Here is a 115,343-nt window from a genome sequence, read left to right as displayed (position 1 = left end):
TCTCGTGCCTCGCGCTGTTCTTCTTCGGGCACCACGTCGTGAAGCTCGCGGGCTGGGAGGAGATCGCGCTCTTCGCCGCCGGCGCGCTCCTCATCGCGGTGGAGGTCCTCGCCCCGGGGCACATCCTGCCCGGCATCGCGGGCGCGGCGTGCGTGGCGAGCGCCCTCGTCCTCTCGCTCCTCGACCTCGAGCGCGTGCCGCTCGAGATCGCCTGGCACGCCGGCTGGCTGCCGCGCGCCCTGGCCACGGCGAGCGCCTCCTTCGCGGCGACGGCGCTCCTCGCGGCCTTCGCCGCGCGCGTCGCGCCGAGGACGCGGCTCGGGCGGCGGCTCGTCCTCCACACGGCGATCCGCGCCGTCGCCGGAGGCCCTCCCGAGCGCGCCGCGGCGCTCACGTCGTCCGAGGGCCGCGTCGGCACCGCCGCCACCGACCTGCGCCCGTCGGGCAAGGTCGAGCTCGACGGCCGCCGCGTCGAGGCGCTCTCGGCGTTCGGGTACGTCGAGGCAGGCGTCCGCGTCCGCGTGCTCCGCGCCGAGGGCGGCCGGCTCGTCGTGAGGGCGATCCCGGCCAGCGTGGACGGCGCGGGCGGCGCGGGCGGCGCGGGCGACGAGGAGCGCGGCGCGTGACCCCGGCGCTGCTCGTCGTCCTGCTGCTCGTCGTGGGCCTCGTGCTCCTCGCGATCGAGGTGTTCGTCATCCCCGGCGTCGGCCTCGTCGGGCTGCTCGGCGGCGCGGCCGTCGTCGGCGCGGTCGCGGTCGCGTGGGCGACCCTCGGGGCCGCGCACGGCCTGCTCGCCCTCGGCGCGGGCGTCTGCGCGGCGGGGCTCCTGTTCTGGGCCGTCGCGAGGACCCGGGCGGGGCAGAAGATGGTGCTGCTCGAGACCCAGCGGAGCGGGCGCGGCCCCGACGCGCGGCTCGCCGCGCTGGCCGGCAAGGAGGGCAGGGCGCTCACGCCGCTCCGCCCCGCCGGCACGGTGGAGATCGACGATCGCGCGGTCGATGTCGTGACCGACGGCCTCTACGTGGAGGCCGGCACGCCCGTGCGCGTGTCGAGCGTGGAGGGGAACCGGGTCGTCGTCGAGCCGCGCCAGCCCTAGGGAGCGCGCGAGACGCGGCCCTTGACGGACAGGGACGGGTGGAGAGGGGATATGGAGATCATCTCGGTCATCGTGATCGGCGGGCTCGTGCTCGTCGCCATCATCGCGACGCTGTACATGGTGCCGCTCCGGCTGTGGGTCGCCGCGCAGGCGTCGGGCGCCGGCGTCTCGATGCTCACGCTCATCGCGATGCGCCTGCGCCGGGTGCCGCCCGACCAGATCGTCAACGCGCGGATCAGCGCCGTGAAGGCGGGCCTCGAGGGGGTGTCGATCGACATGCTCGAGGCGCACTACCTCGCCCGCGGCCGGGTGGAGGCGGTCGTCAACGCGCTCATCTCGGCGGGCAAGGCGGGGATAGAGCTCGACTTCTCGCGCGCGGCCGCGATCGACCTCGCCGGCCGCAACGTGCTGGAGGCGGTGGCGATGTCGGTGAACCCGCGCGTGATCGAGACCCCGAAGGTCTCGGCGGTGGCCAAGGACGGCATCCAGCTCCTCGCGATCGCGCGCGTGACGGTGCGCGCCAACATCGATCGCCTCGTCGGCGGCGCGGGCGAGCAGACGGTGCTCGCCCGCGTCGGCGAGGGCGTCGTCTCGACCATCGGCTCGGCCGACGACTACAAGCACGTCCTCGAGAACCCCGACACCATCTCGAAGAACGTCCTCAAGAAGGGCCTCGACGCGGGGACGGCGTTCGAGATCCTCTCGATCGACATCGCCGACGTCGACGTCGGCTCCAACATCGGCGCGAAGCTCCAGACGGAGCAGGCCGAGGCCGACAAGCAGGTGGCGCAGGCCAGGGCGGAGTCGCGCCGCGCGCTCGCCGTCGCGCAGGAGCAGGAGATGAAGGCGAAGACGCAGGAGATGCGCGCGAAGCTCGTCGAGGCCGAGTCGATGATCCCGCTCGCGGTCGCCGAGGCGCTCCGCACGGGCAAGCTCGGCGTGATGGATTACTACAACATGCGCAACGTCATCGCCGACACCGAGATGCGCCAGGGCATCGCCGGCACCACGGGGGGCAAGCCCGACCCCGTCGGGGAGTCGTGAGGTGCCGCCGCGCGACGCCGCGGGCCCGCGCTGGGCGTGGCTCGGCCGCCGCGAGGCGATCGTGCAGCGCTTCGTGCTCGCCGAGGTGCTCGGCCCGCCGCGGGCGCTGGCGCCGCACGCGGCCGCCGGCGGGCGGGCGGCCGAGGGGCCGCAATCACACGACGCTGGACGAGCGCCATGGATGACATCGAGAAGTACGTCGGCGCCCTCCTCGGGGTGATCTGGCTGATCGTCAAGGCGGCGATCAAGTACGGGAACACCGACGAGGCGCGCGCCGCAGCGCCGCCCGCGAGGGCGGACAGGCCGCGGCGCCACACGCCGCCCGCCGAGGCCGCGCCGCGGAGCATCGCGCCGCGAGCGGCGGTGCCCTTCGGCGCCCCGCGGGCGCCCGACGCGGCCCGGCAGCGGGCGGCGCTCCTGCGGCTCGACGAGCTCGAGCGGAGCGCCGCCGCGCTCGGCGAGGCGGTGCGCCACGAGCGGGCGAACCGGCGCTTCGCGGACGCGCTCGCCCGGTTCGTGCCGCAGGAGATCGCGCAGGCGCGCGCGGCCGTCGACGCGGGGCGCGGGGCGGGCGCGGCGGAGGCCGCGGCGGACGACATCGAGCGCGTGCTGGGCGAGATCGCGGTGCTCGCGCGGCAGCGCCGCGACCCGTCGCTCCTGCCCGCGCTCGGGGACGCCGACGCCCTCGCGGACGCCTGCTACGCCCCGGTGATCGCGTTCGCGCGGGCGGAGGGGCTGCCGCTCCGGAGCGGGTTCCCGGCGACGCAGCTCGCGGGCTTCGATCTCGCCATCTGGACGGGCTTCATCCCGACGTCGATCGCGCCCATCTTCCTTCCCGCCGACTTCTTCGCCACCCCGCTGCGCTGGCCGGCGCTCGCGCACGAGATCGGCCACGACTTCCTCGCCTCGATCGACGGCCTCGAGCCCGCGCTGCGCCGCGAGCTCGGCCTGCCGGACGCGGGCGCGCGGCCGCGCGAGCTCGATCTGGACGACGACGGCGCGGCGGCCTCGGAGCTCAAGCGGGCGTTCGGCGCGTGGTTCGAGGAGATCTTCTGCGACGTCTTCGGCACGATGATGTTCGGCCCCGCGTACGTGATCACGATGAGCGAGCTGTTCTTCCAGGACGGCGTGCCGTACGCGTCGCTCGCGGTCCAGAGGGGCGCGAGGGGCGCGCGCTACGACGTGCACCCGCCGCCGCACCTGCGCGTGCTCATCGGGTGCATGGTCCTCGAGCGGGCCGGGCTCGGCGTGCCCGCGCGCGCGCTGCGGGAGGCGTGGGCGCGCCGCCACGCCGGGGTGAGCCTCGATCATCTGATCTGGCCGGTGAGGGGCGCGTGGGTCCCGTTCCCGCTGCCGCCCTTCGCCGACATGGCCGCGTCGATCGTGGAGCGCCTCTATGCCGGCCCGCTGCTCGCCCTGTCGGGGTTCGGCCTGCAGGACATCAGCGGCCTCGACCACGGCCCGCACGAGCACCAGGAGGCGTCCCGCGCGCGCGACGCGCTGCTCGCCGGCCGCGTCCCCGCGAGCCGCGACGCGCGCGCGCTCCTCGCGGGCGCGGTGCTGGCGGCGCACCAGGCGCCCGGGCAGGCGCTCATGATCCTGACCCTGGCGCGCGCGGCGATCCCGGCGCTCGGCACGGGCGAGCGTCGCCCCGACGCGTTCGCGCCGGCCGCGGGCGCGCCCAGCGTCGCGCTGGACCGCCGCGCCGTGACGGAGGCGCTGCTCTTCCGGGAGATCTTGCTGCCCCCGAGAGCGCTCCGCGCTCGCCGGCGCGCGCGCCTGTAACGAGCGCGCCTGTGACGAGCGCCCCTGTAAAACGATGCTCGGGCGAGAAGGGCTCGATCCGCCAAGCGGTGTTTGGATGAAGAGGAGTTGAACCGCCGAGATGCCAAGGACGCCAGGAGAAGAAAACTCTCGTCTCTCCCGGCGTCCTTGGCGTCCTGGCGGTTTTTTCTCCCGGGTTCATCCGGCGCGCAGCGCAGACTCGGTCGAGAGCCGCGCCGAGACGCGAGGGCCAGAGTCGGGTGGGAACGGCGTCAGTCGTCGAGGGGGGGCGCGCTGCGCGACGCGTCGCTTGCGCCGGCGCGGGCGCCTCGCGGCGCGGCGAACGCGTCGCTCGACGAGGAGCGCCGCGCCGCGCTGGTCGGGATCAGAGGGCGTCGAGCTCGGCCGCCGGCTGCGCGGGGTGGGCGGCGTGGATGGTGGGCGTCCGCGGCGGGGCGAGGCTGCCCGCCGCGAGCAGCGGCAAGGGCGCGCGGGGCGGCGCGACGCTATCGGACCGGAGCCGGAGGAGCTCCTCCCGCTGGTGCTTCCACACGGTCCGGTACCGGAAGAACGGCACGGCCGGGTAGAGGTGGTGGATCAGGTGGTAGGTCTGCCCGAAGAGCAGCACGTTGAAGAGCGCGCTGTCCACCGCGCGCGTCGCGCGATACCGGTCCTGCGCGGCCGTGATGCCGTGCGGGTAGTGAGGCAGGTAGTCGAAGGCGAACGCGAGGAAGAAGATCGCCAGCCGCGCCGGAACGATCCAGTAGAGGACCACGAGCTCGCCAAACCCGAGCCCGAAGGCCAGCGCCACGAGCGAGAGCATGGCCGCGAGCGTCGCGACCGTCTCGATCCGCTCGCTGCGCTTCTGCGCACGGTAGGAGCGCAGAAATAGATAGTAATAGTGGAGATCCTGTGTCGCCCACCGGAGCGGGAGCAGGTACCACGGGCCGCGACCGCTCCAGTGGTCGGGGTCGCGATCCGCCTCGTTCGTGTGCTTGTGATGCTCGATGTGAAAGTGGCGCACGGCCAGGAACGGCGCCATGAGCAGCAGCCCGGACAGCCGTCCGACCACCGCGTTCAGCAGCGCGGAGCGCGCCAGCGACCGGTGCGCGGCCTCGTGCATCGGCGTGAAGACCGCATACGCCGCCACCGCCGCGGCGAGCACGGCCGGCACGGTCGACACCCTGCCCATGACCCCCACGGTGACGGCCGCCGCCCAGAGCGCGTACGATCCCGCGAAGAGCACGAGCGTCGGCCACTCGATCGGCCGGGTCTGCAGCAAGCCGCTGGCCAGCGGCAGGACGCTCCAGACCGCCGGCCGCCCGGACGGTCTCCCCGACGGCCGTCCAGACGGCCGCCCCGACGGTCGCCCCGACGGTCGCCCCGAAGGACGGCTGGAGCGAACCTCGTCGTTGTTCATCGTGACACTCCAGGCCGCCGGCCGCCCCGATGGACGACTGAGTCGATTCTCGTCGTTGTTCATGGCGTTCAAAACTCCCGGGGGAAGCTTCGGTTCTTCACTTTTGTAACAGCGGACGCTGCACGCCGGACCCTGCGCAAGCGAACGTTCGACCACCTCGGGACCGCGCTCCAGGGATCGCACCGAGAGGTCGTCAGCGGCCAGCGATCTCCAGAGCGAGGCCCTCCACGGCCATTCCCTCGAATGAACAGGGAAGCGCCGGGGGCGGTTCCGCTGCGAGAGAAGGCGGGAGTTGCTCGCAGACGAGCACGAATCCAATCTAGCAGCCTCGCAACAGGAGTACAACGAGCTTTCGGTGCAATGCGTTGCGCTTCCGGTTAGCTGGATTCCAGGAGCGGCCTCTTCCGTTTGCCTGGTTCGCGTTCGCGGTGGCTGGTTCGCGTTCGCGGTGGCTGGTTCGCTTCCTCGCTCGCGCTTCCTCGTTCACGCTTCCTCGTTCGCGCTCGCACCTCGCTCCGCCACGCGCGCACGCTCGTTCGCACACTCAAGCGGACCGCGCGGCGGCATCGCTGCCGCGGAGCGCCGGTCTGAGGTGTGGCGCTGCGCTCGCGGGGGCGTCAAAACAGTGCTTCGGGTGATCACCTAACCGCGGCAGCGCGCCGACGCGTCGGCGTGCCGCAGCATCGACCTCACCTCGTCGGCGCAGCCCCACGCCAGCGTGTACCCAGCGCCACCGTGGCCGTAATTGTGGATCACGCGGCCTTCGCGCTCGAGCCGCACGGTGGTGCGATACGGGCGCAGTCCAGCGCGCACGGCGAGCAGGCGGCCCGGTCTGAGCCCGGCCGCGCGCACCCGCTGGAGCATTGCGTCAGTGAGCTCGGGATCAGGCGTCAACGAGCGGTCGTCAGGGGACGGAATGGCGCAGCCGCCAATCACGATCTCGTGGCGCCGCGGGATGACATACGAGAGCGCCGATTCGTCCCTTTCATCACCCAATGCGACATCTGGGTGTATATCGCCCGGCTCGGTGAGAGCGACCTGGCCATAGAGGGCGAGGAGCTCGGGGTCGCCGGTGAGCGCGCGCGCCCCGAGCCCGGTGCAATTCACGACGCAGTCGCCCTCGACCGCGGCGAGCGATTGCACGCGCTCCACGCGCACCGGCGCTTCGAGCTGCGACTCCAGCCAGGGCAGGTGCAACGCAGGCTCGATGCGCGGCGCCGTGAACCGGAAGCTGTGCGGCGCGCCGAGCGGGTGCGGTCCAGGGTCGAGCGAGAGGTCCGGGACGATCGAGGCCCACCAGGGCAGCTGCGTCTCGTCCGCCGCCTCGCGGCAGGTCAGGAGATCGACGCCCGCCTCCGGGTGCTCCCGCGCGATGCGCGTGAGCTCTTCGAGGCTCTTCCGCGCCCACGCGGTGACCCGCTCGGGCGGGTCGGCCCGGAAAGGGAACCACAGCGCGGCGGCGACCGCGGATGTCGTGCGGTCGCCGCGCTCCGCCGCGATCACCTGCACCCGGTGGCCGTCGCGCTGGAGCACGACCGCCGTGGTCAACCCGAGCACCCCTGCGCCCACGACGGTGATCCGTTGCTCCGAGGCCTGCTGTTCCGAGGGCTCCACGACCGCGCGCTCTAGCACGCTGCCCCCCTGCGTCGAGAGCGCGCGCCGCGCGCGGAGACCGGAGCCGATCGGCCGTCCGTTCGCGTCCGTTCCGCGTCCGTTCGCGTCCGTTCCGCGTCCGTTCGCGTCCGTTCGCGTCCGTTCCGCGTCCGTTCCGCGCCGCCCCGCGCTGTCCCGAGCTGCCTCGCGCGTGCTCCGGGCTGCGCGCCCGCGCCCCGGACGGCGCCGCGCGGCGCTCGTAAGCGTCGCGCGGCGCCTCGCGCGCGCTGCCGCGGCGGCGGCGGCGGTGCTACGCAGTCCCCGTCCGTCGCGCCGGGATCGCCGCGGCGCGCGAGCGAGGGACCATGTCGAGCTACAGCTTCAACGATCCGGAGATCGCCGCCGTGTACCGCGCCATCCACGAGCGGCGCGACATGCGCCACTTCCTTCCGGATCCGGTGGACGCCGACACGCTCGCCAGGCTGCTCGCGGCCGCCCACGCGGCGCCGAGCGTGGGCATGATGCAGCCGTGGCGGTTCGTGCGGATCACGGCGCCGGAGCTCCGGCGCGAGATCCACGCGCTCGTCGAGGCGGAGCGCCTGGCCACGGCGCGCGCGCTCGGCGAGCGCGAGGACGAGTTCATGCGCCTCAAGGTCGAGGGCATCCGGGAGTGCGGCGAGCTGCTCGTCGTCGGCCTGATGGCAGGGCGGGAAGCGCACGTGTTCGGCCGCCGCACGCTGCCTGAGATGGACGTCGCCTCGGTGGCCGCGGCCATCCAGAACCTGTGGCTCGCCGCGCGCGCGGAGGGGCTCGGCGTGGGGTGGGTGTCGCTCTTCGACCCGGACGGCCTCGCCGCGCTGCTCGGCATGCCGAAGGGCAGCAGGCCGCTCGCCCTCCTGTGCGTCGGTCACGTGGCGGAGTTCTACGAACGGCCGATGCTCGAGGCGTGCGGCTGGGCGGCGCGCCGCCCGCTGTCGGAGCTCGTCGCCGAGAACGCCTGGCCCGAGGACGCGGCCAGCGACCGCGGCGCGTGACGGCGGCGCGCCCGCGGCCGCACGCTCGGGGGCCGTGGCGCGCCGCTCCGCGGGGCTAGAGGTCCCTCGCGCACCGGGCTCCGATGTTGTTCACGCGGTCGATGGGCCCGCTGTAGTCGCGGTTGGCCGCGCGCACGTCCGCCGCCGGCGCGCGGTAGCTCCCGCCGCGGGTCACCCGCGGCGCGTCGCGCTCGCCGTCCGCGCGATCCACGCAGTCGATGCACGGCGTGAAGAGCTCGTCGCTCCACCAGTCCATCACCCACTCCCACACGTTCCCGGCCAGGTCCGCGTGACCCCACCGCCCGTCGCCGCTCGGCTTCGAGCCGACCGGCAGGATGTCGCTCAGCGCGCAGCTGCCCGCGGCGCTCCCATCGCCGGTGCAGCCGTACGCGGCGCGAGCGACGTCGATGTCCGCTCCCCACGGGTACTTCCGGTGCTCGTCGCCCCCGGCAGCCGCGTAGTTCCACTCCGCCTCGGAGGGCAGCCGGCCGCCGTCCCACGCGCAGAAGGCGAACGCCTCGAACCAGGTGATGCAGTTGATCGGCAGCTCCTCGTTCGTCCCGGGCTCGTCGGTCCATGTCCAGAGGTTGTCGCCATTGCACTTCAGCGCCGATCTCAGCGACGCGGTGTCCGGCTCGAGCTGCCGGTTCCACCCCGCGATCCACCCGCTGCCGTCGACGTGCGGGTGCCGGCCGACCCCGATCGCGGGCGGGCTCGCCTGCACGCCCTGCCCGGCGTTCACGAAGGCGCGGAATCGACCCACCGTGATCTCGTACCGATCCAGCCGGAAATCGCTGACGGCCGCGGGGAACGCGTCGTCCGCGCTCGACTCGCCATCGTAGCTCCTCAGGTACGTGCCGCAGGGGACCATCGTGTTGCCACAACAGCTCTCGCCGGCTGCGCCGCCGCAGCTGTCGTCGGCGCCCGCTCCGCGGTCAGCGCAGCTCGGCGGCATGTCCCTCACCGGCGCGGAGCCGCAGGTGTGCGGGCAACCAGGCGCCGCGCACATGCCGCAATCCATCCTGTCGTCGCACGCCACGCAGGCCCCGGATCCGTCGCACTCGGCGCCGTCGCCCTCTCCGCAGGGCGTCCGCGCCGGCCGCGGCCGCTCCGCGCACGCGCCGTCGACGCACACCGCCTCGACGCAGGCGCCCTGCGCCGGCGGGCACTGCGTGGCCGGGTCGACGCAGGCACCGCCGCCGCTGCCGCTGGTGACGCTGCCGCCGGTGTGGCTGCTGGTCTGGCTGCCGCTGCCGCTGCCGCTGCCGGAGCCGCTTCCGCCGCTCCCGGCGCCCTGGTCACCGGAGAAGTCGCGGACCCTCGGGCTGCAACCCGACACGAGCGAGAGGGACACGAGAAGCGCCAACTGTCTCATGTACTTCATCATACGTCACCGGGCGCGTCGCGTCGCCGCGCCCGGTGACGTACCGGCCCGGGGCGCGGCGACGAGCGCGGGCCTCACGGCGGCCAGGACGGCCGCCGTGGCAGAGGCGTCGCGATCGCCTCCGGATCGCGAGCTCCGGTGTGTCGTTCAGAGGGGACGCTGACTCGATGTCGGCTCACGACCGCACGACCGCACGTCCGCGCTCACGCTACGAGCGCCGCGCAGCGCTGTCGTCGGCGCGCCGGCTCGGCTCGATCTGGTTGACGTCGCGGACAGCGCCGTTGGCGGCGCTCGTGGCCATGAGCGCATAGGCGCGCAGGGCAGGGGAGACCTTGCGGTCGCGGTTCGGCCTGAACGCGTCGGCGCCCCGCGCCTCGGCCGCGCGGCGGCGCTGCTCGAGCTCCGCGTCGCTGACGACGACCTCGATGGTCCGGGCGGGGATGTCGATCCGGATGCGGTCGCCCTCCTCGACGAGCGCGATCGTCCCGCCCTCGGCCGCCTCGGGCGAGGCATGGCCGATGCTCAGGCCCGAGGTCCCGCCGCTGAACCGGCCGTCGGTGATGAGCGCGCACGCCTTGCCGAGGCCCTTCCCCTTCAGGAACGACGTCGGATAGAGCATCTCCTGCATGCCAGGGCCGCCCTTCGGCCCCTCGTAGACGATGACGACCACGTCGCCCGAGCGGACCTGGTCGTTCCAGATCGCGTCGCACGCCGCCTCCTGCGAGTGGAACACGCGCGCAGGCCCCTCGAACTTCCAGATCTCGGGGTCGACGCCCGCGGTCTTCACGATGCAGCCGTCCGCCGCGATGTTGCCGTAGAGCACGGCGAGGCCGCCCTCGCGGCTGTGCGCGTGGGCGACGTCGCGAATACAGCCCTTCTCGGCGTCGTCGTCGGTGTCCGCGAAGTACTTGTCCTGCGAGAACGCGACCGTGGTCGGCACGCCGCCCGGCGCGGCGAGCGAGCGCCTCTTCGCGGCGGCCGTCGCCGTGGGGCGGCGGATGTCGTTCGCGTCGATGGCCTCGCCCAGCGTGCGCGTGTGGACCGTGCCCGCCTCCCGGTGGATGAGCCCCGCGCGGTCGAGCTCCCCGAGGATCGTCAGCACGCCGCCCGCGCGGTGCACGTCCTCGACGTGGTAGTGCGACGACGGGGCGACCTTGCAGATGTTGGGCACCTTGCGCGACATGCGGTCGATGTCCGACATCTTGAAGTCGACCTGCGCCTCGCGGGCGGTCGCCAGGAGGTGGAGCACCGTGTTCGTCGAGCCGCCCATCGCGATGTCGAGCGCCATCGCGTTCTCGAACGCCTCGAACGTCGCGATGCTCCGCGGCAGCACCGAGTCGTCCCCCTCGACGTAGTGCTTCTGCGCGAGCGCGACGATGCGCTTCGCCGCCGCCTCGAAGAGATCCCAGCGCGCCGCGTGCGTCGCGAGCAGCGTCCCGTTGCCGGGCAGCGCCAGCCCGAGCGCCTCGTTGAGGCAGTTCATGCTGTTGGCCGTGAACATGCCCGAGCACGAGCCGCAGGTCGGGCACGCCGACCGCTCCATCGCGGCGAGATCCGCGTCCGTCACCTTGCTGTCGCTGGCGGCGATCATCGGATCGATGAGGTCGAGCTTCCGGATGAGCGGCTTGCCGTCGCGGTCGTGCGTCCCGACGATCTTGCCCGCCTCCATCGGACCGCCGGAGACGAAGACGGTCGGGACGTTGAGCCGCATGGCCGCGAGCAGCATGCCGGGCGTGATCTTGTCGCAGTTCGAGATGCACAGGAGCGCGTCGGCGCAGTGCGCGTTCACCATGTACTCGACGCTGTCGGCGATGAGCTCCCGGCTCGGCAGCGAGTACAGCATGCCGGCGTGGCCCATCGCGATCCCGTCGTCGATGGCGATGGTGTTGAACTCGACGCCCCACCCGCCCGCGGCGTCGATGACCTTCTTCGCCCGCTGCCCCACGTCGTGGAGGTGGACGTGCCCCGGGACGAACTGGGTGAAGCTGTTCGCAATGGCGATGATCGGCTTCTCGAAGTCGGCGTCCTTCATGCCGGTGGCGCGCCACAGCGCGCGCGCCCCTGCCATGTTGCGCCCCTGGGTGGATGTACGACTGCGGTATCCGGCCATGCCCGGAACCTACTCCGTTCCAGTCGTCGCGCCTAGCCGACAGGCGAGGCCGGCGTCAGGGTACGACCTCGACCCACGCGGACACCGGCGCGACGTGCGCGACGCTCGCAGAGCTCGGATCGACCCGCGAGAGGCTCGCGCCGTACGCGCCGACGCGGCGGTTCCTCCCGAAGGTGATCGCCGGGCCAGGGCCGGGATCGAAGGCTCTCAGCCCCTCGAGCGCCGCGATGAGGCCGGGGCGGGTGAGGTGGGCGCCCGCGCGCTTGAGCGCCTCGACGAGGACGCTGGCCGCGGCGTAGGCGCTCGCCTGGAAGGCGGTGTGCCTGGCGGGGATGCGGTGGCGCTCGAGGAACGAGGAGAGCGAGAGCAGGCCGAGCCGCTCCGCCTCGTCGAAGGGGCCCGGGTGGAGGAGCAGGAGCCGCGCGGCGCCGGCGAGCCGGAGCGACCCGGGGTCCTGCGGCATCAGGGAAGCGGGCGCGTAGACGGCGGGGCGCGGGCCGGGCGGGCCGGCGGAGGAGCGCGACGCCGCGAGCCAGCGCGAGAGCTCGTCGCCCTCGCCGGCGAGCAGGACGGCCCGCGGCCGCAGGCGCGCCGCGGCGGCGGACGCGGCGGCGGCGTCGAAGCGGCCCGGCTCGAAGGAGAACGAGACCGGGGCGGGGAGGCCGCGCCGCAGCGCCTCGGCGCGCGCGCCGCGGAGGAAGCCGTCGCCGCGCGGGTCCGCGGGGTGGATCACGAGCAGGGCCTCCGCGCCGGCGGGGGCGGGGGCGCCGGCGAGGTGCGCGACAGCGACGCGCGCGAGCGTGTCGAGGCCGGGCTGGAGATGGAACACGACGCCATCGCCCGGATCCGCGGCCGGAGGCCCGGACCCGAGGGGGCCGATGAGCGGCACCTCGTCGGCCGCGAGGCGCGCCGCCGCGTCGCCGCCGCCGTCGCCGCTCCAGACGGTGCCGACCAGCGCGAAGACGCGCTGATCCAGGAGGCGCGAGGTCGCGCGCGCCCCGTCGACGGACTCGCCGCTGTCGGCCACGACGAGCTCGAGACGCCGGCGGAACACGCCGCCCTGCGCGTTCACCTCGGCGAACGACGCGGCGAGCACGTCGCGCGCGGCGGCGCCCGCCGCGGCGAAGCGACCGCTGAGCGGGAGCGCGGCGCCGAGCCGGAGCGCCTCCGGCGAGACGCCCGGATCGCCGTCGCGACCGACGCAGCGCAGGTAGGCGACAAGGTCGGCGAGCTGCGCGCCGTCGAGCCGGTAGCGCGGCATGACGGGGTGGAGCTCCCGCGCCGCCGGCGTCCTGCCCTCGCGGACGGCCGTCGCGAGCGTCTCCGCGGTGTAGGGGCCGTCCGGGCGATCGGTCGAGAAGAGCTGCTCGGGGGTGAGCGGCGGCGCGGCGACGCCGCCCTCCGCCGTGCCGTCGCCGCTGCGGCCGTGACAGCCGGCGCAGGCCGCCGCCTTGCCGCGCAGCGCGGCGCCGCCCTCGCCGAGGCGCCCCTCGACCGGCTCCCCCGAGGCGAGGGCCCCATGGTGGAAGATGCGCCTGCCGCGCAGCGCCGCGGGGCTGAGCTCGGCGCACGCCGTCGGCCCGGCGCACGGCGCGGCCCCGGCGCACGCCGCCGGCGCGACGGGCGCGGGCGCGTCGCCGAGGGACGCGGCGCCCCTCAGGGCGGCGGCGAGGACGAGCGCCGAGCCCAGCCCGGCGGCGAGCGCGCCGTGGGCGCGCGCCCCCCGCGCCTTCGTCACGGATCGACCCATCTCGACCTCACGGCGCGTCGTTGATGTGGTCCACGAGGTGCACGATCGTCTCGGGGCGCTCGGTGGCGGTCGTCTTCAGCCACATGCCGGTCTTCGTGTCGCCGATGAGCAGCGTCGAGGTGTGCTCCTCGGGCTTCTTCGTGAGCCCGCCGAGGCGCCCGAGGACCTTCTCCACGTTCTGCGGGGTCCCGGTCAGGAAGCGCCAGCCGTCGCCCGCGTTGAACTTCGCGGCGAACTGCTTGAGCACCTTCGGCGTGTCGTTCACCGGGTCGACCGTGATGGTGAGGATCGCGATCTCCTTGCCAGCGCGCTTGCCGAGGAGGGCCTGCACGCGCGCGAGGTTCGCCGTCATCGTCGGGCACGCGCCCTTGCACGAGGTGAAGACGAAATGGATGAGGACCTTCCGGCCGCGCAGGAGGTCGGTGTAGAAGCGGCGCGGGCGCCCGTCCTGATCGATGAGCTCCGTGTCGGTGAAGTACGCCGCCGCCGCGTCGGCGTCGGCGGGCGGGCCGCTGACCTGAGCGCCCGTTCGAGGCGGCGCGGGCTCGCCCGCCGGGCTCGCGGTCGGCAGCGCGAGCGCGAGCGCCGCCGCGAGGAGCGGTGCGCCGCGCCTCATTGCCCACCTCCCGCGTCCGGCGCGGCGACGGGCGGACTGACATGGAGGTCGACGGAAGGCAGCGCGCCGAGCGGGGCATTGCGCGACTCGGCCTCCAGCAAGAGGCGGTACTGGCCGGGCTCGGGGGGCGTGAACGTCACCGAGAAGGCGCCGTCCGGCTCGGCGCGCGGCAGCACTGTGTCTCGGAAGCCGACCGGGAATCGGAAGATCATCACCTTCATCTCCTTTGCTTCGAGGGGAGGCGCCGAGGCCTTTGGCGTCGCGCGGAAGCGCAGCGTCGCCGGCTTCGAGACCTCGAGATCGACGCTGGCGTCGAAGAGCGGCTCGACGGTGAGCCCGGGCGAGCGGTCCTCCACCGGCACGGCCGAGGGCGCGACCGTCGCCTCGAGGCAGGCGGCGACGCGGCGACCGCGGATCAGGAGCTCGACGTCGTGCGCGCCCTCGTCGCCGAGCTGGACCGTCGCGGCGTACACGCCGGGCTGCACCTCCTTCAGCGAGCGATCCTCGATGAGCGCCGCCCGGGGCTCTCGTCCGTAGTTCGAGAGGGTGCCCAGCGGCGCCATCATGCCCTCGACGTAGTAGTAAAGGACCTTGTCGGCCGGGCTCGCGACGATGGCGCCGTTGCCCTCGGGCACGACGGCGAACGGCGCGGCGCTCCCGGCGCCCTTCGCGGCCCGGGGCGCCTGCTGGCCGACCTGGACCTCGACGACCGCGGGCTTGCCGGGCCGCTCCAGCGAGGGCAGCTCGACGAGAGAGACCCTGTTGTCGCCGAGGTTCCTCACGTAGGCGTACGTCTTCGTGAAGGTGATCGCGTCGGGGCCCGCGAACCCGGCGAGCGTGTGCGCGACCGCGCCCACCGAGGCGTCGAGGATCGACACCTCGCCCTTCGCGGGGTTCAGCGCGAAGGCGAAGCGGCCCCCTGGAGCGAACTGGACCGCGCTGACACCGGCCTTCACCGCGGCGCGGCTGGAGACGGCGCGGCGCTCGGCGTCGATGATGACGACCTCGCCCCGTGCCTCGTTCGCGACGTAAACGGCGCTCGCGGCGTCGCTCGCCGCGACGGCGGCGGCCCCCTCGCCCACCTCGAGCTCCGCGACGGGCTCGAGCGTGCCGGTGTCCACGGCGGTGACGGTGCTGGCGCCGCGGCTCGTGATCCAGGCGGTGCGCCCGCCGCCCGAGAACGCGAACTCGTGGTGACCGGGGCCGGCGCGCAGCGTCTTCAGCACGCTCGCCGCGCGCGCGTCGACGACGCTGACCGTCCCGTCTCCGTCGTTGCCGACCCACACGGTCCGCCCGTCGGGCGCGACAGCGACGCGCATCGGCTCGGCGCCGACGGGCACGTTGGCCGCCACCAGGCTGCGCCGCGTGTCGACGATGGCGAGGCCGCGCCCGCTCTGGAGCGTCACGTAGAGGCGATCGCCGTCCGGGTGGAGCGCGAGCGATGTGGAGCCCGCCGCGAGGGTGACGATGCTGCGCAGCTTGCTCCGGGTGAACGCGATCTGCGGGTTGATCACCGACAGCGTGTTGTCCTGGTTCTGCGTCCACAGGAGGTAAGCGTTCATGTCCACGTCCGGGTGGACGGCGATGAGCCCGGCCATGAAGCTCCTGATCTTCTCCTGGCATCCGGCGTCGTCCGGCGGCGCGCCCGCGCGCCTCGACATCCACGCGAGCGGCCCGAGGTCGCGCGCGGGCGCGCCCGTGGCGGCGTCGGTGATCGTGAAGACCGCCGTCGCGTCGGAGCGCGCCTCCGGGCGGTCTCCGGCGCCGCGGAGCGGCCGGAGCTCGAAGGCGATCGACAGCCCTCCTCGCTCGACCCGGCTCACGACTGCGCTTCGCTCGCCCTCGCCGGCGGGCGCGGCGGGCGCGGCGGGCGCGGCGGCCCCGGCGGCGTCGGGGGGTGGGGGAGGCGGCTCGCGCCGGCCGCAGGCGGGCGCGGCGGCGGCGCCGAGCAGGCCTGCGACGAGCGAGAGCCGGCGCGTGACGAGGATCGGCGTCACGGCGCCACCCGGAAGATGCCCCACTCTCCGTCCGAGAGCATGTAGGTCATCTGCTCGAGGTAGAGCCGGTCGCCGGGGACGGCGAACTTCCCGCCCGCCGGGAAGAACGGGACGATATTGCGGTGGGTCATGGGGCCGAAGGGCTGCTCGACGGCGATGTTCAGCGTCTCTCTGTTCTCGCCGATGCGCCGGGAGCGCTCCCCCTCGGCAAAGGGGTTGTGGGGCCACTCCGTGTTCCAGAGGCCGAAGGCGTGCTGGCGGTGGTGCCCGGACGGCTGCACGAGGCGCACGCGCACCTTCTGGCTGACGCCGGCGGTGAAGATCGGCGTCGCCGGGTCGCCGTGGACGTCGGAGCTGAAGATGTCGCTCAGATCCCGATCGTTCAGCACGTCGCTCGCGAGCTCGGGCCTGATCCCGAGCCGCGCCCAGAACGGCTCGGTGCGGTAGTTGAAGGCCTTGTGGCCCGACTCCTCCGCGTCGTCCTCGCCGTCCTGGTTCCGGATGGCCGTACCGCAGTTGAGCTCCCGATCGAGGCACTGGAACTTCCGCTTGCCCGAGTGCATGCCGACCTCGTCCTGGTAGACGACCACGAACTCCTTGAACGAGCGCGTGTACCCATACACGTCCGTGAAGGTGACCTCCGCCTGCGCCTGGGTGCCCGGCTCGGCACGCCAGGTCGCGCCCTGGGGCTCGACGATGAGCGCGCCGACGGCGCCGTGCATGCCGTGGTTGACGACATCGGCCATGTCCCTGAGGTTGATGGCGCCGTACTCGACGGCGCGGGGCTCGACCGGTCCCCTCCTGCCGTCCTTCTGGGAGAACTCGCCGGCATACCAGGTGTACTCGCGCGACTCGCCCGGCGCGACGGTCTGCGGCTCGTTGAGCCCGACGTTGGCGCCGTCGTCGGTCCTGACGTCGTAAGCGACGAGCTGCGGGTGGAGCGAGACGTGGTTCGACGGCCGCACCTGGTTCGTGTTGAACCCGTCGATGATCGGCGGGCTGTAGTTCCAGTGCGGCGTCTTTGGCAGCTCGCGGGGAAGGTCGTTGACGAGCGTGACCTGGATGCAGTCGCCCGCGGCGGCGCGGAGGATGAGCGGCTCCGGGGCGCGGCGCCCCGCGCGCAGGTCGTGGAGATCCTCCGCGCGGACGAACAGCAGGCCGTCTGGATCGTAGAGGTCGAACTCCCTGTTGTAGGTGAGGCGGCCGCCCGGCAGGTTGCCCTTCGCGGTGATCGCGTGGACGGTGTACCGGGTCACCGGCGCGCTCGCCGGGCACGTCTGGAAGCCTCGCTCCTCGTGCGGTATCCAGCCAGGGGACGGAGCCAGCGGCAGCAGGCCCGGGGCGCCCCGCGGCCGGATCCTGAGCAGGCCCCAGAGGCCATCCCAGAGGTCGTCCGTGGGCGCGCTATGATAGATGTAGTCGCCGACGCCCACCTCGCCGAGCGCGGCGACCGGGGGCGCGAGCTCGAACTCGAAGTGCTCGGAGATGCCGATCGGCTGAGCGTTCGAGTAGCCGCTGTCCGGGTCGTCGACCTCGTTGAGCCACCGCTGGCCGTTGATCGAGAAGACGTGCTGTTCCTCCTGCGCGCCCTGGACGAGTCGCACCCGGATGTGGTCCCCCTCGTTGGCGAGGAGCACGGGCGTGAACGGATCGCGGTGGACCCTTGAGCTGAACACGTTGTGCATCTCGCCCTCCTCGCCGGGCTTCTGCGTCACGCGCCGTCTCCTGCAGTCGCGCTCGGCGATGCGCACCGGGATGGGCTCCTGGCGGTAGTTCATGAGCTGGCTGCCAGGGTCGCGCGACGAGATCACCTCCGGGGCGGAGCGCCGGGGGTGATCGATCGCGAGCGGGAGCGGCGCCTCCTGGGCGGTCGGCGGGTTCACCGGCCGCTCGCACTCGTCGTACAGCAGGGCGAAGTCGGCGAGCGCGAGGTCGAACTCGCGGAACGGCGGGTGCACCGAGCCGCGCGGCGGGAGGATGTCGGCGCGGAAGCTCGTGGGTCCGCCGTCATCGCGCGCGCCGAACACGACGCCGTTCTCGGGATCGCGCCACACCGAGCCGCGCGGCTCGATGATGAGGGCGAGGTAGAGGCCGTGCTGCTGGTGCGAGGAGGGGCCGAAATGGTCGTGGGAGAAGGCGGTGTTGAGGGTGCGGTCCACGTTCTGCTGGTTCACGATCGGATCGGCCCACCAGCGCTGCACCGTCGTCTGCAGGCCGACCACCTCGCTGCCGAGCACGTGGCGGCCGATGCGCGGGTGTCGCTCCGCCTCCAGCCCGACCCGGCCGCCGCGCTCGCGGACCGTGCCGTCAGCGGCCAGGGCGCCGCCGAGGGCGTTGGCGGCGTCGATGCGCTGCACGACCTCCGCGGCGGCGAAGGTACCATCCTCGTAGTTGAAGCCGTTCGCCGCGCCGTCCGAGGAGGTGACGTCGAACTTCACCAGATGGATGTGCTGACCGACGATGTCGGTCGGCGTGAAGATCTGGAAGTCGTCCCGCTCCAGCGCGTCGGGCATGACGTTCGTCGCCTCGGAGACGACGCACTCGCCCGAGTTGGCGCGGATGAACAGCGGCTCCGGAGGCTTCTCGCCCCGCAGGGTCGGCTTGATGTCGTCCTCGAGCACCATGAGGCGCATCTGCGGGTCATGCCAGCCGCGCCGGTTGACCACGCCGTCGATCTGGACGAAGGCGCTGCGGTACCTGCGCTCCGGTGTCCGCGGCGGGCAGGGGTTCGTGAAGGGCGCGCCCGGCGCCGGCGGCTGGCCGTTGACGGCGAACTGCGCCGGCTCGCCCTCCGGCGTGAACGCCGGATAGGCGCGGGTGGGGAACCCGTGTGTCATGAACGATCTCGCGCCCGGGAACCGGCCGGCGTGGAAGTCCTGTGCGGCCAGCTCGGCGGGCGTCCCTTCCTGGGGCAGCAGCTTGAGGTTGGCGGCCAGGAGCTCGACATCGAACCTGCCGCGCTCGCCGAGCCGCGCGCCGCCCGGCGGCACGCTCGTGACGACGTGGCGCGGGAGCCCGCCGTCGACCACGAGATCGAGCGGCGGCTGAGGAGGCCTGTGACCTTCCCTGGCAGCGATGTAGAAGGGATATCCCGGCATCGCCTTCCGCACCTCTCTCCGGCCGCCCGGCAGCTCGACGAGGGTGGGCGCGTAGGTCGGCACGGGCGCCATCGCGAGCTCCGGTATCGGCACGACCGCGGGCGTGGGCGTGCCGTCCTCGATCTCTCCGTCCGGGAGTCGCCGATCGCGCGTGCCCGCCTCGAAGACATCATGGGTGCGGAGGAGCCCCCACATCCCCTGCGCGAAGTGCGGATACAGGTGGCAGTGGAATATCGCATCCCCGGCGGTCAGCGCGCGGCTGCCCGCCCTGCTGATGTTGTAGGTATACGCCCCGCCCGGGCCGATGCTCTGGGAGTCCCGGGTGAAGCCGTTCTCGTTGTTCGGCACCTGCAGCCACTGGTGCGCGTGAAGGTGGAAGACGTGCGTCTCCCTCGGTCCCGCGTGGAGGTTCCGGACCCAGACGGGGTCGCCGAGGTACGCGTGCTGGACGTTCGAGGGGTCGTCGGGGAAGAGCGCCCGTAGCGCCTTGCCGTGCCTGTCGCGCTCGACGATCATGGCCGGATCGCCGTTGGTCCACGAGCTCAGGAAGAACTCCTCGAACTTGCACTCGACGCACTCCTTGCTGGGGCCGAGCCGCGCCCGGTTGGCGAGGAGGATGGCGCCGAACCCGGAGGCTCCGTAGTTGATGGCGAAGCCGTCGCGCACGCCCTGGAACGCCTCGTCCACCTCGAGCTCGCGGAACGCCTGGACGGCGTTGATCTCGTCGTGGAACAGCGCCGTGATCTCGCGGAAGCGGCCCGTGGCCAGCGGGGGCCGGCCCTCGAGCTGGCTCTCTTCGTAGCCGGCGATGATCGCGTCGAGGTCGCCGTGGACGATCTCGTCGCGGTCGTTGATCATCCTGAGGATCGGCTCGCCGCGCGCGTCGCGCGCCTCGTAGTTGATCCGGGGGGTGCCGTCGGGGTTCCGCCGGGGCAGCGAGGCGGCCTCGAGCTCCTCGGCCGTGACCTGCGAGCGGTATGCGACCGCGCCCGGCGGCTCGACGTGGATCGCGCCGAACAGCCCCTGGACGATCTGCCCGCCGTCTCCCTGGCCGCCGGCCATCGCGCCGGCGCTGTGCATCAGGAACGGCCCCTCCCGGTCGGCGAAGAGCTCGTAGACGCGCGTCTCGCCGGGCTCGGCGAGCGAGTCAGGGCTCCGCCCGACGTTGCCGCCCAGCGCCTCGATGTTCTTGATCTGGAGCCCGGTGACGTGCACGGACGCGCTCCTCGTCTTCGGGGAGTCGTCAGGACGCCTGTCGGCCGGTCTGAGCAGGTTGGTGAACCGGATGCGCAGGTTGTCTCCGACGTTGACGCGCAGCACGAGCGGTCTCGGTCGCTTGCCGTCGCGCAGCCTGGCGTTGCCCGGGCCGAGCGGCTCGCGCGGCCGGATGGGCACGACGTCCCTCCGGAGCGCGTAGATCATGCCCGCCGGGTTGAAGGACCCGAAACGGTTGTAGACGTAGACCTGGTCGAGCGCGACGACGTCCGCGTACACGGTCCTGCCGCTCGCCGGCGTCCCGGTCTCCCTGAGCCCGGCGGAGCTCTCCTCGATACCCTCCTCGGTCTGCGGGGCGTCCTGGTCGGCGCAGCCCGCGAGCCCCAGCACCACCGCAGCCCAGCGCATCGCTCCGAACAGTCTGTTCGTTTTCAACACGCGTACTCTCCTGGCATGCATACACCGGTGCGCGCCTCGCCCTGGACATCGCGCGCTCCCCGCGCGTCTCCACGAGGTGGCTGGTTTGGGCCGTCGCCGACGCATCGGCGCAGCCGCCGCCCGGTGTTCGAGATAACGAATCTGTAGGCGCGCGACAAAGGGGTCAAATAGAATCTGGCGCGATCTCTGGCCGGTCTCGCCGCGGACAGAGCGACTTCGCGCTCGCGCCGGGGCGGAGACGCGAGCGCCGGCGCGCACGGAGCCGTGTGTCTCGGCGAGAGCCGTTCGACCCGGCTCGCGAGCGGGCCTCGCTCGCGCCGCGCCGCCGCGGCGGAGGCCGTCACCGCCGGCAGGGCGCCGGCGCGGCGGAGATCGTGGGTTGGTGGTGGGCGAGAGCCGGCGCAGCGCGGCGAGCGCGTTTACGGCGTGACGCGGAGGATGCCCCAGAGCCCGTCCGAGACCTTGAAGCTCGGCTGGTCGAGGTAGAGCCGGTCGCCGGGGACGGCGAACTTCCCGCCTGCCCCGTAGAACGGAACGATATTGTGGTTCGTCATGGGGCCGATGGCATTCTCGATGGCGATGTTCAGCACTTTCGGGTTCTCCCCGATGCGCCGGGAGCGCTCCCCCGTGGCAAAGGGGTTGTGCGGCCACTCCGTGTTCCAGAGGCCGAAGGCGTGCTGGCGCCGGTGGCCGGAGGGTTGCACGAGGCGCACGCGCACCTTCTGGTTGGCGCCGGCGGTGAAGATCGGCGTCGCCGGGTCGCCGTGGACGCGGGAGCTGAAGATGTCGCTCAGGTCCCGCTCGTTGAGCTCCTCCAGCGCGATATCGGGCGCTATACCGAGCCGCGCCCAGAACGGCTCGGTGCGGTAGTTGAAGGCCTCATGCCCGGTGTCCTCCGCGTCGTCCTCGTTGTCGTAGTTTCGGATGGCCGTGCCGCAGTTGAGATCGGGGTCGAGGCACTGGAACTTCTGCTTGTCCGAGTGCATGCCGACCTCGTCCTGGTAGACGACGACGAACTCCCTGAACGAGCGCGTGTACCCGTACACGTCCGTGAACGTGACGTCCGCCTGCGCCTGGGTGCCCGGATCAGCGCGCCAGGTGGCGCCCTTGGGCTCGACGACGAGCGCGCCGACCGCGCCGTGCATGCCGTGGTTCACGACGTCGGCCATGTCCCTGAGGTTGATGGCGCCGTACTCGACGGCGCGGGGCTCGACGGGCCCCCACCTGCCGTCCTTCTGGGAGAACTCGCCGGCGTACCAGGTGTACTCGCGGGACTCGCCGGGCGCGACGGTCTGCGGCTCGTTGAGCCCGACGTTGGCGCCGTCGTCGGTCCTGACGTCGTAGGCGACGAGCTGGGGGTGGAGCGAGACGTGGTTCGACGGCCGCACCTGGTTCGTGTTGAACCCGTCGACGATCGGAGGGTTATAGTTCCAGTGCGGCGTCTTTGGCAGCTCGATGGGAAGGTCGTTGACGAGCGTGACCTGGATGCAGTCGCCCGCGGCGGCGCGGAGGATGAGCGGCTCCGGGGCGAGGCGCCCCGCGCGCAGGTCGTGCAGGTCGTCCGCGCGGACGAACAGGATGGCGTCGGGGTCGTAGAGATCGAACTTCTTGTTGTAGGTGAGGCGGTCGTACGGCAGGTTGCCCTTCGCGGTGATCGCGTGGACGGTGTACCGCGTCACGGGCGCGCTCGCCGGGCAGGTCGGGAAGCGCCGCATACCGCGCGGCACGCCGCCCGGCGACTCGGCCAACGGCAGCAAGGCCACGTCGGTCCGCGGCCGCACCCTCATGATGCCCCACATGCCGTCCCACAGGTCGTCGGTGGGCGCGCTCTGGTACATGTAGTCGCCGGGGCCGCTGTCACCCCGCGCGGAGACCGGCGGCGTGAGCCCGAACTCGAAGTGCTCGGAGATGCCGATCGGCTGACCGTTCGAGTAGCCGCTGTCCGGGTCGCCGATCTCGTTGAACCACCGCTGTCCGTTGACCGAGAAGACGTGCTGTTCCTCCTGCGCGCCCTGGAGCAGGCGCACCCGCACGTTGTCGCCCTCGTGCGCCGAGAGCAGGGGCGTGAACGGATCGCCGTGGACGGCGGAGCTGAACACGTTGTGCATCTCCCCCTCTTCGCCCGGCTTCTGCTCGACGCGGCCTGTCCTGCAATCGCGCCTGGCGATGCGCAGCGGGATCGGCTCGTTGCGATAATTGATGAGCCCTCCGCCGGGGTCGGCCGCGGAGATCGCCTCCGGCGCGAGCACGTCGCGGTGCTCGACCGCGAGCGGGAGCGGGGCCTCCTGCGTTGTCGGCGGGTTCACCGGCTCGCCGCACTCGTCGAAGAGGAGGGCGAAGTCGGCGAGCGCGAGGGCGAACTCGCGGAACGGCGGCTGCGCCGAGCCGCGCGGCGGGAGGATGTCGGCGCGGAAGCTCGTGGGCCCGCCGTCGGGGCGCGTGCCGAACTCGATCCCGGTGTCCGGGGCGCGCCAGGTCGATCCGGGCGGCTCGATGACGAGGCCTATGTAGAGGCCGTGCTGCTGGTGCGAGGAGGGGCTGAAATGGTCGTGTGAGAAGGCGGTGTTGAGGGTGCGATCCTCGTTCTGCTGGTTCACGATCGGATCGGCCCACCAGCGCTGCACCGTGGTCTGCTGGCCGACCATACCGTTGTGGATCCGCGGGTGTGGCTGCGCGGTCAGCACGACGCGGTCGCCGCGCTCCTTGGTCGAGCCGTCGGCTTCCAGGGCGCCGCCGAGCGCGTTGGCCGCCGCGATGAGCTGGACCACCTCAGCCGGCGCGAACGTGCCGTCCTCGTAGTTGAAGCCGTTCGCCGAGCCGTCCGAGGAGGTGACGTCGAACTTCACGAGGTGGATGTGCTGGCCGACGGTGTCCGTGGGCGTGAAGATCTGGAATGGATCCTCTTTCAGGAAGTCGGGGAGCAGGTTCGTCGCCTCGGAGACGACGCACTCGCCCGAGTTGGCGCGGATGAACAGCGGCTCCGGAGGCTTCTCGCCCGACAGGGTCGCCTTGATATCGTCCTCGAGGACCATGAGGCGCATCTGCGGGTCGTGCCAGCCGCGCCGGTTGACCACGCCGTCGATCTGGACGAAGGCGCTGCGGTACTTGCGCTCCGTTGTCCCCGGCGGGCATGGGTTCGCGTACGGCGCGCCCGGCGCCGGCGGCTGGCCGTTGACGGCGAACTGCGACGGCTCGCCCTCGGGCGTGAACGCGGGGTACGCCTGCGCGGGGAAGCCGTCCGGCGTCGCGATGGGCTCCGCTCCCGGGAAGAGGCCGGCGTGGAAATCCTGAGCCAACAGCTCGGCGGGGGTCCCCTCGTTCGGCAGCAGCTTGATGTTGGCCTTCTCGATCTCCACATCGAACCTGCCGCGCCTGCCGAGCTCCGCGCCGCCCGGCGGCACGCTGGTGATGAGGTGGCGCGGGAGCCCGCCGTCGACGGCGAGGTCGAGCGGCGGCTGAGGAGCCCTGTGGCCCTTCAGGGCAGCGATGTAGAACGGGTAGCCCGGCATCGGCGGTCGCGTCTCGGTCCCGCCGCCCGGGAGCTCGACGACGGTGGGCTCGTACGTCGGCATGGGCGCCGTCGCGATCTCCGGGATCGGCACGACGGCGGGCGTGGGCGTCCCGCGCTTGATCTCGCCGTCAGGGAGGAACCGGTCGCGCGTGCCGGCCTCGAAGACATCGTGGCTGCGGAAGAGCCCCCACATGCCCTGCGCGAAGTGGGGATACAGGTGGCAGTGGAAGATCGCGTCTCCGGGCGTCAGGACGCGGTTTCCGGCCTTGTTGACGTTGTAGGTGAAGGCCGCGCCCGGGCTGATGGATTGCGCGTCCAGGGTCGTGCCGTTCTCGTTGTTCGGCGCCCTCAGCCACTGGTGCGCGTGGAGGTGGAAGACGTGCGTCTCCTTCGGGCCTGCGTGGAGGTTCCTGAACCAGACGGGGTCGCCGAGGTACGCGTGGTGGACGTTCGAGGGGTCGTCGGGGAACAGCGCCTGAGTCGCGTTGCCGCGCCGGTCCCGCTCGACGATCATCGCCGGATCGCCGTTGGGCCACGAGCTGAGGAAGAACTCCTCGAATTTGCACTCGACGCACTCCTTGCTGGGGCCGAGCCTGGCCCGGTTGGCGAGGAGGATGGCGCCCAGGCCGGAGGAGCCGTAGTTGACGCCGAAGCCGTCGCGCACGCCGTGGAACGCCTCGTTCTCGTCCAGCTCGGGGAATGCCTGGACGGCCTTCAGCTCGTCGTGGAACAGCACCGTGAACTCGCGGAACCGGCCTTCCGCCACGCGCAACCGGCCGTCGAGCTGGCTCTGGTGGTAGCCGGCGATGATCGCGTTGAGGTCGCCGTGGACGATCTCGTCACGGTCGTTGATCATCTTGAGGAGCGGCTCGCCGTGCTCGTCGCGGGCGTCGTAGTCGATCCTGGGCGTCCCGTCGGGATTGCGATCGGGCAGCGAGGCGGCCTCGAGCTCCTCGGCCGTGACCTGCGAGCGGTACGCGACCGCGCCCGGGGGCTCGACGGTGACCGCGCCGAACAGCCCCTGGACGGTCTGTCCGCCGTCCCCCTCGCCGCCGCCGGCCAGCGCGCCGCCGCTCTGCATCAGGAACGGCCCCTCGCGGTCGGCGAAGAGCTCGTAGACGCGCGTCTCGCCGGGCTCGGCGAGGGAGTCGGGGCTCCGCCCGACGTTGCCGCCGAGCGCCTCGATGTTCTTGATCTGGAGCCCGGTGACGTGCACGGAGGCGCTCCGCGTCCTCGGGGAGTCATCAGGACGCCTGTCCGCGGGCCTGAGCAGGTTGGTGAACCTGATGCGCAGGGTGTCTCCGACGTTGACGCGCAGCACGAGCGGCCTCGGTCGCTTGCCGTCGCGCAGCCTGGCGTTGCCCGGGCCGAGCGGCTCGTGCGGCCGGATGGGCGCGACGTCCCGCGCGAGGGCGTAGATCATGCCCGCGGGGTTGAAGGACCCGAATCGGTTGTAGACGTAGACCTGATCGAGCGCGACGACGTCGGCGAACACGGTCCTGCCGCTCGCCGCATGTTCGTCCAGCGCCATCTCGGCAGACTCGCTGTCTCCTTCCTCGGGTGGTCCGTCGCCCTGGTCGGCGCACCCCGCGACTCCGAGCATCACCGCAGCCCAGCCGAGAGCTCCGAGCAGTCTCTTCCTAATCAAGGATTTCCTCCCCCTCGGCATGCCACACCCGCGCGCCTCCCGGACGTCCATCGCGTCCCGAGCGTCGCCACGGTATCGATCACGGCCGTCGCCGAGGACTGGCCGCGAGATCCGGATCGAACTCCGGGTGAGCGACTTTGTGGTGTAGCTAACTTGTCGTCAAATAGAATTGCTCGGCCCGATTCCGGCGCTGCTGCCCCGCGCGGACAACGAGATTTACAGGGAACGCGTCCTCGAGACGGCCAGGGCACGTCCGGGAGAGCCGAGAGCGCTGGAAAAGCGAGGAGCGATGGAGTGACGGCGGCGCTCGGGCCGCGGCGGTGGTCTCACGGCTGTCTCACGGCCGCGGCGAGAGGCGCTGGCAGGAGCTTCGCGGGGTGGACGCCCCGTGTGTGATGTGATGGCCCCGCCGCGCCGCGCCGCGCGCGGAGCCTCGCTGGTGGGGCTCTACCGCCCTTGTGGCTTGGACCAACGATCCACGGCGACCATCGCGGCGCCGAGACCGTCGATGTACGTCCCGTGCCGGAACGTTGCGCGCTTGAGCGCCGCGACGAGCGCGACCAGAAGCAGGCGCGCCTCGTCCCGCTCGCGCCGCAGGTCCTGGACCTCATCCCGCGACGGCCGGTTGACGACCGCAGCTTGCCCGGCGTCCTTCATGCCTGTCTGCTTTGCTCGTTCGGACATGGGTCTCATCCTCCCATACCAAAGTAGCGCTGCCTCGCCCGCGCCATCAACCACCTGATGAGGTATTTAATCGCTGTTCGTAGCCCCGCCCACGTCGGCCCCTGAGCGCGCGACGAGGGTGACGAGGCCGCGCGCGATCTCGCGGTGCAGCACGCGGAACCCGGCCGCTTCGAGCCTGCCGGAGACCCAGTCGGGAGAGAGCCGCAGCTTGCGATAGAAGCTCGCCGACAGCGTCCACCGGCCGTCCTCTCGGCCGCGCGTGTGGACGAGATCGTGGACCTTGACGGTCTCAGGTTCGTACTCGAGAAAACAGGTCATGATCACATCCGCGGAGTCGTGTACGGGGATGAAGCGGTCGACGCCTTCGAGCTCGCGGGTGAGGTCGCGAAACGTGAGCGCGAGCCGGCCGCCGGGGGCGAGCCTGCGAGCGCAGCTGGCGAACATCCGCTCCACGTCGGCCTTGCTGCCCAGATGAGGGAGCGTGTCCCCCATGCACACGGCGAGCTCGTAGACAGGCCCTGAGCGCTCCAGCGCCTCGAGGAGATCGCCTTGCACCGCCTCGATGGGGAGCTGCCCGCGACGCGCGGCGAGCTCGGCGAGGAGCTTGTCGGAGGTGTCCACCGCCGTCACCCGGAAGCCGAGCTGAGCCAGCGCGAGCGACTGGAAGCCGGAGCCACACCCGAGATCGATGGCCTCGGAGGGGCCCTCTGGGCGCAGGCCGAGGCGCTCGAGCAGCGCCCGCTGCTCGGCGACCTTGGCGTCGTGATCCCCGAACATGCGCGAGTAGTGCTCGGCGAGGAGCTTGTCGTAGTGATCGGCGACGGTGGGCATGGGCTCTATTCCTCCGCGGCCGTCCTACAGCCGCGGGGCGAGCGTACATGAGCGCATGGGGGCGCACCAGAATCGTCTGAGCTCGAAAATTTCTGTTCTGCTTTGACGGAGTCATGATATCTTGATTGGAACGCGACTTTTACTCCGACATCGAATCTCGCATCGGTGATGTTGGAAGGCATCGGGGATGATCCCGAGGCGATGTTGAGGAGGGAGAGGTCGCGCTGCTTTGCGCAGCTGGTTTCGTCGGACGGGTAAGAATGAGATGCGGCGAGCTTGGACCGAGCACGCCGGTCGCTCGCGCGGGCCTGACGCTCTTCGAGAGCGCGCCCCGCGCGAAGCGCGCTGACAGACCCGTCGGAAATCCAGTCAGGCGAGCCGGAGAGCCCGGGCGAGCGGTCAAGCCGGGTGACCAGGCAGCCAGAACAGCGGGCAAGCCAGAACCACAGGCGAGCCAGAACACCAGGTGAGCTCGGGCGAGCCGCGCCGCGCTCCTGCGCGCGCCGCTCTGCCAGCGCCGGCTCTCCTCGCGACATCGCGACACCGCGAGTCCGCGGGCGGCGCCCACAGCACCGGTGAAGGTGGCGACACGCGGCAGCGGAGCGGGGCGGAGCGGGGCCGGGCGGAGCGGGGCCGGGCAACGCGGTCGACCAACACCGGCTCCGGTGGGGGTGGTGATCGCGGTGACGGCTGAGCTGTCGAAGCTGTCGAGCGGACGGAGCGCGATGATGAACCCGCCGCGCCCGCCGCGCCCGCTGCGCAAAAAGCGGCAATCGTCGTCGCGATGCGAAATGAGTTGCGGAGACTGCCAGTCTGGTGCATGGTGAAAAGTTTTGTAACCGGAGTGTCTGCGGCCCTGCTGGGTGATCGCGGGCCGTGGAATCACATCGGATCGAAGGAGCGGAGTGCATGAAGACGGTCGGCAATTGGCTCTCCAGGTGCTCGCGAACGTTCGTCGCCGCAGGCGCGGCCGCGCTCCTCTCCTCCATGCCGAGCGCCGCCTCGGCAGAGAGCCCGGAGGCGCCGCAGCCGGCCGCGCTCGTGAGCGCCCCGGCCGCGGCCGTGGTCGCGGAGAGCGCGCCCACGGCAGAGCCCGCTTCTACCCCCGGTGCGGGGGAGTGGGACAGCTACTCCGTGGAAGTCTACGGTATGCTCGTCTCCCGCGCGGGGAAGGTGGCGACGCTGCTGCCGCTGGTCGCCACGACCGCGACGCCGGTCGCCGCGGGCACCAAGGCGGTGCTCTTCCGCAGGCTCGGGGACTCCAAGAGCGCGAGTCCCGCGAGGTGGGTCGAGATCGCCAAGGTGACGATGAAGAAGATCGAGTCGACCGGCAACATGCAGCTCACCATCGACTCGGAGCAACAGGCGCCGGCCGGCGAGAAGGGCAAGGCGCCGGGCCACTTCGTGAAGGGCGCGCGGCTCAAGCTCGCGATCCAGTGACCCCGACATCCCAGTGACCCCGACATCGCCTCTTCGCCGGGCGCGCCGAGGTCGCTCGCCGCGCCGCGCCGCGCCGCGCCGCGGGGGGCGCCGGCGGGCCGCCGCGCAGCGTCGCAGGGGCGGGGGTCGGAGCGCCGGCGGCCTGGCGCCGGCGGCTTCCTGTAGAGCGCCGGCGGCGTGCTTGTAGAGCGCCGCCGGCTCGCAGGCGCCCCCGCGGCGCGGCGTGGGTGAGGCCACCCTCCGGGATCTCGCCGGGACCGCACGACATTTTGAAACGCCGCGCCTCATCGTTGATAGAGTCGGCTTGCGGAGACGAGCGACGACGATGAACGCCCTTCGATCCTGGCTCTCGCAACTGAATCGCCCCGAGGTGACGGAGTTCGCCGTGGCCACGGGGCGCATGCCCAGCGTCAAGGTCTCGGGCGCCTTCCAGGCCGTCGATCCCGGCGCCCTCACCACCGAGGACATCCTCATGCTCCTCAGCGCGCTCGGTGGCGGCCGGTTCATCGAGGCCCTCGGCGCGAAGCCGTCGCAGTGGCACATCCGCATCGAGGGCATCGGCGCCATCTCCGTCGTCGCCGCGCGCCAGGGCGATCTCGTGCACGCCCGCATGACGCGGATGCAGCCGTCGTCCGCCGCGTCCGGGGCCGCAGCGGCCGCGCCCGAGGCCGCGGCCGGCGCGCCGCCCGCCCGCCCCTCGCAGCAGTTCTCCATGCGCGAGCACCTCGCTTCCGAGGAGGTGCAGCGCCCGGCGCCGCGCGACGCCGACGTGAAGCGCACGCTCTCCGCCGAGCTCGCGCTCGACCTCCGCGGCGGCCCGCCGCCGCCCGCCGAGCCACGCGCGAGCCGCGCCTCGACCCCGCGCTTCGACCCGCGGCTCGACGAGGCGCCCGCCGCCGAGCGCGCCGCGCCGGCCGCCCGCGCGCCCGCGCCGCCGCCCCAGGAGCCCCGCGCCGCCGCGCGGGCGGCCACGGCGGGCGGCCGCGCGCGGCCCTCGTCCACCAACATCGCGGCGGACGCCCTCGACGGGCTGCTCGCCATGGCGCGCGACCAGGGTGCCAGCGACCTCCACCTCGTGGCCGGCCGCCCGCCCCTCCTCCGGGTCGCGGGCGAGCTCGTGCCGCAGGGCGAGCCGCTCGACCCGGCGTCGGTGGAGTCGCTCCTGCTCCCGCGCGTGCCCGCGCGCCTCGCGCCGGTCCTCTCGGCCGAGGGCTCCTGCGACTTCGCGATGGAGCTCGGCGCGCTCGGCCGCTTCCGGGTGAACATCGCGCGCCACCGCCAGGGCTACAAGGGCTGCTTCCGCCTGATCGCGCGCAGCATCCCGACCCTCGCGTCGCTCGGCCTGCCCGACGCCATCGGGCTCGCCACCCGCCACCACCAGGGCCTCATCGTGCTCACCGGGCCGACGGGCCACGGCAAGACGACGACGATGACCGCGATCATCGACATCCTCAACCGCGAGACGAGCCATCACATCATCACGGTCGAGGATCCCGTCGAGTTCGTCCACGCGCGCGGCAAGGCGATGATCAGCCAACGCGAGGTCGGCACCCACACCCGCTCCTTCGAGAACGCCTTGAAGGCGTCGCTGCGCGAGGACCCTGACGTCATCGTCGTCGGCGAGCTCAGGGACACGGCGACGGTCCGGATGGCGCTCGCGGCGAGCGAGACTGGCCACCTCGTCCTCGGCACGATGAACACCCCGAGCGCGGCGAAGACCATCGATCGGCTGATAGACCTCTTCCCCCCCGGCGATCAGCAGCAGGTCCGCGTCACGCTGGCGGGCGGGCTCCGGCTCATCGTCAGCCAGCGGCTCCTGCCGAGCGCCGACGGCAGGCGCATGGTCGCCGCGGCCGAGGTCCTGCCCGGCTCGGTCGCGCTCTGGAACCTCATCCGCGACTCCAAGACGTTCCAGATCCCGAGCCTCCAGCAGCGGGGGAAGGGCCTCGGGATCATCCGCCTCGACGACTCGCTGGCCGAGCTCGTCCGCGCCGGCAAGACGACGCTGGAGGCGGCGCTCGTGGTCGCGGAGGCCCCTGACGAGCTCGAGGCCGTCCTCGCCGGCAAGCGGCAGCCCGCGCTGACGCCGGACAGGAGGCCGCCCTCCCCCCCGCCGGACGCGTCGAAGGGCGCCGCCCCCGAGGCGGGCAAGGGCCTCTTCGAGCGCGCGGGCGCGCTCTTCGGGAAGAAGGGAGGCTAGCGTGCCCCGGATCGATCGCCTCTTCGACGAGCTCCTGTCCAGGAAGGGCAGCGACCTGCACCTCGGCATCGGCTATCCGCCGCTCGTCCGCGCCCGCGGCGAGCTCGTGGCCCTGCGCGACACGCCCCTCGACGCGGCCGAGATGGAGGCGCTCCTCTTCGAGATCACGACCCCCGAGGAGACGCGGCGCATCGTCGAGGAGCTCGACCTGGATTTCGCCTACTCCTACGCGGACAAGGCGCGCTTCCGCGCCAACTACTTTTACAAGACCACCGGCCTCGCGGCGGTCTTCCGCACCATCCCGAGCAAGATCCTCTCCCTCGACGATCTCGGCTGCCCCGAGATCATCCGCCGGCTGTCCGATCGGTCGAGCGGGCTCATCTTGATCACGGGCCCGACCGGCTCCGGCAAGTCCACGACGCTCGCGGCGATGATCGACCATATCAACCGCTCGCGCGCCTGCCATGTCCTCACGATCGAGGATCCGGTCGAGTTCGTGCACGGCCCGATCAAGGCGCAGATCACGCACCGCGAGGTCGGCCCTGACGCGGGGAGCTTCGCGAGCGCGATCCGCAGCGCCGGGCGGGAGGACGCGGACGTGATCCTGATCGGCGAGCTCCGGACCAACGAGACGATGAAGCTCGCCTTGCAGCTCGCGAGCTTCGGCGTCCTCGTGTTCGGCACGGTCCACACGAACAGCGCCGCCGCGACGATCGACCGCATCATCAACGCGTTCCCCGCCGACGAGCAGCTCCAGGTCCGCGGCATGCTCGCCGAGAGCCTCGCCGCGATCATCGCCCAGCAGCTCCTCCGCACGAAGGACGGCACCGGCCGCGTCGCCGCGCACGAGATCCTCGTCGGGTCGAGCGCGCTCTCCTCGATGATCCGCGAGGGCAAGACGTTCCAGATCACGAACCTGATGCAGGCAGGCCGCTCCGCCGGCATGCAGACGATGGACATGGCGCTGGAGCGGCTCGTCAGGAAAGAGACCATCTCCGTGCAGGCGGCCCTCGAGAAGGCGATCGACAAGGACAGCTTCCAGAAGCTCTTCCTGGATCCCCAGGCGCTCTCTTGATGCAGAGAGGAGAGCGCGACCGCCAGGAGCGCCCGTGACGCCGAGAAACAAAGAGTGAGAGATCCTCCCGGAGCCTCATTCGCTCTTTCTCTCCTGGTGTCGTTGGTGTCCTTGGCGCGTCCTTGGCGCGTTCCTGGCGGTTGAGCTCCGTCTCTCTCCTGGTGTCCCCGGGAGTCGATCTATGCCCCTCTGGCTCGACGCCTCGTCGCGGAGCGCCTTCCCGGGCAGCTCACGAGGCGCCGCCGCGGGGCAGATCCACGGTGAAGCGCGCGCCCTCCCCCGGCGCGCTCGACACCTGGATCGTCCCGCCGTGCGCCCTCACGATCTCGTGCGCGATGTAGAGCCCCAGCCCGAGCCCGCCGTACGACCGCGACGAGACCGCCCGCTCGAACCGCATGAAGATGCGCTCCAGGTCCTCCGGCGCGATGCCGACCCCCTGATCGCGCACGACGATCCGCACCGTGTCGCCGCGAGCGGCCACGCTCACCTCGATCGGCCGGCCCTTGCCGAACTTGATCGCGTTGTTGAGCAGGCTCCTCAGGACCTGCGCGACGCGGAGCCGGTCGACGCGGCAGCGCACCGGGCGCCCCGCGTCGAGCTCGAGCCGGCACCCCGCCCGCGACAGCGGCTCGCCGAGCTCGTCCGCGACCCCGCGGATCAGCGCGGCGAGGTCGACCTCGTCGAGCTCGAGCTCGAGCCCGCTGCGGGCGACCTGGGCGACCTCGAGCAGGCTGTCGATGAGCGTCGCCAGCCGCTCGACCTGCACCAGGCTCCCCGCGACGATGCGCTCCAGCGACCGGTCCGCGACCTCGCTCGCGACCTTCTTCCGCAGCTGACCGAGCTTCAGCTTGAGCGGCGTGAGCGGCGTGCGCAGCTCGTGCGAGGCGACGGAGAGGAACTCCTCGCGCAGCTGGATGGCCCGCTGCGCCTCGCGGTAGAGCCGCGCGTTGTCGAGCGCCAGCGCGGCCCGCCGCGCGAGCTCCTCCACGAGCGCGGCGTCGGCCAGGGCGTAGGGCGGCGTCGCGGCGGTCCGCACCAGCGAGAGCACGCCGAGGCAGCGGCCCCGCGTCACGAGCGGCGCGTTCAGGTACGCCGCGGGCGCGAGCTCGAGGAGCGCCTCGGGCCGCGCCGCGCCCGCGGCCCAGCGCTTCATCCGGACGTCGTCCACGCGGCAGAGCTCGGCGCGCTCCGCGCCGAGGACGCGGTGGGGCTCGCCAGGCGCGCCCTCCGGCGAGGCCAGCGCCCGCAGCCGGCCGGCCTTCTCCGTGGAGTCCGCCGCCACCGCCGCCACCGCGAGCGCGCCCGACTCGTCGAGCACATACAGCGTGGCGCCCTCCGCCAGCTCGGGCACCGCGACCTCGGCGATCGCCTCCAGCGTCGCCTCGTACCCGGGATCGGCCACGAGCCTCCTGCTCGCCCCCGCCAGGAAGCGCTCGGCCACCGCGGCGCGCTTGCGCTCGGTGATGTCCGTGGAGATGCCGCAGACCGCGTAGACGGCGCCCGCGGCGTCGCGCAGCGTGAACTTCAGCGACAGGTAGGTGTGCGGCCCGTCCTCGTGGGGGACCACCTCCTCCACGTCGAGCGGCCTGTCCATCTCGATCACCGCGCGATCGTGCGCGACGAACACGTCCGCGGCCTCCGGCGGGAAGATGTCGCGATCCCGCTTGCCCACGGCCTCCGCCCTCGGCAGCCCGAGCAGCTGCTCGAACCGCCGGTTGACCAGGATCAGGCGGCCCTCGAGGTCCTTCACGTAGATGAGCGCCGGCGAGTTGTCGACGATGGCCTGGAGCTGCTCCTGGCTCTTCTGGAGCGCCGCGTAGAGCGACGCGTTCTCGAGCGAGATGGCGGCCTGCGACGAGATCAGCTCGAGCACCGCGAGCGTGTCCTCGGAGAACGCGCCGCGCACCAGCGCGTTCTCCAGGTAGAGGATCGCGTCGTACCCGGGGCGCCGCGCGATGGGCATGCACAGGACCGACCGCGGCCTGGCCAGCGCGACGTACGCGTCCGCCGAGAACCGCGTCGTCGCCGCGTCGTCGAGGATGACCGGATCGCCCGTCCGGTGGACGTAGTGGACGATCGACAGCGGCAGCGCGGCGGCGGACGCGGGCGCGCGCGGCTCGTCGACGCCCGCGAGCGCCTCCGCGAACGGCTTTCCCCCCTCGATCCTCGCCCGCGCCCGGATCGACACGGCGCCGCCGGCGACCTCCAGGAGGTAGCCCTTCTGCGCGCCCGCGTGCGTGAGGACGACCCGGAGCAGCGCCTCCTCGAGCCGGGGCATCAGGATCTCGCCGGAGATGCTCTGCGACGCCTTCACCACGGCGAGCCGGTCGAGCTCCTCGGCCGGCATGGTGACCGTGCTCGTCGCGGCGAGCGGGCGCGCCTCGAGGTGCGGAAAGCGCCGGTCGAGCTGCTTCACCTTGCCGTCGGCGCCCCAGCGGGCGTAGCAGGAGCGGGCCGCGCGGAGGTAGGTGTCGGCGATCAGGTCGAAGCCGCGGTCGCGGTAGAACGCGGCGGCGAGCTCCAGGCTCAGCGCCTCGCTCTGGACGAAGCCGTTCGCGCGCGCGGCCCTGATCGCCTGCTCGTAGAGCCGCATGGCCGCGAGCTCGTCGCCCTCGACGCGCGCGATCTCGGCCGACACGAGCGCGTGCCGGTCCTCCTGGTTCGCGGGCTCGACCTCCGCCCAGCGGCGGAGATCCGCCTCGTGCGCCCGCAGGGCGGCGAGGAGCTCTCTCCCCTGCTCCTCGGGGAGATCGCGTGTGCCGCGCTGGTCGCGGGCGTGGCACGCGAGCGCGAGCGCCGCGACGTAGGCGTGATCGGCGACCTGGATCTGGCCTGTCACCGCGCCGAGCAGCTCGCCCGCCGCGCGCGCCGCGGCCACGGCCTCGCCGTGGCGGCCGAACAGGAGCGCCGCCTCCGCCCGGTAGAGGTGCTCGTAGAAGCGCGTGAACGGCGCCGTCGCCCCGGGCGGCGGCCCCTCGGCGTCCTCGGCTCCCTCGCGCTCCCAGCGCGCGTCGCGCCCGCGCAGGCGCTGCACGAACCGGTGCAGGACGGCGATCGCGTCGTGAATGGCCTCGTACCGGGCCCGGCGCGTGAAGTCCATCCGCCGCTCGGCCTCGGCGGCCACGTCCGCCAGGGGATCGCCCGACGCGAGGCGCAGCGCCACGATGTGAAAGCAGCAGTAGGACGCGTAGATCAGCGTGCCTGTCTCCACCGCCTCGTCGAAGGCCCGGTGGAACAGGCCGACGACGTCCCGCAGGGGGCGGATCCACGGGTCGATGAAGGTGCTGATCATGTGGAGGATCTGCGGCCGGTTCCCGGTCGGGCCGCCGGCCTCGAGCAGCGCCGACGCGAGCTCCCCGAACCGGTAGCTCTCCCGGTAGAGCCCGAGGACGCGGCCGATGGTCCCGCCGAAGGCGACATACCCGGGCGGCGAGGTGTCCGCGTTCCCCGCGCGGAGGCTGAGCCGGACCATGTGGCACGCGATGACGCCGTAGAGGTCCGGATCCGCATAATAGGCCGCCGGCAGCGCCGTCGACAGGACGGTCATCACGGCCAGCGTGTCCGGATCGACCATGCGCGGCAGGCTGACGAGCGCCTCGATGCGCCGCTCGCGCACCTCGCCCCAGACCTCGCGCGCCGCGCGCTCCACCGCGTCGCGCGCGGGGTGGAGCGGGATGTCGAGATCGAAGCGGCGCGCGCAGGCGAGGGCGCTCCGCGCCGCGCGCTCGAAATCGGCCCGGGTCGTGTGGAGCTCGATCTCGATGCGGTGCACCTCCGCGAGCTCGAGCCGGGTCCGGGCGCGCTCGAGCAGCGCGCCGACGAGCCGCTCGGCGAGGGCGAAGTCGCCGTTCAGGGAGGCGCAGCGCGCGCTCTCGCCATGGAGCTCGAGCGCGAGCGCGTGCTCCTTCTCCCAGGCGTCGTCCGCGAGCTGCGCGAGGCCCGCCGCGAGGTAGCCGGCCGCGGCCGCGTAGGCCGAGGAGGCCCTGGCCCGCCGGCCCGCCAGCAGGTTGATCCTGGCGAGCCGGTCCTTCTCGCGCGGATCCGTCACCAGGGCGGCGCCCAGGTCGAGGTGGCCGGCGATCTCGAAGACGCGCGCATCGGCGGCGTCGGGCGGCGTGTGGGGCGCGTGGGGCGCGTGGGCGTAGAGCAGCCGGCCGATGCGGAGGTGCACCGCCGCCCGCTCCTCCTCCGGGATGAGCGCGTACGCCGCCTGCTGGACGCGGTCGTGGAGGAACCGGTACGTGTCGCCGGACCTGAGGAGCAGCCCCTCGCGCACGAGCTCCCAGTGGTCCTCGTGGATCGCGTCCTCCGGCCGGTCGCGGACGACGGCGAGGGTCCTCACGTCGACGGTGTTCCCCACGCAGGCGGCGAGCGTGAGCGCCCGCTGGGCGGCCCGGGAGAGGCGCTTGATCTTCGCGATCACGAGATCGACGACGTTGTCGGCGAACGCCTTGTCGCGGATCGCGTCGAGCTCCCACCGGACGGCGCCGGCGCGCAGATCCACCTCGAGCAGGCCCTCCTTGTGGAGCATGGTCAAGAACTGCGTGGCGAAGAGCGGGTTGCCGGCGGTCTTGTCGTGGACGAGGCGCGCGAGCGGGGCGACCTCCTCGCGGCTCGCCCGGACCGCGTCGGCGACGAGCCGCTGCATGTCCTCGGCCGAGAGCGGGGGGAGCTCGATCTCGTGGAGCGGCGCGCCGGCGGCCCGCGCGCGCTCGAGCATGCGCGAGAGCGGGTGGGACGGGCCCACCTCGTTGTCGCGGTACGCGCCGATGGTGAGCAGGTGCCGCGCCTCGGGGTGGGTGACGATCTGCTCGAGCAGCGCGAGGACCTCCGGGTCTGCCCACTGGAGGTCGTCGAGGAAGAGGCAGAGGGGGTGCTCCTCGCTGCAGAAGACGCCGAGGAGCTGGCGGAACACCGTCGCGAACCGGCGCTGCGCCTCGCCGAGCGGCAGGTCGGAGACGGGCGGCTGCTCGCCGAGGATGAGCTTCACCTCGGGGAGGACGTCGATGATGAGCTGCGCGTTCTTGCCGAGGGCCGCGGAGAGCCGCCTCCGCCACTCCGCGACGACGGGCTCGCTCCCGCCGAGGACGCCGAGCACGAGCTGGCGGAGCGCCTGGACGAGCGTCGCGTGGGGGGCGTGCCGGTGCTGCTGGTCGAACTTGCCCGCCGCGAACAGGCCTCGATCGCGGACGACCGTCCGGTGGAGCTCCTCCACGAGCGAGGTCTTGCCGACCCCGGCGTAGCCGGCGATGAAGACGAGCTCGGGGTCTCCGCGCTGCGCCACGCGCTCGAACGCGGCGGCGAGGGCGCCGGCCTCGCGCTCGCGGCCATAGAGCTTCTTCGGGATCTGGAAGCGGCCGGAGATGTCGCGCTCTCCGAGCGGAAACGGGGCGATGTGCCCGCCGGCCGTCAGCTGCTCGAGGCATCGCTCGAGGTCGAGGGTGAGGCCGCGCGCGCTCTGGTACCGGTCCTCGGCGGCCTTGGCCAGGAGCTTCATGACGAGCTCGGACACCGGCGGCGGGAGCCCCGGGACGAGCTCCGAGGGCGGCCGCGGGAACACGGCGGCGTGGCAGTGCACCCACTCCAGCGCGTCGTCGGCCGAGAAGGGCAGGAGCCCCGTGAGCATCTCGTAGAGCGTGACGCCCAGCGAGTAGAGGTCGGTGCGCTGATCGACCGCCTGGTCGACGCGCCCTGTCTGCTCGGGCGAGATGTAGCCGAGGGTCCCCTCGATGAGGCCCGGGCTCCGCCCGCCGCGCTCCTCTTCCGGCTCCGGGAGCACGGAGGCGAGCTCGAAATTCGCGATCTTCACCTCGCCCGACCCGGTATCGACGAGGATGTTTTGCGGCTTGATGTCCCTGTGGACAACCCCGTTCGCGTGGATGTCCGCGAGCGCGGCCGAGATGCGGACAGCCATCGTCAGACACTGCGGGAGCTCCATCGGCGCGCCCAGCAGCCGATCGAGCGGGCGTCCGCTGAAGTCTTCGAGGACGAGCGCGGGCCGGTCCCTGTGCGCGGTGAGCTCACGGGGCCTCACCGCGAACCGGCCGCCGAGCCTCCGCCCGATCTCGAGCTCGTGGCGCAAGCGCGCGACGTCCCGCGGGGCGGCCGGCTCGGCCCGAGGCACCTTGAGCACGACCGGACAGCCGTCCTCGTTCCGGACGCCGCGATGGATGACGAACGTGGTCCCCTCGCGGAGGACCTCCGTCAGCGTGTAGCGATCGGACGCGGGCATGTAGCTCAACGCGAGGCGGCCCGGGGACTGGCGGCGAGCCCGCGCCGGGCGTGCTGCCCAGTCCGCTGGAGCCCGGCGGAGCGCGCGTCCCGGCGCTCCGGAGACCGGCATCGCGCAGAGAGCAACCGGGCGCGCTCCGCGCTGGTTCGGTGGTCGTGCCGCACCGTCCGCAGTGTGCTGGCCGGTGCAGGGGTGGTCAAGCGAGGGCCGGCGTATCGGCGCCTGAGCGCGCGGCGCTTCCGCCTGGCGCGGCTCGTCCCGACGAGCGTATCCTTGCCGAACTGAACCAATGCAGCCGCCCACACAGGACAGCGACCCGTTCGATCTCGACGCCTACCTGGCGCGCATCGGCTACCGCGGGGTGCTCGCGCCCACGCGGGAGGTGCTCGACGCGCTCCACACCGCGCACGTCTACTCCATCCCTTTCGAGAACCTGGACATCCTGCTCGGCCGCCCGATCCGCATCGACCTGGCCAGCTTGCAGGCGAAGCTCGTCAGGGCGCGCCGCGGCGGCTATTGCTTCGAGCAAAACACCCTGTTCGTCGCGGCGCTGCGCCGGATCGGGTTCAAGGTCACGACGCTCATCGCGCGGGTACGGTTCCAGCGGAGCGACATCGGGCCGCAGACTCATATGCTGTCCCTGGTCGAGCTGCCTGAAGGGCCGTTCCTCGCGGACGTCGGCTTCGGCGGTCCGGGCCTCACGCTGCCCATCCGGCTCGTCGAGGGGGAGAGCCAGCCGCAGCCGCACGACGTCGTCGGCCTGCGCCGCGAGGGCTCCTTGTGGGTGCTCGAGTCCAGGGCGCGCGAGCCGTCGCAGGATCTCTACGCGTTCACGCTCGAGGAGAGCTACCCTGTCGATTACGAGGTGGCGAACCATTACACGTCCACCCACCCCAGCTCGCTGTTCGTGAGCAACGTGCTCGCGTCGCGCGCCTCGCCGGAGGCTCGTCTGACGCTGCGCAACCGCCAGCTGGGTGTGCTCCGAGGCGGCCAGCTCGAGCGCACCGAGCTCGGCGACGACGAGCTCCTCGACGTCTTGAGGAGCCGCTTCGGCCTGGATCTCCCGGCCGGAGCGCGGCTCTCCTGCGCCGGCCTCCGCGGGGACACGCGGGATCAGAGCGCCGCCGAGCCGGCGGCGCCCTCTTCGGACACGCGGTGGTGAGGAGCGGAGTCGGGGGCGCTACTCCCGGCGGACGCGGGCGCGCATGTGCTCGGTGCCCGCGAGGCGCGCGAAGAACTCGAGCAGGCCGATCTGCCCGCTCATGAGGCCCTGCTGGACCTCATCGATGGCGCACTCGGCCCCGAGCGCCCCGCCGTAGGTATCTGTCTCTCTATCGTGGTGGAATTTTGCACTCCGCCGCGTCGCGACGCGCGACGCACGGCGGGAGGGCGGGTGTCGGGCGCTCGTGGCGAGCCGGGGCAGGGCCCCGGGGGGAGGGCGGGTGTCGGGCGCTCGCGGCCCGGGAGGGCAGGGTGGGTATCGCCCCGGCGCGGGCGGCGGGCGGCGCCGACTCTGCCGCTCCGCCGCCGCCCGCGCCGGGCCTCGGTCGGATCAGTGGACGCGACCGATACCGCGGCGGATGAACGCCGAGCGGCTCCCGGACGGCGCAGCGGCCCTCGCCGCGGGCGCGCCCGCCGCGAAGGTCGGGACAGGCTCGCAGACGAGCGACGCCAGGTCCTGATTGCGGCGCCCCAGATCGTTCAGGGTCCGCACCTCGCCGGTCACCGGATCAGGGATGTTGATCCCGGTCATGAAGCCGGACAGCGACGCCTCGCTCCCGAGCGTCCGCGGGTTCACGTGCAGGAACCCCGTCCCGGTCTCCGCCGCGCCGTGGCACCCGTTGCAGGTGTTGAGCGAGAACTTGTGCCGCGCCTCGTTGTTGAGGATGCCCGGAGCGGTCCACGCCGTCAGGTTGTTGAACGACGAGCCGCCGAGGAACGGAGCCCCCTGGAACGTGTCGGGCACCGTGAACTGCTCCGCGACGATGGCCGCCTCGTTCTGGTTCACGAAGTCCGCGAGCGTGGGTGTCCCGTCGAAGCCGAGGTCCGGCGTCAGCTTGACGGTCTCCGGGCGCAGGAAGCCCGTGTCCGGCGAGAGGACGAACTCGCGCAGCTCCCACGGGCCCGCCAGCGCGATCTCGTTCGTGCGGAGCTGCCCGAGCGAGCTCCCGTTCGGCCTGCCCGGCGCGGCGTTCCGGCCCACGAACCGCGTGGTGATCTCCTGGAGCGCGGCGTTGTACTCCTCGGAAGGGAACGGCAGGCTGCCGAGGGCGTGCCACGCGTTCGCCCACTCGAGCACGTCGGCCTCGGTCGACGCGGGGAGCTTGTATTCGAGGATCACGGTGAACTGCTGCGCGAAGCCCTGGCTGACGACGCCGAACACGAACCGGCCCTCGCCGGCGTGGCCCTCGGCCAGGTTGCGCACGTCGATCCGGTTGACGATGCCGAGCAGCAGCAGGGGCGCCCGCTGGAGGTCGAGCGACCCGTCAGCGTTCCTCGGCCACTCGTCGAGCACGACCTGCTGGATGGCCGGGCGCGCCGGCACCGTGAAGCCGTTCACCTCCTGATCGGTCAGCCAGGTGCTGAAGAGCTGCTCGACCATCGCCGGCGCGTCGGCCGGCGTGGGCGCCATGTCCTCCATCAGGCGCGCGAACGTCCACGCGCCGCTCCGCGGGTCGCCGGCCGGCCCATCGAACGTCGTGCGCACGGGATCCTCGACCACGCTGAGGTGCTTCACGAAGATCTCGCGGCCCGTCCGGACGAAGCAGCCCGTCGGCTCGAGCAGCTCGTAGTTGAGGTTCCCTGACGCGACGACGAACTCGGGCGAGCTGAAGTTGAACACCGAGAACGGGATCTCGTGAACTCCGGGCTCCGCGTCCTGGGAGCCGGTCACGGTGACCGGGAACGTCACCGTGCTCCCGGGCTCGACGCCGGGGAAGAACGAGGGGTCCGCAAGGACGCTGATCCCCGCCGGGCCGGAGGAGTCGAAGAAGTAATCCCCGGGGCCGCACGCGCCGACATCGTTGTTGGTGACCGCGACCTGGTACGTCACCGGCGTGTTCGGGGCGACGGGGCCGCTGCTCGCCGGCGTGACGGTGACCGTCTCGGGATGGTTGATGCAGGAGAGCTGGGCTATCTCGGTGCCGGTCGTCGGGCTGTTCGAGATCCAGACCTCGTCGAGCAGGCCGATGAAGCGCTGCCGCTGCGGGTTGTTGCCGATGTGGATCGGCGCGTTGATGTCGCGGATCGTGCCCGCCGCGCTGATCTGGCCGACCTGCTCGCCGTTCAGGAAGAGCCGAACGAACCTGCCGTCGTAGGTGCCCGCGACGTGCGTCCAGACGTTGGCCGCGATCGCGGCGCGCGACGTGATCGTGCGCCCGGTGTCCAGGGTCACGCTGAACCGCGCCTCGTCGTTCCGGACGACGAGGGCGAAGCTCGCGTCCCCGGTGTCTCGCTCCTGCGCGATGGTCCGCACCGTCGACCCCGACACCGAGGTGGGGTTGACCCACGCGGCGACCGCGAGGTTCTTCCCGAACGTGAAGCGGGGGTCGTCGTCGACCGTGACGGTGTCGTTCTTGTGATCGAAGGAGATGCCGAGGCCGCTGACGCCCTGCGCGCAGGCCGCTCCGGCCGAGCGGGTGGCCGTCACGCCATTGCCGGACGAGTCGAGCAGCTCGGTCGTCGAGCCGCCGCAATCGTCGAACTGCCAGAAGCCGACCGCCGGCGGGCCTACCGGGGTCGGCTCGACCGGGCCGCCGCCGGTGCCGCCGCCGACGCCGACGGCGGTCCCGGTCCCGCTGCTGCTGCCCGTGGCGACGCCGCCGGCGCCCCCGGTGCCGGGGTCGCTGCCGCCGACGCCGACCGATACGCTGACGGCGATCCCGGAGCCGACCGGCGCGTCGGCCTCGCCGAGCGCCAGTTCTGCATCATCGAATGAGCCTTCCTCGACGCCATAGCTTCCGCATGCGGCGGCGCCCAGGGCGAAGAGGGCGAGGACCGCAGCCGAGCTGGTTTTGATTGAAAGAGAGTGGGCGAAGCCGAAGGAGACGTTACGCATCTGCGTTCTCGTTGGGTAAGAGTTAACTGCACGAGCGCCGTCCGGCTGCAGCGCGATCTGCAGCCGGTGACGCGAGCAGGCGTCGGTCTGACCCGACCGGGCTGTCCGGGCTTGGGCGCTTGTACGAATCACCTTCTTGGCAACTCGTATGCCCGAGTCCTTGGTAGCGATTTCCCCCTGCCGCGTCGGTGCCGGTGGCACCTGGCCATGTCGTGGGAGCCCGACACTGGCACACGTGGCACACCTTATTACGCCATCGGTGCGCGCCTGGCTTCATACAAGCACGCTTCCAGCACTCCAGGGCTCCGTGAGCGCCACGAGGCGCGGCGCAGGCGACAGCGCTCCTCGGCGCCGCTCCCGGACGCTGCCCGGCGCTCGCCCTTCGTCCCGAACGCCGCGGCGCTATCGACTGACGCGCCGTGAGCAAGGCGCCTCGCGCCCGTATTGCGCCGCGAGGTCATCGCCCGTGCGGACACCGCGCCATGGCGGCGCCTCTCCATGGCGGCCTGTCGACGGCGCCGCGGCTTCTCCGCGTCACCCGCCGCGCCCGGGCCTCTCTATATAAGGAGGAGACGAGGACGGGCGCATGCCGTCCTGCTCCGTGGGGGCCGGCTCGGGGCGCTGGAGCTGCGGCGGCGCGGCCGCGATGCGGGCCCCGCGTTCGGGACGAAGCTCCGTGAAGCGTCCGTGAGGGGTAGCGCGCCGCGAGCGCCCCACGCGCCCCACGACCGCGCCGCGGCCACACCGCCGGTGCGGCGCCGGCGGCAAGATTCTGGCGCGCGGTTCTGGAGCGGTGCTCCCGAGGACTCTGATAGAGGTGTCAGCTGGAGAAGCTCACCCGATCTGGAGGTGGGCCCGACTCGACACCTCCGGTGCTCGGCGGGCTTCCACGCGCTCACGCGCCCACGCGCCGCGCGGCTGGCCGCGCGGCTGAAGGCGTGGAGCCGCGCGCCGGTCGGGGTCCGTCTCCTGTACGGGAGAGCTGCGCTCAGGTGCTCCAGCGCGGGCCTTGCGGCGTGTCCTCGAGCACCACCCCTGCCTCGGCGAGCAGGTTGCGGATGGCGTCGGCCTTGGCGAAGTCCTTTGCCTTGCGCGCTGCCTGGCGCATCGCGATCAGCCGATCGACGGCGGCGTCGCCCCCGCGCCCCGCCGCGCCCTCGGCCGGGGCGAACGCGTAGTCGGCCACGAGCGCCGGATAGAGCGCCGGCTCGACGACCTCCACCCCGAACACGGCGAGGTGCCGCGCGACGGCGCGGTAGACCGCGAGCAGCGAGGAGCGGTCGTCGCACTGCTCGATCCCCGCCGAGTAGAGCGCGCTCACGTAATCGAAGAACGCGGCCACGGCGTTCGGCGTGTTCAGGTCGTCGTCCATGGCCTCGATGAAGCGCGTGATGAAGCGCTCGGTGTGCTCGTGGAACTGCCCGTGGACGTACTGGTGGCGCATCCTCGGGACCCGCTCCTCCTCGGGCCGCTGGGACGCGTACGCGCCCGGGGCGAGGGGCTCTTCCTTCGCGCCGCGCAGCTTCTCGGCGAGGACGGACACGAGCTTCTTGATGCGCGCGTAGCCCTGGGCGGCCTGCTGGACCAGCTCCCAGCTGAAGGGGAGCTTGCACCGGTAGTGCTGCGTCACATAGAACCAGCGCGCCTCGTCGTGCCCGTGCCTGGAGAGGAGCTCCTCGATGGAGATGACGTTGCCGAGGCTCTTCGACATCTTCACCTCCTTGAGATCGAGGTGCTCGGGGTGCAGCCAGTAGCGCACCCAGGGCCGCCCGCAGAGCGGCTCGCTCTGCGCGATCTCGTTCTCGTGGTGCGGGAACATGTTGTCGATCCCGCCCCCGTGGACGTCGAAGTGGTCGCCGAGCAGCGCGGTGCTCATCGCCGAGCACTCGATGTGCCAGCCGGGGCGCCCCGTCGGCCAGGCGTCCTCCCCGGTGCGCCACGACGGCTGGCTCGCGTCGGTGGGCTTCCAGAGGCTGAAGTCCGCCGGGTGCCGCTTGCGCGCGAAGTCCTCCTCGACGCGGCCGCTCGCCCCGACCTCCTGCTCGTCGACCTTGCGCCCCGAGAGCTCACCGTACGACGCGCAGGTGCTGACCTCGTAGAAGACCTCGCCGTTCACCGTGTACGCATGACCCTTGTCGATCAGGCGCTTTATCATGTCGACCTGCTCGTCGACGAAGTCGGTCGCGCGCGTATAGACGGCGTAGTCCTTGATGTGGAGCTTGCGGCAGTCGCGCCGGAACGCCCCGATGTTCCGCTCGGCGACGTCGACGGCGCCCTCGCGCTCGTTCGCGCGCTGCATGATCCGGTCGTCGATGTCCGTGTAGTTGATGATGCTCAGCACATGATATCCGCGGTACTCGAGGTACCGGCGGAAGACGTCCCAGAAACAATAGGTACGCGCATGACCGATATGCATCGGAGCGTAGACCGTGAGACCGCATGTGTAGATGCGCACGATCTTCGGCTGGGCGGAGACGAATGGCTCCTTCTTCCTCGTGAGCGTATTATGGACCTTGAGCGGCATCGGCCACCTGCGTGAATGTGCGGGCTTTCCTTGGGACCGCGTACGCTACCCTGGCCCCGCCGTCGGGTCAACGCGGAACATTTCGCTGTTTCCCGAGGTATTTCGGGGATTTCCCGTGGCTTCCCCGTGCTTCCCGGTCGGGACGGCGCTCGCGGCGGCGGCGCGCTCGCGCTGCACCTGTTCTGTCTACCGGCTTCCCGGCCTCGCGGCCTCGCGGCTTCCCGGGCCTCCCGGCGACTGGCCCGCGCGGCGGCCGCCGCGATCGCGGCCAGTCCGCGGCTCGGCGCGCCGGACGACGGGCTGTTCGACGCCGTTCGATGCATGGCTCGAGTACGGTGCAGCGCCGGTGAAGGCCAACGTCGCTGCGCGCCGGGAAACCCTGGATGGCGACCCTGCGCTGTGAACGCTCCGCACCGGGGCGCCGGGACCGACAGCCGTCCTCGCGTCGCCGCGAGCGCCGTGGACGCTTGCGGCCGTCGTCCCTCCAGTCTACGCCGCCGTGCATGCACATCACATCAAGGACCGTCCTGTTCGTCCTCGCCGGCGCGCTCGCCGCCTGCGCGGGGAACCCTCCGCCCGTCGAGAGCGGTCCGCCGCCCGCGCCGGCCGCCCCCGCGCAGCCTCCGCCGGAGGCGCCCGCCGCGCAGCCGGAGGCGGCGACCCCGCCCAAGGCGGACCCGCAGGAGGAGAAGAAGAAGGCGGAGCTCGCCAAGCTCGCCGAGGACACGAAGGCCATGGAGGCCAAGGCCGACCAGGAGGCGGCGCGCTTCGACGACGCGCTCAAGGCGGAGGTGAAGGCGCTCGTCGCTGCCAATCACCCGAACGCGGGCGCGGCGCTGCGCGCGGCCCTCAAGGGGAAGTACCGCGCCCCGGGCAACGCCGAGCGGGACGCGGCCCGGCACCCCGTCGAGACCCTGGAGTTCTTCGGCCTCAAGCCGACGAGCACCGTACTCGAGCTCGGGGCGGGCGAGGGCTGGTACACCGAGCTCCTCGCGCCGGTGCTCGCGAAGAAGGGCAAGCTCATCATCACGTCCTTCGACCCGAACGGCCCCGCGGAGTCGCGCAACACCCTCTACGGCAAGCGGGTGAAGCGCATGCTCGAGAAGTCGCCCGATCTGTTCGGCAAGGTCGACGTCGTCGTGATCGACCGCGACAACCCGAAGCTCGGGCTCGAAGGCAAGGTCGACCTCGTGCTCGCCGCTCGCGAGGCGCACAACTGGCACCGGAGCGGTAAATTCGACGCCTACGTCGCGGAGGCGTTCAAGGCGCTCAAGCCGGGCGGCGTCTTCGGCATCGAGCAGCACCGCGCCAAGCCCGACGCGAACCCCGATGAGAGCGCGAAGCAGGGATATCTCCCGGAAGCGTGGGTGATCCAGAGGGTCGAGTCGGCCGGCTTCAAGCTCGGCAGCAAGTCCGAGGTGAACGCCAATCCCAAGGACACGAAGGACTACCCGGAGGGGGTCTGGACGCTGCCGCCGAACTTCCGGCTCGGCGACAAGGACCGCGCGCGCTACGCCGCCATCGGCGAGAGCGACCGCATGACCCTCAAGTTCGTCAAGCCCGCCCGCTGATCCCACGCGCCCGCGCCGCGCTTCCCGCGGCGCGGGACGCGCGTGAGCTCTCCACTCCGGCCATCGCACTCCGGCCATCGCACTCCGGCCATCGCACTCCGGCCATCGCACTCCGGCCATCGCGGCGCGCCCGCGCCGGAGCGCACCTCGGACCCCAGCCCTACGCCGGCGCCTCGCCGCCGGCCGGCGGCGGCCGCGCGACCACGCGGCGCATCGGGATCGCGGCGCCCGCGGCCCCCGAGGCCCGGTGCGAGGCGAAGCCGAGGCCGTCGAGGAAGGCCGGCGACGCGTAGACGCCCGGAGCCGCCGTCTCCGGCAGGCACGACGAGAGCTCGATGATGTTCCCGCCCACCACCGAGCCGTCCTCGGTGACCACCACCTCGCCGGCGTGCAGGCAGAAGCGGATGCCCACCCTGCGGTCGCGCTGGCCGGGCCCGTCGAGCCGATCGTACAGCGAGATCGCGGCCCCGATCGCGCGGCGGCGCGCCTCCTCGCCGCCGCGCTCGTCGCGCGGCCAGTCCGCGGAGAGCAGCACGCTCGTGCTCGTGACCGCGAGCGGCGAGAACCCCGCGGCCGCGAGGTCGGTCATCGCCTGCGGCAGCACGGCCTCGAAATCGGTCAGGAACGAGTCGGTGGGGGCCTCGAGCGCGCGGGACTCGGCGAGGACCTCGACGAGCAGCCCGATCGCGAGCCGCCGGATGCGGCCCTCATCCTTCGCGTCGGCGCGCATGACCCGCGCGGTGGCGGCCCGGACCTCCTCGAGGAACACGGTGACGTCCGGGTGGCGGCCCGCGGGGTCCTTGCTCATGGCCCGCACGACGATGTCGTCGAAGGCCGGGTCGACCGGCGCGTGCAGGCTCGGGCGGGGCGGCGCCTGGTGCAGGTGCAGGTGGCGCAGCACGGGGTACGCGCTCGCCGAGAACGGCATGCTCCCCGCGATCATCGTGTAGAGCATCGCGCCGAGCGCGTAGACGTCGGTCCGCATGTCGACCGGCCGGTTGAGGAGCTGCTCGGGCGACATGAACGCCGGGGTCCCCACGACGTGCCGCGACGACGTGAGCGAGAGATCCGTCGTGTCGAGCAGCTTCGCGATGCCGAAATCGAGCAGCACGACCCTGAAGCCCCCGTGCTGCTCGCACAGGATCACGTTCGAGGGCTTCACGTCCCGGTGGATGATCCCGACCGAGTGGACCGCGGCCAGCGCGTTGCAGAGCGGCTCGAGGATCGCGAGCGCCTCGTCCGCCGGGAGCCGGCCGCGCGAGAACAGGTGCTGCTCGAGGCTCCTGCCCTGCAGCAGCTCCATCGCGTAGTAGGGCCGCCCGTCGTCGAGCCGCCCGACGTCGAGGATCTCGACCACGTTCGGGTGCCGGATCCGCCCGATCGCGTCCACCTCGCGCTGGAAGCGGAGCACCACGTCGGCGCGCGAGATCAGCTCGGCATGCATGATCTTGACCGCGGCGGGCGCCCCGCTCGTCGCGTGCACCGCGCGGTAGACGACGCCGAATCCGCCCTCGGCGATGACGCCGTCGAGCAGGTACTCGCCGGCCCGCATCGCCGCGGCGATCGGGATGCCCGGACCGTCGCCATCCCGATCGCGCGTGTCGAGCGTGCGCTGGTCCCATGTCGGCGCGATGCCGAGCGGCGGCTCGTCCGAGACGGGCGCTTCCGTCGGTGGCGCGGCAGAGGGCGATTCATCGTCTCGAGGATGGTTCTTCATACATGACAGCCGTCGAGTTCGCGCGATACTGTAGGCGTAAGCCGATGTCCAACGCGACCATCGGGCCCCCTGTAGCCGTAGCGAAACCATGCACCGTTGCGCCGTATGTCACGGCCGGCTCATCCAGGGCGCGCCGTGCGTCAGAGACGGCTTCGTGCCGCCGCCGGGGGAGCGCGAGGACATGGAGCGCGCGGCGCCCGCCGTCGAGGGCTTCACGCTGCTCGGTCCGCTCGGCCGAGGCGGGTTCTCCGACGTCTGGGCCGCCCAGCGGGACCACGACGGCGCGCCGGCCGCCATCAAGGTGGCGCGGCAGGCGACGCGGAGCGTCCGCGAGCGGTTCCGGCGGGAGGCCGCGCTCCTCGAGCGCGTGGGCGTCCCGCACGTCGCGCAGCTGTATGCCTGCGACGAGCTCCCCGGCGGCCGGCCGTACCTCGCGATGGAGCGGCTCTTCGGCCAGACGCTGGCCGAGGAGCTCGCGGGGCTGCGCGCCCCGCTCGATCCGGAGCGCGCCGCCGAGCGCGCGGACGCGATCCTCGCCGTGCTCGAGGCGGCGCACGCGCGCGGCGTCGTCCACCGCGATCTCAAGCCGGAGAACCTCTTCCTGCTGGGCTCGAGCGGCCGCGCCGTGCTGCTCGATTTCGGCCTGGCGAAGCTCGCCTCCACGGACGGCGAGCCCGCCGCGCCGGCGTCGGCGTCCGCCTCCGCGACGCGCGCCGGCGACGTCGTGGGGACGCCGGAGTACATGGCCCCGGAGCAGCTCCGCGCCGACGCCGCGCGGATCGGCCCGCGCGCGGACATCTACGCGTTCGGCGTGATCCTGTTCGAGCTGCTCACGCTGCGCCCGCCGTTCCTCGGGGACGAGAACGCCGTCGGGCACGGCCACCTGGCCCTGCGCCCGCCGCGCCCGAGCGATCTGGCCGAGGTCCCCGAGGGGCTCGAGGAGCTCACGCTCGCCTGCCTCGCCAAGGATCCGGACCGCCGCCCCGACAGCGCCGCCGCGCTCCGGCGCACCCTGCACGCGCTGCGCGCGCTCCCCCGCGCCGACACCATCCCGCCCCCCTCCGCGCCGCGGTCCGCGCCGCGCTCGTCGACGTCGTCGACGCAAGCGGACGGCGTCGCGACGGCCGCCGCCGAGGGGCGGCAGCCGGTCGCGCTGCTCTTCGCGGAGACGGGGGCGGGGCCGGTGATCGCGGCGGTCGGCAGCCGCCGGGGGTTCATCGCGCGGCAGCGCGGGCAGCGCTGCGTCGCCGTGTTCTCCGCGAGGGACGTCGACGACCCGGCCCGCGCCGCGCTCGCCGCGGCGCGCGACCTCGCGCAGAGCGGCGGCGTGCGCGTGGCGCTGCACCTCGCCAGCGTGCGCCTGCGCCGGGTCGCCGGCGGGCTTCACGCGGTCTACGGCACCCCGGTCGAGCGCCCCGAGACGTGGCTGCCGGCCGAGCCCTGGTGCGGCCTCGCCATGACCGGGGAGTTCGAGCGCGCGCTCCCCGACGCCGAGCTCGCCCCCACGCCGCCCGACGCCCCGGAGAGCCTCGGGGAGCCGCCGCTGCTCGGCCGCGACGACGTGCTCTCGGCGCTCGCGGGCAGCGCCACCGACGCCTTCGACGGCACGTGCCCCGGCCTGTTCACGCTCGTCGGCGACGCCGGCCTGGGCAAGACGCGCCTCACGGCAGAGGCCGCCTGCATCGCCGGGGTGCCGCTCCCCGACGTGCGCGTCGTGGCGGTGCGCGCGCTCCACCCCATCCACGGCGGCGCCGCGCAGGCGGTGCGCGCGCTCCTGCGCGTCGCGCTCGACGCCCCCGAGGACGTCCCCGAGGACCCGCGGGGCTTCTGCGTGGAGCGGCTCGGCGAGCCGCTGGGGAGCGCCAACTGGGAGGCGGTCGCGGCGGCGCTCGGCTGGGCCAGCGCCAGGGGAGGGCGGCCCTCCGGGGCGGCCCGCCACGGCCTGATGCTGGCGCTCGCCGAGGCGCTCCGCGGCCGCGCGCGCCGCGGCCCCCTCGCCGTGATCCTCGACGACGCGGACCAGGCGGACGACGTGCTGCTCGACGCCCTGGAGTACGCCACGCTCGACGGCGAGGGCATCCTCCTCTGGGTCGTCGTGGCCGGCGGCCCTCGCTTCGATCAGGCCCGCCCGAGCTGGGGCCAGCGCAACCAGCGCCACACCCGCGTGACGCTCGCGCCGCTCGCCGAGGCGGCCGCGATGGATCTCGCGTCGCGCCTGCTCTTGCCGGCGGAGTACCCGCCGGCCGAGACCCTCCGCCGGCTGGCCGACTGGGCGGGGGGCAACCCGGATTGCCTGCGTCAGCTCGTCCGCTCGCTCAAGCACGCGGGCGTCGTGCGCCGGCGCGCCGGCGGCGGCTTCTACGTCGCGACAACGGAGGTCGAGGCGCTGCCTCCGGTGCCCGCGTGGCAGTGGCTCGCGGCGCGGCAGCTCGACGACCTGCCGCCGGAGCTCGCGGCGTGCGCCCGGGTCTGCTCGGCGCTCGGCATGTCGTTCGATCGCGCCGAGCTCGAGGCGGTGCTCGACGGCCTCGACCGCGCGGGCGGCGCCGGGTCCATGGTCGACGCCGGCTTCGGGCTCTCCGCGCTCGTCGAGCGGCGGATCCTGCTGCGCGACACCGCCGGCCGCGGCCGGGTCGACGAGTGGCACGCGTTCCAGAACGCGGTCCTCCAGGAGGCCGTCTACGAGATGCTCGACCCGGCGCACCGCGCCGAGATCCACCGGAGCGCCCTCGCGTACTGGCGGGCGCAGGTGGCGGCCGGCTCGACCGTCGGGCTCCGCGCGCTTTCGCGCCACGCCGCCGCCTGCGGCGAGCGCGCCGAGGCCGCCGACGCCTACCTCGCGCTCGGCGACCTCGCGTCCGCGCGGCACGACGCGGTCGAGGCGGACCAGCGCTACGACGCCGCGCTCCACGTCGCCGACCCGGGCGACGCGGTCCGGCGCGTGCGCGCGCTCGCGGGCCGCGGCCGGAGCCGGTACCGCATGTGCCGCGTCCAGGAGGCGCGCAGCGACTTCGGCGAGGCGCTCGCGCTGGCCGGCGCGCTCGGCGACGCGCGCCTCGAGGCGAGCCTCCTGCTCGAGGACGCGACCGCGCTCGACTGGGCCTTCGAGTTCGAGGAGTCGGCGCGGCGGGTGGGGGAGGCGCGGCCGCTCGTCGAGGCGCAGCGCTCGCCCGAGCTCTCGCTGCGCCTCCGGGTCGCCGACGGGCGGACCTTGTGGCGGCGGGGGCGGCTCGACGAGTCGATCGCAGAGCTCGCTGCGTGCGCCGAGCGCGCCGCGGCGTCGGGGGATTACGACGTGCGCGTCCTCGCCCTGCTCATGCTGTCGTTCCAGCTCGCGTCTGCAGCTCGCCGCGCGGAGGCTGAGTCCGTCTTCAGGGACCTGATTGCCCTGCTCACGGCGGCCGGCGATGGATTTCACCTTTGCGCGGCGTACATCAATCGCATCGCGATGTGGGCCTGGAGGTGGTCTTTGCCGGGCGCCGTCGACGACCTGCGCCGCGCCGTCGATCTCGCGCGCGAGATCGGCAATCCGTGGCTGGAGAAGATGGCCTCGTACAACGTCGCCGTGCTGCTTTACTGGAGCGACAGGCAGCGCGAAGCGCTCGCGCTCGCCCGGCGCGCTCGCTGGCTGGAGGAGCAGTCCTCGGAGCGCCCGATGCCTCAGACGGCGATCCTGATCGGGCAGATTCACCTCGCGCTCGACGAGTACGAGCAGGCGGATCAGCTCGTCGTCTGGCTCGAGCGCTCCTGCGCCCTCGGGCCTGGCGACATCCCCGACTACACCTTGCTCAGGCTCGTGCTCTCCGAGGTCGGGGTCCGGCCGGCCGGCTCCTCTTCTCTCTCGTGGAGCGAGGCGATCCAGCTCGCGAAGGACCAGCCCTTCGTCGAGATCACGCTGCTGCTCCTTTACTGGCGCGCGCGCACGGCCCTTCGTCGCGGACACACCCCTGAGGCCGCGGAGGCGCTCGCGAGCGCGCGGGAGCGACGCGGGGACAGCCCCATGTGGCTATCTCGCTTCGCCGAGCTCGAGCGCGCGCTGGAAGAAGCGTCACGGAATCCGGATGTTCGTCCGACCCTGTCGAGCTGATTCGACAGGGTATGTTCCGTCCCATTCGGGCAAGTCCGTAGTCCCGTACAAAGCCCATGTACAGTTTTTCAGCATTGCGCGACTTTCCGGAAGGTGAAATACTGTTGCTTCAAGGAAGGTCGAGATTGTCGGGTTGCGCCCGGGGTTCGCGGCTACCTTGGAGGAGAGCTTGATGTTGTCGATTCGATCCGTCGCTGTTGGTCTTCTTGGCGCTGGTGTGTTCACGGCGGGGTGCGTCGCTGCCCCGGACGCTGAGCCGGTCGAGACGGCGGAGCTGCCGATGCGGCGTAACGTGGTGCCTATCGGGGCGAACGGCCTGAACCCGAACGACTTCTGGGCGCCCGCGAACCGCGCTGCGTTCCAGGCGCTCGGCGGCGCTGCGCTCGCGGGCGCCGGCGGCGTCCTGGTCGCGACGCCGCTGCGCGCGACGGCCGGCGGAAAGAGCGTGCTCGACTATACAGTGCGCTGCGCGCTGTCCGCAGATCAGGTCGTCCGCGCCCCGAACGGCGATAAGTATTACGGTGAGTTTGGATTCGCGCCGGAGTGGACCGGGCGTGCTCTCAACACGTCGGAGCAGCGCTGGGTGTCGGCGTGCATCTTCCAGCACCTGAACGGCTCCGGCGAGCATGTGGATATCCTCCTGGAGGGAGGACACGACGCCCTCGCGTGCAACCTGGACGACGAGCCGTTCGCGGACTTCATCGTGAAGGACGCCACGATGTTCGGCAATGCCTTCCTTCCCGGGCCTATCGCCGGGTACGCCTGCATCGACGCCGATCTCGCGGGGGTGCTCTCGGGGCTCTCGCTGAGCTGCCCGCTCGACACCAACCTGCTCGCCCTGACGCGCCTCTGCGGCCACTTGCCGACGTGCGGCGTCGCCTTCGTCGGGCTCTGCGACCTGGTCTGCACGCGGGACGCCGCCGGCAACTCGACGTGCCACACGCTCCCGCTGCTCGGGCCGGTCCTCGGGCCGCTGCTCGGGCCTGCCTACTCCGAGACGATCCGGAGCGAACTACGCGACACCGATATTCTCCCGCTCTACGGCAGTTGCGGCCTGCTCTGACCGGCGCCGGCGCGCGGGGGGGGCCCGGCCGGAGCCCGAGGGATGAGCGCCGCGCGGCTCGCTACGTCCCGAGGCGCGCCTTCAGCTGCTGGATCGCCTCCGCGATCGCCTTGTCGTCGCGGAAGCAGCACGGATCGGTGCGCCTGCACCGCGCGCCGTGCAGCACCTGGAGCTCGAAGAGCGTGCGCTCGTCGCCCTCGGCCGCGGCGCGGCTGAAGAGGGCCCGCTTGCCGCCGCACGAGGCCCGGCGGAACGCGAAGGTGACGCGGAGCGCGGGGGTCGCGCGCGCCATCACCGCGGGCCGCGCCAGGATCTCGCTGGCGCGCCGGGCCGCCTTCGTGCCCCCGCGCGCGCGCACGAGGTCGAGCAGCACGTCCAGCCCGCCGGTGCCGAGCTTGTTCGTGAGCAGGTCGAAGACCTGGTCCGCCGCCGGGTTGTCCTCCTCGAAGGCGATGCCCGCCGCGATGGAGAGGACCTCTTCGCGCAGTCCTCTGCTCAGGACCATCTCCGGGTCGGCCTCCGCGAGGGCCATCATCGTCCGCGCCCCGAGCACCCAGTTCCTCGTCGACACGGCGCGGCTCAGCTGCCCGCGCAGCGCCCCGGCGCCGCTGGGGTCGTCCTCGGGCGGCGCGCTCGCCGCCGGGGCCGGGGGCGGCGCTGCCGGCTCGGGCGGCGTCTCCACGGGGGCCGCCGCGGGGGCCACCGCGGTCGCCTCGGGGCGCCGGAGGGCGAGCCAGAGCGCGCCGCCGAGCGCGAGCGTCGCCACGGCCGCCAGCGCCGCCGCGAGGGGCGCCCAGCGGGCCGATGGCCTGGGCCGGCGGTGCGCGTGCGCGAGCAGGGTCGCCCGCGGCCCCGACCAGCGGGGCGGCGACGGACCTCTGGGCGCTTCCTGGCCGGCCGGCGCGGCGTGCCCGGCCAGCCCGGCGGCCGTGGCGGTCCCGGCTGCCCCGGTGATCGCGGCGGCCGCGGCGCTCCCGGTGATCGCGGCGGCCGCGGCGCTCCCGGCGGCCGCGGCGCTCCCGGCGCTCCCGGCGGCCGCTGCCGCCGCGGCTGCCGCGGCCGCGGCCGCCGCCGCCGCCGCTGCCGCGCGCGCGACGGCCGCGAGCGCGTCATCGAGCGCCGCGATCGCGTCGTTCGCCGTCTGGTAGCGGAACGACGCGTCGTGCTCCATGAGCCGCTTCACGACCTGCTCGACCTCATGGGGCACCTCCAGATCCGGAGCGCGCAGGCGGAGGGGAGGCGGCCCCGACGCGTTCTGTTGCTTGAGCCGCTCCACCACGTTCTTCGCGTCGAACGGGTGCTGGCCGGTGAGCATCTCGTAGAGCACGAGCCCGAGCGCGTAGAGATCCGCGCGCGCGTCCACCGCGTCCATCCCGCGCAGCGCTTCGGGCGCGAGGTACGCGAGCGTGCCGAAGACCTCACCGGCGCTGGTGAGGGCGGGGCTCGGGCTCGACGTCTTGCGGATCTGGCTCGACACGAGATCGACATTCACCTTCGCGAGCCCGAAATCGATGAGCCTGACCTGGTCGTGCGCGTCGAGCAGGATGTTCTGGGGCTTCACGTCGCGGTGGACGATGCCCTTCTCGTGCGTCGCGGCGAGCGCCGACGCGATCTGGCGCGCGACGCGGAGCGCCCGCGCGGGCAAGAGCCGCCCCTTGCCGATCACCTCCTTGAGCGGGGTGCCCTCGACGTACTCGAGGATCAGAAAGAACGAGGCGTCGTCCAGCTGACCGAAGTCGATGGCCGCGACGACGTTGGGGTGCCGGATGTGCGCGCCCGCGACCGCCTCGCGCTCGAACCGCGTCACGAGCTCCGGCAGCCGCCTCGCGAGCGGCCTGAGCAGCTTGATCGCCACCTGCTTGCGGAGGTGCACCTGCTCGCCGCGGTACACGGCGCCCATCCCGCCCTCGCCGATGAGCTCGTGGACGCGGTAGCGCCCCGAGATCAAGCTCCCGACCAGCGCGTCGCCGCCCGCGCTCGCGGCCGCGGCCGCGGCCGCCTCGACGTCCTCGGCGAGCGCCGAGCTCGAGAGCTCCTCCAGCGCGGGCGCAGCCGGCGCTCCGACCTTCGGCACCGTGAGGTCCTCGATGTAGGCCGAGCCCAGCGGCTCCTCGGATCCCGGCGTCTCCGGCATGCGGCGCAGGATATCAGGTCAGCCGGCGCCCCGGGGAACCGGCGCGGCGCCTCCGGCGCGGGTGCGCGGGAGCGCGCGCCGCGGGGTGGCACACCTCACAGGAGGAACGATACGCCCAGCGAGAACGCGGGGTATCCGAGTCGCATCGTCAGCGTGACGTTCTCGGTGAAGTGAAAGCGCCCTCCGACGTGCACGACGGGCGAGACCCCGGGCAGCACGTGGCGGTCCACGTCGCCGAGATAGAGCGAGAGCCCCGGCTCGCCGAAGACGGACCACTGCCGGTGAAGCCAGAAGTTCCACTGCATCACGACCGAGCCGAACAGGTAGTTCGACGCGTCCCCGTACGTGTCGACCTCGGTGCAGACGCGCGTGCCCGCAGGCCCGTTCTCGAAGTTCGTGCAGTCGCCGCGGTAATTTCCGTTGCCTCCGTAATGGACGGCGTCGAGGCCGAAGCCGATGCCGACCGAGTCGTTGAGCTTCTTGATGAAGCCGCTCGGGGCGATGTCGATCGTGGCGCGGAAGCCGGCGCCGATGCCCGTCCCGACGCCGGGGCCGAGCGGCTCGAACGGCGCGATGAGGAGGTGCGGCTCCAGCTCGACCTTGTAGTCGGGCCGATCGCCGGGGCGCTTGATCGTCATCTGCGCCTCGCCGACCTCGGCCCACCCGATCGTCAGCGCCACGAACGAGAGCGCGGCGGCCAGCAGGCGCGGCGCGCGAAGCTGCGATGTCATCGCTATCTGCATGGTCTCGGTCTCCTCAGCATCCACCGCAGGCGCGCCGGCCGTCCGGGCACATGACGGCCGCGCCGCCGTCGAGGCAGGTGACGCGGCACTCGCCGCCCACGTTCTCGCAGAACACCTGGCACGAGCCCCGGCACTCCACCTCGCAGGTCCCCACGTTCCGGCAGGTCACGACGCTGCTCGACCCGACGGAGACGCCGCACCGGCTCGTGTCGTGGCACTCGTACCGGCAGTCGCGGTCGCAGATGGCCCCGCACGACGCGGTGTTATGGCAGTCGAGATCGCAGTCGTCCCCGCAGGAGGCCGAGCAATCGTCGACGTCGAAGCACTCGAACGAGCACCCGTGCTCGCAGACGGCGCCGCAGCGATCCATCTGGAAGCAGCGCTGGTCGCAGTTGTCACCGTCGCAGCCGAGGTAACACTCGTCTCCGTTGAAGCACTCGCACGCGTCTCCCTCGATGCAGGCGCCGCTGTTCCAGCAGCTCGCCAGACCGAGGCCCGCGAAGAGCATGAGCAATATCAGTGCATAGAAGCGCATGGCCGGGCGAGCATACCCCGGGCGCCCGAGCGATGTCACGAAATCCGCGGAGCTGCGCCCGCCGCCGGGCTCACCACCGCGTCCAGCGAGAGATTCGCCTCACGCGCGTATAGCGCGTCTCGTCGCTGGCGAGTCCGATCCGCTCCGTGATGTGCGTCCCGAGGTGGGGACCCCAGCCGCCGTCGTCGAGCGGCTCGTCCGCGTCCGCGCCGAGGTTGTATTCCCAGCATTCCGCGTAGTGCTGGGCGACGTTCTGGTACTGGAGCGCGCAGTTGCCTTCCGGGTCCGTGTCGCCGTCGTGGTCCTGTGACGACCAGCCGGAGAGGAAGTGCGCAAAATAGATGTTGGCGTCCCCGGTGACGTGCGTGGGGCGGAGGAGCTTCATTGTCGTGGAGTCGATGCCCTCGGCGGTCGCGCGCATGACCTCCTTCACGGTCCCCGCGAGATCCTCGATGTCGTCGCGGTACTCCCGGCCGACGAAGTAGAGGGAGCCCCGGTAGAAGTTCTGCCCGATCGCCGGCTCTCCCCTGGTCCCGAGCCGCTCGGCGTAAGGGATGTTCCAGAACTGCAGAGTCGTCCCTCCTTCCGAGCCGACGCTGTTGTAGAGGAGCGCCCACCCGCCGCCGTCCGTCTCCAGATCGCAGTACACGGGGAACTCCGGCTCGGGGCCGTCCCCGTCCAGATCGAGCAGGTAAACATCGCTCGGCAGGCCGGGCGGCACGTCCCCGCAGCGGGCGTACGTGCACCCCCCGTTGACCGCGCCGTCGCAGTCCTCGTCCTCGGCGGTGTCGCAGCGGTCGGGCGCCGGCACCACCTCTCCGGCGCATGGGCCGTAGCCGTTCCCTTCGTCGTCGCACGTCCGCACGCCGCTGCGACAGGCTCCCCGGCTCAGCGTGCCGGGCGGCCCGCTGTAACAGGCGTCCAGGCCGCCGGGGTCGCAGGGGCGCCCGCCGCCGCCCCCGCCCGCGCCGCCCTCGCCGGCGCTCGCCGCCGAGGCGACCACGCCGCCTCCGGCGCCGCCGTCATCGAACCTCCGCACCTTGGTCGAGCAGGCCGGCGCGGCGGCGAGCAACACGATGGCTGCGCAGCCGGCTCCTGCGACCGGACCTTTGCCGAGCGCCATGCGACCTCCAGGGACACGAGCACGTACCACGCCGCCCTATACACCAGCCGCCCGGGCGCGTGCATCGGCCGCGCACGGCGTCGACGCGCCGCTGCGGGCGCGGCGCCGGCCGCCGCCGCTGCGGGCGCGGCGCCACGGGCCCGTCGTGGCGGTCGTGGCCGTCGTGGCGGTCGTTACAGGTCGTCCTCGCCGGGCGTCACAGGGCGGCGGCCCGGGCGGCGATCTGGCCGCTTTGCAGCGCGAAGGCGATGGCGCTCTGGAGGGTGCTCTTCGTGAGGATGCCCGCCAGGTCGAGCCCGAGGCCGACGAGCGTCTGCGCCACCGCCGGCCGGATGCCGGTCAGGATGGTCCTTGCGCCGAGCAGCTGCAGCGCCTTCGCCGTGTCCACGAGCGCGGAGGCGACGTTCGTGTCGATCTCCTTGAGCCCCGTGACGTCGAGGATGACGATCTCGACCTGGGTGGACTGGACTCCCGCGAGCGCGACCGACATCACCTGGCCGATCCGCTCCGAGTCCATCTGACCGATGATCGGCATGACCACGATGCGATCGGTGATCGGCATGAGCGGCGTCGACATCGCCTGCATCGTGTCGCGGAGCCGCGCGAGCGTCCGCTCCAGCTCTCCGAGCAGGTCCTTGTAGGACGTGACGTCGTGGGCGGTGCCGTAGACGAGGCGGTCCGATGAGTCGCCGGCCGCGTCCATGTGCGCGGTCCACGCGAGCCACTTGTACGAGCCGTCCTTGCACGCGTAGCGGTTATCGAACCGGATGGTCGTGCTGCCCTGGAACAGGGCGGTGGCCTCGGCGAGCGTCGCCTCGCGGTCGTCGGGGTGGACGAAATCGATGAACGGCCTCGCGGTCATCTCCGCGGGGGACCAGCCGAGGGTCCGCTCCCAGGCCGGGTTGGCGTGACGGAAGTACCCCTCTGCGTCCAGGGTCACGAGGAGACCGACCGAGACCCGGAACAGCTTCTCGTAGACAGTCGCGAGCTGCGTCACGCGCGCGAGCTGCTCCGCCCGCTCCCGGTCGCTCGTCACGTCGATGGCCGTGGCGTAGATGAGGCGCCGCTCGGGGGCGTCGTCCATGTCCACGCTCGCGGCCCAGCCGAGCCACTTGTACGAGCCGTCCTTGCACCGATAGCGGTTGTCGAACCGGGCGGTCGTCTGGCCCTGGAAGAGCCCGGCCGCCTCCGCGAGCGTGGCCTCGCGGTCGGCCGGGTGGACGAAATCGATGAACGGCTTGCCCCTGAGCTCGTCGAGCGACCAGCCGAGGGTCCGCTCCCAGGCGGGGTTCAGATCATGGAAGTGACCGCGCGCGTCCGCGGTGGCCAGGAGTCCTGCCGCTAACTGGAACAGCTTGTCGTGGCTCGAGCCCATGTACTCCCCTGTGCGGGCGGCGCGCGCTCCCTGTCGCGATCGCCCGCTTCAGCGATCCCCCTGCTCGGACGCAAGATGAGCGTCTCCCGCGCTGTCTGGCCGGAGCGCGCGGGGGCACGCGGCCAAGGCGAGGTCGACTCCCCGATGCGTCGAAGCTTGCTTGTCCACGAGATCGGCTTTCATGTCAAGAGCATCGGGCGTCTCCGCAGCGGTGTCCGGAGGCCCCCAAGCCGACGACCTGAACGAGCTGCTGGAGACGGGGTGTGCGTGTGCCCCTTGTCGGGCCCCGTTGTCGGGACGACGAGGTTGCCAGCTCACGATGAGGCGGGTAGGGTCCGCGCCCACAAGGAGTGGATCATGACCGTCTCTGCGATTTTCAACCCGGAGCGCTGGCGTGAGGTCGAAGGGTTCTCGTTCGAGGATCTCACCTACCACCGCGCCGTGGATCAGGGCACCGTGCGCATCGCGTTCAACCGGCCTGAGGTGCGCAACGCGTTTCGCCCCCGCACCGTCGATGAGCTGTACACCGCGCTGGAGCACGCGCGCACGACCTCCGACGTGGGTTGTGTGCTGATCACCGGCAACGGGCCCTCTCCCAAGGACGGCGGCTGGGCGTTCTGCTCCGGAGGAGATCAGCGCATCCGCGGCAAGGACGGTTACAAGTACGAGGGCGAGAGCGCCGGTCAGGCCGATCAGGCGCGGCTCGGCCGGCTCCATATCCTCGAGGTGCAGCGGCTCATCCGGTTCATACCCAAGGTGGTCATCGCCGTGGTGCCCGGCTGGGCGGCCGGCGGCGGCCACAGCCTCCACGTCGTCTGCGACATGACCCTCGCGAGCCGCGAGCACGCGATGTTCAAGCAGACGGACCCGGACGTGGCGAGCTTCGACAGCGGCTATGGCTCGGCGCTGCTCGCCCGGCAGGTCGGGCAGAAGAAGGCGCGGGAGATCTTCTTTCTGGGGCTCGACTACACCGCAGAGCAGGCGGCGGCGATGGGGATGGTCAACGCCGTCGTCCCCCACGCCGAGCTCGAGGAGGAGGCGCTGCGGTGGGGCGCGATCATCAACTCGAAGAGCCCGACCGCGATGCGGATGCTGAAGTACGGCTTCAACCTGCCTGACGAGGGGCTCGTCGGACAGCAACTCTTCGCCGGCGAGGCGACGCGGCTCGCCTATGGCACGGAGGAGGCGAGAGAGGGTCGGGACGCTTTCCTGGAGAAGCGTCGTCCGGACTTCACGCGCTTTCCCTGGCACTACTGACGACGACGCGCGCTCGCTCCCCCGCAGCTCCACAGAAGCGGCCGCCCGCCTCGGCTGGCCGGCGAGCGCGCGGGGGGACACGGAAACACGCAAGAAGCAGGCGGGGGCCGGCAGCGCGGCGCACAGACGGCGATCGTGCTTACGGTGTTACCTGTAAAATTCCACTGTCCATGATCGGATCGCGGTGCACCGTCGATGGCGCGATGCGTGACCGCGAGCATGCCGCGACGCGTGACCTCGCCATTGACGAAGTCACGTGATCGGACCGCGTCCGGGAGGCACATCTGCGCTTGACAATTACACGGGATCCATCGATGGTGGCGCGGTCGTAAGGTTCCGTGCGTATTGTTTCTTCTGCTCAACTTTCAACTTCATCGGAGATCTTCACTATGCTTTCTGCTTCAAGGTCGGCTGCTTGGAAGCGTTCCTGGCTGTCGCTGGGCGGCTCGCTTCTTCTGGCGCTCGTGGGAGGCCTCACCGCCGTTGGCTGCGGTGACGACGACACCGGCGGGTCGGGCGGCGCGGGCGCGTCCGGCGGGTCGGGCGGCGCGGGCGCGTCCGGCGGGTCGGGCGGCGCGGGCGCGTCCGGCGGGTCGGGCGGCGCGGGCGGTGATGAGGCGGTCGAGACGGTGCCGCCGTCTGGCAGTGAGCTGATCCGCGTCAACCAGGTCGGGTATCTGCCGATCGCCGCGAAGGTGGCGACGGTCGTCGCCGCGGCGGACAAGCCGCACGCGTGGGAGCTCATCGACGCCGCCGGCGCGGTTGTCGCCAGCGGGGCGACCCATGTCGTGGGCGACGACGCGAGCTCTGGCGAGCACGTGCACACCATCGACTTCAGCGATTTCGCCACGGCCGGCGAGGGCTACAAGCTGCGCGTCGGGGACGTGACCAGCCATCCGTTCGACGTGGGCCCGAACATCTATTCTCAGCTGAAGTACGACGCGCTCGCCTACTTCTATCACAACCGCTCGGGCATCGAGATCCTGGAGGAGTACGTCGGTGCAGATCACGCGCGCGCGGCGGGGCACCTGCCCGATCAGGCGCCTTGCGGCGCGGACATCGGTTGCGTGTACACGCTCGACGTCACCGGCGGCTGGTACGACGCCGGCGATCACGGCAAGTACGTGGTCAACGGCGGCATCTCCGCGTGGACGCTGCTGAACCAGTACGAGCGCCTCGCCGCGCTCGGGTCCACGGTGGGCGACTTCGGCGACGGCAAGCTGAAGATCCCCGAGAACACGAACGGCGCCCCCGACCTCCTCGACGAGGCCCGGTGGGAGGTCGAGTTCATGCTCAAGATGCAGGTGCCGGAAGACGAGGACAACGCGGGCATGGTGCACCACAAGGTCCATGACCTGGAGTGGACCGGCCTGCCGCTGCCTCCGGCCGAGGATCCGCAGCCGCGTTATCTGCGTCCGGTCAGCACGGCGGCGACGCTCAACCTGGCCGCCACGGCGGCCCAGGCCGCGCGCATCTGGCGCGACATCGACGCCGCGTTCTCTGCGGAGTGCCTCGAGGCCGCGACGCGGGCCTGGACCGCGGCGAAGGCGAACCCGGCCGTCATCCCGGACGAGAGCGCGGTCGTGGGCGGCGGCGCCTACGGTGACGCCGAGCTGAGCGACGAGTTCTACTGGGCCGCCGCCGAGCTCTTCATCACCACGGGCGAGGCCGCGTACAAGACCGAGGTCACGGGGTCGCCCTACACCGCCGCGCTCCTCGGCGAGAGCGGCACGTTCAGCGCCATGACGTGGGGACAGGTCGACGGGCTGGGCGCCATCTCGCTCGCCGTGGTCGAGGCCCAGCACTCGGCGACGGAGCGCGAGGCGGCCCGGTCCAAGCTGGTCGCCATCGCCGACAAGTACCTCGCGGTCATCGGCGAGGAAGGGTACCGGGTCCCCTTCAAGGCGGACGCGAACGGGTATCCCTGGGGCTCCAACTCCTTCGTGCTCAACAACATGATCGTCCTGGCGCTGGCCCACGACTTCAGCGGGGAGCAGAAGTACCTCGACGGTGTGGTGTCGGGCGCGGACTACATCCTCGGGCGCAACGCGATGGACAAGTCGTATGTCTCCGGCTACGGCGAGAGCCCGCTGATGAATCCGCATCATCGCTTCTGGGCTCACCAGCTGGACGAGTCGTTCCCTTCCGCTCCGCCCGGCGCCGTCTCCGGCGGGCCCAACACTGCCCGTCAGGATCCGGTGGCCATGGAGCAGATCGACGCCGCCTGCGCGCCGCAGAAGTGCTATATCGACGACATCGAGGCGTGGTCGGTCAACGAGATCACGATCAACTGGAACGGCCCGCTGGCGTGGGCCGTGTCCTGGCTCGACGAGAAGGGCACGACGTCCGGCCAGTGACCCGCCGCTGACGTCGATGACGTGGAGCGCCGTGCGGTCGCGTGACCGCACGGCTCGCCCCGCCGGCCCTGCACCCACGGCCACGGTACGGACAGCCGCGGGCGGACGCCGGGGGCTGAGCCCGAAGCCGGGAGCCGGGCGCCGGGCGCCGGGCGCCGGGCGCCGAACCGGATCCTGAAACCGAGAACCGAGCGCCGAGCGCCGAGACGAGAACCGAGCGCCGAGACGAGAACCGAGCGCCGAGACGAGAACCGAGCGCTTGACGCCGGGCGCTGAATGCCGAGCGTCAAACGCTGAACAACGCCGAACCCGGCGCGTCTCCGCGCTCGGTGCGCGCTCGGCGTGCGATTCGTCGCGACAGCCGTCCAGCTTCTGCTAGGTTGCGCGGCTTTCATGAATCCAGACTCAATGCTCGACGCCTTGCCCGCGCCGCTCGCGGGCGCGCTCGCCCGCCGCGGCTTCACCTCCCTCACGCCCGTTCAACAGGCCGTCCTCGCTCCCGATCTCGCCGGCCGAGATCTCCGCGTCTCGTCGCAGACCGGCTCGGGAAAGACTGTGGCCATCGGCTTCGCCCTCGCCCCCCGCCTCGAGCGCGCCCTCGCCGAGCGCGCCTCCGCGGCCGCGCCCGACGGCGCGCCCCGCACAACGGCGGCCCCGGCTGCGGTGATCATCGTCCCGACGCGCGAGCTCGCCGCGCAGATCGCCGCCGAGCTCAGCTGGCTCCTCTCGCCCCTCGGCGCGCGGGTCGCGTGCGTCACCGGCGGCACGAGCTTCGGCGCCGAGGCGCGCTCGCTGCGGCGCGACCCGCTGGTCATCGCCGGGACGCCCGGCCGCCTGCTCGACCATCTCGAGCGCGGGACGATCGATCCGCGCGGCGTCCTCGCCCTCGTGCTCGACGAGGCGGATCAGATGCTCGACCTGGGCTTCCGCGAGGAGCTCGAGGCGATCGCCGGCAGGATGCCCGAGGACCGCCAGACCCACCTCGTCTCGGCCACCTTCTCGCGCGAGGTCCGCGCGCTCGCCGATCGCTTCCAGCGGGACGCCGTGAGCGTCGAGGGGACGCGCCCCGGCGCGGCCAACGTCGACATCGCCCACGTCGCCCACCTCGTGCTGCCGGCGGAGCGCGACGCGGCGATCGTGAACCTCCTGCTCCTCGCGCCCGGCGAGCGCACGCTCGTCTTCGTGCGCACGCGCGAGGGCGCGGCCGAGCTCGCCGACAAGCTCAGCGCCCTCGGCCTGCCCGCGGGCGCCCTGAGCGGCGATCTCGAGCAGCGCGAGCGCACGCGCACGCTCGACGCGTTTCGCTCCGGCGCGATCACCACCCTCGTCGCGACCGACGTGGCGGCGCGCGGCATCGACGTGCCCGAGGTAGGGCGCGTCATCCACGCCGATCCCCCGGGCGATCCCGAGATCTTCACGCACCGGAGCGGACGCACCGGGCGAGCCGGCCGCAAGGGGACGAGCGTGCTGCTCGTCGCGCCGTTCGCGCGCGAGCACGCGCTGCGGCTGCTCCGGCGCGCGCGCGTCGAGGCCACGTTCCGGCCGATCCCGTCGCCCGACGACGTGCTGCGCGCCGCCGACGAGCGGCTGGCGGCCGAGCTCGCCGCCGCCCGCCGGCACGACGCGGGCGCGGCCGGCGGGGCCAGCGCGGTCGACGGGGCCAGCGCGGTCGGCGACGGCGCGGTCGACGGGGCCAGCGCGGTCGGCGCCGGCGCGGTCGACGGGGCCAGCGCGGTCGCGGACGGCGCGGTCGCCGTCGGAGGCGGCGCGGCCAGAGACGGCGGTGCCCGGGGCGACGCGGGCGCGGGCCGAGCGCGCGAGGCGTCGGGCCCGGTCCCCGAGCCGCGGCTCAAGGCGCTCGCCGAGCGCCTGCTCGCGGACATGGATGCGACCGAGCTCGTCACGGCCCTCCTCGCGCGGGCGAAGCACACCGGCCCCTGCGCGCCGCAGCCCGTCACCGCCGTCGCGCCGCCCCGGTCCGAGCCGTCGCGCGACCGTTCGGCCAATCACCGCGGCGACGCTGTCCTTCACCGTGGCGACGCCGCTCGCCGCGGCGGCGGCGGGTATCGCGGCGACGTCGTTCACCGCGGCGACGCCCACCGCGGCGGTGCGGCTTACCGGGGCGACGCCCACCGCGGCGGTGCGGCTTACCGCGGCGACCCTGCCTACCACGGCGGTGCGGCTCATCGGGGCGACGTCGCCCACCGCGGCGGCGCGGCTCATCGGGGCGAGCCTGCTCATCGCAGCGAGCCCGCTCATCGCGGCGGCGACCCCGCTCGCAGCGGCGCCGCGGAGCACGCCCCGCGCCTCCCGTTCGTGCCCTTCCAGGTCAACTGGGGGGAGCGCCACGGCGCCGACCCCCGGCGCCTGCTCGCCCTCGTGTGCCGCCGCGGCGGCGTGTCGAGCCGGCAGATCGGCGCGATCCGGATCGGCAGCACCGCGTCCGTCGTCGAGGTGGCCTCCCCCGCGGCGCCCGATTTCGCGCGCGCGGTCAACCAGCCCGACGCGCGCGACGCGCGGATCCGCATCGTCCGCGCGAGCTCGATGCGGGTCGATTAGCCCGAGCTCCGGCGCCGCGGGCCCCGCTGCGCCGACGCCGGGCGCGCGGCGCCGGGCGTAGATCGAGCGCGGCGCACCGCAACGGCGCGCTACCGCGAGCGCGCCGGCCCGCCCGCTACGGAGATAATCGCCCTTAAAGGCAGGGGTTTCCTGATTTCTCGACGACCTCAGGTGTTGTACAAGGGCCAGGTGAACCTAAGCCCGAACAACAAGCCAGCCATACGCCGTCTTGCGAGCCCGGCCGCAGTGCTCGCTGCATTGCTCGGTCTTGCCGCTGTCGGATGCGGCGGCACCGTGCCTCCGCCGAACGACCAGCTCGCCGCTTCCCAGGCCGCCATCCGCGCGGCCGACGAGGTGGGCGCCGAGACCGACCCCCAGGCCACGCTCCACCTGAAGCTCGCCCGCGAGCAGCTCGATCAGGCCAAGAAGCTGATGGAGGCCGAGGACAACGAGTCCGCCACGCGCCTCCTCCAGCGCGCCGAGGCGGACGCCGAGCTCGCGCTGGCGATCGCGAAGGCGCGCTCCACGCAGGCCGAGGCGCAGGAGGCGCTGAAGCAGGTCGATCAGTTGAAGCAGGCGGGGGTCAAGTGAAGCGAGAGGTGAAGGTGATGGCTTCTGGAATGAAGAACCTGTCCTTGCCGAGCCGGTCCCTCGCGCTGTGCGCCGCGCTCTACGCGGCGTCCGGGTGCAGCGCGGCGATCCCGCCGAAGGAGCTCGTCGACGCTCGCTCGAGCTACACGCGCGCGGCCCAGGGCCCGGCGGCGAGCCTCGCGCCCGCCCAGCTCGACACGGCCAAGCAGGCGCTCTCCCGCGCCGAGGGGGCGTTCAACGAGGACCCCGAGGCCCAGCAGACGCGCGACCTCGCGTACATCGCCGAGCGCAAGGCGCGGGAGGCCGAGGCGACCGCGGCGCTGCAGCAGGCGCAGCGCGACAAGGCCGCCGCCGAGCAGAACTTCAAGGATCTCTCGCAGCAGCAGCTCGCCACCGCGAAGGACGCGCTGCAGAGCGGCGCGCAGCAGATCGAGCGGGAGCGACAGGCGCGCGCCCAGGCCGAGAGCGGGCGCCTCCAGGCCGAGAGCGCGCGGACCGAGGCCGAGAAGGCCCGTCAGGAGGCCGAGGCGGCGCGGCGCGAGGCCGAGCGGGTCGCGAACGCGGCGCTCGCCAGCCTCAAGGAGATCGCCGCGGTGAAGGAGGAGAAGCGCGGCGTGGTCATCACGCTCTCCGGCGCGGTGCTCTTCGCGTCGGGCAAGTCCGAGCTCCTGCCGATCGCGAAGGAGAAGCTCAACCAGGTCGCGACAACGCTGAAGGATCAGGGGTCGCCGCCCTTGCGGATCGAGGGGCACACCGACTCGACCGGCTCTGCCCAGGCGAACCGCAAGCTCTCCCTCGATCGCGCCGACGCCGTGAAGACGCACCTCATCAGCGCGGGGCTCCCCGCGGACAAGATCGCGACCGTCGGCCACGGGCCGGACCGTCCGGTGGCGGACAACTCGAGCGCCGAGGGCCGAGCCAACAACCGGCGCGTCGAGATCATCGTCAATCCCACCTCCGCACAATAAAGCGATAAAGCGCGTCGCGGACCTCGCGCCTACCGGCGTCGGCGGTCCGCGGATCCGGCGCGGCGGGCGTCTGCCGATCTGGATCGGTCCTTGGACGAGAAGGGGTTGAACCGCCAACACGTCAAGGACGCCAGGAGAAGACAGCTCATCCGTCTTCCCTCTGCCGTCCCCCGTCTTCCCTCTGCCGTCCCCCGTCCCTCTCGTCCCCCGTCTTCCCTCTGCCGTCCCCCGTCCCTCTCGTCCCCCGTCTTCCCTCTGCCGTCCCCCGTCCCTCTCGTCCCCCGTCTTCCCTCTGCCGTCCCCCGTCCCTCTCGTCCCCCGTCTTCCCTCTCTCGTCCCCCGTCCTCGTCCGGCGTCGGCGTGCGCGTGCGCGTGCGCGTGCGCGTGCGCGTTGATCTGCACGTGTGCTCTCTCGCCGACCGGGATCGGTCCGGGCGAGCACGCGCACGCGCACGCGCACGCGCACGCCGGACGAGGACGGGAGAGGGAAGACGGGGGACGTAGAGCGCGAGAGGGAGGGACGTAGAGCGCGAGAGGGAAGAGGGGTAGAGCGGTAGCTGGATGAAGCGGTCCTCACGACAGGTGACGAGGCGACCGCGCCGCAGTCACCGCGGGCCAGGCTCATCGTCGCGAGAGGCGCGGCGCGCGAACGGCTGAAGCGCAGGCGCTCTCACCGAGTGAATCCCGGCTTCCCTCACGCTCCCCCGCCTCGACGAAGCAGGCGCGGGGCGCCTTGCGCTCTCCTCGATCAGCCCCTCGAACCTGTCGAACATCCCCTGAAGCTCGCGGTAGCACCGGTCGACGAGCTGCAGCGCCTCTGCCTCCACCTCCGGGGCGAGGACCATCGACTCGATACGAGCGTCCGTGCAGTCCTCGAAGACGTCGTGCGCCTTCTCGACGTCGAGGTGCGTCTGAGAGAAGTAACGCAGGGGGCGTTGCTCGCCGATGCGCTCCAGGTAACGCGCGAAGCGCTCGAAGAAGACGTGCCCCGCCGACTCGAGCGTCAGGAGCAGCGTGAGCTGGCTCGCGTCGTGACGCGCGTTGAACACCTCCGCCATCAGCGCGAAGCTCGCGTGGCGCGCGGCGTGATGAGGCCGGGCGAACAGCTGCGCCGCCGTGGGGACCTCGATGCCGAGCGCCGCGAGGTCGCCGAGGAACCAGCGGTCATGCCCGGCGTCCTCCAGGCGGTGGCAGTGTACCATGCGCTTGAACTCCGGGTCCGTCACCCGCTCGTCGGAGATGCGCAGGATCTCCTGGAACGTCATCACAAAGAACGTCAAGCAGAGCGGGAACGGGGCGAGGTGATCGAGGGGCGGGTCCGCCTCGAGACGGGCAAAGAACGGGTGGTCGCTGAAGCGCGCCTGACGGCTCACAATGTGTTTCTGGACTGTTTTCATGACCTGGCTTTCTCCGAGAGCGCGTAGAAGTGTAAAATTTAATGCAAAACACGTACCGGAACATGGGTTGTCCGGCTCCTCGACGCGCAGTCAGCGGCGAAATTTCTCATAGGGCGGTAACCGGCTGATGTGGTCGGGAGTGGGAGTACAGCATGCGCAAGACGAAGAACACGAAGGATGCGGTGCAGCAGCTCGATCGACGTACGTTTCTCGACCTCCTGGGGCTGGGGGGGCTCGGCCTGGCCTTCGCCCCGGGCTGCGCGCTGGGCGACGCGGGTCGCGAGCCGGGTGAGGGGGACGAGGCGCTGGCGGAGGGGTCGAGCGCCGCCTCTGCGCTCTCGCTCACGACCAGGCTCACCGTGGACTACGGTGTTCAGTACCCGCTCGTCAGCGCCGGCATGGCGTTCGTCAGCCTCCCTCCGCTCGTCTCGGCCGTCTCGAACGCGGGGGGCATCGGCGTGCTGGGGGCGGGGATCGAGCCGCCTCCCGTGGTACAGGCGCGGATCCAGGCGATCAAGGCGCTCACGCCCAACCTGTTCGGCGTCGATTTCATCGTCGGGACGGGGCCGTCAGGCCCGTTCATCACGCAGGACCATATCGACGTCTGCATCGCCGAGGCGGTAGAGCTCGTGATCTTCCACTGGAACACGCCGGACGTCGCCTGGGTGAACGCGCTCCACGCGGCGGGGGCGAAGGTCTGGGCTCAGGTGGGCTCGGTGGCGGCCGCGCGTGCCGCGGTCGCGGCCGGCGCGGACGGGATCATCGCGCAGGGAGAGCAGGCCGGTGGACACTGCCGGGCCACGCAGAAGACGAACCCCCTCGTTCGTGACATCCGCAGGCAGGTGAACCCCGCGCTGCTCCTCGCCGCCGGGGGGATCGCGGACGGCGAGAGCGTCCTGAGGGCGCTGGCGCACGGCGCCGACGGCGTGGTCGTCGGCACGCGCCTCGTCGCCTCCACCGAGGCCTACGCCCACCCGGACTACAAGGCTCGCCTCGTCCGGGCGGGCGATAACTCCACGGCGGTACAGACCTTCTTCGGCCCGGAGTGGCCGAATCAGCGCCAGCGCGTCCTGCGCAACCGGGTCGTCAATCGGTGGGCCGGGAAAGAGAGGACGATCCCGAGCCCGCCCCCGCCGCCCGCGACGATCGGCACGACCGTCCTGTTTCCCGGGGTGCTGGACGTTCCGTACGTCATGCCCAAGTTCAGCGCCATCGTCCCCACGCCGGATACGGTGGGCGACCTCGAGGAGATGGACATGCCCGCCGGCTCCGAGAGCGTCCTGGCCATCGCCAGCGTCGTGCCAGCAGCCGAGATCGTGGCGACGATGATGACCGAGGCGCAGGACATCCTCGACGCGCTCGGAGCCGGCGCGCTCGGACCCGAGGTGCTCGAAGCGGGCGTCTAGCTGCCGGGAAGTCCCGCGACGACGACGAGTCCGACGACCGACGCGCGGCGTGGCGACCGCGGCCGGGGCGCGCCGCGGCATCGCGCGCCGGCCTTCCGCGTTGTGCCGCGAGCGGCCGTGGTGATAAGCACGGCGCGTGACCGGCTTCATCCGCGGGATCTGGCAGGAGTACGTCATCGACCTGCGCGACCGGCTCGACGCCGAGGCCGCGCTGTACCGGACCACCACGCCGGCGGGCGAGGTCACCCGCCGGATCGTGAGCGTGTTTCTCACGGTGATCGGCGTGCTCATCTTCGTCCGCTTCGCCGGCAACGAGAACGACACGCGCTGGATGGTCCAGGGCCTCCGCGCCGTGGGCCTCGACGATCTCGCGGCGCGGCTCCACGACGCGCTGAACACCTCTCCGGACCGCCGCTTTCACCAGCGGATCGTCTGGGCGGCCGGCCGCCTCATCGGTTATCTGCTCCCGACCCTCCTCGTCGCGCGCCTCGTGCTGCGCGCGCCGCTCCGGAGCCTCGGCCTGCGCGTCCGCGGGACAGCCCGCCACATGTCCATCTATGCCTTCTTCTTCGCCGTCATGGCGCCTGTCCTTTACGTCGCGTCCCTCTCGCCGGCCTTCCAGGCGAAGTACCCTTATTACAGGGTCGCGCGCGGCGAGGATCTCTGGCCGTGGTTCTGGGGGTGGGAGGCTCTTTACGCCGCGCAGTTCGTCGCGCTCGAGTTCTTCTACCGCGGCTTCTTCATCCACGGCATCCGCCGCGCGCTCGGTTACGCCTCCATCTTCGCCATGATGGTGCCCTACACGATGATCCACTTCGGCAAGCCCCTGCCCGAGACCCTCGGCTCGGTGCTCGCCGGGTTCATCCTCGGCACGGTGAGCCTGAAGAGCGACTCCATCTGGGGCGGCTGCGCGATCCACATCGCGGTCGCGACATCGATGGACCTCCTCTCCCTGCACCACCAGGGCCTCCTGTAGCAGCGCGCAGGCGAGGAGAAGAGACGCCGAGCGCCCGAGGTCAGGGCCTCCGCGCGAGCTGCGGCTCGGTCTCCCGCACGCTGTCGCGGGACCGGAGGCGCTCGCACCACGCGCGCAGACGCGGGTGAGGATCGAAGAGCGACGCCTCCGGGGTCAGGAGGAGATAGCGGACGATCGGCAGGACCATGATGTCCGCCATCGTCAGCCGATCGCCCGCCAGGAACTGCCGGTCTCCGAGGAAGCGATCGAGCTCGGAGAGGGATGTCCGCACGACCGGGACCGCCGCCTGCACCACGGCCTCGTCCGGCGCGAGGCCGCGCATCGCCGCGAACAGGCGCTGCCCCACGACGCCGGGGCCCGCGGCCCTCCAGAAGTACGCGTCGAGGATGCCGATCGCCTGGTTCATCCGCGCCGCGTCGCGCGGATCGCTCGGCTGGAGCGGCGGAGAGGGCACCACCTGATCGAGATACCGCAGGATCGCCTGGGTCTCGTACAGGACGAAGCCGTCGTGATCGAGCACGGGCACCTTCGCGAACGGATGCCGCTCCCGGTGCGGCGGCTGGAGGTGCGCGCCGAAGGCGACCTCGACGAGCTCATAGGGAATCTTCTTCTCGACCAGCGCGATCTCCGCGCTCCACGTGTACGTCGAGCCAGGGGTGCCATAGATGATCGTGCGCGACATGACAGCTCCTTTGACGAGAGACAAAGGCGCGGGCGCGCAGCGCGAGCAGGGCGCGCAGGGATGGAGCGCCCCCTCGCCGCGCCTCCGGCGGTGCGCGCCAGCGCGCGGCCGAACCCCGCGCGCCGTAACGCGTAAGTCATTGCTTACCGATTGTGCGGGTCCTGGTCAAGCGGAAGATCGTTCTTGCGGCGACCTGTGCGCCTGCGCATGCTGGGGTCATGGATCCGGTCGGTGCGGTGCTGGCGGCACTCGCTGATCCGACGCGGCGAGAGATCCTCGAGCGGGTGCGGGCACAGCCGCTCTCCGTGGGAGACATCGCCAAGACGGTGAGCGTCAGTCGTCCCGCGGTGTCGCAGCACCTGCGCGTGCTGGAGGACGCCGGGCTGCTCCGCTGCCACAAGCGCGGCCGCCACAACTTCTACGAGGTGGATCGCGAGGGGCTCAGCGCGCTGCGCTCCTATGTCGAGAGCTTCTGGGACGATGTCCTCGGCGCCTTCCACGCGGCGGCGGTCGAGGAGGCGGAGCGCAAGAAGAGGCATTGAGGGCCGCGCGCCGCGCGAGGCGCGTCAGGCCAGGGTCCTGCCGCCGTTCACGGACAGCTTCTGACCCGTGATGAACCCGGCGGCGTCGGACGCGAGGAACGCGACGGCGTCGCCGATCTCGTCCGGCTTGCCCATGCGCCGGAGCGGGTTGCCCGCCGCGTAGCCCTGCATGGCCGCCTCGGTCGCGCCCTCGCTCAGGTGGCGCTCGACCGGGACCCAGCCGGGCGCGACGAGGTTGACCGTGATCCCCCACGGGCCGAGCTCCTGCGCCCACGATCGCGTGAGGCCGAGCTGCGCGCCCTTGGCCGAGACGTAGCTGGAGAACTCGGGGACGCCCTGCTCGAACACCTCGGACCCGATGTGGATGATCCGGCCGGCGCGGCGCTCCTTCATCCCGGGGACAACCGCCTTCGCGAGGAGGACCGGGCTCTTCACGAAGAACTCGAGCTGGTCGAGGCAGTGCTGCCAGGTCAGCTCCTCGAGCTTCACGAACGGCTGCGGGCCCGTCGCGTTCACCACGAGCACCTCGATGGGGCCGAGGCGCGCCTGCACCTCGTCCACGAGGCGGGCGACGTCCCGCTCGTCGCGCACGTCGGCCTGGAACACCTCGGCCTCGCCGCCTTCCCGCCGGATGTCCTCGACCACGCGCGTCGCCCCCTCGCGACCGCCGAAGTAGTTGACGGCGACCCGCGCGCCAGAGCCCGCGAGCTTGCGGGCGATGGCCGCGCCGAGGCCGCGGGAAGCGCCGGTGACGAGGGCAACGCGTTTGGACAGATCGTGCGCCATGAGGAGGCCTCTCCAGGAGTGGGGGACCGCGGCTCCCTCGTCGCTACCAGGGAGATCGGCCGCGCAGGCGCGCCTCCGAGGGGCTCCCGTCGCCGCAGCGCTGCGTGCCGCGCGCGCAGAGGCCGCGGTCGGTCAAGGCATGTGTAATGACCATGATCCAGCAATACAAGATTTTTCCGTCGTCCTTCGCGCGGCGAACCTGGGGGCTGGTTCTCCTCGATCAGAATCGAATCGATTTCGACGCAACGCGCTGTCGCGCAACGTTGAAAAGAGTATGCTGGGACACATGGATACACGTGCATCTCACCCCGCCCTGAGACCTCTCGTGATGCTCGCCATGGGCCCTGCTTTCTGTGCTGCCGTGGGGATCACCGTGATCCACGCGTGGATCGACGCGCGGCGCGGGCCGCTGGAGGGGCGACGGCTCGCGCGCGCCGCGGCGCGGCATCACCGCGGGCGCGAGGGCGGGCGAGATCGCGAGCGCGAGCGCCGGCAGGTCGAGCTCTGAGCGCCGCGGCGCTTCCCGGGCGCGGCGATGGCCCGGCTCAGCGCACGAGCAGGAGCCAGAGGAGGGCCGCGGCGGTCGAGGCGAGCGTCACCGGGACACCGACCCTGGCGTAGGAGCGAAAGCCGATCTCGCGCTCGGCGCCCACGGTCTCCACGACGATGATGTTCGCCACCGAGCCGAGCAACGTGAAGTTGCCCGCCAGGGTGGAGACCAGGGCCGTCGCGATCCAGGCGAGGTGCGGATCGGGCTGGCTGCGGATGTACGACTCCGCGAGCAGGATGAAGGGGACGTTGGAGACGATCTGACAGCCGACGAGCATCGCGATGCTCAGGCCGACGATGCCCAGCGTCGGTCCCGAGGGCATGAAGGGGCTCGCGGCGCGCAGCGCCTGCTCGGGCATGCCGGTCTTCTGCAGGCCCGCCACGACGATGAAGAGGGCGCCGAAGAACACGAGCACGGTCCACGACACCCGCTCGAACAGGCCGGTCGCGTCGCGGCGGTGCAGCAGGATGGCCGCGGTCGCGCCGCCCACCGCCGTCCACGCCAGGTTCGCGCCGAGGACGAACAGCACCGAGACGACCGCGATGCACGCGATGGGCACGAGGGCGCTCGGCCGCGCGCCGGGCGGCGGCGGCGCGGGCTCGGGCTCGGGCGCGGAATCGAGCGCGGAATCGAGCGCGGAATCGAGCGCGGAATCGAGCGCGGGATCGCGCGGGGGCGTGCGCGCGGCGATCCGGCGGCGGAGGAGGAGGTGCAGCGTCACGGCGGTCACGGCGAGCCCGATCAGCGCGGCGGGGCCCGCCTCGAGCAGGTACGTGCGGTACGAGATGCCCGAGAGGTGGCCGACGAGCATGTTCTGCGGGTTGCCGGCGAGCGTGAGCGCGCTGCCGGCGTTGGCGCCCATCGCGAGGGCGAGGAGGTACGGCACGCGATCGAGCCCGGCGCGCCGGGCGGTCCGGTCGACGAGCGGCGCCAGCATCACGCAGACCGAGTCGTTCAGCAGCACCGCGGACGCGAGCCCGGCGCCCAGCGTGACGAGGTAGAGCAGGCGGACCGGCGACAGGTCCCGCCGGGCGACCCACGCGGCGGCGAGCTCGAACACCCCGGCGAGGTCGAGCGACGCCGAGAGCAGCATCATGCCGAGCAGGAGGCCGATGGTGTTCGGCTCGATCGCTCCGAACGCCTCGTGCGGCGTCAGGCCGGCGCCGGGATCGAGCGAGCTCAGGATCACCATCGCGCACGCCCCTGCAAGCGCGCCGGCAGGGCGCCCGATCGGCAGGAGCGACAGGCGCCGCGCGGCGATGAGGACGTACGTCGCGGCGAACACGAGGAGGACGGACCACACGGCGCGGCATGAGAGCGGCCGGGCGTGTGCCTGTCAAACGGGTCGAAGCGCGCGGGACGCCGGCGGCGGCGGCGCAGCCGGGCGCGCGGCGAGCCGTCTCGCCGCCAGCCGGCGTTCCGGCTAAGCAGCGGCGGCCGCGGACCCGCGCGGGCGCGGCGCGCCCCCGGGCTCCGCGGGGGACGCCAGCCCATGGCCAAGCAGCTCTCGACCCCCACCGCCATCGTCCTCGGCAGCGCGATGATCGCCGCCGCCGTCTACCTCGGCCTCCGCCACGGCCCGGCCGCGGTCGCCCCGGACGCGCGCACCGCCGGCGCAGCACCCCCGGTCGAGGCCGGGCCGGGGGCCTCCGCCGCGCCCGCGCCGAAGAGCGCGAAGGCCGTGCCGCGCGACGAGGTCGCGAGGCAGGCCGCGCTGGCGCTCGACGCGCACCGGCCGACCCTGATGGACCGCTGCTACAAGCCGGCGATCGCGGCGAAGCCGGAGCCGCGCGCGGTGAAGTACGTCTTCAACATCACGTTCGACGCGGGAGGCCGGCAGATCGCGCGCGGCCTCATCGAGGACCAGGAGACGGCGCGCCCCGAGGTCACCGCCTGCCTCGTCGCCGCGCTGCCGCCGGTCGCCATTCCGGCGCCGGGCGCGAACGTGCGCGTGGAAGTGCCGTTCTCGCTGCCGTGACGGAGGGGTCGGGCTCATCGGGCCGTACGCGAGCGCGTCGCCCTTGACGCACCTGCCTGAACGCCCGATGCCGGAGCGGTGACGCCCGATCAAGCCTTGAAGGAAGCGACCACCGGCGCGCTTCGCCCCGTCTACCTCGTGCTCGGTGAGGAGCGCTGGCTGGTGGATCGCGTGGTGAGCGCGATCCGGGAAGCGGCGGCCAAGGGGGGCATCGCCGGCTTCAACGAGGACAAGTTCACCGCGGGCGACGCGCCCGTCGAGTCGATCCTCAACGCCGCCCGCATGCTCCCGATGATGGGCCCGCGCCGCTTCGTGCTCGTGCGCAGCGTCGAGCGCTGGGAGAAGAAGGACGACGGCGACGACGGCGACGGCGACGACGAGCGCGGCGCGAGCGGCAAGCGGGGCGTGAAGCAGGCGAGCCCGCTCGACGCGCTCGCGGAGTACGCCAAGGCGCCCGCGCCGAGCGCGGTCCTCGTCCTCGTCGCGGCGAAGCTCCACGGCCAGCGCCGGCTCGTCACCTCGGCCAAGAAGGGCGACTTCATCGTCTCGTGCGAGCCCCTGAACCGCCGCGCCTTGCCCGGCTTCATCGCGACGATGGCCCGCGACAAGGGCAACCCGATCGCGAGCGACGTGGCCGAGCAGCTCGCCGAGCTCGCCGGGCCCGAGCTCGGCTACGTGGTCGACGCGCTCGAGCGGCTCTCGCTGTACGTCGGGCCGAAGCAGCCGATCACCGAGGACGCGATCGCGCAGGTGGTCATCCGCGTCCGGCAGAGCACGGTCTGGGAGCTGATCGACGCGCTCGGGAGGCGGCGCCTCGACCGGGCGCTCGCGGCGCTCGCCGACGCGTACGACCCGCGCGACGGCGGGCTGCGCCTGCTCGGGGCGGTCTCGTGGTCGGTCCGCCAGATGGTGAAGTTCGAGTCGGCGCTCGCCACGGGCGCGAGCCAGGCCGAGGCCGCCCAGCGCGCGGGCGTGGCCCCCTTCAAGGCGAACGACGTGGCGCAGTCGATCCGCCAGCTCCCGAAGGGCGCGCTCGCCGGCTGGATGCGGCTCCTGGCCGAGACAGATCTCGCGCTGAAGAGCAGCCGCCGCCCGGCGCAGGCGGTGCTGGAGACGATGCTCATCGACATGTGCTCGCACTGAGCAGAGGGGCGACGGCGGTCTCACGGCGCCGCGCAGCCCGAGGAGCCCCTGCTGGTCGCTCGACGCGGGCAGGCACCGTGCTCGAGCCCAGGTGCCCTCGCTCCTGCGGCCCATTCTGGACCGATCATTCTGGAACGATCGGTCCAGAATGAACTGCAGGAGCCAGGTGAGTCCGGCGAGACCCCCGGGGCGCGAGCCCCGCAGGGCTCCTCGGGCCGCGCAGCGCTGTGAGGCCTCCCGCGCAGCCAGGGACGAGCTGACGCGGCGCTACCCGAGCAGCGCCTCGAGCACGCCCTTCTCCCGGAGGTCGCTGAAGCTGTGGGTCGGGGCGCAGGCGTCGAGCTCCGCGAGGGCGTAGGTGCCAGTGGCGACGGCGATCGACTCGGCGCCGATCGCCCGGGCGGCGGCGATGTCCTTCGGCGTGTCGCCGATGACCACGACGCGGCACGCCTCGAGGGGCGCCTCGAGCATCGCCGCCCCGCGCGCCGCGCCGATGCGCAGGAGCTCGTCGCGGCGCTCGTGGTCGCAGCCGAAGCCGCCGAACGCGAACCGCTCGTAGATGCCGACGCGCGTGAGCTTCGCCTGCGCGCCCGCGCGAACGTTCCCCGTGCCGAGGCCGATGGCGCAGTTCGCCCGCCCGGCGGCGGCGTCGAGCGCCTCGAGGACGCCGTGGTGGACGCGGGTGTCGCCGGCGAGCGACATTTCCTCGGCGAGGATCTCGACGTAGATCGCGAGGAGCGCGTCGATGGCGCCCTCGGTGACCTCGCGCCCGAGCGCCTCGAGCCCGGCCCGGATGATGGCGCGGTCGGTCATGCCGGCGAACGAGAACGCCTCGCACGCGTCGCTCCGGTCGGCATACCGGGCGAACGCGCGCTCCATGGCGCGCCGGCCTGCGCCGCCGGTGGAGAGCAGGGTGCCGTCGATGTCCCAGAGGAGGACCGTGGGGCGCATGTCCCCATGGTAGATGCGGCGCGGCCCGAGGGCGAGCGCGGAGGCGCGGCGGGCGGCCTCCAGGCGGCGTCACCGCAGCGGCCGGGCGGGCTTGAAGTGGCTCCGTACCCGACCGAGGTTGCGGTTCCGCACCCGACCCAGGTTGAGCCGAGCGCGACCCAGGTTGAGCCGAGCGCGACCCAGGTTGAGCCGGACCCAGGTTGAGCCGAGCGCGACCCAGGTTGAGCCGAGCGGTTCCGTACCCGACCCAGGTTGCGGTTCGCGGCGGTTCCCCGTCGCCCGGACAGGGGCGGCGGTCGCCCGGACACGTAGCGCGTCGCCCGGACAGGGGCGGCGGTCGCCCGGACACGTAGCGCGTCGCCCGGACAGGGGCGGCGGTCGCCCGGACACGTAGCGCGTCGCCCGGACAGGGGCGGGCGGTCGCCCGGACAGCGCACCGACGCGTCCGGTGGCGGTGCGACCGTCCCACGGGCGCGGGCGGTCACGGCTCCTGTCCGGAGACTGACGCATCCCCTCAAATTCTTCGGAAAATTCACAGGGAGGCGGGGAGACGGGGAGGGAAATCCAGAAATACTCCCTGTCTCCCCGCCTCCCTGTTCAATTTCTCCGCTGAAAAGGGCTGCAAAATAAGGGGATTCCGCAGGTCCGGAGGACCCTTTTCGCTGGAGTTGCCGTGTGCGCGTCAGCTGCGGTCGACATGGACGCCGCTCCGTTCCCGCCGTGAAGTTCCATGTTCGAGCGTGAGTGCACGGAGGTTGATAATTTTGATGCGATCGACGTAATGCATGCTGTTGGCCTGACGTCTGCCTTCGTGTCGAGCGCTCCGCAACCATGCGGCGATCTCTGGTAAGAACGGCTGTCGAGAGCGTGGAATCGCGTCGGACGAGCTCTCGTTCCAGCGGCTCGACTCCGGGTAGGGGGAGCACCGAGCTCGCGGCCACCTCGCGAACTGCACAGAGCGCCCTCGTCGCGCGGAGGACGCCCGGGAGACAAGACCATGAGATGCTCGCCACGAGGCCTGATGACCGCGGTTCTGCTGCTGCTCTCGTCCCCGGCGCCGGCAACGGCAGAGCCGCCCCCGCGGCGCCCTCCCTCGACCGGGCCGGAGAAGGAGATGCTCGACCAGGCGAAGCGGCTCGTGGACCAGGGGCGAATCGCGGACGCGCGCGACATCCACCTCACGTTATGGCGGCTCACGAGGAGCGCCTCCGACGCGTTCCGCGTCGGGATGCTGTCGTTCAGGCTCCGCGACTTCCAGATGGCGGCGGAGTTCCTCGCGATCTACTTCGACATGGTCGGCACCCCCGACGCGCCGAAGATCTGGGTGCCGCCGGGCTTCAAGGAGAGCTACGAGCTGGCGCGCGCCAACTTCGCGGAGGCGCGGCGGCACGTCGGCGCGCTCGACGTGCGCGTGAGCGAGCCCGGCGCCGCCGTGCTCGTGGACGGGCGGCAGGTCGGCGTCTCGCCGCTGAAGCTCCCCGTGTTCGTCGCGCCCGGGCAGCACCGCGTTGGCGCGCAGCTCGCCGGGGCACAGGTCGAGGTGCCGGCCGCGGTCGACGCGGGCGGGGAGCGGACCGTCTGGCTGGTGCTCCAGCGCGCCGGGGCCGAGGCGCCCGGGGCTCCCCGGGCGAGCAAGGCGGCGGAGCTCCCCGGCGCGACCCCACCTCTTCCACCGCTTTCGGCGCGCGGCCCGGCGCTCCGGTGGTGGACCGTGGGCGGGCTCGCGGCCACGTCGGTCGCTCTCGGCGTGGTGGGCGGCGTCTCGGTCGTGGAGGCCAACGACGCGGCCGACGACAGGGACGCCGCCTTCGTCCGGGCGCGCTGGGAGGTCTTCCGTTGCCGGCCGGGGCTCCCCGCCTGTGACGCCTATGCGGAGGCCGACGGGCGCGCGAAGGCCTTCACCGCGCTGTCCGTGGGCGCCTTCATCGGGGCCGGCGTGGCGGCCGGCGGCGCCGCGGCCGCGGGGCTCCTGCTCGCGCCGCAGGCGAAGGTCCGTTTGGGGGCACTCGGGGCCGCTCCCGGCGCGACCCTCTCCTACGCCTGGTAGCCGCCCGACATCGTACGGGCGTGCTCGCGAGCGCGGCGCTGAGTTCGTTCGTAGAACAGAGTCCATTTTGGCAGAGAATTCGTGTGCGCTCGACGTAATGTGTTCTGCGCTCGTCTTTGGACATGCACTTCGGATCTTGCTGTGCCGTGCACGAGGACGCCTGGTATCGTGGCGCGCATGTGGAAGCGGCACCTGTGTGCCTCCTGCGCGGTGTTCCTGGCGGGCGCCCTCTGGGTGGCCTGCAGCGGTGACGCCTACGTCGATGTGGAGCAGGAGCCTCCATGCGATTCGACCGAGGAATGCGAATCCGAGCGGACCGGAACGCAGTGCATCGGCGGGCGCTGCCGGTGCCCGAGCGCCGAAGAAGAGAGCTGCTGTGAGCCCGGCGCCAGGGAGGAGGAGGGGGATCCCTGCGAGCGGGCGTGCCGTCCCGCCAGCGAATGCATCGCCACGCCGTGCGAGACGTCTCGGGACTGCCTGGGACCCGTGGACCCGCGGTGCGGCCAAGCTCTGTGCGTCGCCGGCGTCTGCAGGCTGGCCCTGCGCGAGCAGCTCGAACACCAGCTCGCTGGCGACTGTCGTGTCGTCAAATGCGATGACGAAGGGCAGATCCAGGTTGAGTACTCAGGGAGCGATGTCTTCGACGACGGCAACGAATGCACGATCGACGGCTGCATAGACGGAGCTGGCTCGCACCTGCCTCAGCTGACTGGGCCGTCGCCGGAGACGTCCGGATATTGCAAGGACGGCAAATGGGTTGGTTGTCTACGAGATGAGGACTGTGGAAACCCTTCTTATGCATGCTCTGCGTCCGGCAGGTGCGTCCATGAATGGTGCGAAAACGACATCCTGGATGTGTCCTCCGGAGAGACGGCACTCGACTGCGGTGGTCCGTGCGATCCCTGTGAATCCGGACAGCCTTGTGACAGCGACGACGATTGCATCGAGCAAATCTGCGAAGATGGGACGTGCGCTCACGCTCGCTGCAACGATCGTGTGCTCAACGGATCGGAGACGGACGTCGACTGTGGTGCCCCATCGTGCCCCGCCTGTGATCCAGGAAAGAAGTGCAGCTCCCACGAGTCATGCCAGAGCGGTGTGTGCGTGGATGGCGTGTGCCGCGAGGCGAGCTGTAGCGATGGGGTGATGAACGACGACGAGGCCGGTCTCGACTGCGGCGGACCTTGCGTTTCGTGCCCGCTGTACATCGACCGCCCAGACATCTGACACGAGGGATCATGAAGAGACAGAGGAGTTTCCCCGCGGTGCTCGCGGTGCCCATCGTCGCGTCGTCCTGGCTCGCTTGCTCGGACCCTCCGCCGCCTACCTACACGCCTCCGCCCGAGTGCCGAGCCACCACGGACTGTGCGCTCCCTTATAATGTGGACCCGAGATGCGGGGAGATGGCCTGCATCGAGGGCGCCTGCGAGCTCGAGCTGTTCGAGACATCGAGGAGCCAGTACCGAGGCGACTGTGAGATCACCCGCTGCCATGATGGCCAACGTGTCGCCGAGCGCGACGCAGACGATGTGTACGATGACGGCAACCCGTGCACCGAAGACGTCTGCGATCCGACAGGGCCCGTCAACAAGTACGTGGCACCTTCCCCTGCGCCGTCCGGCTCCGGCTTCTGCAATGGCAGTGGTCAGGAGGTTACATGTTTGTATGATGCGGACTGCGCAGATTCGACGCTGTACTGCTCCCTCCTCGGGGACTGCATCCCTCTCGAGTGCAAGAACGGCATGCTCGATCCTGATTTCGGGGAGACTGACACGGACTGCGGTGGTCATTGCGATCCTTGCAGGATAACGAAGCCGTGCAAGAACAAATACGACTGCATCACGGGCGTGTGCGGGCCAGACGGTACATGCTCGGTCGACAGGTGTCTTGATCACGTGCAGAACGGTAACGAGACCGACGTGGATTGTGGCTACGGCTGCTACCCATGTGCAGATGGCTACAAGTGCCGGACCAACGAGAACTGCGAGAGTGGCATTTGCTTCGCTGGGGAATGTCAGCCGCGCACCTGCAGCGACGGCCGGAGGAACGGCGAAGAGGAAGACGCTGACTGCGGTGGAGACTGCCCTCCGTGCAAGTAGCGAGGGTCCGCCGGCTGAGGATGTCAAGAGACTCGTCATGATTACATTACGAGCAGGAACATCCCGGCCATCGGAGCCCTTTTAGGGTTCACTGTCGGCTTCGCTCTTGGCATTGTCGCCCGAGAGGCCTCCTTTGGATGAGGCCGCTTCGCTGCACACGAGATCCCCGCTTCTGCACACTGCATCATGCATGGGAGGCCACGATCGGCTTTCTTGCAGCGGATGATCTTCAACAGCCCGATCGCGTCGAGCGACCCTTCCGTGGAGTCGTCCACAGCCTCGTCGTCCATCATCCGGCGCCCTCGTGCGCGCCCGGCGGGACCCGGCCCCGAGGGTGCTGAGCTCAAGGTGTGCCGTGGGCCGGCCACACGCTTACGAGCAGCCCGCCAGAACTGCCAGCAAATCGACCTGAGTCGCTCGGCATGCACGTGGAGGCGCGTCACACGCTTACGAGCAGCGCATCGGTTCCGTCAAAAAATCGACCTCAGTGGCTCATGGAGTGCGATCTGGAACGCCGCGGTGGAGCTCTTACGAGCAGCGACAAAAATCATTAAGGAAAATTCGTGAAACGAATGCGATCGCTCTGCGGCGCGGTCGCCCAGCGCGGCGCATTTCGACGGGCCACGAGGTGAAATCGATTTTCTCGGTCGGTGAGGAGGCCTAACGTCGTCTCCATGGGACGTGTACTGCAACAGCTGTTCGCCTTTCTTCTCTGGATGGCGGGCCTCGCGGTGCCGCTGATGCTCATCCACAACTTCGTGGCGGAGGAGCCGGAGGTGGACGCGATGGCGCGGGCCCAGGCGTGCGGGGGCGTGCAAGCTCCGTGTGACGAGCTCATGATCAGCTCCGTGCGCAGCTCGCTCGGCCGGAGCTTTCATCTCACCGTGCGAGGCGAGGACATCTCGATCCGGTGCAGGCGCGAGCACATCATCTTCGGGGAGTACCGGTGCACGCGCTGGCCGCCGGCGGCGCCGCCAGCTGCGGCGAGCTCCAGCCCCGTGGCCAGCTCCGCCGGGAGCGCCGTTCCAGCGCCGAGGAGCGGGAGCACGAAGCGCACGGCTCCGCTCCCGGGCGCGGGAAAGGCGGAAGGAAAGATGTAGGGCGCTCCCGGTGAGAGACCGTCCGCAGCAGATTTTCGCTGCGTCGACGCCGTAGGGCAGAACGTATGGCGCGACCGCCCCGGCGCCGCCGCCCCTCTCCGGCCATCAGCGCCTCGTCGTGACGCTCCTGGTCTGCGGCGTCACTCGATGAAGCGGTGCCAGGAGCATCCACCTGGGCTCGTTCGTCTCCGTGTGTCCCGACGAAGGCGACGGGTCCCTATGAGAGGGATCTCGGGGACATGGACGATTCCGAGCTCTTTCTTCCAGCAGGCTCAGCAGCATTTTCACGACGCCCGGGCACCTTCCCAGGCCCTCTCCAGCCGGGTAAGTCTCGCGCTCATGCCCAAGAAGCAGAATACAAATCACTACGACCGCTGGCACGACCAGGCCAAGGCCGCTGCTCAGACGGAGAACCCGCTCAAGGTGCCTTACGACGCCGCCCTCGAGGAGGCAGGGCAGGTGGCTGGATTCATCAACAAGCACTGGGAGCCCACCGGCACGTTGCCAGGGCTCAAGCGCGTCAGGGCTCCGCCCACGGACGGCGCTCGCCCACGGACGGCGCCGCTGAAACGCGGCGTCCGCCCACGGACGGCGCTCGCCCACGGACGGCGCTCGCCCACGGACGGCGCTCGCCCACGGACGGCGCTCGCCCACGGACGGCGCTCGCCCACGGACGGCGCCGCTGCAGCGCGGTGCCCGCTGCAGCGCGGCCTGTGGCCGGCGTGACGCCCGCCGAAGCCCGCGCGCGGGGCCGCCAGTTGCGCTAAGCCTCGAACTCGATGGCGCTCCAACCGATTCGCGTCGCCGCGCTCGCCCTCGTGGCGGGGCTCGTCCTCCTCGGATCTCCGGCCTGCAAGAAGGGCGAGGAGGCCTCGCCCGAGCAGGGGCGCAGGCCCGGAAAGGGGACGAGCTTCCCTGTCGAGGTCGTGCCCGTCGCCGCGGAGCGGGTCGAGTACGCCGTCCCCGCCGTCGGCACGGTCGAGGCGTTCGAGCAGGTGCAGCTCACCGCGCGCGTCGCCGGCGTCGTCGAGGCGGTCCGGTTCATGGAAGGCGACGAGGTCAAGGCGGGGCAGGTGCTCGTCGAGATCGACCCCGCCCGGTACAACCTCGCCGTCCGCGCGGCCCGCGCGACGCTCGACCGCATGACCGCCACGCAGGCCGAGGCCGTCGCGGGGCTCGAGCGGCGCGAGGCCGAGGGCGCCGAGGGCGTGTTCAGCAAGGAAGACGTCGCGTCCTGGCGGTCGAGATCGGCGATCACCTCCGCCCAGGTCGCCGAGGCGAAGATCGCCGTCGACCAGGCGCTCCTGAACCTGCGCGACGCCTACGTGCGCGCGCCCATCCAGGGGAAGATCCAGACGCGCACCGTGCAGACCGGCCAGCACGTGGCGGTCGGCACCGTGCTCGCGACGCTCCTCCGCCGCGACCCGCTCCTGCTCCGCTTCCAGATCCCAGCCCCCGACGCCCCGCGCGTCAGGCCCGACATGGAAGCGCGCTTCCAGGTGAAGGGCGACGCGCGGACCTACACGGCGAAGCTGACCCACGTCGCCGACGCGGCCGACCCCGCGACGCGCATGGTCGCCGTGACCGGCGAGGTGCAGGGCGAGGGCAAGGACCTGCTCCGCTCCGGCACGTTCGCCGAGGTGACCGTGCCCGTCGGCGCGAGCGGCGACGCGCCGGTGATCCCGCTGACCGCGGTGCGGCCGAGCGAGCGCGGGTTCCTCGCTTACGTGGTCGACGGCACCACCGCGCGCGAGCGCGTGCTCTCGCTGGGGCTGCGCACGCCGGACGGGCGCGTCGAGGTCAAGTCGGGGCTCTCGGCGGGGGAGCGCCTCGTGGTGCGCGGCGCGGAGGCGCTACGCGAGGGGGCGCAGGTCCGCGTCGGGCCGCCAGGCAGCCAGCCCGAAGGCCAGACCGCCGGGCACGCCAGGGAGGGCGCCGGCGCGACGCCGCCCTCATCGGCCGGCGCGGCGGCGCCGGTAGCCCCCGCCGGCGCGGCGCCGCCTTCGGTAGCCCCCGCCGGCGCGACGCCGCCCTCATCGGCCGGCGCGGCGGCGCCGGTAGCCCCCGCCGGCGCGGCGCCGCCCTCGTCGGCCGGCGCGGCGCCCGCGACCTCTCCCGCCAGCTCGACGCGGAGCGCGCCATGAGCCTCACCGAAGCGTGCCTCAGGAAGCCGGTCTTCGCCTGGATGCTGATGGCGGCGACCATCGTCTTCGGCCTCGTCGCCGTCTCGCGCATCGGCATCAGCCAGTTCCCCGACGTCGACTTCCCGACGATCACCATCTCCGCCACGCTGGAGGGCGCCGCCCCCGAGATCATGGAGCACGACGTGGTCGAGCCGCTCGAGGAGGCGGCCGTCCAGGTCGAGGGGATCCGGTCGATCACGTCGACGTCGCGCCAGGGCAGCGCCTCGGTCACCATCGAGCTCGACCTGTCGCGCGACGTCGACGTCGCGCTCCAGGACGTGCAGACGAAGATCTCCCAGGCGCAGCGCAACCTGCCGCTCGACCTCGACCCGCCGGTCGTCTCCAAGACGAACCCGGAGGACCAGCCGATCATGTGGGTCGGGCTCTCCGGCCCGTTCTCCCCCCAGCTCGTCGCCGACATCGCGCGCTACCGGCTGAAGGAGAAGCTCCAGACCGTGCCCGGCGTCGGCGAGCTGACCCTGGGCGGCTACCTCGAGCGCAACGTCCGCATCTGGATCGACGCCGACCGCCTCGCCTCGAAGGGGCTCACCATCGCCGACGTCACCGAGGCCCTGCGCCGCCAGCACATCGAGCTCCCCGCCGGCCGCCTGGAGACCGAGGGGCGCGAGGTGAACGTGCGGGTCATGGGGGAGGCGCTCGACCTCGCGACCTTCAAGAAGATCGTCATCGCCCAGGGCAGCCCCGGCGCCGCCGCGCAGCCGGGCGCCGCGGCCGGCGCGCTGGCCGGCCCGCCGTCGTCGGCGCGGTCCACGGTGTACCTGGAGGACGTCGCGCTCATCGAGGACGGCTTCGAGGACGTGCGCCGGCTCGCGCGCGTGAACGGCGAGCCCGCGCAGGGCCTCGGCGTGAGGAAGCAGCGCGGCTCGAACGCGGTCGAGGTCGCCAAGGGGGTCCGGGCCGCGCTCGCCGAGGTCCAGAAGACGCTGCCCGAGGGGATGAGCGTCGGGGTCAACTTCGACTCGACCAAGTTCATCGAGGAGTCGGTCCACGAGATCGAGCTCGAGCTCGGCATGGCGATCGCGCTCACGGCCCTGGTCTGCTGGATGTTCCTCGGGTCGCTCTCGAGCACGATCAACGTCGTCCTGGCGATCCCGATGTCGCTGCTCGGCACGGTGGCCGCGATCTACTTCCTCGGGTTCACGCTGAACACCTTCACGCTGCTCGGGCTCTCGCTCGCCGTGGGCATCGTCGTCGACGACGCGATCATGGTGCTCGAGAACATCCACCGGCACGCCGAGGGGGGGAAGGACCGCGTCCGCGCCGCGCGCGAGGGCACGGCCGAGATCACCTTCGCGGCGCTCGCCGCGACGCTCGCGGTCGTCGCGATCTTCATCCCGATCATCTTCATGGAGGGGGTGGTCGGCCGGTTCTTCCTCCAGTTCGGCGTGACCCTCTGCATCGCCGTGCTCCTCTCGTACCTGGAGGCGATCACCCTCGCGCCCGCCCGCTGCGCGCAGATCCTCGACGTCTCGCGCGAGGGCCGGGGCCGCGTCGGGCAGCTCGTCGACCGCGGCTTCGAGGCCCTCGCCCGCGGCTACGGCTGGATGCTCGTCCGGGCGCTCCGGTTCCCCGTCGCGGTCATCCTGCTCGGCGTCGGCCTCTTCGCGGGCGCGGTCGTCACCCTGCAGCGGCTCCCGACGGAGTTCGTCCCCTCGCAGGACCAGGGGCGGCTCCTCGTGCGCCTGCAGACAGCGGTCGGCTCGGACATCGAGGAGACGGATCGGCTCTTCCAGCGCGCCGAGCGGTTCGTGAGCGAGAACCCGGCGGTGGAGCGCGTCTTCTCCGTCGTCGGCGGCTTCGGCGGCGGCGGCGGCGTGAACGGGGGGATCCTGTTCGTCACCATGAAGCCGGCGGACGAGCGGAAGCTCTCGCAGGCCGACCTCCAGGGCGTGCTCCGCAAGGAGCTGAACGGCTACCCCGGCCTGCGCGCGGTGGTGCAGGACCTCTCCCAGTCGGGCTTCACGGCCCAGCGCGGGTTCCCGGTCGAGTTCTCGGTCCGCGGCCCCGATTGGGGTGAGCTCACGAAGCACAGCGAGCGCATCCGGGGCGAGCTCGCCCAGAGCGGCCTCGTCGTGGATCTCGACACAGACTACCAGCTCGGCATGCCCGAGCTCCGCATCGTGCCCGACCGGGCGCGCGCGGCGGACCTCGGCGTGAGCGTCGAGTCGATCGCGACGACGCTGAACACGCTGATCGGCGGCGGGCGCATCGCCAAGTACAACGACAACGGGCGGCGCATCGACGTCCGCGCGCGCCTGCTCGCGGAGCAGCGGAGCCGGCCCGAGGACCTCGCGCGCATCCAGGTGCGGAGCGCGTCGGGGGCGCTGGTGCCGCTGACGTCGGTCGTCAACTACGAGGAGCTCCCTGCGCTGCAGGCGATCACGCGCCGCGACCGCGAGCGCGCGATCTCGATCTTCGGCAACGTCGCGCCGGGGCACTCGCAGGGCGAGGCGGTCGCGCGGGTCGAGGCGCTCGGACGGGACCTGCCGGCCGGCTACCGCCTGGTGCTGGGCGGCGCGAGCGTGACGTTCCGCGAGTCGATGGGCGGCCTCCTCTTCGCGCTCGTGCTCGGGATCCTGGTCGCTTACATGGTCCTCGCGTCCCAGTTCAACTCGTTCCTGCACCCGATCACGGTGCTGACGATCCTGCCGCTGTCGATCGCGGGCGCCGCCTTCGCGCTGCTCTTCGCCGGGCAGACGCTGAACATCTTCAGCATGATCGGGATCCTCCTGCTCATGGGGATCGTGAAGAAGAACTCGATCATCCTGGTGGATCACGCCATCGAAGTGCGAGGCGGGCACGGCGAGGGGGCAGGGGAGGCGATGGACGCCCGCGCGGCGATGCTCCGCGCCGGCCCGGTGCGGCTGCGCCCGATCCTGATGACCTCGATCGCGACGTTGATGGCCGCGGTCCCGTCGGCGCTGGCGCTCGGCCCCGGCGCCGAGATCCGGGCCCCGATGGCCGCCGCGGTCATCGGAGGACTGCTCGTCTCGACGGCGCTCAGCCTCCTCGTCGTGCCGGCGTTCTACGTGCTCGCCGACGACGTGCAGGGCCGCGTCGCGCGGCTCCGGACGCGGCGCGCAGGGCGACGCGCGCCCGCCAGCACGGCGCACCCGGCCACGCCGCAGCAATAGCGGCGCCCCGCTCGCTGCCGGAGCGCCCGATCGACAGGCGCCTTGCCGATCCGAGCCTCTCGGCCCACCTGTTCGTCCACAAGCTCGACTACCACACGCCCTGCTACCCGACGAGAGGTGGAGTTGGACAGGCACAGTCTCCGCATCGACCGCGGCAACATGACACGCTGACAGTACGATTGTGGTGGCAGCGCGATCCGCATCGCCGATGCTGCTCGACTCGGGCTTGGTCCAACGGCGCTGGCGATCGACGAGACGGGCTTTTGACGCGCTGATCGGCTTCGCGCTGGTCGGGCAGTCCGGCAATGACGCGGTCCGGCGCCCACCCCTCTTACGCGGCGCTCCGAAGGAGCCCCGCCAGCCTTGTCCTCCCTCGGGCCCGAGGATACCCGCGGGGCGGTCGATTGGAATTGACACCGGCAATGTGAGCGTTCACATTGCAGTCGAGGGCTATCCGATTGTTTCGGTTTGCTCGGGTCCTCATCAGTACCGAGCTCTTCGTCAATCTGATCCATTCGGTTGTATTTTACACTGATCCTGTTCGCTCGGTCGTCGCGGAAGCGATGGCTGGTCGATGGTCATTGGTGTTTTGTCAAGAGCGATCCACCAGAGGACGCGACAACCCTCGCTTGCTGGACGGCTGTCGTGAAATCCTGGGTGCTGCCGCTGCATGCCGAGCTTTTGCGGTAGGTACTCCCGAGGGACCCCGCCGTGCGCACGAACAAGATCCCCGTCCGGTCGATCTGGTCGGGCGTACGCGGCAGGCCGCCCTGCGGCTCGAATCGTTTCGTTTCCTTTTTACCTCATTCCGGTACGTAGGAGTCCCGTGATGCAAGATCAAACGTTCAGACGACTCGCCTTTTGTGTCACCCTTGCGAGCTCGGTCGCGATTTCGTGCGCCTCCGCCGAGTCCGACTCGAACAACGACGGAGGGGGCGGAGCGACGGCGACCAGCTCCGTCAGCAGCGCGAGCGGCAGCGGCGGTGCGACCTCTAGCAGCACCACCACCGTGGCTGGGACCGGCGGTGACAACAGCGGCGGGAGTGGCGGGGCTGAGCCGACCGGCAGCGGCAGTGCTGGCACGGGTGGCTGGCCCGAAGGAGCCATTCCCATGGGGAACGCGCCTGTGCCGAGCGCGGGGTGCGGCAAGGCGACCACGTTGACGACCAAGGAGTATACGATCTCAAGCTCGGGCCAAAATCGCGTGTACTACGTCGATATGCCCAAGAACTACGACATGAACAAGCCCTACCGGCTGTTCTACACCTCACATTGGATCGGCAGCCGCTGGCAAGACGTCGAGGGGCAAGACTTCTACTTCCTCAAACCGCAGCTGGAGGCCGACGGAGAGCAAGCCATCTTCGTGGCCCCCTCCTCGGACGGTGCAACGTGGCAAGAGAAGGACCACGCGCTGTTCGACGACATCATGGCGCTCATGAATGAAAGTGTCTGCTACGACACGACCCGCGTGTTCGCGACCGGCTTCAGCTTCGGAGGGATGATCACCTATTCGCTGTCGACGAACCATCAAGCGGAGATCCGTGCGGCCGTGGGCATCGCCCCGGCCAACTACAACATCTGGTTGCCTGAAAAGACACGTAAGCCCATTGCTTGGATGCACACGACGGGCATGACCGACGGGACGTGCCCCTGGGTGAACAACGAAGCTCAAAAGAGAGGGGCCAAGTTCATCGCCCTCGAAAAAGCTGAGGACAACGGCTGCACGATTCCGACCGACATCCCGACTTCAAACGGCGCGTACAGCTGCTACGATTTCCAGGATTGCGATCCGGAACATCCGACGCGGGTGTGCACCTTCGGCGGCGGGCACACGAACATCGACGGCAATCCGAACTGGATTCCCATCGAGTCGTGGAAGTTCTTCAAGCAGTTCTGACCGACGTCCTCGCCGCGGACGGGACCCTCGCCCGCGCGCAGCGCCGCGCTCGGGGCGTCTCGCCTGCAGGGGAACAGGGGCCGCCTCCAAGCGCCCGAGCTGGGAGCTGATTCAGCCCTTCGACTTCACGGGGCGGAGCGGGTGCAGGGAGGCCGCCAGGCTCCGCGCGTTGCGCGTCTGCAGGGAGACCTGCCCGGTGCCGTCGAAGTCCGCCAGTCCCGCAAACGCCTGTTCGTTGGGCCCGCGTTGGGCCACGCCGGAAGACGAATCGGCCAAGCGTCAGTCGCAACCCGTTGAAATAACAGATATTTCTTCTGCCGACGCCTCGGCGCCGGAGAGGTCCTCCCGGTTCACCTCCGGATGCCGGCGCGGCCTCGCCGGATGAGGACGCCCGCCGCCGCGAAGCAGGCGGCTTCGCCCGCCGCACCGCCGCGATCCACCGGCGCGCGTCCGCGCACGCTCGCCGGACCCATGGCCGCGACAGGCCCTCGACATCCTGCTTCGTGCGCGCCTACTTTGCGCCGAGGCCGACGACAGACGCCATGACCGCCCCTCAGAACCCGCTGCTCAACGACCGCGACGTCGAGTTCCTCCTCTACGAGGTGCTCGACGCGCCGCGCCTCTGCGAGCTCCCCCATTTCGCCGATCACGCGCGGGAGACGTTCGACCTCTACCTCAAGAGCTGCCGGCGGTTCGCGCGCGACGTGCTGTTCCCGACCTACAAGCCGGTGGACGAGTCCCCGCCCCGCTTCGAGGGGGGCGCCATCAAGGTCCACCCCGCGCTCAAGCAGGTCTTCCGGCCGATGGTCGAGCTCGGGGTGCTCGCCGCGACGCGGCCGGCGGCGGTGGGGGGCCAGCAGCTGCCGCTCGTCGTCGCGACCCTCGCCGGCGCCTACCTGATGGCGGCCAACCTGAGCGCGTGCAGCTACCTCGGCCTGACCACGGGCGCGGCGCACCTCATCGAGACCTTCGGCGACGACGCCCTGAAGGCCGCGTTCATGACCCGGATGTACGCCGGCGAGTGGACCGGGACGATGGCGCTCACCGAGCCCCAGGCAGGCTCGAGCCTGGCCGACGTGCAGACGCGCGCGGCGCGGACCGAGGCCGGGCACTACCTCGTCCGCGGGTCGAAGATCTTCATCTCGGGCGGGGATCACGACCTCACCGAGAACATCGTCCACCTCACGCTCGCGCGCATCGAGGGCGCGCCGCCGGGCATCAAGGGCGTGAGCCTGTTCGCCGTGCCCAAGCGGCGGCCCGAGCGGGGGACCGAAGGCGGGCAGCTCGTCCCGAACGACGTGGAGGTCGCCGGCATGATCCACAAGATCGGCTGGCGCGGGCTCCCGAGCCTGTCGATGAGCTTCGGCGAGCGGGGGGACTGCCACGGCTACCTCGTGGGCAGCCCCCACCAGGGCATCGCCTACATGTTCCAGATGATGAACGAGGCCCGGATCATGGTGGGCGTCAACGCCGCGGCGACCGCCTCGGCGGCCTACCACGAGGCGCTCGGCTACGCGCTCGTCCGGCCGCAGGGCCGGCGGCTCGGCTCGAGGGACCCGGCGGCGCCGCAGGTGCCGATCATCGAGCACGCCGACGTGCGCCGCATGCTGCTCCGGCAGAAGGCCATCGTGGAGGGCAGCCTGGCGCTGCTCGCGACGACCGCGCTGTTCGCCGACCTCGCCGCGCACGCCGCGGACGCCGAGGAGCGGGCGCGCGCCCAGCGGCTCCTCGACCTGCTCACGCCCGTCGCCAAGACGTTCCCCGCCGAGAAGGGGTTCGAGTCGAACGCCCTCGCGGTCCAGGTCCACGGCGGCTACGGCTACTCGAGCGAGTACCTGCCGGAGGCGTGGCTCCGGGACCAGAAGCTCAACTCGATCCACGAGGGGACGACGGGCATCCAGGGCCTGGACCTCCTCGGCCGCAAGGTCGTGGCCGAGGGCGGCGCGGCGCTCAGGGCGCTCGGCGGCGAGATCCAGCGGACCCTCGGCCGGGCGCAGCGGGCCGGGGTCGAGCCCGCGTGGGGCGAGCGCCTGGGCGCGGCGGCGTCGCTGCTCGACGAGGTGACGGCGCACCTCGCGGAGGCGGGGGCGCGCGGCGACGTCGACCGGATGCTGCGGCACAGCGCGGACTACATGGAGCTCGCCTCCACCGTCGTGATCGCCTGGCAGTGGCTCGAGATGGCCGCGGCGGCCCGGGAGGGGCTGGCCCGGGGCTCCTCGCCAGCGGGCTTCCTCGAGGGCAAGCTCTGCGCGGCGCAGTACTGGTTCTCGACGGAGCTGCCCCGGGTCGACGCGCTCGCCGCGCTCTGCCGCTCGGGCGAGGACTCGTACGCCAGGATCGAGCCGGCGTGGTTCTGAGGCGCGGGGCGGCGCGGGATGCGCGCGCGGACACGGGGAGAGGAGCTGTCGCATGAAGAGGGTCGTCATCCTGGTCGGGCACGGGGCGCCGGCGGCGGATTGTCCGCGCGAGCTCGTGACGCGCCTCAAGGCGCTGGAGGGCCGCCGCGCGGCGGGCGGGGGCGGCGCGCCGGGCCACGAGGAGCGCGAGCTCGAGGCGAAGGTCCGCGCCTGGCCGCGCACGCCGGAGAACGACCCCTACCGCGCCGGCATCGAGCGCCTGGCCGCGGAGCTCGCGCCGCTGCTCGGCGGCGCCGAGCTCCTCGTCGCCTACAACGAGTTCTGCGCCCCGACGCTCCCCGAGGCCGTCGCGACGGCGGTCCAGCGGGGCGCGACGGAGATCGCGGTGGTCCCGTCGATGCTGACCCCGGGGGGCGTGCACTCCGAGGTGGAGATCCCGGAGATCATCGCGCAGCTGCGCGCCGAGCACCCCTCGGTTGCGCTCCGCTATGCCTGGCCCTTCGACCTCTCGGAGGTCGCGCGCCTGCTCGCCGCCCAGCTCGCGCGGGACCTCGGCTAGCCCTGCGCAGTTGTTCCCGGTATGTCCGTGGAGCAACAACTTGGAGAGCTCACCTTGTCCCTGCCCAGTGATTACGCTACCTGATTGACGCCACCTTCAGGGGTGGCCGGACATCGGCAAGGTGAACGGAATTACTCGACGCGTTGCTCCTTGCTTGACACGAGACCCCAAAACCCCTCCACCAGGAGAGCGAGATGTACGTCCCGACGACGGCGATCCGGCCTCAGCTCGATATTCGCGCCCAGGCGCCCGTGCCGACGAAGCACGGTGTGTTTCAGATGTTGGTGTTCCACTGGGGTGGAACCACGAGCTCCGAGCAGGGGCTCTCACCCGACCACGTCGCGCTTGTGATGGGCGACGTGCGTGGCAAGTCGGACGTCACGCTGCGCGTGCACTCCGAGTGCCTCACGAGCGAGGTCTTCGGCTCGCTGAAGTGCGACTGCCGCGAGCAGCTCGAGGCTTCCCAGGCCGAGATCGGCCGCCGCGGGCTCGGCGTCGTGCTCTACCTGCGGCAGGAGGGGCGCGGCATCGGGCTCGCCAACAAGATCCGCGCGTACCAGCTCCAGGCGTTCGGTCACGACACGGTCGACGCCAACCGCATCCTCGGGCTGCCCGACGACGCCCGCGGCTATGAGCCCGCGGCCGCGATGATCGATCACCTCGGCATCGAGTCGATCCGGCTGCTCACGAACAACCCGGACAAGGTCGACGCGCTCCGCGCGCTCGGCGTGAGGATCTCCTCGCGCTCGCCGGCGCTCGTCGCGGCCAACCCCTTCTCCGCGCCCTACCTCGAGGCGAAGCGCCTCCGCATGGGCCACGTCATCCCGTCGCTGCGTGACGGCGCGGCCGGCGAGCGCGCCGCGGCCAGCGACGCCGAGTAGCGCCGGGCCGTCGCAGGAGCGGGCGCGACCCCCCGCGCGGGGAGATCGCGCCGCCGCGGCGCCCGCTACTTCTTCGCCGCGTCCTTCAGCCGCGCCTTGAGCTTCGCGGCGTAGCCTTCCTTGTTCTCCTGCTTCACCCGGCCGATCGCGAGCGCCTCCGCCGGCACGTCGCGGGTCACTGTCGTGCCCGTCGCCACGTAGGCGCCCGCGCCGATCTTCACCGGGGCGACGATCTGCGAGTCGCTGCCGATGAAGGCGCCGGGGCCGATCTCGGTCCGGTGCTTCCGGAAGCCGTCGTAGTTGCAGAAGATCGTCCCGGCGCCGACGTTCGCGCCCTCGCCGATATCGCCGTCGCCGAGGTAGGCGAGGTGGTTCGCCTTCGCGCCCTTGCGGACCACCGTCTTCTTGGTCTCGACGAAGTTGCCGATGTGCGCGTCGGCCTCGATCTGGCTGTCCGGGCGGAGGTGCGAGAACGGCCCGATCTGCGCGCCGGCGCCGATCGACGACTGCGAGGCGACCGTGTACGGCTTCACCGAGGCGCCCGCCTCGACGACGACGTCCGTGAGGACCGAGCCCACGTCGATGCGCGCGCCCGCGCCGACGCGCGTCTGGCCCCGCAGCACCACCGCGTGCTCGATGACCGCGTCCGCCTCGACGGCCACGCCGGCGTCGACGCGGGCGCTCGTCCTGATCGTGACGCCGCTCTTGCGCAGCCGGTCGGCGATGCGGCCGTAGAGCACCTCCTCGGCCGCGGCGAGCTGCGCGCGGTCGTTGATGCCCACGAGCGAGCCGGCGTCCCTGGCCACGACCGCCGCGGCGCCGCCGGCCTTCGCCGCCTGCGCGACGATGTCGGTCAGGTAGAGCTCGCCCTGCGCGTTGTCGGTCGTCAGGCCGGCGAGCGCGCGCTCTAGGAACGCGCTGCGGGCGAGGTAGACGCCGGGGTTCACCTCGGTGATCGCGCGCTCCTCGGGGCTCGCGTCCTTGTGCTCGCGGATGCCGATCACGCGGCCCGAGCCGTCGCGCAGCATCCTGCCGTAGCCGGTGGGGTCGGCGACCTGCGCGGTGAGCAGCGCCATCGGCGCGTCGCTCGCGCCGGAGAGCGCGTCGAGGAGCTGCGTCAGCTGCCCTGGATCGAGCAGCGGCGTGTCGCCGCACAGGATCAGGACGGCCTCGGTGCTCGGCTTCAGCTGCGGCATGGCGCAGCGCACCGCGTCGCCGGTGCCGCGCTGCTCGGGCTGGAGCGCGGTGCGGACGCTCTTTCCGTGGGCGCTGAACGCCTTGTCCAGGGCCGCGGAGACCTCGTCGCGGCCGTGGCCGACCACGACGACGACGTCCGAGGCGCCGGCGGCCAGGGCCGCGTCGACGACGTAGTGGAGCATCGGCCGGCCGCAGAGCTCGTGGAGCACCTTCGGTCGGGCGCTCTTCATGCGGGTCCCTTGTCCGGCGGCGAGGATGACAGCGGTGAACGGGGCTTGTTGGGCGGTCGCCATCGCCCCGCAGCCTAACACCGTCGGGCCCGCCGCCGTCTCCCTCGCAGTACAGAGAACGTGGAGAATACGCGCCGCGCTGCCATCCAGCTCACCGGCATGGGCAGGAAGTGCCTACGCACCTGGAGCGTAATCGTCTACCCTGGAGGCGTATCGGGGAGGTTGTCCTCTATGCGCAGGCGTACGCTGCGTTGCTCGGCCGCGGGTGTGTTTCGGCTGGTTGCGCTCGTCGCCGCCGGGGCGGTTGCTGCCTCTTGTCACGAGCCGCTCGACACGCGGCGGGTAGCGCCCCCCAGGGCGACGCTGGGCGACGACGTCTTCGGCGTGCTCTGCGACCGCGTGGGCGCGTCGAGCCTGAACGAGGACCACACCGGCGCCTCGTACCAGCGCGTCTGTCACTACGACAGCGCGGGCCATTACGAGGACAGGGTGGACGCGTCGCTGCTGCCGCCGGTCTCCGGCGAGAAGGCGGAGCGGGCGCGCAGGCTCGGGGTGGCCAAGGTCGAGACCATGGCGCGGTGGCGCGGCGACCTCGTGCGCGCCGTCAACGCCGCGGTGCCGGACGTCGAGATCGACAACGTCGCGGCCGGGGAGGGGGGCGGCAAGATCCGGCTGCACGACGCCTTCCTGAGCCTGTCGCAGACGATCGCGCCGCTCTACGAGACGAACCCGTTCGACAGGGAGGGGCCGCCGGTCCTGCCGGCGTCGACGCGCGGGATCGGGCGGCTTTCGGCGGCGTTCGCCGGCAGCGAGGAGGCGTCCGGCAAGCTCGCGCAGATCGGGGAGCGGCGGGGCTACCGGCCGGCCGGCGTGGCGCTCGGCGCGGCGCGCGCGGCGCTCGAGTACCCGGAGCTCCGCGCGATGACGCGGGCGTCGCTCGATGTCCTCGGCCCCGGCGGGACGGGCGCGGCGGCGCTCCAGGCGCTCTTCGCCGCCGGCAAGAGAGAGCTGCTCGCGCTGGAGCCGGCGACGTCGAGCGCGGAGCCGCTCGTCGTCGATCCGGCCACCGCCCAGCCGAGCCGGCCGCGCACCCTGGCCGAGCTCGCGGGCGCGGTGGCGCTCGCGGAGCACCCGAGCTTCGCCGAGCGCGACACGGCGCCGCCGCGCTACATCGCGCGCCGCGATCGACGCGGCTTCGCGCTCCCCGCGGGCGACGGCGTGCCCGCGCCGTTCGCCGACGAGGACGGCGACGGCCTCGCCGACGTCGACGCGTTCGGCCGCTTCGTCGACGCGTCCGGGGAGCCGCTCCCCGTCGATCCGCCGTTCGCCGTGCCCGGCGTCGAGCCGTCGCAGGAGCCGGACCGGTTCGGGCGCCCGTCGCCGGAGCTGTACACGTACATCGACACGTCCCGCACGCTCGCCGCCGCGGCGCTCCGCAGCCTCGCGCCGCTCGTCGACGGGACCCGCTACGCGGGCGAGGGGGACGCCGAGCCGTGGAAGACCGAGCACGAGGGGCTCATGTACGCCCTCGCCGGCTCGTACCTGCTCTACGGCGACCGCGAGCAGGCAAGCTACGATTTCGCGCGGGACAAGGCCCTGCCGGCGAGCGAGAAGTGCGACGGCTGCCTGCAGTACCGCCGCTTCCGTGGCGAGGACTCGCCGCTCGCCGACCTGGCGCACGCCGTCGGCCAGGTGCTCGCCGACAGGGACTCGGACGCCCTCCTCGCCGCGCTGATCGACCTGCTCGAGAACCACGAGGGGGAGCTCGCCCGCATGGCCGGCGCGGCGCTGCGCATCCGCGATCTCGCCCGCGAGCACGACCGGCTGGCCGCCGAGGGCAAGGAGGCTGTCGCGCAGCTCGCCGACGGGGCGCCGCTCGGGGACGAGCTGGCGGCGGTGCTCGACAGGGCCGTCGAGCAGCCGGGGCTCGTGGCGCGCCTGCTCGAGGCGCTCGCGAGCGACGCGCTCCTCACCCCGCACGGCAGGGCGCAGCACGCGGGCGACGCTGTCGCGACGATGCTCAGGACCCGCGACCAGCTCGCGTACAACCCCGCCGACCTGAACGGCCCGGCCATCAACCTCACGGTCGGGGCGCCCTCGACGGTGGACCCGCGGACGCCGGTCGACCCGACGAAGCCGAGGAGCGGCGACAACCGCTCGGCCATGGAGCGGCTGATGCAGCTCATGCACGACACCGCCGGGGTGCGGCAGTGCAACAAGGAAGGCGCGGTCGTGAGCGTCTTCAACGTCACGGTGCCCTTCCTCGACTTCGACGAGTGCGAGCTGTTCCAGATCGACAATCTGGCGGCCTTCTACCTCGGCTCCCTGCTCCCGGAGGGGCACCCGAAGCGGTCCGAGCTCGAGGTGAAGCCCTCGGCCCTCGCGCTCGTCGTGACCGACTCCTTGCTCGAGGACTCCAGCGACATCACCGGGTTGACGAGCCATCCCACGCCGGCCGCGCTGAGCCGGCTCATCTACTTCGGGGCAGACTCGGAGCGGTACCCGGGCCTGCCGGACCTCGACCCGCTGCGGACCCAGGCGAACGAGACGACGAACCTGTTCATCTCGGGGACGCTCGAGCCGGCCGGCACGATCCATTGCCCGAGGAACGCGCTGGGCGTGAACGAGTGCAGCACCCCGGAGAACCTGATCCGGGTGCGCCACCCGGGGACGACCTTCCTGATCGAGCGGCTCGGGCTCGGCGACTACCTGAGCCCCATCGTGGCGGCGTTCGCCGAGGTCGCCCCCGACACCACAGGAGAGGAGATCCTCATCGACCTCTTCAGCACGGCGTACCGGCACTGGCCGGGCAAGGAGCACGGGCCGGAGTGCATCAAGGCCGGCTCGCCGGCGACCAACACGATGTACTGCTCGGAGGCGGGCGCCAGCTCGTACGAGCCGCTCCTCGCCGACGCGCTCCAGGCCGAGGACGTCATCGCGTCGTCGGTCGCCTTCGCCCGGATGGCGATCGACCCGTCGGCCGCGGTGACGGTGCAGCGCGGCCCGAGGGCCGGGCAGGCCTGGACGAAGGCGCAGGCGTTCGAGAAGCTCGCGCGGATCCTCTTCAGCACCCGCTACGCCGCCGGCATGGGCATGGTCGACCGGTGGGGGAAGAAGAAGGCGACGTGGGCCGACGGCAGGACGCAGGAGCAGCTCACCGTCTTCACCCTGATCGCCGACGCCCTGAACGGCATCGACGCCCGCTTCGAGCAGAGCAGCGCCCCCGACGCCGCGGAGCGAAGGGGCCAGTGGAAGCGCGCCACGGACGAGCTCGTGGACGCGCTCCTCGCGGTCGAGGGGTCAGGGCCGGAGGCCCGGTTCAAGAACCGCGCGCTCCCGCGGATGGGCGCCGTGGTCCTGCGCGCGCTCCGCGAGCAGCTGAACGCGCGCTGCCCGGATCGCGAGGCGACCGGGCGGTGCGCCTGGGCGCAGAAGGAGCTCGGCGCGAAGGTGGTCGACCTGGTGAGCCACCCGCTCTTCGCGGGCCTCGCCGACGTGACGGAATCGCTCCGCGGCCACGAGCCGGCGCGGCGGGAGGTCGAGCGGTTCCTCACCGCCATGCTCGACGCGGACGGGGACAGCGGCGCGTTCCCGGCGCTGCTCGCGACGGCGGTGGACGGCGCCCAGCTCCTCGTCAACGACGACGTGCTCGCGCCGCTGCTCAGGACAGCGGCCGTGGCGCTGAGCCCGGAGGGGGACGCCGACGGCCCGGGCGCTGTCGACGCCGGGCTCGAGGCGCTCAAGGCGCTCAACGACGATCGCTACGACAGGTACCACGCGCTGGATCACGTGCTCCCGGCGCTGGTGAAGCCGATGGCGGACGGCCGCGCGCCGATCCAGGTGTTCCTGGACGCGATCGCCGACGTGAACCGCATCGACGCCGAGAGCGCCGCGCCCCTCACGGCGGAGGACTATCGTCAGGTGTTCGGCTCGGCGAGGGACTTCCTGCTCGATGAGACCCGCGGGCTCGAGCAGATCTACGCCATCATCAAGGATCGACCGCGCGAGTGAGCCGCGTGCAGAAGCCCATGACCCGCGCCGCGCTCCTCGCCGTGTCCGCCGCGGGAGCGCTCGTCCTGCGCCAGGGCGAGGCGGGCGCCGCCGGCATGTACCTCACCGATCGCGGCGTCCGCCCGTCGTCCCGCGGCGGGGCGTACATCGCCGGCGGCGACGATCTCGGCGCCATCGCCTACAACCCGGCGGGCGTCTACGAGGCCGGCACCCAGGTGCTCGTCGACGCCGGGCTCGTCGAGTGGCGCAGCCAGTACACGCGCCAGGCGCTCCTGCGGCAGGTCGACCCGAACACCGGCGAGCCGACCGGCGCGAGCTTCGTGCAGACGATGGAGCCCGTGACCGGCAGCGCGCCGATGCTGCCGATCCCCACGCTGGCGGCGTCGCTCCAGGTCGACCGGCAATGGGTCGTCTGGGGCGGGGTGTGGGCGCCGTACGCGGCCATCTCCAGCTACCCGGAGCAGGTGAAGGGGATGCCGGCGCCGCAGCGGTACGCGCTGCTCGACATGGATGGCTCGGCGCTCGCGTTCCTCGGGGCGGGCGCGGCGTACGCGCCGTCGCCCGCGTGGCGCTTCGGGGCCTCGATCGGCGCGGTGGTCGGCGCGTTCAACAGCCGGATGGTGGCCTCCGGGTGCGTCCCCGAGCGGATGTTCTGCGCGCCCGAGGACCCGGAGTGGGACATCCAGTCCGAGCTCTCGGTCGGGCCGATCCTCGCGCCGACGGGCCAGCTCGGGGCGCTCTTCGTCCCGAGCCGGGCGTGGCGCGTCGGCCTCGCCTTCCAGCTGCCCGTCTGGGTGCGCGCGCCGGCCACCATCCGGGCGCGGCTCCCCGCGGCGCCCGTGTTCGAGCGCGCCGTCCAGGAGGGCGAGGACGCCGACGTCTCGTTCGACCTGCCCTGGATCCTCCGCGCCGGGGTGGAGGCGCGGGTCGTGGACGACCTGCGCGTGGAGCTCGGGCTGGGCCTCGAGGGCTGGGGCATGCACGACGACATCCTCGTCGAGCCCGAGGACCTGGTGCTCCGGGATGTCGCCGGTTTTCCTGAGGAGTTTCGCGCCCCTGCGGTCGAGTACCCCCGGCGGTTCGAGAGCTCGTTCTCCGCGCGGCTCGGCGGCGAGTATTCCGTCGAGCTCGCGGGCCGGCGGTGGGATCTGCGCGCTGGCGTGAGCTTCGAGCAGAGCGCTGTCCCGCCCGAGTACCTGTCGGTCCTCACGATCGACGCGACGAAGGTGACCACCGCCGCCGGCCTCGGCGTTCACCTCGGCCGGTGGCGCCTCGACGCGAGCTACGCGCACGTGTTCGTGGCGGGCGTGACGGTCGATCCAGGGGACGCGCGGGTCCCGCAGGTGAGCCCGGTGCGGGCGAACCCGCCGGAGGACCCGAACTTCATCAATGGCGGCGCCTACACCGCCCGCGCCAACGTGGTGGGCCTCGGCGTGGCCTATACCTTCGAGGCGGCGCCGGAGCAGAAGAAGCAGGATTGAGCGCGGCGGGAGCGAGCGGGGCGGCGCGCGCGGCGCCGCGTCGACGGCCACGTCCGCTGCGCCCTTCGAGGAGGGCGGCCCTTCGAGGCCGCCGTTCGCGACGGCGGCCTCGAAGGGCGTCTCCGTTACGCGCGCCGCAGCGCTACTCGGCGCGCAGCTCGCGCAGGCGTTCGGTGAGCCGGGGGCCGTCCAGCCAGCTCAGGTCCTTGTCGACGGTCGACTCGATGTGGTTGCTGACCTGCTTGCTCACGGTCCCGCGGAGCAGGCCGAGGAAGTGGGGCGGCGCGATGAGCACCAGCGACTCGTACTCGTGCTCGTTCAGGCCCTTCTCCAGCACCCCCGCGAGCTCATGGGCAAACTTCTGCTTCTCGACCTCCTTGGGATCGGTGTCGGGCGCGGCGCCGGGACGGCCGAGGTGCGGGCCACCTCCGCCGCCGCTGATGTTGCCGTTCCCGCCTGGGGTGCCGTTCGGCTTGCGCCCGTGCGCGTCGGCCATCAGATCCCGAACGCGGGCCCGGCTCTCCTCATGACTGTAGGACTCGAGCAGGGTAAACCCTTTGCCAGCAGGCTCTTCACGATAGAGCTGGGCACGACTTGCGTCGGAGACCAAGATCCATGTCTTCCGTGCTGCCTTGTTTGCCATAAGCCTCCACAGGGAATCAACCCTTCCCTTTGTCTACGTTAAAGACCGACCCCTGGAGGCGCAAGCGGCCAGAGAGCCCAGAGCGGCGAGATTCGACCGAGTTGCACGCGCGAGGCAGGCTCAACAACGTCCTTGCGGCCCCGGATCCGACGAGAACGAGAGAGTCGCGAGATCCTCTCAGGAAGTTGTTGAGCAAGAAATACGGTCTTCGGTGTACGGGCGACAGGGCATCGACCTCGGCCATCGGCTCTCCGCGCGGGGAGAGTGTGTGCGGGGCCTCCGCGCGGGGCCTTCGCGCGGGGAGGGAGAGTGTGTGCGCGCTCGCGCTGGCCTTGCCGGAACGCGTCGAACAGCGCCCCGCTGGCTTGCAACGCGCCCCGGCGGGCGCGGCCAGCGCGCCCTCGCCCGCGCGCGCCTCAGCGGAACCTGTCGGTCGCCTCGACCAGCTCGTGCAGGATGCCCGGCTCCATCGCCGAGTGCCCGGCGTCCGACACGATGCGCAGGTCGGCCTCGGGGAACGCCCGGTGCAGCGCCCAGGCGCTCTCCGCGGGACAGACCACATCATAGCGGCCGTGCACGATGACCGTGGGGATATGGCGGATCCGGTGCACGTCGTCGAGCAGCTGCGTCTCTGGCTCGAAGAACCCCTTGTTCATGAAGTAGTGGCACTCGATGCGGGCGAACGCGAGCGCGAACTCGCCTCCTGATGTCTTCGCGACGAGCTCGGGGTTCACGTGCAGGCAGCTCGTCCGCCCCTCCCAGACGCTCCACACCCGCGCCGCCCGCTGCTGCTCGTCGGGGTCGGGGCTCGTGAGCCGCCGGTGGTACGCGGTGAGCAGGTCGGCCCGCTCGGCCTCGGGGATGAACGTGAGGTACTCCTCCCACGCGTCCGGGAAGAGCGCGCTCGCGCCCCGCTGATAGAACCAGTCGAGCTCCTGCTTCCGCAGGAGGAAGATGCCCCGCAGCACGAGCTCCGTCACCCGCTCCGGGTGCCGCTCGGCGTAGGCGAGCGAGAGCGTGCTCCCCCACGAGCCGCCGAACACCTGCCAGCGCTCGATCCCGAGGTGCTCGCGGAGCGCCTCCATGTCCGCGACGAGGTGCCAGGTGGTGTTCTCCTCCAGGCTCGCGTGCGGCGTGCTCCTGCCGCAGCCCCGCTGGTCGAAGAGCACGATCCGGTAGGCGGCGGGGTCGAAGAAGCGCCGCTGCTTCGGCTCCGTGCCGCCCCCGGGGCCGCCGTGCACGAAGACCACCGGCTTGCCGCGCGGATTGCCCGACTCCTCGAAATAGATCTCGTGGAGATCGGAGACGCGGAGCCTGCCGGCGCGGTACGGCTCGATCTCGGGATACAGCGTTCGCCTCTGGGTGCCTGTCATCGTTCTACCGCTCCCGTCCGTCGAGCCGGCGCCCAGCCCGTGCCAGCGCGCGCCCAGCCTACGACAACGCGCGCCGCGAGGGGAGAGGGCGTGGGCGGGCCCGGCGCGTGGTTATCGGCCGCGGGGCACCGGCCGCGGGGCACCGGCCGCGGGGCGCCGGCCTCGGAGCGCCGGCCGCTCAGCCGGGCCGCGGCACCTCGCGCGGCGCTGCCTGCGTCGCGCCGCCGTAGAGCGCCTCGAGGGCGGGCCCGTACTTCTGGAGCACCACGCGCCGCTTCAGCTTCAGCGTCGGCGTGAGCATCCCGTTCTCCGCGGTGAAGTCCTCGGCCGTGAGGGTGATCTTCTTGATCTTCTCGAACCCCTTCGCGCCCGACGCGTACTTGTCGACCTCCGCCTGGACGCGCGCGACGACCCGCGGGTGCTCGAGCATCGCCTCGGGCGACGCGAACGTGAGCCCCTCGCCCCGCGCCCACTCGGTGAGCGCCGTCATCTCGGGCACGATCAGCGCCACGTTGAAGAGGCGGTTGTCCCCGTGGACCATCGCGTTGTTGATCAGCGGAGACAGCTTGAGCTTCTCCTCGATCGGGGCGGGCGCGACGTACTTGCCGTTCTCCAGCTTGTACTGCTCCTTGATGCGCCCCGTGACGAAGAGAAAGCCGTCGTCGTCGAGGTAGCCGAGATCGCCAGTGCGGAAGCCGCCGTCCTCCGTGAAGGCGGCCTTGCTCTCCTCGTCGCGCCGGTGATACCCCTTCATGACGTTCGGGCCGTAGATCACGATCTCGCCCTGCCGCGGGTCGTGCGTCTCGGACCGGTCGATCGCGATCTTCACCCCCGGGATCGGCTTGCCCACGCTGCCGAGGCGCCGGGCTCCAGGGTAGTTGACCGCGGCGACGGGCGAGGTCTCCGTGAGGCCATATCCCTCGTAGACGGTGATGCCGAGCGCGTCGACGAACTCGGCCACCTCGTAGGAGAGCGCCGCCCCGCCGCTGATCGCGTACCTCAGCTTGCCGCCGAACTTGGCGCGTATCTTCGAGAAGATGACCCGATCCGCCACGGCCAGCGCGAGCCGCTCGACGAGGCCGAGGGGCTCGCCCTTGCCCCGCTTCGCCGCGGCGCGCAGCCCGGCGCGGAACAGGGCCTGGATGACCGCGGGCTTCTCCGTCATCTGCTTCTGCACGCCCTCGTAGATGCGGTTGAAGATGCGCGGCACGCTCATCAGCACGGAGGGGTGCACCTCGCCGAGGTTCGCGACGATCTTGTCGACCGACTCGCTCAGCGCCATCGACGCGCCCCCCGTGATCATCACGTGGAGCTCACAGGTGTGGCCGAACGAGTGGGCCCAGGGGAGGAACGACAGGCTCCGATCGTTGCTGCTGAAGGGGATGAGGTCGCGCACCGCGTAGACGTTGGAGGCGATGTTGCCGTGCGACAGGATCACCCCCTTGGGATTGCCGGTCGTGCCCGAGGTGTAGATGAGGCACGCCGTGTCCTCGGAGGTCGGCTTGATGGGCGGGGCCGGGCTCTTCTCGCCCGCGGCGACGAGCGCCTCGTACGAGGTGGTCTGCGCGCCGGGCGCGCCGGCGCCCTGCGGCTCGAACAGACAGACGATGTGCTTCAGCGAGGGCGCCTTCTCGGGGAGATCCCTGCACTTCTCGTAGAGCTGCGGCGTGGCGATGATCGCGGCCACGGCCTCGCAATCGTTGATGATGAACGCCCACTCGCTCGGGAGCTGCGCCTCGTACATCGGCACGATCGCCACACCCATGCTGAAGCAGGCGTACGCCGTGACCGCCCACTCGACTCGGTTGTTGGAGATGATGGCCACCCGGTCGCCCCGCTGGACACCGAGCGACACGAGGCCGCCGCGAAACCTGGCGACGAGCTGCCCGAACTCCGCATAGGTGATCCAGCCCCAGCGGCCGTCCTTCTTCGTGCCGAACATCGGCTGCGGGCCATGGAGCCTCAGCGATCGATCGAGCAACTCCACCAGGTTTTCCAGCTTGGGCATGGCATCTCCTCCCGGCCCGATTTTTACCATGGTCTCGCGCCGGCCTCTCGCGCTTTTCGCGGCGCGCGCGGCCCGCGGCGAAGGCGGTTGTCGGGGCGGCGCTCATCGGGGGGCGGTCATCGGCTTGCGTTCATCGGGCGTCGCGCGACGCCGGATGATCCGTCCCGCCGTGGGCGGCCTCGTGCGGGGGCCCGGCCGGTCGCGCGGAGCGCCGCCTCGGCGCGGGCTCATCGGTCACCGGTGGGCGCGCGGCCGGCGAGGTGGCGGCCCCGGGCCCCTTCTGTTAGAGGGTGCATCGCTTCGATGCCCCGGTATTCGATCACGACGTTCGGCTGCCAGATGAACGTGCACGACTCCGAGCGGATGCACGACGTGCTCCGCCGCGCCGGCTACACGGAGGCCGGCGGCCCCGAGGAGGCGGACGTGCTCGTGCTGAACACGTGCAGCGTGCGCGAGAAGGCCGAGCAGAAGCTGCGGAGCGAGGTGGGCCGGCTCGCGCGCTGGAAGCGGGAGCGCGCGGACCGGGTGCTCGTCGTGGCCGGGTGCGTGGCCCAGCAGGAGGGGGAGCGCCTCCTCAAGCAGATGCGCGCCATCGACGTCGTGGTGGGGCCCGACAACATCCCGGAGCTGCCGGGCCTGCTCGGCGACCTCTCGCTCGGCGGGCTGCCGATCGCGCGCACGGTGTTCGACCTCGACGCGCCCCGGTTCCTCGTGGCGGCGACGCCGCCGTCGCCCGCGTCGCGCGCCGCGCCGGCGGCGTTCGTCACCGTCATGAAGGGCTGCGACGAGCGCTGCTCGTTCTGCATCGTCCCGTACACCCGCGGGCCGGAGCGGTACCGGCCGAGCGACGACATCGTGGCCGAGGTCGCCGCGCTCGTGGCCGCGGGGACGCGGGAGGTCACCCTCCTCGGCCAGACGGTGAACAGCTACCGCGACCCGCTCGGCGCGCTGCCGCGGGCCCCCGGCGCGAGCGCGGACGACCCGGACGAGAGCGCGTTCGCGGCGCTGCTGCGGCGCATCGCGGCCGACGTCCCCGGCCTCGCGCGGCTGCGCTACACGAGCCCGCACCCGCGGCACCTCACGCCCTCGCTCGTCCTCGCCCACGCCGAGCTCGCGGTGCTGCCGCGCCACGTGCACATGCCGGTGCAGTCGGGCAGCGACCGCGTCCTCCGGCGGATGATCCGCCGCTACACGCGCGCCGAGTACGTCGCCCGGACGCGGGCGCTCGTGGAGGCCGTCCCGGGGCTGACGCTCTCGACCGACATCATCGTCGGCTTCCCTGGCGAGACGGAGGACGACTTCGCGGCGACGCTGTCGCTCGTGCGCGAGGTCGGGTTCAAGGGGCTGTTCGGCTTCAAGTACTCGCGCCGCCCGCACACGCCCGCGCTGAAGCTGCCGGACGACGTGTCCGAGGACGTGAAGGGCGAGCGGCTCGCGCGCCTGTTCGAGGAGAGCGAGGCGCTGCTCGCCGCCCACCTGTCGGGCCTCGTCGGGACCACGCAGGAGGTGCTCGTCGAGGGGCGAGACAAGGAGCGCGGCCACGGCGGCGCAGGCGGCGCGCTCTGGTCGGGCCGGACGGGGCGCCACGAGATCGCGCACATCGAGGGCGCGGGGGAGCTCGATCTGCTGGGCGAGGTCGTCGAGGTCTCGATCGCGCGGGCGAACAAGCACTCGCTCCAGGCCGAGCTCACGGAGGCGGCGCGCGCCGCGGTCCGGCCGCGGCAGCGCGGCGGCGTGGAGCCGGGGCGGCCGGCCCGGCGCTCGCTGCCCGTCGTCGCTGCCGAGGGGGGCTGACGTGGCGCTCGTCCTCGACCTCGACGGGGTGTCCCCGCGGTTCGGGCGCGACGTGTTCCTGGCGCCGAACGCGACGGTGATCGGCGACGTGGAGCTCGGCGACGAGGCGAGCGTGTGGTTCGGCGCGGTCCTGCGCGGGGACATCGGCGCGATCCGCGTCGGCCCGCGGACCAACGTGCAGGACCTCGCGTGCCTGCACCTGACGAGCGGCGTCTCCCAGACGATCATCGGCGCCGACGTGACCATCGGGCACGGGGCGATCCTGCACGGCTGCCTCGTCGGGGACGGGTGCCTGATCGGGATGGGGAGCATCCTGCTCGACAACGTCGAGATCGGCGAGGGCTCGGTGGTCGCCGCGGGCGCGGTGGTGCCGCCGGGGAAGGTGTTCCCGCCGAGGTCGCTGGTGCGCGGCAACCCGGCCCGGCTGCTGGGCGAGGTGCGGCCGGACCAGGCCGAGCTCGGCAGGATGGGCGCCGCGAGCTATGTCGAGAACGCGCGCCGCTTCCGGGCGGCGCTCGCCGCGTCGGCGGCCGGGGAGCCCGGTGCCGCCGCGCGCGGGGTGATGCAAGGGGTGAAGGAGCCATGAACATCACGGTGAACGGGGAAGCGCGCAGCGTGCCGGCGTCGGTCACGGTGCGTGGGCTCGTCGAGCTGCTCGGGCTGACCGAGGGGCCGGTGGCGGTGGAGCGCAACGGCGAGGTGGTGCCGCGGGCCGAGCACACCGCTGCAGAGCTCGTCGAGGGCGACGTGATCGAGATCGTGCACTTCGTGGGCGGCGGCTGAGCGCCACGGGGCCCTCCCCGCCGAGCGGTTTTTCTCTTCTCTCTCGCTGGCTGGGCGATCTTCCAGTCCGTCCGCGATCCGGCTACCATGGTCAGCCGCAGTGGATACGAGGGCCCTCGTCCTGGTCTTGGCGCTCGGCGGATCGGCCGGCGTGGGCGCCGCCGTGGCGGTGAGCGACGCGCTGCCGGCGTCTCCGGTGGTCCGCGGCCTCTCGATCGGCGAGCGCTTCATGCCGGACGGGGCCTCGCCGGCGGTCTGGCTGGAGGCGCGGCGCGACGCGCTGCGCGGGCGCGTCGTCCGGTTCCGCCACGACGACGTGGAGGTCGCCGCGACGCTCGGCGAGGCGGGCGTCGAGATCGACGTGGGCGAGACGCTCGCGGCGGCGCAGCGCGTCGGCCACGAGGGCCCCTGGGCGCGGCGCATCCGGGAGGCGCGGCGCGCGCGGCGCGGCCAGATCGACGTGCCGCTCGTCTGGGCGGTCGACGAGGAGCGGGCCCGCGCGCTGCTCGAGCGGCTGGCCCCCCAGGTCTACCGGGTGCCCGTCGACGCGCGCCTCGACCTCGCGAACCGGCGCAAGATCCCGGAGCAGGCCGGCCGGGAGCTCGACATCGACGCTTCCCTCAGGGCGCTGCGGGCCGGGACCTACGAGGAAGAAGAGCGCATCGAGCTCGCGGTCCGGTACACCGCGCCGCACGTCGCCGTCGCCGATCTGGTGAGCGTCGACGTCACCCGGGTCGTCGCGGCGTACGAGACGAAGTTCAAGCGGCACGGCAAGGAGGCCGGGCGCGCGGTCAACATCGAGAACGCTGCGTCCAAGATCGACGGCACCATCCTGGCGCCGGGCGAGACCTTCTCGTTCAACGCCCACGTCGGCCCGCGGACGCGCAAGAACGGGTTCACCATCGCCCCGGAGATCCTCGGCGACGAGACGGTCCCCGGCTACGGCGGCGGGACCTGCCAGGTCTCCAGCACGCTCTTCGCCGCGTCGCTCTTCGGCGCGCTCGACACGCCCGACCGCCAGAGCCACTCGCGCCCGAGCGCCTACATCCCCATGGGGCTCGACGCGATGGTGACCTACCCCGAGTCGGACCTGAAGATCAGGAACACGCTCCCGTTCCCGATCATGATCCACGCGTACCTGCCCACGCCCACCGTGCTCCGCGTGGAGATCCTGGGCGGCGACCCGGTGGCGGAGGTCGCGCACCAGATCGGCGCCGAGCACACCGACGATTTCATCCGTCGCATCTACGTGAAGTCCGAGCTCTCGGAGGGCAAGGTGCGCCGCAACCAGAAGGGCTCGTGCGGCTACGACGTGAGATCCTTCGTGACCGTCCGCTACAAGGACGGCCGGGTCGGCGAGCGCAGCTACACGAGCGAGTACAAGCCCGCGCCCGAGGTGTTCTGGGTCGCGCCGGGCTACGATCCCTCGACGCTGCCGGCGCTCCCCGAGCACGCCAAGGCGGTGGAGGAGCTCCAGGAGGGGGAGGTCCCCCCCGCCGCGGAGGAGCAGGCCCCGCCGGCAGAGCCGCAGGGCGACGGCTACGCGATGTGAGCGGGGTCGCGGAGGCCCGCTGCGCCTGCGTGGCTCATCTCCCGAGCGGGATCGGTCCGCGCGGGGGGCGCCGGATCAAGCGGCCTGGGCGGACCGGTCGAAGCGCAGGCGCAGGCTCCGCAGCCCGCGCAGGCTGAACGAGCCGCTCCACGACAGGGGCCCCGGCTCGCGCGAGAAGGGGGGCAGCCGCCGGAGGATCTCCTCGAAGGCGAGCCTCCCTTCGAGGCGGGAGAGGGGCGCGCCGACGCAGAAATGGATGCCGAAGCCGAAGGCCACATGGCCGCGCTGCTCCCGGGTGATGTCGAACCGGTCCGGGTCGGGGAACTGCGCCGGATCCCGGTTCGCGGCGGCGATGAGCGGCGTGACGATCGCGCCCTTCGGGATCGTGACGCCGGAGAGGGTCACGTCCTGGGTCGCCCGGCGGGTGAGCATCCGGACCGGCCCCTGGTAGCGGAGGACCTCCTCGATGAAGCCCGGGATCAGGCCGGGATCCTCGCGGAGGCGGCGGAGCGCGTCCGGGTGCTCCAGGAGCGTGAGGGTGCCGTTGCCGATGAGGTTGGTCGTGGTCTCGTTGCCGGCGATGAGCAGGAGGACCACCATGCTGAGCACGTCGTCCTCGGTGAGCACGCCGTACTCGACCTCGCCGCGGATGAGATCGCTGATGAGGTCCTCGCGCGGCCGCCGCTTCCGGTCCGCGATCATCTCGTGGAAGTAGGCGCGCATCTCGCGGCGGCTCCGGAGGATGCGCTCGACCTCCTCGTCGCCGATCCGCTGGGCGCCCACGGGCGTGTTGACGGTGTCGTCGGACCAGCGCTTGAAATCGGCGCGGAGGGACGGATCGACGCCGAGCATCTCGGCGATGACCGTGACCGGCAGCGGCACGGCCAGGTCCTCCATCATGTCGAAGGCTTCCTTCGCGAGGATGCGGTCGATGTGCTCGTTCGCGATGTCGCGGACCCGCGCCTCGAGCTGCGCGATCGCCCTCGGCGTGAACGCGCCGCTGATGAGCTTGCGCATCTGGGTGTGAACCGGCGGATCGCTCGTGATGATGTTCACGTCGCCCGCGGGCATGGGCTCGCGCAGGAGCCGCTCGTCCAGGAGCTGGCGCCGCGCCTCGAAGGTGCCGGCGGACGAGAAGAGCTCGGGGTGCTTGAGCACATGCACGACATCGTCATAGCGGCTCACGGCCCAGTAGCCGCGGGGCTCCACCTGGCAGACTGGCGCCCTCTCCCGCAGCGCGGCGTAGTGAGGGTGCGGGTTCTCGATGACCTCGGGCGCGAGAAGATTGAACGCGTGACTCATGGTTCCCTCCGTTGCTCGGGCGCGGCGCGCGGCGCCGGCCCAGTGGTGAATCCGACACGGCCGGCGAGGGCGACCGAGCGCTCCGCCAGCGCCTCAGTGCCCCGCGGATACGGGGCCGCCCCGGCCCTTGCCCAGCAGGAACACCAGCGGGAGCGTGGCGATCACGAGCACCGCCGTCACCCAGAACGTGTCGTTGAACGACATCACGGCGGCCTGCAGGTTCACGATCCCGTCGAGGATGTGGAGCGCCTTGTTGCGCGCGTCCGCCGCGTCGAACCCCTTCGCGACGAACCCCGACGCGTACGCGGCGATGCGCTCCAGGGTCCTCGGGTCGCTCGCCCCCATGTCGCTCACCAGGACCGCGCGGTGGAACGCCTGCCGATCGGCGAGCACGGTGGTGAGCACGGCGACCCCGACGCTGCCCCCGAGCTGCCGTGTCAGGCTGTAGAGGCCGGTCGCGGCGGCGATGTCGTTCCTCGGGAGCGGCCCGAGCGTGGCCATGCTGAGCGGCAGGAACATCAGCGTCGTGCCGAACGAGCGGATGATGAGCGGCCAGAACAGGTCGTCCGCGCCCGTCATCGGGGTCAGCTGGTGGAGCTGGAAGAGCGCGGCGAGCAGGATGAGCCCCCCCGTCACGATGAGCACGCGCGGGTCGAACCGGCTCACGAGCCGCGCCACGAGCGGCATCGACAGGGCCGAGACCAGCGCGCCCGGGAGCAGCAGCAAGCCCGTCTGCTGCGAGGTGTAGCCGAGGAGCGACTGGGCGAAGATGGGCACGGCGAAGAGCGTGCCGTAGAGGCCCATGCCGATGACGGCCGACAGGAGGCTCCCCGCCCAGAGCGAGCGGTGACGGAGCACGCGCAGGTCCACGATCGGGCTCTTCGACGAGAGCTCGCGGTGGATGAACAGGGCGAGGCTCACGGCCGCGATCGCGGAGAGCGCGAGGATGAACGGCGAGTCGAACCACTCCTCGGCGTGCCCCTCCTCGAGCACCGTCTGCAGCGAGCCGACGCCGGCCGCGAGCAGGGCGATCGCGAGCCAGTCGACGCCGCCGCGCTGCCGCTCGCCCGCGACGTCCGGCGGCAGGAAGGCCAGGCACATCAGCACGGCCGCGATGCCGAGCGGGACGTTGATGAAGAAGATCCAGCGCCAGTCGATGTTCGTGACGATGTAGCCGCCGAGCGTCGGCCCGATCGTCGGCCCGGCGATGACGATGGCCGAGAAGAAGCCCTGCGCCATCGCCTGCTCGTGCTTCGGGAACGTCTCGAACAGGATCGACTGCGCCTTCGCGAGCAGGCCGCCGCCGCCGAGCCCCTGGAGCACGCGGGCGACGATGAGCATCGGCAGGCTGTGGGCCATGCCGCAGAGCACCGAAGCCGCGGTGAAGGCGATCAGCGAGAACACAAAGTAACGCTTCTTTCCGAAGCGGTGCCCGAGCCACGCGGTGAGCGGGAGGATGATGACGTTCGCGATGGCGTAGCTCGAGACGACCCAGCTCACCTGGGTGAGCGTGGCGCCGAGCGAGTTCTGCATCTCCGTGAGCGCCACGTTGACGATGCTCGTGTCGACGATCTCGAGGAGCGCGCCGAGGGCCACGGCCACGGCCACGAGCCACCTGTTCGCGTTGGCGGGCGCGTCGGCGTAGGCCGCCGGCGGGGCCGCGAGTGCCGCCTCTGCCATGGCTCCTCCTCTCCCTACTTGCTCGCGTCGACCGTCAGCTCGACGCTCATCCCCGGGCGCAGGACGACGTCCGGCGGCACGTCGCGGACGCGGATCCGCACCGGCACCCGCTGGACGACCTTGGTGAAGTTGCCTGTCGCGTTGTCCGGCGGCAGCAGGCTGAAGCGCGCGCCGGTGGCCGCGGAGAAGCTCTCTACCTCGCCGTGCACGGTCACGCCGGGGTAGGCGTCCACCGACACGCTCGCGGGCTGGCCGGCGCGCATGTGCGCGAGCTGCGTCTCCTTGAAGTTGCCGGTCACCCAGACCTGCTGTCCGCGGACGAGCATCCCCACGGCCTGGCCGGGGGAGACCATCTGCCCGGCGGAGAGGGTCTTCTTCGACACGACCCCGTCCTGCGGCGCGACGATGCGCGTGTACGAGAGCTCGAGCGCGGCCAGGTCCCGCGCGGCCTGGGCGGTCTCCACCTGGGCGTGCGCCACGCGGGCGCGGGCGCGGGCCTGAGCGATGAACGCGTCGACGTCGCTCGCCTGCTGGACCTTCGCGTTCGCCTCCTCGACCCGGCTCCAGGCCTGCGTCGTCGTGGCCCGGAGCGCCGCGAGGTGCGCCTTGGCCTGCTCGAGCGACGCGCGGGCGACGTCGACGCTCGCCTGCAGCTGGTCGAGCTGCGCCTGGGCGAGCGCCCCGGTCTCGACGAGCTTCCGCGCGCGGTCCCGCTCGAGCGTGGCCTGCTCCAGGGTCGCCGTCGTCGCGGCGACCTGCGCCTCCCCCTCGGCGATCTGCTGCTTCGACGCGCTCGCGCTGCTGGTCGCGCCGTGCAGCGAGGCCTCGGCGACCGACTTGTTGCTGCGCGCGTTGGTCTCGGCGATGCGCTCGTCGGCGTCGGCCGCGTCGGCGCTCGCCCTGGCCGCCGAGACGCTCGCCTCCGCCTGGGCGAGCCGCGCGCGCGCGGGCTCGGCGTCCAGCTCGGCGAGCACATCGCCCGCCTTCACCGCCTGGTTCTCCGCGAACAGGACCTTCACCACCAGGCCCGACGCGCGCGCGGGCACCGACACCACCTCGGCGTCGATCTGCGCGTCGTCCGTCGTCTCGAGCCCGCGGTGCGCGACGTACCAGCCCACGCCCGCCGCGGCGGCCAGCGCGACCGCCGCCGCCGTGACGCCGACCGCCTTGCTCGGCTTCCCGGCCTTGACCGCCCCGGAGATCGCCTCAGGGGCCGCCTCCGGCTCTCGTGGGAGAGCGCTCGTCGTCGTGGACATGGTCGCCGCCTGCTCCTCGTCGCCCCGCCGACAGCGGCTGCAACGAGCGCCGCGTCACTAAGGCAACATATCGTTGCGATAGTGTTACCACCGGGGCTGACAAAAGCAACTCATGGTTGCCATAGTTGGATCGAGCCGCCTCCATCGGCGGCGCCGTCGTGGTTGAATGGAGGGCCCTCGCGATGCGGAGCGTCACGCCGTCCACCCCGAGAGAGCCGCCTCCGGCGGAGCCCGTCCCCGAGGCGGAGCGCCGTCGCACGGGCGCGCGCGGCGCGCGGCACGGCGGCCGCAGCGAGCGCGTGGTGCGCGCGGTGATGCACGCGGCCGCCGCGGAGATCGCGCGGGCGGGCTACGCGGCGCTGCGGGTGGAGGACGTGGCCGCGCGGGCGGGCGTGAACAAGACGACGGTGTACCGCCGCTGGCCGACGAAGGCCGAGCTCGTCCGGGCGACGCTGCGCTCGGTCGTCGAGGACCGCGACCCCCCGCCGGACACCGGCGCGGTGCGGCTCGATCTGCTCGAGCTCGTCCGGCGCTTCGTCGCCGTGGCGTCCACGCCCGAGGGGCAGGGCATCTCCCGCATGCTCCTGGCCGAGCTGCACGTGCCGGAGGTCGACGCCCTCGTCCGCACGCTCCGCGACGAGCGCCTCGCCCCCTGGCGGGAGGTGCTCGCGCGCGGCGTCGCGCGCGGCGAGCTGCCGCCGGGCACCGATCTCGACCTCCTGGTGGAGATGATCCGCGGCACCGTGACGAACCGCCTCTTCCGCCTGCACGCTCCCGTCGACGACGGCGTGCTGGAGTCCATCGTCGACGTCGTGGTGCTCGGCGCCAAGGGCGGCGGCGCGCTCCGCCGCGCGCCGCCGCCCGCCGCGCCGCCGCGCCCTCCGCACCAGCGCTGATCCGGGGGCGCGTCCGCGCACCCATCGGAGTCACCGGCGATTCGATGGATAAAATCTCTCCTTCAAAAGGGGAGATAAAGGCAACTCAGGATGAACGCGTGGTCGCCCATGCGCTCCGGGAATATTCCTCTGGACGGTGGGTGACATCGGTGTAAATCGCCGCGGCAGCCGGGGGACCGAGGGTGAGCCACGGCTCGGCTCGGTCGCGGGCGACAGGCCACAAGCGAGCCCTCTGCGGCGAGAGCGCGTGAGCAGAGGGCAGATGCAGAGGGCGCGAGCACCGGGGAGAAGCGGAGATCCTGAGCGGCAGCCGAGCCGCCGCGACCTCCTCGCGGGCGCGGGGGCGGCCGCGGGCCTGCTGCTGCTGGGCTGCCGCGGCGACCCGGTCGACGTGCGCGAACAGGCCGCGATCGCCGCCGGCGGCAGCCGGGGCTACGCGGGCCCGGCGGTCGATCTCGCGTTCTGGACCGGCTTCACCGGGGGCGACAGGCCGCCGATGGAGCGGCTCGTCGAGCGGTTCAACCGCGAGCACGACAACATCACCGTGCGGATGAGCGTGACCCGCTGGGGTGACTTCTACCAGAAGGTCCCGGCCGCGGTCGACAGCGGCCATGGGCCCGACGTGGCCGTCATGCACGCGGATCAGCTGGCCACGGCGTCGGTCCACCGCACCATCCTCCCCCTCGACGAGGTGACCCAGGCGCTCGGCCTCGGCGCCGGCGACTTCTCCCGGGCGCTCTGGGACGCCGGCGTCTTCAGGGGGCGCCGATACGGCATTCCCCTCGATGTGCACCCCCTCGGCCTCTACTACAACCGCGCCGTGCTGGCCGACGCCGGCATCGGCGACGCCGCGCTGCCGCGCTCCCGGCGCGATTACCTGGCGGTGCTCGAGCACCTCAAGGGGAGGGGGATCAAGGGATCGTGGGTGTCGCCGGTCCTGTACACCGGCGGTCTGATGTTCCAGTCGCTCCTGTGGCAGTCCGGCGGCGAGCTGTTCTCGCAGGACGGCGCCCGGGCCACGTTCAACTCCGAGGCCGGCGTCGAGGCGCTGGGCTTCATGCTCGATCTCATCAAGCGGGGCTACAGCCCGCGCGACGTCGGCCAGGACGCCGACAGCATCGCCTTCACCAACAACCGGAACGCCTTCATCTGGAACGGCATCTGGATGATCAACGCCTACAGGGCGATCCCCGGGCTCCGGTGGGGCGTCCTCCCGGTGCCCGCGATCGGCGCGCGGCGGGCGGTCTGGGCCAACTCGCACAACCTCGTGCTCCCGCGCCAGCCCTCGACCGGCGCCGGCCAGGGCCGGCTCAGGGCCTCGGTGGTGTTCGTCGACTGGCTCAGCAGGCACTCCCTCGAGTGGGCGAAGGCCGGCATGGTGCCGGCCCGGCGCGAGGCCCGGGAGAGCGCCGCGTTCCAGCGCATGACGGAGCAGGCGATCTTCGCCGAGCAGCTCCCGGTGGTCCGCTTCCCGCCGGCGATCGCCGGCGTCGACTCGGTGCGGGCGTCCACCCTCGACCTCGCGGTGAACGAGGCCGTGCTGCTGCGGGCCGCCCCGCGAGAGGCCCTGAACCGCGCGGCCCGCGAGGCCGACGCGCTGCTCTCGG

Annotated in this window: 74 protein-coding genes (2 of these 74 only partly in view); 42 read left to right on the top strand and 32 right to left on the bottom strand. The window is 72.0% G+C overall.

Features of this window, described 5'->3' with window-relative positions; all coding sequences use genetic code 11:
• From WME89_RS35030 to WME89_RS35015, 4 genes are all read left to right on the top strand, one after another.
• Positions 1–626, top strand: the final stretch of a protein-coding gene (locus WME89_RS35030) for an NfeD family protein (protein WP_438003987.1). It extends 916 nt beyond the left edge of the window; 626 of the gene's 1,542 nt are visible here — the last part of the coding sequence; its start codon lies beyond the left edge, outside the window; its stop codon occupies positions 624–626.
• A complete protein-coding gene (locus WME89_RS35025; protein WP_438003986.1) occupies positions 623–1,096 on the top strand; it encodes an NfeD family protein in 474 nt (157 codons plus the stop codon). Before WME89_RS35030 ends, WME89_RS35025 begins: the two co-directional genes overlap by 4 nt.
• Before the next feature lie 51 nt (positions 1,097–1,147).
• Positions 1,148–2,140, top strand: coding sequence for a flotillin-like protein FloA (gene floA / locus WME89_RS35020; protein ID WP_437618940.1), 993 nt, complete (start codon positions 1,148–1,150; stop codon positions 2,138–2,140).
• 177 nt (positions 2,141–2,317) lie between these two features.
• Positions 2,318–3,925 (top strand): hypothetical protein, encoded by a 1,608-nt coding sequence (locus WME89_RS35015; RefSeq protein ID WP_438003985.1) that lies wholly within the window; start codon positions 2,318–2,320, stop codon positions 3,923–3,925.
• Positions 3,926–4,289: 364 nt separating this feature from the next.
• Here the strand turns inward: WME89_RS35015 and WME89_RS35010 are convergent, their stop codons facing one another.
• Both WME89_RS35010 and WME89_RS35005 read right to left on the bottom strand, forming a co-directional pair.
• Positions 4,290–5,186, bottom strand: a complete 897-nt coding sequence (locus WME89_RS35010) for a fatty acid desaturase (protein WP_438003984.1) — start codon at positions 5,184–5,186, stop codon at positions 4,290–4,292.
• Positions 5,187–5,966: 780 nt separating this feature from the next.
• Complete coding sequence (locus WME89_RS35005; RefSeq protein ID WP_438003983.1) at positions 5,967–6,956, bottom strand: FAD-dependent oxidoreductase; 990 nt, start codon at positions 6,954–6,956, stop codon at positions 5,967–5,969.
• A 326-nt stretch (positions 6,957–7,282) separates the two neighbouring features.
• On the opposite strand from WME89_RS35005, the gene bluB reads away from it, so the two are divergent.
• The gene (bluB, locus tag WME89_RS35000) at positions 7,283–7,951 is read left to right on the top strand and encodes a 5,6-dimethylbenzimidazole synthase (protein ID WP_437660996.1); all 669 of its coding nucleotides are present in this window, start codon (positions 7,283–7,285) and stop codon (positions 7,949–7,951) included.
• A gap of 55 nt (positions 7,952–8,006) precedes the next feature.
• Here bluB and WME89_RS34995 read toward each other — a convergent pair whose 3' ends face one another.
• The 9 genes from WME89_RS34995 to WME89_RS34955 all read right to left on the bottom strand — a co-directional run bounded on the left by WME89_RS34995 (position 8,007) and on the right by WME89_RS34955 (position 27,233).
• Positions 8,007–9,326: a formylglycine-generating enzyme family protein gene (locus WME89_RS34995; RefSeq protein ID WP_438003982.1), complete on the bottom strand. Its 1,320-nt coding sequence runs from the start codon at positions 9,324–9,326 to the stop codon at positions 8,007–8,009.
• A gap of 217 nt (positions 9,327–9,543) precedes the next feature.
• Positions 9,544–11,445: a dihydroxy-acid dehydratase gene (gene ilvD / locus WME89_RS34990; RefSeq protein WP_438003981.1), complete on the bottom strand. Its 1,902-nt coding sequence runs from the start codon at positions 11,443–11,445 to the stop codon at positions 9,544–9,546.
• A gap of 55 nt (positions 11,446–11,500) precedes the next feature.
• The gene (locus WME89_RS34985; protein ID WP_438003980.1) at positions 11,501–13,183 is read right to left on the bottom strand and encodes a cytochrome c/ABC transporter substrate-binding protein; all 1,683 of its coding nucleotides are present in this window, start codon (positions 13,181–13,183) and stop codon (positions 11,501–11,503) included.
• 19 nt (positions 13,184–13,202) lie between these two features.
• Positions 13,203–13,811 carry an SCO family protein gene (locus WME89_RS34980; protein WP_438003979.1) on the bottom strand — a complete coding sequence of 203 codons (609 nt, stop codon included), beginning with the start codon at positions 13,809–13,811 and terminating at the stop codon, positions 13,203–13,205.
• On the bottom strand, positions 13,808–15,808 hold the full coding sequence (locus WME89_RS34975) for a YncE family protein (RefSeq protein WP_438003978.1): 2,001 nt from the start codon (positions 15,806–15,808) through the stop codon (positions 13,808–13,810). The genes WME89_RS34980 and WME89_RS34975 overlap by 4 nt, the downstream gene beginning before the upstream one ends.
• On the bottom strand, positions 15,805–20,559 hold the full coding sequence (locus WME89_RS34970; RefSeq protein WP_438003977.1) for a multicopper oxidase domain-containing protein: 4,755 nt from the start codon (positions 20,557–20,559) through the stop codon (positions 15,805–15,807). The genes WME89_RS34975 and WME89_RS34970 overlap by 4 nt, the downstream gene beginning before the upstream one ends.
• A 419-nt stretch (positions 20,560–20,978) precedes the next feature.
• Positions 20,979–25,718 (bottom strand): multicopper oxidase domain-containing protein, encoded by a 4,740-nt coding sequence (locus tag WME89_RS34965; protein WP_438003976.1) that lies wholly within the window; start codon positions 25,716–25,718, stop codon positions 20,979–20,981.
• Between the two features lie 447 nt (positions 25,719–26,165).
• The gene (locus WME89_RS34960) at positions 26,166–26,402 is read right to left on the bottom strand and encodes a hypothetical protein (RefSeq protein WP_437303171.1); all 237 of its coding nucleotides are present in this window, start codon (positions 26,400–26,402) and stop codon (positions 26,166–26,168) included.
• Between the two features lie 66 nt (positions 26,403–26,468).
• Positions 26,469–27,233: a class I SAM-dependent methyltransferase gene (locus WME89_RS34955; protein ID WP_438003975.1), complete on the bottom strand. Its 765-nt coding sequence runs from the start codon at positions 27,231–27,233 to the stop codon at positions 26,469–26,471.
• A 909-nt stretch (positions 27,234–28,142) separates the two neighbouring features.
• Here WME89_RS34955 and WME89_RS34950 point away from each other — a divergent pair.
• The 3 genes from WME89_RS34950 (at position 28,143) to WME89_RS34940 (ending at position 31,948) form a co-directional block, all read left to right on the top strand.
• Positions 28,143–28,673: a hypothetical protein gene (locus WME89_RS34950; protein WP_438003974.1), complete on the top strand. Its 531-nt coding sequence runs from the start codon at positions 28,143–28,145 to the stop codon at positions 28,671–28,673.
• A 325-nt stretch (positions 28,674–28,998) separates the two neighbouring features.
• A complete protein-coding gene (locus tag WME89_RS34945; protein ID WP_438003973.1) occupies positions 28,999–30,873 on the top strand; it encodes a type IV pilus twitching motility protein PilT in 1,875 nt (624 codons plus the stop codon).
• Between the two features lies 1 nt (position 30,874).
• Positions 30,875–31,948 carry a type IV pilus twitching motility protein PilT gene (locus tag WME89_RS34940; RefSeq protein ID WP_437661020.1) on the top strand — a complete coding sequence of 358 codons (1,074 nt, stop codon included), beginning with the start codon at positions 30,875–30,877 and terminating at the stop codon, positions 31,946–31,948.
• A gap of 229 nt (positions 31,949–32,177) precedes the next feature.
• On the opposite strand, the gene WME89_RS34935 is transcribed toward WME89_RS34940, so the two are convergent.
• Complete coding sequence (locus WME89_RS34935; protein ID WP_438003972.1) at positions 32,178–38,180, bottom strand: AAA family ATPase; 6,003 nt, start codon at positions 38,178–38,180, stop codon at positions 32,178–32,180.
• A 289-nt stretch (positions 38,181–38,469) separates the two neighbouring features.
• Here WME89_RS34935 and WME89_RS34930 point away from each other — a divergent pair, with 289 nt between their 5' ends.
• The gene (locus WME89_RS34930) at positions 38,470–39,342 is read left to right on the top strand and encodes an arylamine N-acetyltransferase family protein (RefSeq protein ID WP_438003971.1); all 873 of its coding nucleotides are present in this window, start codon (positions 38,470–38,472) and stop codon (positions 39,340–39,342) included.
• A gap of 390 nt (positions 39,343–39,732) precedes the next feature.
• Here WME89_RS34930 and WME89_RS34925 read toward each other — a convergent pair whose 3' ends face one another.
• The gene (locus tag WME89_RS34925; RefSeq protein ID WP_438003970.1) at positions 39,733–42,237 is read right to left on the bottom strand and encodes a LamG-like jellyroll fold domain-containing protein; all 2,505 of its coding nucleotides are present in this window, start codon (positions 42,235–42,237) and stop codon (positions 39,733–39,735) included.
• A 988-nt stretch (positions 42,238–43,225) separates the two neighbouring features.
• Positions 43,226–44,761 (bottom strand): cysteine--tRNA ligase, encoded by a 1,536-nt coding sequence (cysS, locus tag WME89_RS34920; protein WP_437618920.1) that lies wholly within the window; start codon positions 44,759–44,761, stop codon positions 43,226–43,228.
• Here cysS and WME89_RS34915 point away from each other — a divergent pair.
• Together WME89_RS34915 and WME89_RS34910 are read left to right on the top strand one after the other, a co-directional pair.
• Positions 44,685–45,164, top strand: coding sequence for a hypothetical protein (locus WME89_RS34915; RefSeq protein ID WP_438012092.1), 480 nt, complete (start codon positions 44,685–44,687; stop codon positions 45,162–45,164). The two genes, cysS and WME89_RS34915, sit on opposite strands and share 77 nt — an antisense overlap.
• Before the next feature lie 100 nt (positions 45,165–45,264).
• Positions 45,265–46,332 carry a class I SAM-dependent methyltransferase gene (locus WME89_RS34910; RefSeq protein WP_438003969.1) on the top strand — a complete coding sequence of 356 codons (1,068 nt, stop codon included), beginning with the start codon at positions 45,265–45,267 and terminating at the stop codon, positions 46,330–46,332.
• Between the two features lie 160 nt (positions 46,333–46,492).
• Here the strand turns inward: WME89_RS34910 and WME89_RS34905 are convergent, their stop codons facing one another.
• Positions 46,493–48,049, bottom strand: a complete 1,557-nt coding sequence (locus WME89_RS34905) for a serine/threonine-protein kinase (RefSeq protein WP_438003968.1) — start codon at positions 48,047–48,049, stop codon at positions 46,493–46,495.
• 88 nt (positions 48,050–48,137) lie between these two features.
• Between WME89_RS34905 and WME89_RS34900 the strand changes: the two genes are divergently transcribed.
• On the top strand, positions 48,138–52,136 hold the full coding sequence (locus WME89_RS34900) for a protein kinase domain-containing protein (RefSeq protein ID WP_438003967.1): 3,999 nt from the start codon (positions 48,138–48,140) through the stop codon (positions 52,134–52,136).
• Positions 52,137–52,308: 172 nt separating this feature from the next.
• Positions 52,309–53,199 carry a hypothetical protein gene (locus WME89_RS34895; protein WP_438003966.1) on the top strand — a complete coding sequence of 297 codons (891 nt, stop codon included), beginning with the start codon at positions 52,309–52,311 and terminating at the stop codon, positions 53,197–53,199.
• Positions 53,200–53,260: 61 nt separating this feature from the next.
• Here the strand turns inward: WME89_RS34895 and WME89_RS34890 are convergent, their stop codons facing one another.
• From WME89_RS34890 to WME89_RS34870, 5 genes are all read right to left on the bottom strand, one after another.
• A complete protein-coding gene (locus WME89_RS34890; protein ID WP_438003965.1) occupies positions 53,261–55,333 on the bottom strand; it encodes a protein kinase domain-containing protein in 2,073 nt (690 codons plus the stop codon).
• A gap of 95 nt (positions 55,334–55,428) precedes the next feature.
• Entirely contained in the window at positions 55,429–56,064 is a 636-nt protein-coding gene (locus WME89_RS34885) for a hypothetical protein (protein WP_438003964.1), read from the bottom strand.
• Between the two features lie 25 nt (positions 56,065–56,089).
• Entirely contained in the window at positions 56,090–56,611 is a 522-nt protein-coding gene (locus tag WME89_RS34880; RefSeq protein WP_438003963.1) for a hypothetical protein, read from the bottom strand.
• Between the two features lie 70 nt (positions 56,612–56,681).
• Positions 56,682–57,734 (bottom strand): fibrinogen-like YCDxxxxGGGW domain-containing protein, encoded by a 1,053-nt coding sequence (locus tag WME89_RS34875; RefSeq protein WP_438003962.1) that lies wholly within the window; start codon positions 57,732–57,734, stop codon positions 56,682–56,684.
• A gap of 196 nt (positions 57,735–57,930) precedes the next feature.
• On the bottom strand, positions 57,931–59,109 hold the full coding sequence (locus WME89_RS34870) for a PAS domain S-box protein (RefSeq protein WP_438003961.1): 1,179 nt from the start codon (positions 59,107–59,109) through the stop codon (positions 57,931–57,933).
• Positions 59,110–59,466: 357 nt separating this feature from the next.
• Between WME89_RS34870 and WME89_RS34865 the strand changes: the two genes are divergently transcribed.
• The 5 genes from WME89_RS34865 (at position 59,467) to WME89_RS34845 (ending at position 66,841) form a co-directional block, all read left to right on the top strand.
• Complete coding sequence (locus WME89_RS34865) at positions 59,467–60,366, top strand: 1,4-dihydroxy-2-naphthoyl-CoA synthase (RefSeq protein WP_438003960.1); 900 nt, start codon at positions 59,467–59,469, stop codon at positions 60,364–60,366.
• A gap of 464 nt (positions 60,367–60,830) precedes the next feature.
• Positions 60,831–62,723, top strand: a complete 1,893-nt coding sequence (locus WME89_RS34860; protein ID WP_438003959.1) for a glycoside hydrolase family 9 protein — start codon at positions 60,831–60,833, stop codon at positions 62,721–62,723.
• 393 nt (positions 62,724–63,116) lie between these two features.
• Positions 63,117–65,282 (top strand): DEAD/DEAH box helicase, encoded by a 2,166-nt coding sequence (locus tag WME89_RS34855; protein ID WP_438003958.1) that lies wholly within the window; start codon positions 63,117–63,119, stop codon positions 65,280–65,282.
• Positions 65,283–65,576: 294 nt separating this feature from the next.
• On the top strand, positions 65,577–65,873 hold the full coding sequence (locus WME89_RS34850; RefSeq protein WP_437618907.1) for a DUF4398 domain-containing protein: 297 nt from the start codon (positions 65,577–65,579) through the stop codon (positions 65,871–65,873).
• 17 nt (positions 65,874–65,890) lie between these two features.
• The gene (locus WME89_RS34845) at positions 65,891–66,841 is read left to right on the top strand and encodes an OmpA family protein (protein WP_438003957.1); all 951 of its coding nucleotides are present in this window, start codon (positions 65,891–65,893) and stop codon (positions 66,839–66,841) included.
• A 605-nt stretch (positions 66,842–67,446) separates the two neighbouring features.
• On the opposite strand, the gene WME89_RS34840 is transcribed toward WME89_RS34845, so the two are convergent.
• A complete protein-coding gene (locus WME89_RS34840; RefSeq protein WP_438003956.1) occupies positions 67,447–68,214 on the bottom strand; it encodes a hypothetical protein in 768 nt (255 codons plus the stop codon).
• Positions 68,215–68,390: 176 nt separating this feature from the next.
• Between WME89_RS34840 and WME89_RS34835 the strand changes: the two genes are divergently transcribed.
• The gene (locus WME89_RS34835; protein ID WP_438003955.1) at positions 68,391–69,644 is read left to right on the top strand and encodes an NAD(P)H-dependent flavin oxidoreductase; all 1,254 of its coding nucleotides are present in this window, start codon (positions 68,391–68,393) and stop codon (positions 69,642–69,644) included.
• A 136-nt stretch (positions 69,645–69,780) separates the two neighbouring features.
• Positions 69,781–70,620, top strand: a complete 840-nt coding sequence (locus tag WME89_RS34830; protein ID WP_438003954.1) for a CPBP family glutamic-type intramembrane protease — start codon at positions 69,781–69,783, stop codon at positions 70,618–70,620.
• Between the two features lie 40 nt (positions 70,621–70,660).
• Here WME89_RS34830 and WME89_RS34825 read toward each other — a convergent pair whose 3' ends face one another.
• On the bottom strand, positions 70,661–71,302 hold the full coding sequence (locus tag WME89_RS34825; RefSeq protein ID WP_438003953.1) for a glutathione S-transferase family protein: 642 nt from the start codon (positions 71,300–71,302) through the stop codon (positions 70,661–70,663).
• A gap of 218 nt (positions 71,303–71,520) precedes the next feature.
• Between WME89_RS34825 and WME89_RS34820 the strand changes: the two genes are divergently transcribed.
• Positions 71,521–71,844, top strand: a complete 324-nt coding sequence (locus tag WME89_RS34820; RefSeq protein WP_437752437.1) for an ArsR/SmtB family transcription factor — start codon at positions 71,521–71,523, stop codon at positions 71,842–71,844.
• 24 nt (positions 71,845–71,868) lie between these two features.
• Here WME89_RS34820 and WME89_RS34815 read toward each other — a convergent pair whose 3' ends face one another.
• Positions 71,869–72,630, bottom strand: a complete 762-nt coding sequence (locus WME89_RS34815) for an SDR family oxidoreductase (RefSeq protein ID WP_438003952.1) — start codon at positions 72,628–72,630, stop codon at positions 71,869–71,871.
• A gap of 286 nt (positions 72,631–72,916) precedes the next feature.
• Here WME89_RS34815 and WME89_RS34810 point away from each other — a divergent pair, with 286 nt between their 5' ends.
• Positions 72,917–73,138, top strand: a complete 222-nt coding sequence (locus WME89_RS34810; RefSeq protein WP_438003951.1) for a hypothetical protein — start codon at positions 72,917–72,919, stop codon at positions 73,136–73,138.
• A gap of 37 nt (positions 73,139–73,175) precedes the next feature.
• Here WME89_RS34810 and WME89_RS34805 read toward each other — a convergent pair whose 3' ends face one another.
• A complete protein-coding gene (locus tag WME89_RS34805; protein WP_438003950.1) occupies positions 73,176–74,483 on the bottom strand; it encodes an SLC13 family permease in 1,308 nt (435 codons plus the stop codon).
• A gap of 189 nt (positions 74,484–74,672) precedes the next feature.
• Between WME89_RS34805 and WME89_RS34800 the strand changes: the two genes are divergently transcribed.
• Positions 74,673–75,158: a hypothetical protein gene (locus tag WME89_RS34800; protein WP_438003949.1), complete on the top strand. Its 486-nt coding sequence runs from the start codon at positions 74,673–74,675 to the stop codon at positions 75,156–75,158.
• Between the two features lie 96 nt (positions 75,159–75,254).
• On the top strand, positions 75,255–76,301 hold the full coding sequence (holA, locus tag WME89_RS34795; protein WP_438003948.1) for a DNA polymerase III subunit delta: 1,047 nt from the start codon (positions 75,255–75,257) through the stop codon (positions 76,299–76,301).
• A gap of 267 nt (positions 76,302–76,568) precedes the next feature.
• Here holA and WME89_RS34790 read toward each other — a convergent pair whose 3' ends face one another.
• Positions 76,569–77,252, bottom strand: coding sequence for an HAD family hydrolase (locus tag WME89_RS34790; RefSeq protein ID WP_438003947.1), 684 nt, complete (start codon positions 77,250–77,252; stop codon positions 76,569–76,571).
• 1,021 nt (positions 77,253–78,273) lie between these two features.
• Between WME89_RS34790 and WME89_RS34785 the strand changes: the two genes are divergently transcribed.
• The 10 genes from WME89_RS34785 to ribA all read left to right on the top strand — a co-directional run bounded on the left by WME89_RS34785 (position 78,274) and on the right by ribA (position 93,530).
• Positions 78,274–79,299, top strand: a complete 1,026-nt coding sequence (locus WME89_RS34785) for a hypothetical protein (RefSeq protein WP_438003946.1) — start codon at positions 78,274–78,276, stop codon at positions 79,297–79,299.
• Between the two features lie 1,238 nt (positions 79,300–80,537).
• Complete coding sequence (locus WME89_RS34780; RefSeq protein ID WP_438003945.1) at positions 80,538–81,398, top strand: hypothetical protein; 861 nt, start codon at positions 80,538–80,540, stop codon at positions 81,396–81,398.
• Between the two features lie 674 nt (positions 81,399–82,072).
• Positions 82,073–82,498: a hypothetical protein gene (locus WME89_RS34775; protein ID WP_438003944.1), complete on the top strand. Its 426-nt coding sequence runs from the start codon at positions 82,073–82,075 to the stop codon at positions 82,496–82,498.
• Between the two features lie 339 nt (positions 82,499–82,837).
• Positions 82,838–83,224, top strand: coding sequence for a hypothetical protein (locus WME89_RS34770; RefSeq protein ID WP_438003943.1), 387 nt, complete (start codon positions 82,838–82,840; stop codon positions 83,222–83,224).
• Between the two features lie 53 nt (positions 83,225–83,277).
• The gene (locus WME89_RS34765) at positions 83,278–84,642 is read left to right on the top strand and encodes an efflux RND transporter periplasmic adaptor subunit (protein ID WP_438003942.1); all 1,365 of its coding nucleotides are present in this window, start codon (positions 83,278–83,280) and stop codon (positions 84,640–84,642) included.
• The gene (locus tag WME89_RS34760) at positions 84,639–87,836 is read left to right on the top strand and encodes an efflux RND transporter permease subunit (RefSeq protein ID WP_438003941.1); all 3,198 of its coding nucleotides are present in this window, start codon (positions 84,639–84,641) and stop codon (positions 87,834–87,836) included. The genes WME89_RS34765 and WME89_RS34760 overlap by 4 nt, the downstream gene beginning before the upstream one ends.
• Positions 87,837–88,665: 829 nt before the next feature.
• Positions 88,666–89,733 (top strand): alpha/beta hydrolase family esterase, encoded by a 1,068-nt coding sequence (locus tag WME89_RS34755; RefSeq protein WP_438003940.1) that lies wholly within the window; start codon positions 88,666–88,668, stop codon positions 89,731–89,733.
• A 542-nt stretch (positions 89,734–90,275) separates the two neighbouring features.
• Entirely contained in the window at positions 90,276–92,090 is a 1,815-nt protein-coding gene (locus WME89_RS34750) for an acyl-CoA dehydrogenase (protein ID WP_438003939.1), read from the top strand.
• A gap of 52 nt (positions 92,091–92,142) precedes the next feature.
• Positions 92,143–92,649, top strand: coding sequence for a sirohydrochlorin chelatase (locus WME89_RS34745; RefSeq protein ID WP_438003938.1), 507 nt, complete (start codon positions 92,143–92,145; stop codon positions 92,647–92,649).
• Positions 92,650–92,843: 194 nt separating this feature from the next.
• Positions 92,844–93,530: a GTP cyclohydrolase II gene (gene ribA, locus WME89_RS34740; RefSeq protein WP_438003937.1), complete on the top strand. Its 687-nt coding sequence runs from the start codon at positions 92,844–92,846 to the stop codon at positions 93,528–93,530.
• Positions 93,531–93,595: 65 nt separating this feature from the next.
• Here ribA and glmU read toward each other — a convergent pair whose 3' ends face one another.
• Positions 93,596–95,020: a bifunctional UDP-N-acetylglucosamine diphosphorylase/glucosamine-1-phosphate N-acetyltransferase GlmU gene (gene glmU, locus WME89_RS34735; protein WP_438003936.1), complete on the bottom strand. Its 1,425-nt coding sequence runs from the start codon at positions 95,018–95,020 to the stop codon at positions 93,596–93,598.
• 204 nt (positions 95,021–95,224) lie between these two features.
• On the opposite strand from glmU, the gene WME89_RS34730 reads away from it, so the two are divergent.
• Positions 95,225–98,968 (top strand): hypothetical protein, encoded by a 3,744-nt coding sequence (locus tag WME89_RS34730; protein WP_438003935.1) that lies wholly within the window; start codon positions 95,225–95,227, stop codon positions 98,966–98,968.
• Positions 98,965–100,449, top strand: coding sequence for an OmpP1/FadL family transporter (locus WME89_RS34725; RefSeq protein ID WP_438003934.1), 1,485 nt, complete (start codon positions 98,965–98,967; stop codon positions 100,447–100,449). Before WME89_RS34730 ends, WME89_RS34725 begins: the two co-directional genes overlap by 4 nt.
• 142 nt (positions 100,450–100,591) lie before the next feature.
• On the opposite strand, the gene WME89_RS34720 is transcribed toward WME89_RS34725, so the two are convergent.
• The 3 genes from WME89_RS34720 to WME89_RS34710 all read right to left on the bottom strand — a co-directional run bounded on the left by WME89_RS34720 (position 100,592) and on the right by WME89_RS34710 (position 104,473).
• Positions 100,592–101,092: a host attachment protein gene (locus tag WME89_RS34720; RefSeq protein WP_438003933.1), complete on the bottom strand. Its 501-nt coding sequence runs from the start codon at positions 101,090–101,092 to the stop codon at positions 100,592–100,594.
• Between the two features lie 416 nt (positions 101,093–101,508).
• Positions 101,509–102,465 (bottom strand): prolyl aminopeptidase, encoded by a 957-nt coding sequence (gene pip / locus WME89_RS34715; protein ID WP_438003932.1) that lies wholly within the window; start codon positions 102,463–102,465, stop codon positions 101,509–101,511.
• A gap of 178 nt (positions 102,466–102,643) precedes the next feature.
• Complete coding sequence (locus WME89_RS34710) at positions 102,644–104,473, bottom strand: AMP-dependent synthetase/ligase (RefSeq protein ID WP_438003931.1); 1,830 nt, start codon at positions 104,471–104,473, stop codon at positions 102,644–102,646.
• 303 nt (positions 104,474–104,776) lie between these two features.
• Between WME89_RS34710 and miaB the strand changes: the two genes are divergently transcribed.
• The 4 genes from miaB (at position 104,777) to WME89_RS34690 (ending at position 108,602) form a co-directional block, all read left to right on the top strand.
• Positions 104,777–106,267, top strand: coding sequence for a tRNA (N6-isopentenyl adenosine(37)-C2)-methylthiotransferase MiaB (gene miaB, locus WME89_RS34705; protein WP_438003930.1), 1,491 nt, complete (start codon positions 104,777–104,779; stop codon positions 106,265–106,267).
• A gap of 1 nt (position 106,268) precedes the next feature.
• Positions 106,269–106,853, top strand: coding sequence for a gamma carbonic anhydrase family protein (locus WME89_RS34700; RefSeq protein WP_438003929.1), 585 nt, complete (start codon positions 106,269–106,271; stop codon positions 106,851–106,853).
• Complete coding sequence (gene thiS, locus WME89_RS34695) at positions 106,850–107,050, top strand: sulfur carrier protein ThiS (RefSeq protein WP_437618875.1); 201 nt, start codon at positions 106,850–106,852, stop codon at positions 107,048–107,050. The genes WME89_RS34700 and thiS overlap by 4 nt, the downstream gene beginning before the upstream one ends.
• 100 nt (positions 107,051–107,150) lie before the next feature.
• Complete coding sequence (locus tag WME89_RS34690; RefSeq protein ID WP_438003928.1) at positions 107,151–108,602, top strand: VanW family protein; 1,452 nt, start codon at positions 107,151–107,153, stop codon at positions 108,600–108,602.
• A gap of 75 nt (positions 108,603–108,677) precedes the next feature.
• Here the strand turns inward: WME89_RS34690 and WME89_RS34685 are convergent, their stop codons facing one another.
• The 3 genes from WME89_RS34685 to WME89_RS34675 form a co-directional block, all read right to left on the bottom strand.
• Positions 108,678–109,904 carry a cytochrome P450 gene (locus WME89_RS34685; protein WP_438003927.1) on the bottom strand — a complete coding sequence of 409 codons (1,227 nt, stop codon included), beginning with the start codon at positions 109,902–109,904 and terminating at the stop codon, positions 108,678–108,680.
• Positions 109,905–109,997: 93 nt separating this feature from the next.
• Positions 109,998–111,584 carry a DHA2 family efflux MFS transporter permease subunit gene (locus WME89_RS34680; protein ID WP_438003926.1) on the bottom strand — a complete coding sequence of 529 codons (1,587 nt, stop codon included), beginning with the start codon at positions 111,582–111,584 and terminating at the stop codon, positions 109,998–110,000.
• A 14-nt stretch (positions 111,585–111,598) separates the two neighbouring features.
• Entirely contained in the window at positions 111,599–112,840 is a 1,242-nt protein-coding gene (locus WME89_RS34675) for an HlyD family secretion protein (RefSeq protein WP_438003925.1), read from the bottom strand.
• Between the two features lie 125 nt (positions 112,841–112,965).
• Here WME89_RS34675 and WME89_RS34670 point away from each other — a divergent pair, with 125 nt between their 5' ends.
• Positions 112,966–113,736, top strand: a complete 771-nt coding sequence (locus WME89_RS34670) for a TetR/AcrR family transcriptional regulator (protein ID WP_438003924.1) — start codon at positions 112,966–112,968, stop codon at positions 113,734–113,736.
• Positions 113,737–113,998: 262 nt separating this feature from the next.
• Positions 113,999–115,343, top strand: the 5' portion of a protein-coding gene (locus WME89_RS34665) for an ABC transporter substrate-binding protein (RefSeq protein ID WP_438003923.1). The gene runs 32 nt beyond the window's last position; the window shows 1,345 of its 1,377 coding nt (coding positions 1–1,345); its start codon is at positions 113,999–114,001; the stop codon falls past the right edge of the window.

The organism is Sorangium sp. So ce321, from assembly GCF_051530195.1.
In the GTDB taxonomy this organism is placed as follows: domain Bacteria; phylum Myxococcota_A; class Polyangia; order Polyangiales; family Polyangiaceae; genus Sorangium.
The sequence above is the reverse complement of the archived record's forward strand: the minus strand, read 5'-3'. Positions and strand labels throughout refer to the sequence as shown.

Bases quoted from the DNA above. Each gene is read 5' to 3' on its own strand.
- WME89_RS34825 (WP_438003953.1), bottom strand. From the start codon at position 71,302: ATGTCGCGCACGATCATCTATGGCACCCCTGGCTCGACGTACACGTGG.
- WME89_RS34910 (WP_438003969.1), top strand. From the start codon at position 45,265: ATGCACATCACATCAAGGACCGTCCTGTTCGTCCTCGCCGGCGCGCTC.
- miaB (WP_438003930.1), top strand. From the start codon at position 104,777: ATGCCCCGGTATTCGATCACGACGTTCGGCTGCCAGATGAACGTGCAC.
- WME89_RS34905 (WP_438003968.1), bottom strand. From the start codon at position 48,049: ATGAAGAACCATCCTCGAGACGATGAATCGCCCTCTGCCGCGCCACCG.
- WME89_RS34810 (WP_438003951.1), top strand. From the start codon at position 72,917: ATGGATACACGTGCATCTCACCCCGCCCTGAGACCTCTCGTGATGCTC.
- WME89_RS34800 (WP_438003949.1), top strand. From the start codon at position 74,673: ATGGCCAAGCAGCTCTCGACCCCCACCGCCATCGTCCTCGGCAGCGCG.
- WME89_RS34680 (WP_438003926.1), bottom strand. From the start codon at position 111,584: ATGGCAGAGGCGGCACTCGCGGCCCCGCCGGCGGCCTACGCCGACGCG.
- WME89_RS34915 (WP_438012092.1), top strand. From the start codon at position 44,685: ATGCGCACGATCTTCGGCTGGGCGGAGACGAATGGCTCCTTCTTCCTC.
- WME89_RS34745 (WP_438003938.1), top strand. From the start codon at position 92,143: ATGAAGAGGGTCGTCATCCTGGTCGGGCACGGGGCGCCGGCGGCGGAT.
- WME89_RS34885 (WP_438003964.1), bottom strand. From the start codon at position 56,064: ATGACATCGCAGCTTCGCGCGCCGCGCCTGCTGGCCGCCGCGCTCTCG.
- WME89_RS34770 (WP_438003943.1), top strand. From the start codon at position 82,838: ATGCCCAAGAAGCAGAATACAAATCACTACGACCGCTGGCACGACCAG.
- WME89_RS34765 (WP_438003942.1), top strand. From the start codon at position 83,278: ATGGCGCTCCAACCGATTCGCGTCGCCGCGCTCGCCCTCGTGGCGGGG.
- WME89_RS34750 (WP_438003939.1), top strand. From the start codon at position 90,276: ATGACCGCCCCTCAGAACCCGCTGCTCAACGACCGCGACGTCGAGTTC.
- WME89_RS34855 (WP_438003958.1), top strand. From the start codon at position 63,117: ATGAATCCAGACTCAATGCTCGACGCCTTGCCCGCGCCGCTCGCGGGC.
- WME89_RS34685 (WP_438003927.1), bottom strand. From the start codon at position 109,904: ATGAGTCACGCGTTCAATCTTCTCGCGCCCGAGGTCATCGAGAACCCG.
- WME89_RS34900 (WP_438003967.1), top strand. From the start codon at position 48,138: ATGCACCGTTGCGCCGTATGTCACGGCCGGCTCATCCAGGGCGCGCCG.
- floA (WP_437618940.1), top strand. From the start codon at position 1,148: ATGGAGATCATCTCGGTCATCGTGATCGGCGGGCTCGTGCTCGTCGCC.
- thiS (WP_437618875.1), top strand. From the start codon at position 106,850: ATGAACATCACGGTGAACGGGGAAGCGCGCAGCGTGCCGGCGTCGGTC.
- WME89_RS34755 (WP_438003940.1), top strand. From the start codon at position 88,666: ATGCAAGATCAAACGTTCAGACGACTCGCCTTTTGTGTCACCCTTGCG.
- WME89_RS34935 (WP_438003972.1), bottom strand. From the start codon at position 38,180: ATGCCCGCGTCCGATCGCTACACGCTGACGGAGGTCCTCCGCGAGGGG.
- WME89_RS34775 (WP_438003944.1), top strand. From the start codon at position 82,073: ATGGGACGTGTACTGCAACAGCTGTTCGCCTTTCTTCTCTGGATGGCG.
- WME89_RS34880 (WP_438003963.1), bottom strand. From the start codon at position 56,611: ATGCGCTTCTATGCACTGATATTGCTCATGCTCTTCGCGGGCCTCGGT.
- WME89_RS34865 (WP_438003960.1), top strand. From the start codon at position 59,467: ATGACCGTCTCTGCGATTTTCAACCCGGAGCGCTGGCGTGAGGTCGAA.
- ilvD (WP_438003981.1), bottom strand. From the start codon at position 11,445: ATGGCCGGATACCGCAGTCGTACATCCACCCAGGGGCGCAACATGGCA.
- WME89_RS34995 (WP_438003982.1), bottom strand. From the start codon at position 9,326: ATGAGACAGTTGGCGCTTCTCGTGTCCCTCTCGCTCGTGTCGGGTTGC.
- WME89_RS34835 (WP_438003955.1), top strand. From the start codon at position 68,391: ATGCGCAAGACGAAGAACACGAAGGATGCGGTGCAGCAGCTCGATCGA.
- WME89_RS34960 (WP_437303171.1), bottom strand. From the start codon at position 26,402: ATGTCCGAACGAGCAAAGCAGACAGGCATGAAGGACGCCGGGCAAGCT.
- WME89_RS34780 (WP_438003945.1), top strand. From the start codon at position 80,538: ATGAAGAGACAGAGGAGTTTCCCCGCGGTGCTCGCGGTGCCCATCGTC.
- WME89_RS34930 (WP_438003971.1), top strand. From the start codon at position 38,470: ATGCAGCCGCCCACACAGGACAGCGACCCGTTCGATCTCGACGCCTAC.
- WME89_RS34820 (WP_437752437.1), top strand. From the start codon at position 71,521: ATGGATCCGGTCGGTGCGGTGCTGGCGGCACTCGCTGATCCGACGCGG.
- ribA (WP_438003937.1), top strand. From the start codon at position 92,844: ATGTACGTCCCGACGACGGCGATCCGGCCTCAGCTCGATATTCGCGCC.
- bluB (WP_437660996.1), top strand. From the start codon at position 7,283: ATGTCGAGCTACAGCTTCAACGATCCGGAGATCGCCGCCGTGTACCGC.
- WME89_RS34980 (WP_438003979.1), bottom strand. From the start codon at position 13,811: ATGAGGCGCGGCGCACCGCTCCTCGCGGCGGCGCTCGCGCTCGCGCTG.
- WME89_RS34875 (WP_438003962.1), bottom strand. From the start codon at position 57,734: ATGGCGCTCGGCAAAGGTCCGGTCGCAGGAGCCGGCTGCGCAGCCATC.
- pip (WP_438003932.1), bottom strand. From the start codon at position 102,465: ATGACAGGCACCCAGAGGCGAACGCTGTATCCCGAGATCGAGCCGTAC.
- WME89_RS34950 (WP_438003974.1), top strand. From the start codon at position 28,143: ATGAAGACGGTCGGCAATTGGCTCTCCAGGTGCTCGCGAACGTTCGTC.
- WME89_RS34895 (WP_438003966.1), top strand. From the start codon at position 52,309: ATGTTGTCGATTCGATCCGTCGCTGTTGGTCTTCTTGGCGCTGGTGTG.
- WME89_RS34815 (WP_438003952.1), bottom strand. From the start codon at position 72,630: ATGGCGCACGATCTGTCCAAACGCGTTGCCCTCGTCACCGGCGCTTCC.
- WME89_RS34870 (WP_438003961.1), bottom strand. From the start codon at position 59,109: ATGGGCTCGAGCCACGACAAGCTGTTCCAGTTAGCGGCAGGACTCCTG.
- cysS (WP_437618920.1), bottom strand. From the start codon at position 44,761: ATGCCGCTCAAGGTCCATAATACGCTCACGAGGAAGAAGGAGCCATTC.
- WME89_RS34710 (WP_438003931.1), bottom strand. From the start codon at position 104,473: ATGCCCAAGCTGGAAAACCTGGTGGAGTTGCTCGATCGATCGCTGAGG.
- WME89_RS34955 (WP_438003975.1), bottom strand. From the start codon at position 27,233: ATGCCCACCGTCGCCGATCACTACGACAAGCTCCTCGCCGAGCACTAC.
- WME89_RS34675 (WP_438003925.1), bottom strand. From the start codon at position 112,840: ATGTCCACGACGACGAGCGCTCTCCCACGAGAGCCGGAGGCGGCCCCT.
- WME89_RS34890 (WP_438003965.1), bottom strand. From the start codon at position 55,333: ATGCCGGAGACGCCGGGATCCGAGGAGCCGCTGGGCTCGGCCTACATC.
- WME89_RS34945 (WP_438003973.1), top strand. From the start codon at position 28,999: ATGAACGCCCTTCGATCCTGGCTCTCGCAACTGAATCGCCCCGAGGTG.
- WME89_RS34785 (WP_438003946.1), top strand. From the start codon at position 78,274: ATGACCGCGGTTCTGCTGCTGCTCTCGTCCCCGGCGCCGGCAACGGCA.
- glmU (WP_438003936.1), bottom strand. From the start codon at position 95,020: ATGGCGACCGCCCAACAAGCCCCGTTCACCGCTGTCATCCTCGCCGCC.
- WME89_RS34845 (WP_438003957.1), top strand. From the start codon at position 65,891: ATGGCTTCTGGAATGAAGAACCTGTCCTTGCCGAGCCGGTCCCTCGCG.
- WME89_RS34760 (WP_438003941.1), top strand. From the start codon at position 84,639: ATGAGCCTCACCGAAGCGTGCCTCAGGAAGCCGGTCTTCGCCTGGATG.
- WME89_RS34925 (WP_438003970.1), bottom strand. From the start codon at position 42,237: ATGCGTAACGTCTCCTTCGGCTTCGCCCACTCTCTTTCAATCAAAACC.
- WME89_RS34720 (WP_438003933.1), bottom strand. From the start codon at position 101,092: ATGGCAAACAAGGCAGCACGGAAGACATGGATCTTGGTCTCCGACGCA.
- WME89_RS35015 (WP_438003985.1), top strand. From the start codon at position 2,318: ATGGATGACATCGAGAAGTACGTCGGCGCCCTCCTCGGGGTGATCTGG.
- WME89_RS34790 (WP_438003947.1), bottom strand. From the start codon at position 77,252: ATGCGCCCCACGGTCCTCCTCTGGGACATCGACGGCACCCTGCTCTCC.